Consider the following 115343-nt stretch of genomic DNA (forward strand, 5'->3'; position numbering starts at 1 on the left):
ACGAAAGGTCCTTTTTTAAGACTGCGTCCCATTTTTATGTTTTCTCCTTTAAATATTGTACCACAGCGGCTTGCGCTCACATGGAGCGCTACCGAGCTGGCGGATTTCCTAGTTGCTTAAGCGACTAGTTTACTATTATTTCTCGTTGCGACGACGAACGATAAGTTTGTCAGATTTCGCTTTCTTGTTACGAGTTTTAAGACCAAGAGCAGGTTTGCCCCATGGAGTAGATGGCGCTTTACGACCAACTGGTGCTTTACCTTCACCACCACCGTGTGGGTGATCGTTAGGGTTCATTACAGAACCACGAACCGTTGGGCGGATACCTTTCCAACGGCTACGTCCTGCTTTACCAAGGTTTACAAGTCCATGTTGTTCGTTTCCGACAACACCAACTGTAGCACGACAAGTTCCAAGAATCATACGAACTTCGCCAGATTGAAGACGAACAAGAACGTATTTACCTTCTTGACCCAATACTTGAGCAGAAGCTCCAGCCGCACGGACCAATTCTCCACCACGACCTGGTTTCAATTCGATGTTGTGGATCAAAGTACCAACTGGGATGTTAGCAAGCGGAAGAGCGTTTCCGACTTTGATATCTGCTTCAGGACCTGAAACGATACGTTGACCAACTTCAAGACCTTTTGGAGCGATGATGTATGCTTTCACACCGTCAGTGTAGTGTACAAGAGCGATGTTTGCAGAACGGTTTGGATCGTACTCGATAGTTTTAACAACTGCTTCAACGTTGTCTTTGTTACGTTTGAAGTCAACCAAACGGTAGAAACGTTTGTGCCCACCACCTTGGTGACGAACAGTGATACGACCGTTGTTGTTACGACCAGCCTTGTTCTTCAAAGCAACAAGCAATGATTTTTCAGGAGTGCTTGTTGTGATTTCAGCGAAATCCAAAGAAGTCATATTACGGCGACCGTTTGTTGTTGGTTTATAAACACGAATTCCCACGATATTTCCTCCTTAGATTATTCAGCTTCAGCAGCAAACAACTCGATTGCTTTTGAATCAGCTGTAAGAGTGATGATAGCTTTTTTAGTTTTGTTAGTAAAACCAGTGTAACGTCCAACACGTTTAGCTTTAGGTTTTACGTTGATTGTGTTGACATTTGCAACTTTAACACCTTCAAAAGCAGCTTCAACAGCTTGCTTAATCAAAAGTTTGTGTGCACGAGTGTCAACTTCAAATACATACTTTCCTGCTTCAAGTTGAGCCATTGAGCTTTCAGTGATAACAGGTTTTTTGATAACATCATACAAATTCATTATGCAAGAACCTCCTCGATTTTAGAGATAGCTGCTTGAGTAACAAGAAGTTTGTCACTATTTGCGATGTCAAGAACACTTGCAGTTGTAGCGGTCGCAACTTTCACGTTTGGAAGGTTACGAGCTGAAAGAGCTGCGAATTCGTTTCCTTCTTCAAGAATAACAAGGACTTTAGAATCGATGCTCAAAGCTGCAAGAACTTTTGCAAATTCAGCAGTTTTTGGAGCTGTAAATTCAAGAGAATCAACGGCTACAAATTTGTTTTCAGCAACTTTTTCTGAGTAAACAGATTTAAGCGCAAGGCGACGAACTTTTTGAGGAAGTTTGTACGCATAGCTACGTGGAGTTGGTCCGAAGACAGTTCCACCACCACGCCATTGTGGAGAGCGGATAGAACCTTGACGAGCACGTCCAGTTCCTTTTTGACGCCATGGTTTGCGTCCGCCACCTGAAACAGCTGAGCGATTTTTGACTGCGTGAGTTCCTTGACGAAGGCTAGCACGTTGGCTGATGATCACATCAAACACAACAGATTGGTTTGGTTCAATACCAAAGATTGCATCGTTAAGAACAACTTCGCCAGCTTGTTTACCAGTTTGGTCGAATAATGTTACATTTGCCATTTTGACTGTATTCCCCTTTCCTTATTATTTACCAGCTTTAACTGCTGACTTGATAGTGATAAGAGATTTCTTAGCACCTGGTACGTTACCTTTGATAAGGATAACGTTCTTTTCTGGAACAACTTGTACAACTTCAAGGTTTTGAATTGTCACGCGGTCGCCACCCATACGTCCTGCAAGGTTTTTACCTTTGAACACGCGGTTAGGTGCAACAGGTCCCATAGAACCTGGACGACGGTGGTAACGAGAACCGTGAGCCATTGGTCCACGTGATTGTCCGTGGCGTTTGATAACACCTTGGAAACCTTTACCTTTAGAAGTACCAGTTACGTCAACAACGTCTCCAGCTGCGAATGTTTCAACTGTGATTTCAGCACCAACTTCCAAGCCTTCAACGTTTTTGAATTCACGAATGAAGCGCTTAGGAGCCGTGTTAGCTTTCGCTACATGTCCTTTAGCAGGTTTGTTGCTCAATACTTCGCGTTTGTCATCAAAACCAACTTGGATAGCGTTGTATCCGTCTGTTTCAACAGTTTTAACTTGAAGAACAACGTTTGGAGTTGCTTCAATAACTGTTACAGGGATCAATTCGCCAGCTTCAGTGAAGATTTGAGTCATTCCCACTTTTTTCCCTAAGATTCCTTTTGTCATGAGAAAATAGTTCCTTTTCTATATTTTTTATTCAAAAAGTTTTTAACGAGCGTTTTTCATGCTCAAGCCTAAGATACAAAGGGCGTCAAACTCAAAGTGAAAATAGGAAACCGACACAGCGTCTAACAGACGCTAGAAAGTTTATCTTTTTCACACCGAGTTTAGCCCGTGTTCAATTAAATTGAAACACTAGCTTTTGCTCTTTTATATTTTAGATTAAAGTTTGATTTCTACGTTTACACCACTTGGAAGATCCAATTTCATCAAGGCATCAACTGTTTTTTGAGTTGGGTTAACGATATCGATCAAACGTTTGTGTGTACGCATTTCAAATTGTTCGCGAGAGTCTTTGTATTTGTGAGTCGCACGAATGATTGTGTAGAGGCTACGTTCAGTTGGAAGTGGGATTGGACCCGCAACTTGTGCACCTGTACGAGTAGCTGATTCTACGATTTTTGCAGCCGCTGTATCAAGCGTACGGTGTTCGTAAGCTTTCAAACGGATACGGATTTTTTTGTTTGCCATCTTTTTCTCCTTTTCGTCTATTTAAGATAATAGGCTAGCTCCACAAGAAAACCGACGCGCGTTGCGTGGCAATGCAACCGAGCGTATCGCAACCTCTTGCATCAAAGCTAAGGCTGTAATTTACAGCACCATAATAGAATAACACAAAGCCCCTGCGATTGCAAGGGATTTGTGAGCTTTTTTTCGTTTTTTTAGGATGAAACTGTTTTCTCTTTTCATCTTCCTATGATTACTGATTTACGTCTATAAAAATCAATCTTTTCTTCTATATAATATGCGTCATCTTGACATTGAATTTATCGTCTGATTGATCCACTAGAATGTCCGCCCTTGACTCGGTTTCTCTATAGTATTGCAGATACTGCTCCCGTCTCGTCTGATGGCTAGCTAATACAAAGGAAGCATCGCGATTTCTCATAGTCGTATCTCGAGCTAGGCGCCTCTTTAACTCTGTTTCTTCATCCGTGTAGAAACAGATGGTTTTGTCAAAGAGTTTCTCGGGTAGAAAACCCACAGACATCCCTTCAACAATCAGAATCGGTTTGGCTCCAGACAAGACCTCACTAGCCTTCCACGGTTCATCGATTGTCAAGACATCCATACCTGCCTGCAAGGCGAGAATATCTCTCTGCAAACTTGCCAGTTCATGCGCTACAGGCAGACAAGCTGTCACTTTTTGATCTGGTGCTTGCTTTGGTACTACCAGGTGACGTTCTGAGGTGATATAGGGATCTGTTTCTAGTAAATTTACTTTTGTGGAATCTAAAGCTTGGTACAATTCCTGTGCAAAGGTTGATTTACTTGAAGCCCCATGACCGTAAATCCCCAGCGTCCTAACCCTTCCCGTTTCAATCTCTGAAACCAGTTGTTCTATCAGGTCTTTTTCGTCATTCTCTCTTCACCTGTTCATAGCTTTCTTTTCCGTCATTGAGCTTATCCCAAATCACTACTTGCCCACTTTTGAGAGATTTTTGCACATCAATAATCCGTTGATTGGAAGAACCTCGAAACTGGAGCATGAGATTGCGCTTGCTTTTATCATACCGTCCATCAACAAGGATGTCAATCAGCGACAAAAGTTCCAGTTTATCTGGAGTCTCCAGCATCATTTCTTCCCACGTGTAGCCCGTCCAGGACCAGATGTCTTTGTCTGGCAATTCCTTTCGGATTCGCTTAACGAGCGGCAAGAGAATACCCGTATTAAGAAAGGGCTCTCCTCCTAGTAGGGTCAATCCTTGAACATAGGGTTGGGCAAGGTCTTCCATGATTTGTTCTTCTAATTCTGCCGTATAGGGAATGCCTGCGTTGAAAGACCAAGTCGCAACATTATAGCATCCCTCGCAGTGAAACATGCAACCTGATACATAGAGAGAGTTTCGCACACCTTCTCCATCGACAAAGTTAAAAGCCTTGTAATCAATGATTCGCCCTTTACTAAGCTCCTCACTTTTCCATTCACCTGGTTTTGGTGTATTCCATGTCATCCTTCTACTCCAAATCTATCCAGTAACGTTCTACGCCATTGCGAACATCCTCAAAGAGTCCGCCATTTGCCACAATCACCGCCCTACTAGCAGGATTTTCCGTACTACAGGTCACAAGTGCTTTTTTGATGTTCTTTTCCTTAGCAACTTGTAGACCTTGTCGGAGGGATTCTTTGGCATAACCCTTACCTCTTTCAGATGGACGAATGGAGTAGCCAATATGGCCACCTTCTTCCAATAAGAAGTCATTGAGGCACAAGCGGATATTGAGAAATCCTACGGCTTGTCCATCTTTCGAAAAAGCGACTAACTGAATATCAGGCACCCACCCTTCAGGCAAATTAATCCCCATTTCATGATCCTGATTGTTTTTTAACCACTCTTCATACACAAAGTTCTCTGTATCCCAAAATCCCCCATCATGGGCTGATTGGCTCTTTTCAAATTCTGCCATCATCTCTAAAACAGCTTCCTTATCCGCCAATATCGGTCTACGTAGTTCCATCCTTACCTCCCACCTAAGAGAAAAGCGAGAGCGAACTCTCACTTTTATTTTTTCTTGTTCTTATTTAAAAACTGTTCTCTGAGGTTGAGCAAGCGTTCTTTTTTACCTGTTCCACCTTTCGAGTGTTTCTCGTGATAACGGGTCACTTGTGCGCGTCCCTTATCGTCTAATTGGTATTTCCCCATTCCGTCTCTTTCTAGTTTGTTACTTTATGCCCAGGTGTCTTAATGGTTGAACCATTCATATGTTTCACACGCGCAGCGATTTCCTTATGGCGCCCATTGACCATCGGACGAGCCTGAGGGTTGCCCAGATAACCACACGTACGTTTGACAACGTCTACTGTTTTAGGGTCACTATTGCCACAGTTTGGACAAGCAAATCCTCTTTCAGTTGGTTCAAAATCCCCTTCAAAGTCACACTTATAACAATGATCAATCGGAGTATTGGTCCCTAGATACCCTACACGATCATAGGCGTAGTCCCAGACAGCTTCCAAGGCTTTTGGATTTTGTTGGAGAACTGGATACTCACAGTAGTGGATGAAACCACCTGTTGCACCTGCTTCTGGATAAGCCTTCTCAAAGTCCAATTTTTCAAACGGCGTTGGATTTTTACGAACATCGTAGTGGAAAGAGTTGGTGTAGTATTCCTTATCTGTGATATCAGGAATAGAACCGAACTTTTCTGTATCCAAGCGGCAGAAGCGATCTGTCAAGCTTTCAGACGGTGTTGAGTAGATAGAGAAATGATAGCCATATTGGTCAGACCACTCTTCTACCCGACGTTTCATATCACGAATGATATCCAGCGTGAATTCCTTGGCTTCTGGATTGTGTTCCCAGCTATTTCCAAAGAAGACTGTCGCTACCTCGTACAAACCGATGTAGCCCAATGAAACTGTCGCACGACGATTCTTAAAGAGCTGATCAACGCTCTCGTCTTTTCCAAGACGGCGTCCGAAGGCCCCGTACTGATAGAGAATGGGAGCGTTTGCTGGTGTTGCTTCCTTGGTCCGTTCAACACGGTAAACTAGAGCATCTTCTGCGATGTTCATCCGCTCGTTGAAGATTTCCCAGAACTTATTCATGTCGCCCTCAGACTCAAGGGCAATGCGAGGAAGGTTGACCGTCACAACACCTAGATTCATCCGACCTGAATTGACCTCAACACCATTTTCATCTTTCCATCCTTGAAGGAAAGAACGGCAGCCCATAGGTACCTTGAAAGAACCAGTCAACTCGATAATCTTATCATAGGATAAGACATCCGGGTACATCCGTTTGGTTGCACACTCGAGGGCCAACTGTTTGATGTCATAGTTTGGAGTTCCTTCCTCCAAGTTAAGGCCTCTTTTAAGCGTAAAGATGAGTTTAGGGAAGATGGCTGTGCGGTGTTCTGAGCCAAGCCCCTTGATACGAATGGTCAAGATAGCTTTTTGAATTTCCCGTTCAAAACGACTAGTTCCTAGACCAAAACCTAGCGAAGTAAAAGGTGTTTGTCCATTTGAAGTGAAGAGGGTGTTGATTTCATACTCAAGAGATTGCATGGCATCATAGATGTCTTTTTGGGTTTTCTTCCAAGCATAATCATCCCGTTTTTCAGGCAAGACCCACTCTTCCGCATCTTTGAGGTGCTTTTGGTAATTCTTCTCTGCATAAGGCGCCAAGACTTCATCGATACGGTCAGCTGAGCAGCCCCCGTACTGGCTAGAAGCAACGTTGGCAATGATTTGCGAAATCTGAGCGGTCGCAGTCTGGATAGACTTGGGACTCTCTACCTCTGCATTACCAATTTTAAAACCATTTTCCAACATGCCTTTAAAATCAATCAAACAGCAGTTGGTCATAGGTGTATAGGGGCTGTAGTCCAAGTCATGATAGTGGATATCCCCTTTTTGGTGAGCATTGGCTACATGCTTAGGAAGCATTTGCAATCCGATTGATTTCCCTACAATCCCTGCTGTCAAATCACGTTGAGTGTTGAAGACATCGCTGTCTTTATTGGCATTTTCATTGACAACTGCTTGATCTTTATTGAGAAGTTTATGAATGCTAAAGTTGATATCTGTCGCTTTTGAGCGCTCAAAATCCCTCTGTGTCCGATAAGTGATATACTCTTCAGCCAAGGCATATTCTTTGGCTTCGAGAAGTTCATGTTCTACGATATTCTGAATCTCATAAATCTTCACACCTTTAGGGAAACGACTGTGAATTTCGGTAACGATTCTTTCAACTAGACCATTTAGGCGTTTTTCTACTAGAGGCGTGACGTCCATAACCTTTTCCGCCGCCTTGTGGAGAGCCTTGTCAATCTTGTCTACATCAAATACTACACGTCTACCATCTCGTTTTTCAACGAACAAGGTGGGAACGGTTGCAAGCTTTTCTTCTAATACAATCATATCCATGCTCTTTTCTAAAATGTTGTTCTATGAAGTATTATACCACTCTAAAAATAAAAATCAATATCTTGTGTTAAAAATCCTAAAATTTTTAAAATTCCACAAGATATTGATTTTTTGTTATTTGAATTTATAAAGCTTCAACTCGCTAGTATCTGTCTGAACAAGCTCATAGTTTTCACTGAGCCAGCTCTCTACATCTGACCACAAGGCAACTTTTTGATTGACCATAATCATCTTCGGTTCATTCTCTTTCAGGTCATTCATCAGTTTGGTTTTATTTTCGTCACTTGCAGTATAAAGTGTTGGCGTCACTAGAGAGGTCGGTGCCAAGCGTTCGCTTGTACGATAGAAATCTGGACGATCATCCCATGCATAGACACGATCTTCAGAACTCGTTTGTTGTTTGACTACGCTAGCAAGTCGCTCTCTCTCCTGATAAGTCACCGGGTGCGAAAGGTAGCGACTCGCGATAGGGAGAACGATGAGGTAGACAAGGGCAATCAGTGGTAGATAGAAATTTCCTTTGAGGAAAGAGGCTTTTTTCTCACGTCTTCTTCTACGACGACTGCCTCCATCAGAAACATTTTCTTTAATCCCTGTCAGAAGGAGCAAAGTCAAGAAAGGAAGGAGAGCAACGAGATGAGTACCGTTGACAGGTTCTTTTGAGAAAATCAAGAGCCCCAAAGAAAGCAATAAGCCCAAACTAGCAGCAATCGATAGGGAATATTGCTTAGCTGATTTTGACTGGAACAAACCAGAAAAGAGCAAACTAAGGGAACCTAGCCCAATAGCAAGTAAGCCGTAGAAGGCTGCATTTTCAAGCAAATGCGCATTTAAAAAGAGGCTAAGAGTATTTACCGGATACAAGGTCTGGCTAATGGCATCCCCAAAACTACCTGTTAATACTGTATAGTAGCCTAAAGGATAGAATAAGAGTGAGAACCCTAAGGCTGACGCAAAAAATTGATATAAACCATGAACAAAGTGACCTTTGCCTAAGTTAAAGCCGATAATTCCCAAGGCTAGTGTAGCTGCAAATAAGGCTGTTGGGATGGGCGCAAGGAAGAAAGCAAGTGCAAGGCTCATACCAACACGTAAAAATCCTTTGTCATCGTTTGGATAAGCTAGATAGTTCGTAACAATGCTAAGTGAATAAAATAAGAAAGGCAAGGCTAGCAAGAGAGCATAGCCACCACCAAAAGCGAGACCTGCTACCAACAAATTAAACACAAACACAAGCTGCTTGGCTTCTTCTACACGGTCTGTAAGACTATCCGCAGATTTAAAAAGAAAAACACCTGCTCCAAACAAGGCCAACCACTCAACCAAAGCAATCAGAATACTGCCTTGTGAAAGATAGGTAAGCAGGTAATAGAGCAGACCATCAGTCCCAAAATAATCTGTATACATTTGACCATTTTGATGCAAGGCCCAACCGGTATAAAGATCCTGAGTTTGTTGCGGGCTTACTAAACCAAAAATAAGGGGGATAACCACAGAAATAGCTGTAGCCACTAAACTCCAAAGCAAGATACTAAAAAAGGGAATCGGAGCTCCTTCTCGCTTTTCTGGAACGGACCAGTCTTGGTAATGAGATTTTTCTTGTTTCTCATCTATTTTCCCGTATACATTCATTCAATTTCTCCTCTAAGTTTATCTGTTTTAGTATATCAAAATCTTACAGGAATGTCAGCTTGGGATTGATATTTGCTGAATTTCTTATCCAATAGCGCAAAGCGTTCGATTTCACGAAAACGGTGGAATCGACTATTTCTATACTCTCTGATAAAATCATCATCTTCTAGATTAAGCATGGTTTTCTCCTTTACTTATCTATTCGTAAGAAGACAAAAAAGATCCAGCCTTGGGCTAGATCTTGATGGATAGTTAGAGCATAGGCGCAAACAACTGGACAATTTCCTTGATCAGGCTTTGATACCAGCTTGTTTTGATGGTGTGGGGATAAATTTCTTGAGAAACTTTAAAAATCTCTTCGAAATCCCTTTCAATATCGATGATGGACTGCGTCCTATAAAGCAAGACGGCATTTTCATAGTGGTGAAGCAAACTCCGATAGTCAAAATTGATGGTTCCCACAGTAGCTGCCTCTCCATCGACAAGCATTTGCTTGCTATGAAGGAATCCCGGGCTATACTCATAAATTCGAACCCCCGCAGATAGCAAGTCTGGATAGGCTCCTCGAGTAACTAACTGAATAATCTTCTTATCTGGGATACAAGGCGTCACAATTCGCACATCTACCCCTCTCAGAGCTGCATTTTTGATACTTTCAGTTAGATCGTAGTCGGCGATCAGATAGGGAGTCGTGATATAAACATAGTCCGTGGATTGATTGATAAGGTTTTGATAGACCGTTTTTCCAACTTGGGCTCGGTAGATGGGTTTTGGCCCGCTACTATAGGGAATACAGAGCCCCATCCCATCTTTTGGTTGATTTTCGAGATGGTATTGGTCAAAGTCGCTAATTTCCCCACGGTTGATATACCAGGTTGATAAAAAGAGTCTGGTAAAAGCCTTAACTGCCGATCCATCTAAGCGAATACCGCTATCCTTCCAATAACCAAAGCGTTCGATATGGTTGATATACTCATCGGCCAGATTGACACCACCTGTATAGGCAATTTGACCATCGATAATCGTGATTTTACGGTGGTCACGGTTGTTATAGGCAACGGTCAAGCGCGGAATTACCTTGTTAAATTTATGGGCTTCAATCCCTCGGCTACGAAGCTGGATAGTATAATCCCCAGGTAAGGTTGCCATACAGCCAATATCGTCATAGAGAAGCTTCACCTCTACTCCTTGAACTGCCTTTTCTTCCAAAATTTCCAAAATACTATTCCACATCAAGCCTTCTTCGATGATATAGTATTCGAGAAAAATAAACTTCTCTGCTTTCTTGAGATCCTCTAGCATCTGACGCCACATAGTTTCCCCTGAAGGGAAGAAATGGGTATCTGTTCGATTATAGACATCCGCATTCGTGTCCATGCTAAGGAGAGATTTGATAACACCGTAAGCCGACTTGTCTTGTTCTTTTAACTCCAAACGGAGAACTCTGCTATTGTCCTCTCGATCAACCATTGATTGGAGCTGCTTTAGCTGCTTCATTTCTTTTTTAGATAAACGGCGTTCTCCAAACATGATATAGAGCAATGGGCCAAAAACTGGCACAAAGGCTACTAATAACCATGTTACCTTACTCTCAGGATTCATAGACCGATTGACAATTGATACAATAGTCGCTAAACTCACTAAAATGACTAGGATAATCCAAACAATCGGTGCCATCTGCCCTAGATAGAGAAATAAACCAAAGACGATAAACAACTCTGCCAACATGATGGTAATGCTAAAACCATATTTGGACATGAGTAGCTGCATTTTTCTAGTTGTCATACATCCCCTTCCTTTTCTAACATTCTCCCTCACCGCTTGATAAACTAATCTTTCTACTAGTATACCTCAGTTCAGGGGTAGATAGCAACCTTTTACTTTTTCTAAAGTTCCAGCCGTTCCGTATTTAGATAATTGTTACAATTTTAGAGCCAACATATTGACCGTCATACCAGCTGCAGTCCCCATAAGGTAGATGACATCTCCCTCCTTGACCAGCCCATGATCTAAAGAATAAGCCAATCCAAACGGTACAGAGACTGACACCATATTTCCATAGTCAGTGACGAGATTGAGGTACTGATTCTCAGCCACACCTAGTTTTTCCATGACCAAAGGAAGAGCACGACTTGCTTGGTGAGGAATGATATAGTCCACATCTGCCAAGGCTAGCTGTGTTTTTTCTTGAAACTCTTCAAACATGACTGGGATTTTACGAGCAGACAAGAGGAGGATTTTCTTCCCCTTCATGTCAAACATATAGTTGGTCTTCGTCGCTTCAGAGTACTCTTTTGGTTGAAAAGAAGTCAGACCTCCACGAATCTCCGTATCGTGAGCCCCTTCTGACCAAGTACGTTGGAGACTAGCAATGACCCCTTTTTCCTGATGACTTTTTTGGAAAATAAAGGCTGCTGCCCCATCACTAAAGAGTTCAAAACTTTCTTTTTGCTTGGGATTGAGCCCTAAACTACCAACCTCACTAGACACAATCAAGACACGATTGTATTCGCCCGCCTCAATCAAGTGAGACATAGTCGATAGAGCAGAAATAAAGCTGGTACAGGTCGTATTGATGTCCATTGCTGGAATTGAGAGTCCTTTTGCCACGCGCTCATGAATCAAGGCAGCCGTACAAGGAATAGGCTGAACACCAACTGCACTAGCTGATACAAGGCAATCGATATCTTTAATATCCAAATTTGCATGTTCAAGTGCACGGTGGATAGCTCCTTCTGCCAAGTCGAGTTGCGTTTCTTCATTTTCAACTACACGATAACGGGTTTGGTCTTTGAATTGGACGGTATGCTTTGGAAGGCAAATGCCATAACCTGCGATTTCTACATGTCTTTTTACTTCCGTCATTGTCTTTTTTTCCTTTCATAAACGTTGGATACGTTTGAGTTTACGGCTAGTATCCCAGTGATAATCTGAAAATTGGATTTGAGGAACTATGAACTCTTTTTGCTGGGCCAAGAGATGAAACTGAACTAGAATAGCTGTCTCTACGTCCTCATCTCGTCGGCTTAGACAAACTTCCACTAATTTCTCGGAATGTTGCTTAACTTGGTAATCTCCTACATTCTCCACAAAGAGGATGCAACGCCTGATAAAGTCTGGATAGATCGTTACCTGTCCCCCATCCTGCCCTTCAAAGTAGAAGATATCGTCAGAGCGTCCTTCGACCTTGTCAATCCGTGTATAGTAGGAGCCACAGGGACAAGGCTCCGGATTTTCAACCAAGATATCATTAAGCTGGTAGCGATAAACAGGCTGACTGCTTCGCTTAAAGTCCGTAATCACTGGATAAAAACGGCGGTCATCCAGATACCGCTTTTCCACAAAGATAATGTCTTCGTTGAGATGCAGATTACCAACTGAGCAAGTGCAGGCTAGGAAACCTTCAGTTGCCTGATAAACTTGGTCAATGATGGACAGAGAAAAGGCCTCTGCGATGCGTTCCCTATCACTATCTTCCAAGATTTCCGCCACCGAAACGATTTTTTGTGGGTGAATAGCTAACTCTCCATCCTTGAGGCGCTTGCTCAATTCAATCAACATAGAGGCTGGCGCCACCACAATAGTTGGTTGGTAGCTATTGAGACGCTCTATATGCTCATCTGTATGTTTGAAAATATCAAAATACTCTAGACGAATGAGCGCTGTATTGATGGTCTGATAGAGTTCATTATCAGCTCTCAGGAAAAAGGCGATGCGGTGTCCAAAAAGCTGCCCCTTGGGCAACATCTTTGCCAAGATAGCCGCAGCCCACATACTTCGCTCTTTCTCTGTTGTGATAAAGAGCCCCCGATGTCCAGACGTCCCTGAAGACAGACCGACGGCCACTTCCCCTTTAAGTTCAGTGAAGTCACGGGTCTTCTCACTTTCAATAGCTAAGGATAAGGCTTCTTCACGATCCACTCCTTGGGTGTTGAGTTCGTTGAAATGTTCCATCATAAAAGCTTTGTCCATATGGTCAAAGTCGCTAGGCACACCATTTTTAAAGTAGGGAGACTCTCGCTTTAAAAAATCCATATAGTTAGCTAATTGCTTTTTCTGATAGCTCTCCACAGCCTCTCGAGATTTGAAGTTATGAAGCCAGCGAGTTTGGATAAAGGTTTTAAGAAAGGTTATTTTTTTCATATAAGATTGACTCTATCCTTTCTACAGGGTCATGACTAACAAGCACCTCAATTCCGTCTTTCAAGATTTCCTCCAGAAACTCTGTCCCCTTGATATAGTCCACCTTGTTATCTTGAACCAAGGAAGGAAGCAGGTGCATCTGTTTGGTGTAAGGCAAAAGGTCAATTCCCCAACAAAGATCTGCTGCAATGAGGAGGTTAAAGTCTGGAAGATACAGACAGGCTTGCCCCCTAGCATGCCCGTCAACAGAAGCAACTAGGATACTGCCATCTCCAAAAAGATCACAAATCGGACGATAGGGAAAGGTTGAATCTTGCTGGTCAGCTCTGATAATGGTTAGATTTTTTTCAAAAGAAGTTGGTAGAAATTCCTTGAAAATCAGGTCTTTCAACTTGGGTTTTTGATAAACTTCATACACTTCTTTTGTCAGGATAAAGGTTGCATGAGGAAAGAAGCTAGCTCCTCCCAGATGATCTGGATGTAAATGAGATAGAAGGACATAGTTAATTTCTTCTGGTTTGATTCCCTTCGCTTCTAGCAAATATGAAATCTGGTCCTTTTCCGTCATTTGAACAGGTGTTCCTAGACGATAAAAACCATAGCGAAGCTTCGTCTTAATATCATAGTGATAACCCGTATCATATAGTAGATAGCCCTTGTCTCTGTGCTTAATCAGAAAGACGCCAGCTGGGAAGGTCATCTTTTTATTCTTGACTCCTTTAAATAGCAAACCCGCATAACTAGTACAATATCCGGCAGGGAAATAATCAATACTTTCGATAATCTTGGACATATTGTTCAATCCCTTCCGAAATACTGATTTGAGGGCGATACCCCAAGTCTCGCTCCGCCTTGCTGATGTCCAACGTCTGGCTATAACGGAGCAGATAATAGGTATAGCGTGTCAGAGCCGGTTCACCTTTGAGTTTCAAGACTCTATATAGAAACTCTAAACTACTGGCAATAACTGAAAGAAGAGGAGCTGGCACTTTTCTGTATGTTATTGGATAGCCCAACCCCCTTAAGGTTTCTTCTATCAAATCCTTAAAGGCTCTTGGTTCCCCATTGGTAATATTATAAACTTCGCCACTAGCTTGAGGGGCCTCTAGAGCCAAACGAATGGCCAGAGCAACATTTTCCACACAGGTCATATCCATGAGCTGACGGCCATCTCCTATCAAGGGAATGCCAATCCTCTGACTGAGTTTGAGAACTCGGGGCAAGATACTGGTATCCCCAATTCCAAAAAGTCCACGAGGTCGTAAGATAATGCTCGGAACATCGGGATAATCCTTAAACAGCTTCTCCGAAGCCAGTTTACTACGAATGTAGTTGTTCAGATTATTTTCCTGAGGCGCATCGCTTTCTTTGATAGCAAGCTGATCTCGAGGCGCAGCATAGATGCTCGGCGATGATACATAAACTAAACGCTGAATACCGGCCTCTCGACAACCATCCAGAACATACTTGGTTCCCAAGACATTTGTCTGGTAGAAATCCTCCCAAGGACCCCAAACGGTAGAAAGAGCACCCGCATGCACAATCATGTCCATCCCCTGACAAGCCTGAGCCAAATCCTCTTGCTTGGTCAAATCTCCCTGAAAAAATGTTACTAAGGAATTTTCCAAAGACTGACCTGCCTTGGGATTGCGTCCAAAAGCGCGTACCTGATAGCCCTGCTGACTGAGCTCTTCAACAACATACTTGCCTAGAAAGCCCGTAGCACCTGTTACCAATACTTTCTTCATTTTTTACTTCTCCTTGTCCCCTAAGAGCCGATGTATTTCGCTCTTCAGAATCTCTGTTGGCTGATAGATTTGAGCTGCACGACTGAGGTTCTTCAAATCTGGCCAGTTCTCCCGAGCCAATAATTCATCAAAAGCTCGCCCAATCGCTTCCGTATCCTCTCGTTTAGCGGTCAAAGCAATCCCTGCCTCTAAGCCACGAACCGCATAGTCATACTGATCATAGTCATGGGGGAGAATCAAGGCAGGCTTGTCATAGATAATACATTGGTAAAAAATGCCCGCACCGCCATGATGAATCACATAGTCCATCTGGGGAATGTATTCCTTATAGGGAAGATAAGATACCACAGAAACATTGTCCATGAGCTCCTCACATCGGAAGTCTTGTCCACCAAACCCCAGAGTCACAAAGAAGTGGCAATCTGGATGTACTTCTGCCAATTGTTGTGTCTGATAGAGGAGATTGTCTTTGGCCCATGCTAGCTGAGTGCCGCAGGATACAAGGATCTTCTTATAACCTGCATAAGGAGACAAATCGAGGGGATAATTTTCTGCCCTCTCAATCGAAGAGCCAAAAGGTCCCACCCAAAGATAGTGCTCTGGAAAACCACTTTTCAGCTCCAACTCTTTCATCCCAATTCCCAAGACGGAATAGGGTGAATAAATGGTTTCCTGATTCTTCTGATTGTAGAGTTTAAAATTGTAACGTTTCAATCGTTCTCTCAATAAAAAGCTTACGATTCGTTTCCCTAAACGAGTTCCTTTTCTTCCTAACCATTGCTGAGCAGATTGGAAAGATGTTTTTGGACTGCCCATTCCTCCAAAGAAACAAGGCGGTCCATCTGTCGTTTCAATGGCAAACTGTGTCGCCATTGTGGTTATCCAAGGAATATCCAACTGTTCCGCCACTAGTCCTCCAGAGAGGGTTATAAAGTCCGCAATCACAATATCAGGTCGATTTTCCTGCCACTCTTGCACTAATTGATCTGAAACCACATTGATCAAATCAAGACTAGCTGACAACTGTCGATAAGCAGAAATAAGGTTTAACTGCCCTTCATTGTTGGCTACACGCTCAAACTCATCTACACAATTTTCTAAAATGGGAATCACCCGGAAGCCCATCTCCTCTGCGACAGCTTTTCGTTGCGGTCCTGTAAATAATCGAATCTCATACAAGGGATCCTTCAACAAGGGTGCGAGTAAATTCAGGGTCGGGAATAGATGCCCACTTAAGGGCACTACAACCACATCAATTTTGATTTTTCTCATATGTCTAGGATAGCAAATTTTTAAAAAAAGAACTACCAAAATGATAGTTCTTTCCAGCATTATTTAGCTTCTTTTTCACTTTATGAATCAGAAGAGTTCTTTGTATAGTGCAATAGTTTCTTCTAAGGTTGGCATAAATGGATTTCCAGGTGCACAGGCATCGATCAAAGCATTCTTAGAAAGGTAGTCAAAGTCAAAGTCTTTTTCTTGGATACCGAGTTCGGTGAGTTTCTTCGGAATTCCTACCGTTTCAGACAATTTTTCAATCTCAGCGATAGCATAGGCTGCACATTCCTGGTCTGTTTTCCCTTCAACATGGAGTCCCAAGGCCTTGGCCACATTGCGAAAAGCTTCTGGTACACGCTTGGCATTTTCACGCTCTACAACTGGAAGAAGCATGGCACAGCAGACACCATGTGGCAAGTTATATACCGCACCGAGTTGGTGAGCCATAGAATGAACATATCCCAAACCAGCATTGTTAAAGCTCATACCACCGAGGAAGATGGCATTGACCATCGCCTCACGCGCTTCGATATCTTGGCCATTTGCCACAGCACGAGGAAGATACTCCTTGATGAGTTCAATAGCTCCGATAGAGAGTTTCTTGGTCACATTATAAGCACCTGGTGTTACCAAGGCTTCGACAGCGTGAGTAAGAGCATCCATACCTGTCGCCGCTGTCAATCCTTTCGGTTTTGAAAGCATAAGTTCTGGATCATTGACAGAGATGAGGGCGAGGCTGTTCTTATCAACCATTACCATCTTGACCTTGCGTTCTTCGTCAGTAATGACATAGTTAATCGTAATTTCTGCAGAAGTTCCAGCTGTTGTATTGATCGCAACCACTGGCAACCCTTTTTTAGCAGACTTGTGGAGACCCTCATAGTCTTGAGGTTTTCCACCATTTGTAGCGATGATAGAGATACAACTAGCCGCATCCTGAGGAGACCCACCACCAAGACTAATGATAAAGTCACATCCATGCTCTTTCAGGGCAGCCACTCCGTCTGTCACGTTCTTGCAAGTCGGATTTGGCTCCACATCGCTAAAGATCACATATTCGATCCCTTCAGCATCTAGTGGTTTTAGAACCTTAGGTAAAATATCGCTGCCCTCGATGAACTTGTCTGTCACCAAAAGGGCCTTCTTATACCCCAGTTCCTTGATATACGGACCTACTTCATTTACAACACCTTTACCAATAAGGTTAACTGATGGAACGTAAAATGTAGCCATATGCTTTTCCTCCTGCGCCTCTGCGCTATTTGATTATTTACCATAAGTATACGACCTTATAAGAAGTTTTACAAATATTTGTAAGCGTTTTAAGTGAAAAGTTAGTAAAAAACAGCCAGCCACTTTTTCAAGAAAAAAAGCTCCAAAAAGATGAATTTCATCTCATTGGAACTTTTACTTAATCATTATTGCTTAGTTAATACCACTCGGTCAGATGCCTCTCGGTCCATATCGTCGATAATCAATTGATTACCATTAACCGTGTAAATTTTGACATCATCACCGATAATGACACGTTGATTTTCTGGCTCAAAGGTGACTTGCTTGATTTCCTTATCTCCATCTGGTTCGACCTCAGTCCATGTACCAGTTTTGCCTGTTACAACAAGAGTGATCTGGTCGTTCTCATCTTTTCCAGTATAGGTACCATCAATATTAGTCGGTTGAGCTGTCGCAGTAGTGTCCTGGCTTGAGGACACCTGTGGTTGACTAGCACTGGTAGCAGCACTAGAAGATGATTCTTGTTGAGTAGATGATTGTTGAGCAGATTGCTGGGTAGATGCTTGTTCCTTAGGTCCACAAGCTGCTAAAAGACTAAGAATTGCTAACGAAGCAATAGAAAGTGTGAATGTTTTCGTTTTCATAGCGATTTCCTTTCTTTTGTGCTAATGTATTTCTGAAATCGTTTTCGAGTTTTCCTATCCCCAGTATAGCAACTTAAGTCTAGAAGGTCAACTAATCTCATGATCTCCCACCAAACCCGCTCGTACTTCCGAGATAAAATAGAGAGAGCCCGTCACAAAAAGCAAGTCCTGATTGTTGGCATTTTCTTCAAATTCGCTGATAAAATCACGATAAGAGTCAACCAGTTTATAACCAGAAACATCGCTTTCTTCTAGAGATCCTTGGTAGTCAAAGCCTGTTACCTTAAGTTCCACCTGAGGCAACTGCTCTGTTAGATAGGCTAACATCCCTTGGTAATCCTTGCGCTTAAGAGCGCCAAAAAGGACATGAGCCTGGTATCCTTGCTGGATTTTCCCTTGGATAAACTCGACTAGACGAGTCAAGGCTGGCAGATTGTGAGCCCCATCTAGGTAAATCTGCGGGCGAATCCGTTCTAATCGACCCGCCCAGTGTGTCTCCTTCAAAGCCTGTCTGACAAGCTCTTCTTCGACTTTTTCCTCTCTTGACGTCATAAACAGAAGAAAAGTTTGTAAAGCCAAGGAAGCATTTTCTTGCTGATAAGCACCTTCCAAACCAATTTCAAGCTGGGAAAAGTTTGCTAGCTTACTTGAAAAATCCCCAGCATTCAAGATGAAGTCTCGCCCAGCTTGATAAAGTTCAACAGCTAACTCTCTTGCTCTTTTTTGACAGACAAGCTCCGCTTCTGGAGTAAGCTTGGCAATGACCGCCTTCTTGCCAGCCTTGAAAATACCGGCTTTCTGCTCGGCTATTTCCTCCAGACTATCGCCTAAGGTCTCCTGATGATCTAGACCAATCGAAGTAATAACTGCAATCTCGCCTGTTACGACATTAGTCGTGTCAAGCAAACCACCAATTCCCACCTCTAGCAGGACTAGATCCACTCCCTGCTCTTTAAAGTAAAGCAAGGCAATCAGGGTCAACAACTCAAAGAAAGACAATTGGTCATGTGTTTCCAAAAGAGTTTTCTCCATCTCCTTGACTTGGTTAGCTATACGGATAAAGTCTTCCTCTGCGATCGGTTGTCCATTAATACAAATTCGATCATGGATACTGATGATATGAGGAGAGGTAAAAGTACCAACGTTTTTACCATGAGCAACAAACAGCTCCCTCATAAAGGCAATAGTTGACCCTTTACCATTAGTCCCTGTTACATGAATAATAGGATAAGTCTTCTCAGGATTCCCCAGCAAATCCACTGCTCGCTGCATTCGTCCAAGTCCAGATCTAAAGTTTAAACCAATCCGACTATGCAGCCATTCTTCTACTTCAAACATACATGTCTCCTTAACAAAAGTCCAACCAACTACCACATCAAAGTATGATTACAAATAAAAAGCGAGGTCGGGACTAAAATCCCGACCTCTTACCTGGTTAGCTAATCACTAGCTACTATGAATTTCAACGTGGGCTAAAAACACCCCCCGGACATTCCAACTCTTTTTAGTTTCTAGGAGTTGGGGTGATACAGTCTCCCAGACTTACCAGTTCTCTCTTATTTCAAGGAACTGGGGTAAAAATATCCCCCGGACGTTCCTGCGTTTCTAATTTCTGGCGCAGGGCTAAAAACATCCACTGGATGTTCCAACTCTTCTAATTTTCAGGAGTTGGGCTAAAAACGTTCCCCGAACGTTTTTACTCCTCCATAAAGCTGTTGAAGACTTCTTCAATCATGTTCCATTCGTCTTCTGAGTCTTCTGGAATTGGTTGTAATTCGCCTTCTGTTCCATCTTCATTTTCAGTGAATGAGTAAGCTTGGATTTCAACTTCACCGTTTTCGTCTTCTTCTGCGTTAACTGGCACTAGCAGAACATAGTTTTTACCAAATTCTTCTTTCCCATCGATGGTCAAAAGAATTTCAAACAAGGTTTCATTTCCTTGCTCATCTACTAGTGTAATCAATTCACGTTCTTCGTGATCATGGTTGTGATCGTGCGACATAGTTTCTCCTCTGTCTTAAAATTTTCTATCTAAATAATTTTGCAAAATTAGCTGAGCAGCCAACTTATCAATAACTTTCTTGCGTTTGTTACGACTGATATCTGCTTGTTCAATCAACATACGCTCCGCAGCGACCGTTGTCAAACGCTCATCCTGATAGTCTACTGGCAAACCAAAGAGTTCTTCTAGCTTGGCACCATAGGCTTGACTGGCTTCTACTCGCGGACCGCTGGTATTGTTCATGTTTTTGGGCAGACCCACTACAAAGCGCTCCACCTTATAGCTGTCAACCAATTCCTTGATACGGTCAAAACCAAACTGGCCCTGATCCTCATTAATCTGGATGATTTCAAGGCCTTGAGCAGTGAAGCCTAGGGGATCGCTAATGGCAACACCCACTGTTTTTGAACCAACGTCCAATCCCATAATTCTCATAGATTATAGATCGACTCCTTGTCCTTTAAGGTAGTAGCGTACCAATTCTTCAACAATTTCATCGCGCTCATACTTACGGATTTGATTTCGTGCATTGTTGTAACGAGGAACGTAGGCAGGGTCTCCACTCAATACATAACCGACGATTTGATTTATCGGATTATAACCCTTTTCATTCAAAGAAGCATAAACATCTGTCAACGTCTCGCTAATCTCTTTCTTATTGGAATCATCCAATTTAAACCGTACAGTTTCTTCAGTAAATCCCATTCTAACACCCTCTTTCCTTAGAATAGTACTATTATAGCACATTCCCTGACGTTCTACAAATAAGTCAGTCTATTAATTTGGATTTTCTATTGTTCTGTCGCCCCATTTGCCACTCTGTCTGCAATATATTGGCTAGGTTCGTTTTTTAAGAGATTTTCAAGACCAATATTTTTTAAATATTCGATCTGAGATGTCTTTTTGACATCCAATACTTGAAAATCATAAGTCGTTGTTGTCTGGATTTCGGTCTCGCTGAGTAGCTTGGTTTCCAGTGTAAATCCTGCTAGTTTGCGTGCCTCTTGGATGGTCTCATCCTTCTCTTCAGCTTCTTGAAGCGCTTTTTTCGTCTCCTCTAGCCCATTTTCAGAGATAAAGTTCTTGAGTTCATCCCCGACAGGTCGTTTTTGCTGAATGGTCAAGGTCAAAAATTGATTGCCTTTATAGGTAATGGTCTGAATCTGCTGCGTTCCATTTTCTGACTTCGGCATCAACAAGGTCTTGGTGACAACCGTATTTTTTTCGGCATTGTCCAAAACGGGAAGGTTTGATTGGATGGGGTCAGATGCTGTTGTGGAAGCAGCAGGGGTTTCCTTTTTTTGCCCACATCCCGCAAGCAAAAAGAGGAGGGCAAAACTAGCAATTAGTAACTTTTTCATAATTCCTCACATGATTTTAAAACAAAAGAGCAAACAAGGCCAGGAGTCACTCCCAGCCTTGATGTTTTATAGAGCTGCACGTAGACGTGCTTCTGCATTTTCTACATTACGGACAGAGCGTGGCAAGAAGGCACGGATATCATCTTCTTTATAGCCGACTTGTAGGCGCTTCTCGTCAACGAGAATCGGACTCTTTAAGATCCGTGGTGTTTCCATGATTAAGTTGAGCACTTCATTGACACTCAAATCCTCGATGTCAACTCCAAGTGCTTTAGCGTAGCGGTTTTTTGACGAAACGATACTGGCAATTCCATTATCTGTTTTCGTGAGAATATCTAATAACTCTTCTCTTGTAATTCCTTCTTTACCGAGATTTTGTTCTTTATAACTTAACTGGTGGGCATTGAGCCAGGTTTTCGCTTTTTTACAGCTAGTACAACTTGAGACTGTATAAATTTTGATCATGTACCTACCCCTTTCGCTACATGTTACTATCAGTTTAGTCTATTATACCATAAAAAGCATCCGACTTGCGACCTATTTTTAAAAAAATTTAACTTTTTTCGCGATTTTCGTACTTTTTTCTTGACAAATTCAATTTATAACCAACTTCTAAATTTTTTGATATAGATTCGTTTCACAATTGTAACACTTATCATATAAAGAGTAATTATCAAAAGCAAAAAGAGGAAATAAATTGGTTTCAAAGGGGTTAAACGAAGGAGGTTAGCAATTGCAGAATAGGGAAGGAAGGTCACAAAACTAGCTGCTAGCAAGGTTGTCCCAAGAACCAACCATGACGGACGGCTTTGTAAGAAAGGGAGTTTTGCTGAACGAAGCATATGGATGACCATGGTTTGGGACCACATGGATTCAATGAACCAACCTGTCTGGAACAGGATGATAAAGCCCGTTGCAGACTCTGCTCCGTGAACATAAGCATGACCTGTCGTCATTGGGACAATGACAAAATAGAGCAAGATAAAGGTCAAAATATCAAAGGCAGACGAAATCGGACCCATCCAAATCATAAAGCGAGTAATAGACTTGGCTTCCCACTTATGAGGATGTTTCAAAAAGTCTTCATCCACATTATCAAATGGCAAGGCAATGCAAGAAAGGTCGTAAACGAGGTTTAACACAATCAAGTGAATCGGAGCCATAGGAAGGAAAGGTAGAAAGATACCAGACACTAAGAGTGACAGAATATTCCCGAAATTAGAGCTGACCGTCATCTTGATATATTTGGTCATATTGGCATAGACTTTTCGTCCTTCAACCAGACCTTTTTCAAGCACCATCAAATCCTTATCTAGCAAAATGACATCAGCTGTCTCTTTGGCAATATCTACTGCTGTATCAACAGAAATCCCCACATCTGCTACTTTCATAGAAGGGGCATCATTGATCCCATCTCCCATATAGCCGACACAGTGCCCATTAGATTTGATTTGTAAAATGATTCGTGCTTTTTGATCCGGAGAGAGTTTGGCAAATACAGTCACCTTCTCGACCGCTTGGGCCAACTCTTCGTCCGTCATGGCATCAATATCAGAACCCAACAAGATTTGATCAACGTCTAAACCAACTTTTTCGCATACTGCTTGGGTTACCTTCTCATTATCCCCCGTCAAGATCTTGGTTTGAACACCATACTCTAGTAAAGCTTGGATAGCAGGGGCTGCAGATGGTTTTGGTGGATCTAGAAAGGCAAGATATCCTGTTAGAATCATCTCCTTTTCATCTTCAACGGAGTAAGCAAAACCTTCCTTTAAGCCTGTTTTATAAGCGACTCCCAAGACTCGTAAGCCCTGTTGATTGAGTTGGTCCACTTCTTTTAAGATTTCCACTCGGATATCATCCGTCAGAGGGCTAATCTGATCTTGATATTCCACATGGGTTGAAATCGCAAGCATTTCCTCTAGGGCACCCTTGGTTACCAAACTAACAACTTCGTTCTCATCCTTGACGATGACACTCATCCGTCTGCGTTCAAAATCAAAGGGCAATTCATCTATTTTTTGAAAGGTAGTATCCAAATTTTGTAGAATAGCGTGTTCTTTAGCTTCTTTTTCAGTTCTACTGATAATGGCACGGTCCATCAAGTTTTTCAAACCGGTTTGAAAATAGGAATTGAGATAGGCTCGTCTCAACACAGATAAATCCAAATCCCCATGTATATCCAAAGGATATTCAAGGACAATTTCGTCTTGGGTAAGGGTTCCAGTTTTATCCGTACACAGGATATCAATAGCACCTAGATCTTGTATGGCATTGAGTTTTTTGATAACGACTTTTTCCTTGGCCATGATAATGGAGCCTTTTGCTAGACTGGCCGTGATGATCATGGGAAGCATCTCAGGTGTAAGCCCGACACCCACGCTCAAAGCAAATACGCCAGCCTCTAACCAATCTCCATCCGTCAAACCATTGGAAAGAAATACGATGGGAACCATGACCAACATCAAACGGATTAAAAGCCAGGAGATACTGTTCATATCCCGTTCGAAAGAGGTGGGCTCGTCATAAGTATTGAGAGTCTGCTCGATCTCTCCCATCATGGTGTCATCACCGACCGCTAGAATCAAAGCCTTGGCGCTTCCTGATATCACGTTGGTTCCCATGAAGGCGAGCGCTTCTGCTTCTAGCAGACTATCAAAATTTGACTGACTCATTTTTGACAAGGCTAGTTTCTCAACCGAATCACTTTCACCCGTCAAGCCAGACTGTTGGACAAAGAAATCACGTGATTCAATCAAAAGGAGGTCTGCTGGAATCATATCCCCAGCACTTAACTTGACTATATCTCCAACGACCAAATCTTCAATTGCGATCTCTAAACTCTGGCCTTCGCGAATAACCGTAGCTGTATTCACAATCATTTTTGAAAGATTGGTCGCAGCTTTGTCACTCCGCAATTCTTGGACAAAGCGTATGCCACCAGAGATTAGAACGAGAACGACGATGATGATAGAGGTCGTCGGGTCTTCTTGCCCAGGCTTCGCCAACCAGACGTTGGTCACCATGGAGATCATAGCGATGACCAGGAGGATGATTGTAAATGGATTGATAATAGATTCGTAAATCTTTTTGAGGATACTGTCTTCTTGACCCTTGGTGATGGTGTTTTCACCATATAAATCACGATTCTTTTCTATCTGTTCCTCAGTTAAGCCTGTTAGACTTGTCTTGTAAAAAGATAGAGTTTCGTTTAAAGGTGTATGAATAGCTGCTGCTAATCTTTCTTTTGTAGTTTTCATTGGTTTCTCCTATCTGTATGAATGATGTGTTTCATACACAGAGACCAATCACTTTATAAGGGCAGAACGACACAAATCAGCGATTGGCTGTGTATGTGCGGTTCTGGGTGGTCGTCAATTTGCATCGTCTGTCTCCTTTCCCTGTTCTAAAACAGTAGAAAATCCTGCCATAAAATGGCAGGATTAAAAAACTAATTATCTGTTTTTTCGTTCAAGCTTTAACTCCATAGGGCAATGAAATGAGCTTAGTCTTGGCCTTCGCGACCAGGACTGTTGACCAACGAGTAGTGTCTCCACTGCTTTGCGGTAGTCATCCGTATCCCTATGGTAGCCTCACCTACCGTTTTCGTTTATCAGTATAAACCTTTAAAATATAAAAGTCAACGATTTATCATAATTTTCTTAAATAACAATTAATTCCTTCGGTGCTAGAGTCAACAATTCGCAACCGTTATCTGTAATCAGGATATCATCTTCAATACGAACCCCGTATTTACCTTCAATATAGATACCCGGTTCATCAGTCAAGACCATACCAGATTTAATGACTTCTTTGGAAGTTTGGCTAAAGTAGGGTTCTTCGTGGATATCCAGTCCGATACCGTGTCCGATACCATGTGTAAAGTATTCTCCATAGCCTGCTTCCACAATGATATCACGAGGAATTTTGTCAAAGTCACGGAAACCTAGACCTGCCTTGGCTTGGTCAATCAGAGCTTGGTTGGCTTTCAAAACTGTGTTGTAGATTTCTGCTTGCTCGTCACTGACATGGCCTAGATAGATGGTACGTGTCATATCGCTGACATAGTGGTCGTAGAGACAGCCGAAGTCCATGGTAATGGCTTCTCCCGCTTCAACCGGTTTGTGCATTGGATGGGCATGGGGTTTGGAAGAGTTGATACCACTTGCTAGGATTGTATCAAAGGATAAGCCAAATGCTCCTAGCTCCCGCATGCGGAAGTCAAGGAAATTGGCAATTTCAATCTCAGTCTTTCCAGATTTGATAAAGTCAAGTGCATCGTGGAAAGCTTGGTCTGAGATAGAACATGCCTTACGAATAGTCGCAATCTCCGCTTCATCCTTAATCATACGAAGTGCTTCTACAAACTGAGTCTGTGGAAGCAAGTTGATCCCTGCAAACGCTGCCTGCATACGGTGGTAATAAGAGACCGAAATCTCGTCCTCAAAACCGATACGAGACAAGCCCATATCCTTAACAATGCCTGCAATAACAGCCAATTCATCGCGGTCAGCCACAATCTCAAAACCTGTTACTTCTTGCTTAGCTGCAATGATATAGCGAGAATCTGTCACCAAAACCTGACGGTCACGGCTGATGAAGACTGTTCCGTTTGAGCCCCAAAAACCAGTCAAGTAGTAAACATTTTTAAGGTTATTGATAATGATGCCATCTAGTTCTTTTTCTTGCATTTTAGCTAGAAATGCTTGTACACGTTTATTCATGATGTAACTTTCCTTTCAAATAGTGTCCTGTGTAGCTGGCTTCGTTGGCCGCTACTTCTTCTGGAGTTCCTGTTGCGATGATGGTTCCACCACCGACACCGCCCTCAGGTCCTAGGTCAATAATATGGTCTGCTGTCTTGATAACATCTAGATTGTGCTCGATAACAAGGACGGTATTGCCATCGTCGACAAAGCGAGCCAAGACTTTAAGCAAGCGAGCGATATCCTCGGTATGAAGCCCTGTCGTCGGCTCATCCAGAATGTAGAAAGATTTTCCTGTCGAGCGTTTATGGAGTTCGCTAGCCAACTTCATACGCTGGGCTTCTCCCCCAGAAAGGGTGGTAGCCGGTTGACCTAGCGTTACATAGCCCAGCCCCACATCCTTGATGGTCTGAAGTTTGCGTTGAATTTTTGGAATATGTTGGAAGAATTCCACCGCATCGTTGACGGTCATGTCCAAAACCTGCGAGATATTTTTTTCCTTGTAGTGCACTTCAAGGGTTTCACTGTTGTAGCGAGTCCCATGGCAGACCTCACAAGCCACGTAAACATCAGGCAAAAAGTGCATCTCGATCTTGATAATCCCGTCACCTGAACAGGCTTCGCAACGACCACCCTTGACGTTGAAACTGAAACGCCCCTTTTTGTAACCACGAATCTTAGCCTCATTTGTCTGGGCAAAAAGGTCACGTATATCGTCAAAGACCCCCGTATAGGTAGCAGGGTTAGACCTCGGCGTTCGTCCGATCGGGCTCTGGTCAATGTCAATCAAGCGGTCTACATGCTCAATCCCTGTAATCGTCTTAAACTTACCAGGTTTGTCTGAATTGCGGTTAAGCTTCTGGGCAATGGCTTTTTTGAGGATGCTGTTGATTAAGGTTGATTTCCCTGAGCCAGAAACGCCTGTTACCGCAATGAATTTCCCGAGTGGGAAGCGAGCGGTGATATTTTGCAAGTTGTTCTCACGCGCACCTGTCACTTCGATAAAGCGACCATTGCCAACACGGCGTTCTGACGGTACAGGAATCGCGCGTTTTCCTGATAGATACTGTCCTGTGATAGACTTGCTGTTACGAGCCACCTGCTTGGGGGTTCCTGCGGCAACAATCTCCCCACCAAAAACACCGGCACCGGGACCAACGTCAATCAGGTAATCCGCCTCGCGCATAGTATCTTCGTCGTGTTCCACCACGATGAGAGTATTGCCCAAGTCACGCATCTTTTTCAAACTGGCAATCAGGCGGTCATTATCCCTCTGGTGAAGACCGATGGACGGCTCATCCAGAATATAAAGGACACCTGATAGGTTGGACCCAATCTGGGTTGCCAAGCGAATTCGCTGACTCTCACCACCTGAAAGGGTTCCTGCCGAACGTGACAGGGTCAGATAGTTGAGTCCCACGTTATTGAGGAAGGTCAAGCGATCCTTGATTTCCTTGAGGATAGGACGAGCAATGATGGCTTCATTTTCAGACAAGGTCAACTGGCTCACCAAGTCCAAGTGGTCTGCGATAGACAGGTCTGAAATTTCTCCGATATGCGGCCCTTGCTCACCACCCACACGAACAGACAAGGCCTGGTCATTGAGACGGTAGCCGTGACAGGTTCCGCAGGTCAGCTCATTCATGTAGAGACGCATCTGGGTGCGCGTGTAATCACTGTTAGTCTCATGGTAACGACGCTTAATATTATTGACAACTCCTTCAAAAGGAATGTCAATATCACGCACACCACCAAATTCATTCTCATAGTGGAAATGGAATTCCTTGCCATCAGACCCGTAGAGAATCACGTTCTTATCTTCTTCTGACAAGTCCTCAAAGGGCTTATCCATATCCACTCCAAAGGCTGTCATGGCCTGCTCTAGCATATTTGGATAGTAGTTGGATGAGATAGGATTCCAAGGTGCCAAGGCTCCCTCACGTAAAGTTTTGCTGGCATCAGGAACCACCAAGTCAACATCCACCTCCAGCTTGATGCCCAAACCATCACACTCACTACACGAGCCAAACGGAGCATTGAAGGAGAAGAGACGTGGCTCTAACTCTGGAACAGTAAAGCCACAAACTGGACAGGCATAATGCTCAGAAAATAGCAACTCAGAATCGTCCATAGTGTCGATAATGACATAACCTTCTGCGATACGAAGGGCAGCCTCAATGGAATCAAAGAGACGGCTACGAATGCCCTCCTTGATGACAATACGGTCGACCACAACATCAATATTGTGTTGCTTGCTCTTGGACAACTCTGGCACTTCGGTCACATCATAAACTTCCCCATCCACACGGACGCGGACATAGCCGTCTTTCTGAACCTTTTCAATGACGCTCTTGTGTTGCCCTTTTTTCTTACGAATGACCGGAGCTAAAATTTGCAGACGTTGGCGTTCTGGCAATTCCAAGACCTTATCCACGATTTGCTCTACAGAAGAAGCCTTGATAGCCCCATGCCCGTTGATACAGTAAGGCGTCCCCACACGTGCGTAGAGGAGACGCAGATAATCATTGATTTCAGTCGTTGTTCCCACGGTCGAACGAGGGTTTTTGCTGGTAGTTTTCTGGTCGATGGAAATAGCTGGGCTGAGACCATCAATGGCATCCACATCTGGTTTTTCCATATTGCCCAAGAACTGGCGAGCATAGGCTGATAGACTCTCTACATAGCGCCTTTGCCCCTCAGCATAGAGGGTATCAAAGGCCAGACTGGATTTCCCAGAACCTGACAAACCAGTCACAACAACCAGCTTGTCTCGCGGAATCTCCACATCAATATTTTTTAAGTTATGGGCACGCGCCCCATGAATCACAATTTTATCTTGCATCTTTGTTCTTTCTAGTCCATTATTGCTTTCCATTATACCAAAAAATGTGAAATTCTATTACCCAAAAAGCTGTTTTTGTAGTATAATAGTACGGTGCAAAAAATGAATCACTGAAATAGTAGGAAAGGATAGGGGATATGAAACAAGTTTTTCTCTCAACAACAACTGAATTTAAAGAGATCGACACGCTTGAACCGGGTACTTGGATCAACCTCGTCAATCCTACACAAAATGAATCATTGGAAATTGCTAATGCCTTTGACATTGATATCGCCGACCTTCGAGCACCGCTCGATGCGGAGGAAATGTCTCGTATTACGATTGAAGACGAGTATACTTTGATCATCGTGGACGTCCCCATCACAGAGGAGAGAAATAACCGCACCTACTACGTAACGATTCCGCTGGGGATTATCATCACCGAGGAAACCATTATCACTACCTGCTTGGAATCCCTCCCAGTTCTCGATGTCTTCATCAACCGTAAGCTGCGTAACTTCTACACTTTCATGCGGTCACGCTTTATCTTTCAACTCCTTTATCGCAATGCTGAGCTTTACCTGACTGCCCTTCGTTCGATTGACCGTAAGAGTGAACAAATCGAAAGTCAACTTCACAAGTCCACTCGAAACGAAGAGCTGATCGAGCTCATGGAATTGGAAAAGACCATCGTCTATTTCAAAGCCTCACTTAAGACAAATGAGCGCGTGATTAAGAAATTGACTAGCGCAACTAGCAATATCAAGAAATACCTAGAAGACGAAGACCTACTCGAAGACACTCTGATTGAAACCCAACAGGCCATCGAGATGGCAGATATCTATGGAAATGTCCTTCACTCTATGACAGAGACCTTTGCCTCTATCATTTCCAATAACCAGAACAACATCATGAAGACCCTGGCTCTCGTGACCATCGTTATGTCTGTCCCAACCATGATCTTCTCAGCCTACGGGATGAACTTCAAGGATAATGAAATCCCTTTGAACGGTGAGCCGCACGCCTTCTGGTTAATCGTCTTTATCGCCTTTGCTATGAGTGTTTCGCTCACTCTCTATCTCATCCATAAAAAATGGTTCTAAGAGGAATCCCTATGTCTCAGATTGATTTACAAAAATTAACTAAGAAAAACCAAGAGTTTATCCACATCGCTACCCAACAATTTATCAAAGATGGTAAAACAGATGCTGAAATCAAGGCTGTTTTTGAGGAAGTCATTCCTAAAATCCTTGAAGAGCAAGTCAAAGGAACAACAGCTCGTTCCCTCTACGGCGCTCCAACTCACTGGGCTCACAGTTTCACAGTCAAGGAACAGTACGAAAAAGAGCATCCAAAAGAAAATGATGATCCAAAACTCATGATTATGGACTCAGCCCTTTTCATCACCAGCCTCTTTGCATTGATTAGCGCCCTGACCAACTTTTTCTCTACAGACCAGGCTATTGGCTATGGTTTGATTACCCTCTTGTTGGTTGGACTTGTAGGAGGACTTGCCTTCTACTTGATGTACTACTTTGTCTACCAGTATTATGGACCAGACACAGACCGTAGCCAACGTCCTCCATTCTGGAAATCAATCCTCGTCATCCTGGCCTCCATGGTCCTTTGGTTGGTTGTCTTCTTTGCAACAAGCTTCCTACCAGCCAGCCTCAATCCAGTCCTTGCTCCATTGCCTTTGGCTATCCTAGGAGCTGTCCTTCTCGCCCTTCGCTTCTATCTCAAGAAACGTTTCAACATCCGAAGCGCAAGTGCGGGACCATCCCGTTACTAAGATAATAAATAAGCAACTGCTCAGGCGGTTGCTTTTTACTACTTTCTTGATTTAAAAGCATTCTTCTGACATTCGCCATAGTTTTCTCTCATCTTTTGTGATAAAATAGGCTCAATCTATTTCTAGGAGGATGAGATATGGTTTCTACTATTGGTATTGTTAGTTTGTCTAGCGGTGTTATCGGAGAGGATTTTGTCAAATACGAAGTTGATTTGGGTCTCCTACGTCTCAAGGATCTGGGACTCAATCCTATCTTTTTGCCCCATTCGCTAAAAGGTTTAGACTTTATCAAGGACCATCCGGAGGCACGTGCAGAGGATTTGATGCAGGCCTTTTCGGATGATAGCATCGACATGATCCTCTGCGCCATCGGTGGGGATGATACCTATCGTTTGCTACCTTATCTTTTTGAAAATGACCAACTACAAAAGGTTATCAAACAAAAGATTTTTCTCGGTTTCTCAGATACGACCATGAACCATCTCATGTTGCATAAACTAGGGGTCAAGACTTTTTATGGGCAATCCTTTCTGGCAGACATTTGTGAGTTGGATAAAGAAATGTTATCCTATAGCCTCCACTACTTTAAAGAACTGATCAAGACTGGGAGAATCTTAGAAATCCACCCTAGCGACCTTTGGTTCGAGGAGCGGACTGACTTTAGTCCCAATGCTCTAGGAACAGCTCGGGTCAGTCATGTAAATACAGGTTTTGACTTGTTACAAGGAAATGCTCAGTTTGAGGGGGAAATCCTCGGTGGTTGTCTTGAGTCCCTCTACGATATCTTTGACAATTCTCGATACGCAGACAGCACAGTTCTCTGCCAAGAGTACAAACTCTTCCCTGACTTATCCGACTGGGAAGGAAAGATCCTCTTGCTAGAAACAAGTGAAGAAAAGCCTGAACCGGAAGACTTCAAAAGAATGTTGCAGGCTTTGAAAGAAACTGGGGTATTTGAGGTCATCAGTGGACTCTTGGTCGGGAAACCTATGGATGAAACCTTCTATGACAACTATAAGGAGGCGCTAATGGACATCATTGATAGCAATATCCCGATTGTCTATAATCTAAACGTTGGTCATGCCACACCAAGAGCCATTGTGCCCTTTGGCGTCCATGCTTATGTGGATGCAAATGAACAAGTCATTCGCTTTGACTATAACAAAAAATAAACAATTTCTCCATTTTTGTGCTTTTGTATTGATTTTCGTTACAATTTGTGTCTGAATTTATTGCATTTCGCTAATTTCTATGATATCTTTTTAAAGGAGGTATATATGACAAAACAAAAAATTAATCGAATTGTCGGTTCAATCGGGGCCTTTATTGGAATTATTGTATTTATCGCCTACATCCCACAAATTTTTGCCAATTTACAAGGCAACAAAGCTCAACCATTCCAGCCTTTATCCGCAGCAGTATCTTGTTTAATTTGGGTTATTTATGGATGGACAAAAGAACCTAAGAAGGATTGGATACTAATTATTCCAAACTCAGCTGGCGTTGTCTTAGGTGGACTGACATTTCTCACTGCACTATAAAAGTTACTAGCATATAATCAAAAAGCTGAGAGGAGTTTCTCAGCTTTTTTCTATATTCTCAGATAATTAAACGCCTGCACTCACTAATTTCCGTTTTTCCACTCACAATCATTCTCATGGTCATCAACCAGACCTGCAGCCTGAAGAAAAGATAAAACGGCAACTGGGCCTGTGAACTTGAAACCTCGTTTTTTTAGATCTTTGGCTAATTTTTCAGACAAGACTGTTTTAGCAGGTGCCTGGCGATAGTCAGGAACATCATTCACGATAGTTTTTCCCTCAACAAAGGACCAGAGATAAGTGTCAAAAGAGCCATAGGTTTTCTGGACTTGTAAAAATGCTTGGGCGTTGGCACGCGTCGCAAAGAGCTTGGCTCGATTTCGGATGATAGCTGGATTATCTAACAAGGCTTCCAACTCCGCATCTGTCATCTCTGCGACCGCTTGAATTTGATAGTCATGAAATGCTTCTCGGAATCCTTGGCGCTTGTTTAGCACCGTTTCCCAAGACAGACCAGCCTGATAGGTCTCCAAACAAAGCAACTCAAAAAGGGCGCGGTCATCATGGAGGGGCTGTCCCCACTCCTCGTCATGATAGGCTACATATAAAGGGTTATTCATTTTTACCCAGCCACAACGTTTTGGCATAGACTTCTCCTATTTCACCAACATTTTAAGAGCAGACTTGATATAGTTCTCTGCTGTATCCGTCGTTCCTTCAAAGAATTTCTTGATTTTCTTGAGCTCGGTCGCCTTGTAGCCCAGCGCCAACATGGCTTCCATAGCTTCTTCCAGTTCTTGGTTTTCAGCGCTGGTTTGCACTGCGACTTTAGCAGGAAGGTCATCACTAGCCACGACTACCTTGCCTTCCAAGTCCAGCACCATCTGCTGGGCTGTTTTCTTACCAATTTTAGGGAACTTAGTCAAGTAGGTGATGTTCTTGGTCTCGATTGCTTGAACCAAGCCAGCATTGTCATCGGCAGCGATGATAGCAAGAGCTGATACAGGACCAATCCCTGAAACCGAGATCAAACTGAGAAAGAGCTTCTTCTCATCTTCTGAGCGAAAACCATAGAGCAGATGGGCATCCTCACGGACAACTTGGTGCACATAGATCTGAGTTTTTTGATTAACCTGACCTGAGTAAGCATAGGGATTGGCTACATGCAAGATATAACCGATACCATTTGTCTCTAGGACAATGTATTTAGCAGTGATTTTGGTAATGATTCCTTTTAGATATTCGTACATAGTTTTTCTCCATTATTTTGCCTATCTAGTATACCATATTTTCCCAAGACAGACTGCAACAAAAGGTGCAACCTCTGGTTGACAAATAGTACAGGAGATTGTATTCTCATTATAAGTAAAAATTGTTAGGATAGAGGTAGAAAAAGGAGGATAGAATGATGAAACTCGCAGAAAAACTATTTGAGCTCCGCAAGGAAAAAGGTTGGTCCCAGGAAAAGCTAGCAGAACAAATCAACGTTTCTCGGCAAAGCATCTCAAAATGGGAGTCTGGACAAGTCCTTCCAGAAATCGAAAAAATCATTGAATTAAGCAAGATTTTCCAAGTAACAACTGACTATCTACTACTGGATGAAAACTCTGAAAAAGGTTCCACAGCAGTGACCTTGGAAGAAGACAAGGACAAATACTATAAAGAGGTTAAATCCTATGGCCTCTGGCGAGTGATTTATATTTTCGTCTTAGCTCTGGCCATCTATCTCTTTTTAGCTGGTTCTAGTTTCCCAGCTGAATTCACTGCCTGGATTTGGCTGACCTTCGTTCTCTTGATTGCTTCTGCAGTTGCTATCAACAAGGCTCTCAAAACCAAACAGCGTTATCTTGATAAGGTGATTGGTCTTGAGAATCCTTTAGACCATGACGACTCTACAAAATCTTGAATCACCTAGTTCAGTTTTCACAACACTTTTTATAGGACTGGTCTTGTCAAGCAAGTGTAAACCTCGTGTAAACTTGCCCAAATCCAATCAAAGTTCCTACCTTAGAAAAACTAAAAAGCCTTGTTCAAAAAGGAACAAAGGCTTTTTGTGTTCTTAATATTTCCCCAACTCACGAAGACTGGTGTGATTTTCCTGAATACGTCGGAACATCTTTTCCATATCCGACTTGGTAAAATGCACCAAAACGGGACGTCCGTGGGGACAGTTATAGGGATTGTCACATTGAGAGAGCTGATAAAGGAGTTGTCTGGCTGAGTGGTCATCGATACGATGGTTGGCCTTGATAGACCGCTTGCAGGACATCATGATAGCCAGCTCTGCTCGGTATTTCTTGATAGAAACTTCCTTGGTCAAGAGGAGCATGTCACACATTTCATAGATGCCTGATTCGATTTCCTCTTCGGCCATCCAGATAGGATGTTCACGTAGGATAAATTGATTTTCTCCGTACTCTGCCAAAAAGACGCCCACGTCCTCCAAAAGAGGCATTCTTTCCCTGAGACGAAGGGCATCATCTGCTGGGAATTCAAAGATGTAGGGCACTAAGAGTTGCTGCTGACTCTGGTCAACATTGCCGATGCTTTCACGATACTCCTCGTACTTAACCCTTTCCTGAGCCGCGTGCTGGTCTATGATGTAGAGGCCATCTCGCCCTTGGGCAAAGAGATAAGTCCCGTGCATTTGTCCGAAAAACTCCAACTCTGGGAAACTAGATGACTCCTCTCGTTCCAGCTTGTCATAAGCCTTATCGAGACTAGCAAGGTCTAACTCTGGATGATCTAGTTGGTCATAGCTGACAGGTTTTCTCTCTGCGAAATGGAGTTTGGTCTGCTTGGTCAGTTGCTCCAAGGTTTCCTTGGCAAACAGGGTTAAATCCTGCCCTTCCTCAGTTAATTCAACCTGATGATCAGCTACCTCAGCTTGACTAGGCTTTGAGAGTTCTGTTTTTTCATAGTAAAGCGTATTTTCTTTGAGTGGGAGAATGGTCTGCTCTACCTTTTGACGATTACGCACGGTCGACTTGGCAAGATTTTCCAAAGCATCTGGAATCAGAGCTTGCTCTTTGAGACTATTAGAAATGGCCTCTGAAAGCAGCGCCATTAGTTCTCTTTCCTTAGAAATTCGCACCTCTTGCTTGGTCGGATGCACATTGACATCAGCCAGATAAGGATCGATATGGATGTGAATGACAGCCAGTGGAAAACGTCCCACCATGAGCTTGCTTCCATAACCGTCAAGAATAGCACGATTTAGTAGAAAGTTCTTGATATAACGGCCATTGATGAAGAGGCTGATATAGTTACGATTTGCTCGGGTTAACTCAGGCAAAGACACAAAGCCTGAAATTTCGAAATCTAGGTCAGAATTCTCAATGGCAATCATCTTCTTGGCACTCGCCAAACCATAAATTCCTGCGATGGCTTGACGCAGTTGACCAGTCCCTGCTGTCCGCGTCATTTCCTTGCCATCACTGATTAAACTAAAAGAAATCTCAGGATGGGCCAATCCCATACGGTTGACAATATCAATGATATGAGACAACTCCGCTTGCTGGCTCTTCATATACTTGAGACGGGCAGGTGTGTTGAAAAAGAGGTCCTCCACACAAACCTTGGTCCCCACAGGACTAGTCGCTGGAATGACTTCCTCAACTTCACCCCCACGCGCGATTAGCTTAGTCCCATGACTCGCACCATCCACTGCCGTCAACAGAGTCAGCACACTAACAGAAGCGATAGAGGGCAGGGCTTCACCACGAAAACCAAGCGTCCGAATCCGAAAGAGGTCTGCTTGATTTTTTATCTTACTGGTCGCATGTCGACGCAAGGCCAATTCCACCTCATCGTGGGCAATTCCATGACCATTATCAGTGATTTGAATTTTCTTGAGACCAGCTTCTTCAATCTCAATGATAATCTGGCTAGAACCAGCGTCAATGGCATTTTCTACCAACTCTTTGACCACACTGGCAGGACGTTCGATGACCTCTCCTGCTGCGATCTGGTTTGCCAGCACCTCTGGCAATTCAATAATATGAGACATCTTTCAGCCCCTTTCTGTATCTATTTTCCTAGAAATTGATTAGTGCTATTATACCATATTTCAGATAGGACCGAAAAATCAAGCGCCACATAGACTCCAAATCCCTCCACATAGACAAAGTCCCTTGCCATGGGTCGTAAAATAGTGTTTAATAAAGGTGTACAGGAAGTGATCACAATTTTGTATGAAATGTAAGGAGAAAAATTTATGAAAGTAGAACTACAGATTAGCGAGTTTTACAAGGAAGAAAAGCTGATTGTCCAAGCACCTCAAGAAACCAAAAAAGTCCAAAAAGTCATCGAATTTGCTGAAAATCTTGACCAAAAAGAAACAATCAAAGGAAAGATTGATGGTCAGGTCTATCTAGTTGAAATTGGCAAGATTCAGCGCTTCTATATCGAGAATCGAAAGGTTCTAGCAGAAACGTCGAGTCAGACCTACAGCATTGATTTGCGACTCTATCAAGTTCTTGAAATTCTACCGACCACTTTTATCCAAATTTCCCAATCTGAAATCGTCAATATCGACTCGATCTCTCATCTCAAGCTCACGCCCAACGGTCTGGTTGAAATTTTCTTAAAAAACGAAAGCTTCACCTACTCTTCACGCCGTTACCTAAAAACCATCAAGGAGAAATTAGAACTATGAAAAAACAAGTATTTCACGACGCAGCTGCTGGCGTCCTCATCGGCCTCATCCTCTCTATCATCTTTTCACTCATTTATGCACCAAATACCTATGCCCCACTGAGTCCCGAGTCTCTTATCGGCCAAGTGATGGTTCAACATCAGGTTCATGGTGCCCTGGTCTTGCTCTACTGCACGATTATCTGGTCAGCTATCGGCGTTCTCTTTAGCTTTGGCAGCCGCTTATTCAATCGTGACTGGAGCCTGCTCCGTGCCACACTTTCCCATTTCTTCCTCATGCTGGCTGGCTTTGTTCCACTAGCAACTCTGGCTGGTTGGTTCCCCTTCCACTGGACCTTCTATCTCCAGCTTATTCCAGAGTTTGCGATCGTCTACCTCATCATCTGGGTTATTCTCTATAAAAGAGAAGCAAAAAAAGTAGACCACATCAATCAACTCTTGGCCCATAAAAAGTAATAGAGAAAAAGCCCACTCACAAAAATGTGAATGGGCTCTTTTTATAATTTTTGTTTGAGCTCAAACAAGACATTCATAGCCTGCATAGGTGTCATATTGTAAACATCCAGTTCTGCTAATTCTGCTAGAATAGGATGCTCTTCAGGCGCATCAAAGAGTGACATCTGCTCTGTGACAGCACTTGTTTCTCTCATCGGAGCAGGACTTTCCGTCCCTTGACTCTCCAGTTGAGTCAAAATCTTATCCGCTCTTGCTAAAAGTTCTGCTGGTAAGCCAGCAATCTTAGCCACATGGATACCGTAGGATTTGTCAGCTGGCCCTGGTTCAATCTTGTGAAGGAAGGTGACCTGCCCATCCTGCTCCAAGGTTGCCACGTGAACATTGACCAAGTGTTCCAGGCTAGACCCCAGACTGGTCAACTCATGATAGTGAGTCGCAAAGAGGGTTTTGGCTCCGATATGCTCATGGATGTATTCGATGATGGATTGAGCAAGAGCCATCCCATCATAAGTCGCAGTTCCTCGACCTAATTCATCAAAGAGAATGAGTGAGTCCTTGGTCGCATGCGAAATGGCATTGTTGGCCTCCATCATTTCTACCATAAAGGTTGATTGACCTGAAACCAAGTCATCTGCTGCTCCGATACGAGTAAAGATGGCATCGAAAATAGGCAAATGGGCACTCTCAGCAGGAACATAGGAACCCAGCTGGGCCATAACCGCCGTCATGGCTAACTGACGCATGTAGGTTGACTTCCCGCTCATGTTCGGTCCTGTAATCAGTTGAATGCTCGTATCTTCTGACATCTGGATACTGTTTGGAATGTAGGTCTGTGCTCCCATGACCTTTTCGACGACAGCATGACGCCCTTTTTGGATATCGATTTGTGAACCCTCTCCAAACTCAGGTCGAATCAAATGCTGGGTCTCAGCCACAACTGAAAGACTTTGCAAGACATCAACTGTCGCAATTCCTTGGGCTAGAGCCTGCAAGCGCTGGATGTACTTGCTGACTTCCTCACGGATGCGCATAAAGATTTCATATTCTAGGTTGGCTGACTTTTCACGCGCCTCCAGCATATCCCCCTCGATACGGGCTAATTCCTCAGTACCAAAGCGTTCTGAGTTTTTCAACGTTGCCTTGCGGAAAAAGTGGGCAGGTACATTTCCCAGTTGCGAATTGGTTACATGGAAATAGTAGCCATCTTTTTTATTGTAGTCAATCTTGAGCGTACTGATGCCAGAGTTTTCTCTCTCCTTAGCCTCAATCTCAGCAATCCAGCTAGTTCCTTCTCTGAGCACACGACGGTACTTGTCTAAGGTTTCATCAAATCCAGTTCGGATAATGCCACCTTCCGTAATCACGTGAGGAGCTTCGGGAGAAATCGCTGCGCTAATCAAACTCTCCAACTCAGGGATGGCATCTAACTGTTCGATAAGATAGGCCAGAGCAGGCTGCTCCATGCCTTCTAAAATCGCACGAATCCGTGGTACACTGGATAAGGTGGTCGCTAACTGCAAGAGATCCTTGGGATTGGTCTTGCCAAAAGAAACCCGACTAGCCAAACGTTCGATGTCATAAACACCCTTGAGACTATCCGTTAAATCGCTGCGCTCAAAGAAGTGGTCAAGAAAGACCTGCACCACCTCTTGACGTTGGACGATTCGCTCCTTATCAATCAAAGGACGATGAATCCAAGAACGCAAGAGCCGCATTCCCATAGCTGTTTTGGTTTCATCTAAAAGCCAGAAAAGACTGCCTTGCTTCTTACCTGAACGGGCATTCTCAACCAAATCCAGACTAGCCTTGGTCGCATAATCCATCTGCAAGAAATCTTTGATTTCATAGCGGATAACAGGTTTGAGGTGGTTCAATTCCCGCATCTGGGTCCGGTGAACATACTGGAGCAGCTTACTAGCTGCTGCTTGCTCCACATCTGCCAGTCGTGGATCTAGTAAATGAAGGTCCTCAAAGCCTTCCTTCTCATAAGAAAGCACCAGATTCATCTGACGGCTGAGGATTTGTTCTTCTTCCTCAGACAAGTCATAACCCAGCACCACTTCACGAGCCTTGAGGTTACGGATTTCCCCACAAACCAACGTAAAATCCAACAGCCCCGTCACATAGAAATCACCCGTCACCAAATCCATATAAGCCAGACCAAATTGATTGCCATCACGATCTAAGGCAACCAAGAAATTATTCTGACTATCCGGCTTACTGCTATCGACGACCGTTCCAGGTGTGATGACCTGAACCACCTCTCGCTTGACAACACCAACCGCTTGTTTGGGATCTTCCATCTGTTCTGCAATGGCAACTTTATAGCCCTGCTCAATCAGAACATCGATATACTGTTGGGCAGAATGATAGGGGACGCCCGCCATGGGTATCGGATTTTCTGCATTTTTATTCCGACTTGTTAAGGAAATTTCCAAAATTTGCGCTGCATTAATTGCATCTTCATAGAACAACTCGTAAAAATCACCCATTCGAAAAAGCAAAAAAGCATCTGGGTATTGTTTCTTAATATCCACATACTGTTGCATGCCGGGTGATAGCTTTTCTGTTGCCATTTTCCGTCTCTCCTTGCTAAAAATAAGTCTTGAGAGCAACTCCCAAGACCTTATTTATCTTTCATCAAATCTAGCAAACGATCTTCCATCAGCTTGGCAACGTGCTGGTCTCGACAAATAACCAATAAGGTATTAGCACCAGCAACCGTTCCTAAAATCCATTCATCCTTGTTTGCATCTACAATGTTTGCTAAGACTGCAGCTTCCCCAAGTTTGGTATGCAGTACCAAGGTGAACTCTGCTCTTGCAACTCCTTCTAAATGATGAGACAAAAACTCAACTAAATCAATCTTATCTGTCTCATTTGCTAGTACATAATACACCATATCATTTTTCTTAACCTTGGTCAAGCCGATTTCACGCAAATCACGTGACAAAGTCGTTTGTGTCACATAAACATTACGAGCTTCTAAACGATCTTGAATCTCTTTTTGTGTCCCAAGTTTCTCTTCGGTGATCATCTTTTTAATCAATTGATGCCGTTCTCTTTTTCTCATATTATCCTCTTAAGTGAATATTTATAACAAATTTTACATTTATTTTATAACTACATTATACCAAAAAAAATAGAGAATTCAAAAAAATTCTTTTCTTTCTCAAAAAATGTAGTAAATTGTGTTAAAATAGTAAAAAAGCCCAAAAGGAGCCCTTATGAATACAAAAGAATTGATTGCTAGCGAGTTGGCTAGCGTCATTGATAGCCTGGATCAAGAGGCTATTTTAAATTTACTGGAAACACCTAAAAACTCAGAAATGGGAGACATCGCCTTCCCTGCCTTTTCTCTAGCAAAGGTCGAGCGTAAAGCTCCTCAAATGATTGCAGCAGATATTGCTGAAAAAATCAATAGTCAAGCCTTTGAAAAGGTTGTTGCTACTGGACCTTACGTCAACTTTTTCCTTGATAAATCTGCTATTTCGGCTCAAGTATTGCAGGATGTTATCACTGAAAAAGAGCACTATGCCGACCAAACCATTGGTAAGCAAGAAAATGTCGTTATCGATATGTCTAGTCCCAATATCGCAAAACCATTCTCTATTGGGCACTTGCGTTCAACCGTTATCGGGGATAGCTTGTCACATATTTTCCAAAAAATCGGCTATCAAACGGTCAAGGTCAACCACCTAGGAGACTGGGGCAAACAGTTTGGAATGCTGATCGTTGCCTACAAGAAATGGGGAAATGAGGAAGCCGTTAAAGCGCATCCAATCGATGAACTTCTTAAACTCTACGTTCGCATCAATGCTGAAGCTGAAAAAGATCCTAGCTTGGACGAAGAAGCACGCGAATGGTTCCGTAAACTGGAAAATGGAGATGAGGAAGCCCTCGCTCTCTGGCAATGGTTCCGTGATGAAAGTTTAGTGGAATTCAACCGCCTTTACAATGAATTGCAAGTCGAATTTGACAGCTACAACGGAGAAGCCTTTTACAATGATAAGATGGATGCTGTTGTAGACATTCTCGCTGAAAAAGGACTTCTTGTTGAGTCAGAGGGAGCCCAAGTTGTCAATCTTGAGAAATATGGAATTGAACATCCAGCCCTTATCAAAAAATCTGACGGTGCAACTCTCTATATCACACGTGACTTGGCTGCAGCCCTCTACCGTAAAAACGAATACCAATTTGCAAAATCCATCTATGTTGTTGGTCAAGAGCAATCTGCCCACTTCAAACAACTCAAGGCAGTACTACAAGAGATGGGCTACGGTTGGAGCCAAGACATTGTCCATGTTCCGTTTGGATTGGTAACAAAAGAAGGGAAAAAACTCTCTACTCGTAAAGGAAATGTCATCTTACTAGAGCCGACTATTGCAGAAGCTGTTAGTCGTGCCAAAGCCCAAATCGAAGCGAAAAATCCTGAGTTAGAAAATAAAGACCAGGTTGCCCACGCTGTTGGAGTTGGGGCTATCAAGTTCTATGATCTTAAGACCGACCGTACAAATGGATACGACTTCGGCCTTGAAGCTATGGTATCCTTTGAAGGAGAAACTGGACCTTACGTTCAATACGCCTACGCTCGTATCCAATCTATCTTGCGCAAAGCCGATTTCAAACCAGATACAGCTGGCAACTACAGCCTGAATGATGCTGAAAGCTGGGAAATCATTAAACTACTCCAAGACTTCCCGCGTATTATCAATCGTGCAGCAGATAACTTTGAACCTTCTATCATTGCGAAATTTGCGATTAGTTTGGCTCAAGCCTTTAACAAATATTATGCACATACACGCATCTTGGATGAAAGCCCAGAACGGAACAGCCGTCTAGCCCTCAGCTACGCAACTGCAGTCGTTCTCAAAGAAGCTCTTCGTTTGCTCGGAGTAGAAGCGCCTGAGAAGATGTAAATCGTTACAAGAGACTGGAACTAAAGCTCCTAGTCTCTTGACGGCAATCGCTATATGGCGAATTGCCTAAACGCTTCACTAATTCACCTAACCAAATAATATCGATTTGGTTAGGCTCATGTCGTAATCTTTTAATCACTTTATTGTAAAGCAATCTAATACTCAATGAAAATCAAAGAGCAAACTAGGAATCTAGCCGCAGGCTGTACTTGAGTACGGTAAGGCGACGCTGACGTGGTTTGAATTTGATTTTCGAAGAGTATAAGTAACTAACGCCAAATCCTATCAAGGATTTGGCTTGGCGCTTCACTAACTTATCAAACTAAATAACATCGATTTAGTTTGATTTAGGTTCTAATCTTTTAAATTACTTGAAAGCAATCTGAAAGATTGAGGCAAAATAACATTTATATTTTGTTCGGCGTTGCAGCTATTCAATGAAACAATTTATTCACTTTTACTATTTCTTTATCATATGGGAGATTTCTTATGAGCCAATATGCTTATATCCTCGTTATAATTAGCTTGGTTTTCCTTTTTCTGCTCAATAAGTACGAGAAGGAAAGACTTCAAAAGCTCTACCAAGAGCAACTCTTGAAGGATGAAATATTTAAGGCTGACATCAAAGAGAAAATTCACACGACTGACAACATCAATGATGTCATTGCACATATCAATAAAACTTACCATCTGGGAATATTGCTATCAAAAGACATCACAGATCAATTAAAATGACCAAAATCCGAGAAGTTTTCTTCTCGGATTTTTATTCGCCCTAGTCAACATCATCCCCTTGAAACAGCCACAGTTATTCTTATATGATTTTTGTGAATTTTTCAGGATTTTCCAACTTTTTTCAAAATATTCTTGCATTTCTTTTAAGTTTTTTGTAAAATAGAAGCTACCTATTCAGATTATTCTGAAAATTCAAAAACGGGAGCGTCTATTATGTCACAAGTTACTTTATCAAGCCAGTCAACCTGGACAAGCAAACTAAAGGCAATGGGGCCAGGTATCCTAATGGCTTCTGCCGCCGTTGGAGGTTCTCACATCGTATCCTCCACTCAAGCTGGTGGTTCTTATGGTTGGTCACTACTCCTCTTGGTTATCTTGGCCAATGTTTTTAAATATCCATTTTTCCGTTTTGGTGCAGAATATACTGCCGATACTGGTAAAACCTTGGTCGAAGGCTATGCTGAAAAAGGCAAGTTCTATCTCTGGATTTTCTTTATCCTCAATGTCTTTTCTGCTATGGTCAACACAGCCGGGGTTGCTATCCTTTGCTCAGCCATCATCGCTAGCGCTTTTCCAATGATCGGTCTTAGCATCACTCAATGGTCCCTCATCCTTGTTGCAGTCATTTGGGCCATGCTACTCTTTGGTGGCTACAAACTGTTGGATGGTATGGCAAAATGGATCATGTCAGCTTTGACTATTGCAACTGTTCTTGCAGTTATCATTGCAGCAATTAAGCACCCAGAATACAGCTCTGATTTTGTCGAGAAGACACCTTGGCAAATGGCAGCCCTCCCTTTTATCGTTTCCCTCCTAGGATGGATGCCTGCCCCTATTGAAATTTCAGCCATCAACTCACTCTGGTCTGCTGAAAAGAAAAAGACCGTCAACTTTAATACAGAGGATGCTCTTTTCGACTTTAACGTTGGTTACATTGGAACTGCTATCCTGGCTGTATTCTTTGTAGCACTCGGAGCACTCATTCAGTATCCTACAGGACAAGCAGTTGAAGCCGCTTCAGCCAAATACATCTCTCAATTCGTGGGTATGTATGCCTCTGTTCTTGGAGAATGGTCCCGTTATTTGATCACCTTCATCGCCTTTCTCTGTATCTTTGGAACAGTCATTACTGTTATCGATGGCTATTCCCGCGTTAATCAAGTTTCCCTACGACTCTTGTTAAGTCAAAAAGAGGATGATAGCAAATCTTTGAACATCTGGATGACCCTCACAGCTATTATCGGTATCGTCATCATCAAGTTCTTTGCTGGTCAAGTTTCAACCATGCTTCGCTTCGCCATGATCGGTTCTTTCCTGACAACACCATTCTTCGCGCTTTTGAACTATGTATTGGTGACACGTGAAAATAAAAATCTTCCTTCTTGGCTAAAACTCCTCGCTATCGCAGGATTGATTTTCCTCTTTGGCTTCGCTATCTTCTTTATCTATGCACTTGCCATCGGAAAAGCAGGATAGTTTATAAAATGGCACCCTTAAGGGGTGCTTTTTGTATACACAAAAAGCAGTTGAAAATCTCAACTGCCCCTCAGTACTACTTTATTTTTCTGTCTCTAACTCATACAAATCCGCAATAATCGCTGCGACCTTTTTAATATCTCCCAGCATACCACGCATTTCAAAGTCTGCTAGGACCGGGAAGCCAAAACGCTGGCTATACTGCTTGGCTGTCAGGCAGTATTGATTGTTAAAATTGCGATTGCCAGATCCCACTACCCCAAAACACTTACTAGCATTGTCTCCATAAGCGATAAAATCCCCCACTGGAGTCGTAAGAATCTCAACATTGCCGTTATCGACACCATTTCCACCTTCCAGATAGGTCGGCAAGAAAGCGACATAGGAATGCTTCATTTCAAAGAATTCTTGGCCTTCCTTGACCAAATCCTTGATATGGATTTTTTGGACCTCAATCCCTTCGTACTGGGACAAGAGATAGTCCTTGAGTCGAGTTACAAAACTCTCTGTATTCCCACTCAGACTGATATATACTAAGGATATTTTTTTCATGTTGACCTCGATTTTTTGTTTACGATTTAAAAAGAACTACCAAGATTGTAACTTGATAGTTCTTTTTTGTCAATACTTAGGCAACTTCTTCTGCTTCGACTTCTTCGGCCAAATCCTTTTGCTGGCGCCACATCTTGTAAAAGACTAAGGCTAAAAAGAGAACATTGATGATTATGAACAAAATATTTGTCCCTTTTGCTAATGCTCCCATTCCTAAGCCGAGGGTAGTATCTTTGATTAATTGAACTGCATCTTGAACGTTCATATAGCTATAAACCAAACCAACAATAGCTAGTAAAACATAGCCAATATAAGTATAGTTTGCAAGTTGCACGTTTTTACGTACGAGAAATACAAAGGCTACTACAACTAAAATTGCAGATAAAACAATCAACAACATATTAAAAATAGAGTGAGAGGATTCTGACACTTTGTAAGTATAGTTGATCGTGTCTTCTAATTGCTGGGCAGTGAGCGTCCCGCTATTCGCCAGGCTAGCACGAAGAGTATCTTTACTTGGCAATGGACTCAAGATTCCAAATAATGACATAGCCGAAATGAGGGCTGATAGGACTAACAAAACCCAAAGATAAATAGGATTCTTTTTCATGTTTTCCTCCATAAGATATTTTGAACATTATAGCATTTTTTGTACAGGAATACAACTTTTACAAGCTGGTTTCAACTTGTTTCCGATAAGCTTTCGGTGATTTTCCGCACAATTTACGGAAAACCTTGTAGAAATATCCAACATTACTGTAGCCAACTGCATAGCAAATATCTTCGATGCTATCACTGGTCGAAAGTAAGAGTTGCTGCGCCGCCTTAATTCGCTGTTTATTGAGCAATTCCGCAAAGGTTGAATTGGTTTCTCTCTTGATTAGCTGACCGAGATAGACAGGATTGATAAAGAGATCCTTGCTGATATCCTTAAGCGAGAGCTCTTTCTGATAATCACGCCCAATCACCTCCAGAACGCTCACCACATTTTCATTCATGCGGTACTGGCCAAAGAACTTGGTCAAGGTTTCTTTGATATAGGCAACCAATTCTTCAAAGGAGTTAATGGCATGGATAGCTTTGACAATCTCGGTCATATCATCTGCTTTTAGGTGTTCAAACAAATGAAAGACATCCATGACAAACTGGGTGAAAAGTTGCTTCGTTATGGCTACGCGCGGAGTGTTCTCCAAGACGACCTTCTCTAGCAGGGTTAATTCTTCGATGATTTGATTGATATTCCCTTGGATAATCACCCGATAAATCGGCTCGTAATAAGCAAACAAACTCTCGGATTTTTCTAGATTAACTGAACCGTAGAAGAGAGCTTTTTCAGCATTGATCTTCCAATTCTCAAAGGACTGCTGGTAGGGTGCTTCAAATGGGGTTACGACGATGCCATCTAGTGGTTGATCAGAGATGAAAATCTGCCAATCTTGTCCCAAAACATAGTAAGGAATAGTGAAAGATCCTTGTTTTTCCTTTGAAAGACCTATCCACCAGCTGTCTTTACTCGCTAAGAAGTTGGTAAATCCTGCCTCATCCAATTCTTGACTGAGGGTCTGACTTTGCTCCACCTTTTCTTGAAGCTGTCTCGCAATTTTTTCTAATAGATGACTCAATTCCACCTTATCCACTGGCTTCACCAGATAATCCACAACACTAAGATTCATTGCTTTTTTGACGTAGTCAAATTCCTGATAACCTGACAGCAAGATATAATAGGTATCTGGAAGCAGCTCCTTCATTTCCTTAATCATCTCAAGTCCGGTCTTATCTGGCATGTTGACATCGGAAATGATCACATCTACTGGATTTTCCTTGACATAGTCCAATGCATCATCTGCGTGACTTGCTGTTGCGACGACTTGCATACCCCATTTTTCAAAGGGGATTAATCGCTTGAGCCCCTCTGTCACCATGTACTCATCGTCTACTAATAAAACTTTATACATTTCTACCCTTTCTATTCATTTTGAATAGTAATACGGTAACGAACACCTTCTTGCTCAGCTGACTCTACACTGATTTGGTAGCGATCCCCAAAATAGAGGACAAAGCGTTCGTGTACATTCACTATTCCAATTGATTGTCGCTCTCCACTATAGCTTGCCTCGTGTTCAAAACTTCTCTGAGCTAATTTCTCTTGCAAGCTAGCTAATTTCTCAGCAGTCATCCCGCGACCATTGTCTACTACTAAGATTTCAACAAAACCTTGGCCCTTTAAAACCTTGATACTGATCACATTGTCTATCCGCCTGTAATCAATACCATGAGCAAAGTAGTTTTCTACCAATGGTTGGAGCGTAAACTTGGGAATCTTCATATTTTCTAATTCGGGTGCAATCTTAAAACCATAGGCAACTGACTTTGGATAACGCACCATACAGAGATAGCTGTATTTGCGACAAAATTCTAATTCTTGCTTCAGCGTCGTTTCCCGCTCGTCGGAGATATTATTGCGTAGTAAACTGCTAAATTCATAGATAATATCCGCCAGTTCATCTTGGCTTTCCATGACGGCATACATGCGCAGAAACTCTAAGGTATTGTACATGAAGTGAGGATTGATTTGAGCTTGTAAGGCCCGCATATTGGCATCTTTCTGACTGAGCTCTAGCTGATAGATATCATGGATATTTTTTTCCAGTCGATCCAACATATCATTGGTGGTTTCTGCGATGAGGAGCAATTCTTGATCTTTTTCAGAAGTATCGATCCGAAGTCCCTCTTCTCCTTGGGCAATAACCTCGATAGACTCCACCAAATCCACAACCTGCCTTTGGTAATTGGAGAAGGTCTGCCTCAAGGTCACATATAAAATAATAATAAAGAGAACACTCAAACCAACAATGACAGCGGAACTAGTTAAAGTCCCAGTAAGAACAAAATTCTTTGGAACTGCTGATTGGACTTGATAGCCATGTGATGTCAAACCAACAATCCAATTTTCCCGTTCAGCTACTACATTTTCCCCTATATGAAACAATTCAGTATCAAAAGGGGAGGTGATCGTCACGGTCACAGGAATCAGACCGCGAGTATTATCAATTGCTTGGTAAAGTACATCCTGCGATAAAGAAATGTAGATAACACCTAGAGACTGATCGGAGTTAGGATCAAGTACTGGTATGGCAAAACTATTGGCTGCTGGTTTGAAATCCTCAGCAAGAATTTTCTCCCCACTACGTTTCTCTCTAGTAGAAACGTAGACTTCCTTGTAGTCTTGCAAAACAATTGCAACACCTGTCACAAAGTCATTTCTTACATACAAATCATCAATGTTTTCATACAAGGATACTGAGACATAGGGAGACGCTTTACGTTGCAACAGCCAGTAAAAATAATCCGATGTACTCAGACTAAAATACTTGTAAATCCCTTCAATTCGGGCTTGATTTTCAACCAAAGACTGAGCGAGTTGGGTTGACTCTCTGTGATAATATTCCACTTCACTTACTGTCCGAGTCGTCACACGTTGAGCTACTCGTTGGGCTTCTTTTTCACGGGAACTCCAGTCAGCGTAGGAGAGCATGACCGCAAAGCTTGCAATGATGACAATCATCACCAAGGTATAGATGCGCAATAGCGAGTGGAGCCAGAACGGCTTCATTTTATTTTGTCGCCAATTTTTCATGGATACTTTCATAAATAGGTTCCAACATATCACTGATAAAGAAATGCCACATCCCAATTCCTACAAAAAAGAGCAAGGCAGGCATATAATAACCAACTCCTACAAGGAGAGTCGTCCCGAGTAAAACCTTGGCAATCGCTGGTAAGCTCATGAAAATCCCGATAAGGGACAGTTTCAAAGTGTTTTGGTAGGATAAATCAAAGTACACCTGAAGTTTCAAGGAAACAGTATAGGCTAGAAAGACAAAAGCAACTACAAGGACATTGAGAAAGGTCGCCAAGAGGTGGAAAAGCGTCTGGTGGGGCAATTGAACTAGAAGATACAAACCATAAACTAACACTAAATCTACAAATACAAAACTATAGAAAGCTAGGTTGCTCTTGACAAAGTTACTCTTATATAGTTCCCAAGCTTCTTTCAAACTATAAGCTCGATAGGTATAACCGTGCTCCGCATACAAACTCATAAGGGTGGCACTAGCTGGTGCCAAACCAAAGATCACTCCTCCTGCTAGTGTTAATAGCCAGAAATAAGTCGTCGCAATCATTCCCAAAAAGATACGATTAAAGACGAATTCTAGAAATTTTCCCATGTTACTCTCCTTAAACTAACAATGTAATCATTATATCATATTTCAAGCGTTTTCAAAAATATAGAGTTCCCATTTACAATCTTCAAAAAGCGTGATACAATTGGTTTTATTAGTTTGCATCAAGGAGATTCTCATGAAGAAAAATATCTTAACCACCCTCTTAGCCGCCGTCCTCTACTTTCTCTGTGTGGGGATTGGAGTCTTCCTAGGACACCTAGTCGACCAGACAGGCAATATGTTCTACGCACCTGCCTTTTCTGCCCTTGTCGGTGGCAGTGTCTACATGTTTCTTTTGACGAAGGTCCCTCGTTTTGGCGCTATTACAACTCTAGGACTTTTTATGGCACTTTTCTTCCTAGCTAGCAAGCATGGCGCTGGTGCCTTTCTCCCAGGACTCGCCTGTGGTCTTGTAGCAGATGCCATCGCTCGTCTCGGCAACTATAAAGATCGAATCAAAAACACCCTCTCCTTCCTCGTCTTTGCTTTCAGCACAAGTGGTCCCATCCTCCTCATGTGGATTAGTCCCAAAGCTTATGAAGCAACTCTACTCGCTCGTGGTAAATCCCAGGAATACATTGACCGTATCATGGTCGCTCCAGAGCCAGACAAAATCCTTCTCTTTGTCGCAAGTATTCTCCTTGGTGCTGTAATGGGTGCTGTCATTGGGCAGTTTCTAAGTCAAAAAATCGCCGATAAAATGTAACATAAAAGCCCTGAAGACTAGCAACGCCTAGTTCCAGGGCCTTTTTGTATACAATCTTAGAATTCACTATAGATAAATTCTTGAATATTCGAAAAATCGGTCACAAAACAGTAAATCACGATGCTCAAGATAACCGTATAGAAAAATAGTGTCCACAAGATTAAACGATGTGTGTTAGTTAGCTTGGTTTGCAAATTTGTAAAGTTCTTTTTCAACTTCCATCCATCCTTTCACTCCAACGTGCATCACGTCAAATAAAAAGTAATCATCATACTCTCTGTTTCCATAGTTTAATACGGTTGCACCATTACTTTTTGCGACATCTTCTATTTTTTTATAAGTTTTTTCCCGCATCTCTCTTGAGACTCCTGTGTAGTCGTTCCATTTCCCATTTACTGGGAAAATAATAACCTCAACTTCAATGCCCAATTCCTTAGCAACTGTCAAGAAGAGTTCCATATCTGAATACTCTGGAGACTCCAGGTAGCTCAAATCTTTATTAGAATCCTTCAGTGATGTATAGCGATCCTTTAAGTAGGTATTGTAGTAGTTATTATCAACAGCATAGTCATTATTGTCTGTTTTCTTTTTGACCTCTTCCACAAACTGATTCGTCATTTTCTGCCAATCATAGTCTGGGGTTTTGTCTCCTAGTGAAGGATAATCTGATTTGGCATGTTTTTGATAAAAAGTCTGTTTGAGCTTAAAAGAATACATCGCGTTCTCAAACTCTAATAGTTTTTTATCAACAATGGTTCCTTTTCCATCTATGAAATAACTTTTATATTTTTTGTAGATGTCGTTTTGTTGCTTGTTCCCTTTGGTAATCTCGATAATGCGATTGATTAGTTTTTCTTTCGTTTCTTTACTAATCTTGTCATTATCTAGCATGTGGAAAATATGTTCTTGGGAAGCTTTATTCAAAAAAGCATCTTGATGGGTCCCATCTTTTTCAAACCACTGAACAGACTCTACTATAGCTACCTTTCGCTTAGTCATAGCTCCTTCAATAGAACCCAGGGTCGTAGCCTGAATGATGTTTTGAGAATAACTGGTCCCAATCTGCATGATATTAAAATCGTTGTAGTTAAAAATTTTATTGGGATGATAATCTTCATTTATCGTCGCAACCAACTCAGATGACCCCAATAGAACCAGTGTATTGGGAGTGATATTGCTTGTTAAAATATCTCTACTTTTATACTTTTCATACGAGGTGCTATAGCGAATACTGTTATCCTTGACTTTATAATAATCATCAATCTTCTTGACATACGTCACATTTAAAAGGGCAAGCGTCGCAATTACGAGCACAAGCGATAGTAAAAATGCTTTTAATTTAATCATCTCGTTTTATCCTATCCCTTCGGTCTGGCCGATTTCTTTTCAATCTCTTATCTCTTTAAAATCGTCAGTAAGATTTTATAGGGTTCACCTGAAAAGATAAAGAAACCAACCATAACCAAATGCATGGTCACAAACCAACTTAGTAGCTTATACCAGTTTTTGTTTTTATTTTTCTTATAAAAATTACTTTTCTTTTGATACACTTCAAATCCAGCCATCAAGACACCATGGTAAAAACCATAAACAATGTAGCTAACGCTAAGACCATGCCAAAAACCCATGACCAACATATTGACCATATAGGCATGGGTTGCATTGTGTAGTCTATTTTTAAACCATTTTTTCCTGATAACCTGCATCAATACTCTTGAAAATACAAAATCTCTCAACCAGGTCGACAAGGTGATATGCCATCTGGTCCAGAAATCCTTGATATCAACACTCAAGAAAGGTTTGTTAAAGTTCATCGGTGTCTGAATACCTAGAATGTTGCTACTTCCAACGGCCATTAGACTATAGCCTGCAAAGTCAAAGAACAGATACAAGGTATAGAGGTACATATACTTGATTGAATAGACGACTGTGCCAGTATTATTTAGAGCGAGTAACATCTGGTAAACATAGGTTGATAAAACAACCTTATAAAGAAGGCCTAGAACGATACGATACACACCGTCCCCTGCTAACTCTAGATACTCTTTTCGGGGCATGACCTCGTTTATCTCTTTTAAAAATCTCCTACTCCGATCAATCGGACCAGCACTAACTGTCGGGAAAAAGAGCAAAAACTGTAGGTAATCTTTTACACTGATTTTTTCTTTGATCAAGCCATCCGATATTTCTAGCATGATCTGAATGGTCTTAAAGGACATATAGGAAATTCCAATAAAGGCCAACAAATGCAGAGAAGTCAGGGCAAAGACTTTATTGATTACCAAAGGAAGAATGGAAAGGAAAACCAGTGGTTTCAGCCACTTTGCCTCTATCCTCTGTGCCAGAAAAACCAGAAAATACTGGTAAACGATAAAGGAGAGTAAATAGACAATCATCGCTCGACTCTTACCATAGATAGCTCCTGCAAATAAGAGGGAGAGCGTCAAAATATAGTAGTCCTTACGTTTTTCAAAAAAGTTTACCACAAAACCAATCAGTAAAACTACAAACAAGAGAAGGAAGAAATCATTCCCCTCGAAATAATTCATACCAGCCAAACTCCTTTACATTATCATCCCTTCGACAGCAAACTTTCTGATTTGCTAATTGAGGGACCTTTCTTTATTATAGCATATTTCTAAAAAGAAGCTTTACTCTTCTTGCATTTCAGTGAGAAAACAAAAAGGAGTCCTGTTGAACTCCTCCCATTATTTATGACTTAATTTCTTGGTCAAGAAATCTCCCAAGAACTGGATTGTAAAGATAATCAAGATGATAATGATGGTTGCCAAGATGGTCACATCGTGATTGTAACGGTTAAATCCATAAGCAATGGCTACGTTACCGATACCACCAGCACCAACTGCTCCCGCCATAGCCGTTTCCCCAACAAGGGAAATCAAGGTCACTGTCGTCACACGAATCAAATCTGGAAGACCTTCTGATAGATAAACACCCACGATGTCCCAGAAGGTCGCTCCACTAGCCTGCGCCGCCTCAATGACACCACCATCTAGCTCAGCCAAGACCACCTGCACCTGACGGGCAAAGAAGGCAAAGACCGCAAAAGAAAGTGGGACAAGGGCTGCATTTGGCCCGATACTCGTCTTCACAATCAAGTGAGAAAGTGGCGACATGATTGCCAAGAGGATGATGAAAGGAACCGCACGGAAAATGGAGGTGATCTTGTCTAAAATCCAAAAGATAACCTTATTTTCCAAGACACCGCCTGGCGCTGTCAAGACGAGGAAAAGACCTGCTACCAACCCCAAGAACCCTCCGATGATGAAGGAAAGAACTGTCATATAAAGAGTTAGGTAGATGGCTGTTCCCCAGCCTGCCTGACCAGCCCAGCCCATTTTATAGACATTTGGTAAATAGGTTTGAATCAATGATTCCATCTTACTGTCCTCCCTTCAATACTTTTAGCTGGACGCCAGCCTGACGGATGGCATCTTGAGCACCTGCTAGCGCTGCTTTTTCCCCTGACAAGACCACAACCAATTCTCCAACGGGAGTACCATCGAGAATTTCGATATTTCCATAGAGAATATTAGCTGTTACTTGGTAATGTTTGTACAATTCATTCAAAAGTGGTTCGTCTGTCGAAGCCCCTGCATACTTGAGCTGCACCAAGATACTGTTCTCAGATAAATGCTCTACGATTTCTTGCTTCTCAATCTTGACCATGGCTTCATCAATACCTGTGGCAGTTGAGATAAAGTCCTGGGTCAAAGGTTGTTTAGGGTCTGAGAAGATTTCAAGGACACTGCCTTCTTCAATCAAATGCCCATCCTGCATAACTGCCACACGGTTGGCAATGTCTTTGACAATCTGCATTTCATGCGTAATCAAGACAACAGTCAAGCCTAATTTTTGGTTCAAATCTTGCAACAAGGCCAAAATCTGCTTGGTTGTCTTAGGGTCAAGGGCAGAAGTTGACTCGTCTGAAATCAAGATTTTTGGATCGTTGGCCAAGGCACGCGCAATGGCCACACGCTGTTTTTGCCCTCCAGATAGTTGTGAAGGGTAGTTTTCAGCACGATCCGCCAAGCCAACCAAATCCAACAACTTAGCTACTTTGGCTTTCTTTTCTTCCTTGCTGAGTCCAGAGTGTTTGAGGGCAAAGGCCACATTTTCCTCTGCTGTCTTTTGACTCATCAGATTGAAGTGTTGGAAAATCATCCCGATATCTTGACGCTTACGACGCAACTGTTCTGCCGTCAGGGTAACCTTGCCATCAAAAATCACATCGTCGTCAATAGTAATTTTCCCTGCAGATGGCTTTTGCAAGAGGTTAATCACTCGTACAAGGGTTGATTTCCCTGCTCCAGAATATCCAACGATTCCATAGATATCCCCTTCTTGGATGTGAATAGTCACATCCTTGACCGCTGTGATGGTTCTCTTCTTTTGGTGAAAAGTCACATCAATCTGATCTAACTTGATAATATCTCTACTCATAGCTTCTAATCAGCTCCTCTACTAATTCAATATGGGTGTAGTAATCGGCGATTCGCACATTTTCATCTCCACCGTGGTCTCGGCTATTGGCATTTCCTAGACCGAAGGCCACCATGGGTACCTCTAGGGCATCAAAGACCGTATGCATAGGCCCTGTCCCCGCTGTTGTTGGCAAGACTGAAACGCCCTGTGAATAGAATTTCTTGGCTAACTCGATGACATTGAGAATGGCTGGCGCGCTCATATCGCTTCGATAACTCATCTCTCCTAAGGTATAGTATAATTCTACCTTATCAAAGCCATTTTTGTCTAGCTGTTTCCGAATTTTTTCCAGAACATCATGCGGTTCTAGGCCAGGAACCAAACGAACCTCTAGCTTGGCCCTGGCTTCTGCTGGCAAAATCGTTTTAACCCCCAGCCCTTGGTAGCCTGACTGAATCCCTTCGATATTAAGGGCTGGCTCGAAAAAGAACCGTTTTAGGAAGGCTGCACGATCCTCTTGTAAGAGAGGCAATTCCAAGCCATAAATGCGACTAATTTCCTCTGGATTGCGTTGGGCGTAGGTATCTACCAAGGCTAGTTCTCGTTCATTTGGCTCTTGAACGTCCTCGTACAAGCCTTCTACCAAGATACGCCCATCTGCAGCACGTAGGCTACTTAGAGCCTGGATAAGATACCATGGTGCTGACTCCACGACACCACCATAACTCGAGTGGATATCCACATCCGCACTTCTTACCTTAGCATCAAAGGTCACAATTCCCTTGTTTCCACCAGAAATTTCTAACTGCTCCAAGGTATTCTTGGTTCCCTGTTCCCAGACCAACAAATCAGCCCCACGGAGTTTGTCCGCATGTTTTTCCAGATACTTATCTAGGTCTGTTGAAGCCGATTCCTCCGCTCCTTCCATGATAAAACTGATATTGACAGGCAGGTCATCATGATGCTGCATATATTTTCTCAAAGCACTCAAACGAGCTGTGATATGACCCTTATCATCATCAACCCCACGCCCATACATGAAACCATTGCGGACCGAAAGCGTAAAGGGATCCTCTGTCCAGACCTGATCCCCATCCGCTGGCACGGTGTCATAGTGGTTATAGAAAATCAAGGTCTTGGCATCCGGACGCGAACTCTTGAAATGCGCCATGACAAAGGGAGCCGTATAAGTCTCATCAATCTCCACTTCAGCCCCAACACGCTTGAAAATCTCACCCAGATAGTTGGCAACTTCCTTAAGTCCAACCTGTTGGGCAAAGACCGATTTCTTAGAAATCAAGGTACGCAAAACCTCAAAATAATGCTGGGCTACATGATCCCTTTCAAATTTTTCAATCTGTTCTTGTTCGCTAGGAAAAACCATATTCTCTCTACCTTTCTATGAACCTATAGTCTTCTTTACAATCCATGCTCTATACAAAAGTAAGAGGTGGAAACTCTCTCCCACCTCCCTGTGTCTTATTACCAAACTGGTTGGTCCAAACCGTCTGATGTTTCTTCGATAACTTTTTTCACTTCATCAGTGTGGTAAGCCGCGATCACTTTCTTGATGGCATCAGCCTTAGGTGATGATTCCCAATCTTTTTTCGCAACGATGATGTTGTACCATTGTTTTGAGTTTTCATCAGCTTGCTCTTTGAAGAGTGCTTTCTTGTAGTCCAATTTTGCTTCTGTAACGAAGGTATTGTTTACAACAGCAGCATCAACTGATGACAATGAACGAGCTGTTTGGCTAGCGTCCAATTCAGTAATCTTCAAGTTCTTTGGATTTTCTGTGATGTTAGCAACTGTTGCAAGAGCAGTTCCAGAAACATCCAATTTGATCAAACCAGCTGATTGAAGCAAGTAAAGCGCACGGCTTTCGTTTGTTGCATCGTTTGGTACAGCGATTTCACCCTTATCTGGGATTTCTTCCACTTTGGTGTACTTGTTTTCTTCACCATTTTTACCTGAGTAAAGACGGATTGGTGAGATGTACGTATCTGCAATCGCTGTAAGGTCTTTCCCGTTTTCTTTGTTCCAGTTGTTCAAGAAGTTGTAGTGTTGGAAAGCATTCAAGTCTACTTCGCCATCAGCAGTTGCCTTGTTTGGTTGTGAATAGTCTGTGAACTCTGTGAATTCCAATTTAATTCCATCTTTTTCAACCAATTCTTGGATTTTATCCCAACGCGCTTCTTCAGAACCGCTACGGTTAACTGTTGCAATTTTGACAACTGTTTCGTTGTCTGCTTTCTTTTCTGAATTTCCGCAAGCTGCAAGAGTCAAACCTGCGACTGTAGCAAGAGCTGCTACACCGAGCCATTTTTTAATTTTCATGATTATATCTCCTTTAAAAATAATACCGTAATAGTATCTCATACTTTATTTGATTTCGCAAATTGTTATTAGATAGGCAGACATATAGTTTGAAACTATATGTCTAAAAATTGAGAAATCATCCGCCTTTCTCAGACTGGATGATTTCATACGATTATTTAATGTCAGCTTCTGCTGGTAGATAAGTATCTCCGAAGAACTGTTTAGACAATTTTTCAAGAGTTCCGTCTTTGTAGAGTTCTTGGATACGTTTGTCTACAAATGATTTCAACTCATCTTGACCTTTAGCAAGAAGTGGGTAAACGTAAGGTTGTTGATCGCTTGGAAGTTCAATCACTTTCAAGTTGTCCAAACCTTGGTTCTTGATCACTGTTTCAACACCGATTTTATCAAAAATCTTGTAGTCAAATTGACCATCGCTCAAACGTACCATGATTTGTTGGAAGTCTGCCTTAGTATAGTTAAGGATAGTTGGGTTGTCCGTGTGTTCAGCGTTGTATGCTTCTAACTGCTTAGCTGATGTAGTGGCTTGAACTACTTCTGTCGATTTTCCACCGATATCATCGAGAGACTTGATGCTAGAGTCGTCTTTCTTCACTACAAGAACATTAGGGTTTTGTGCAATTGGTGCTGCATAGAGATATTTCTCCGCACGTTCTTTGGTGTAACTAAGATTGTTGACAGCCATATTGTAGCGGTCAGCATCAAGACCTGCAAAAACTCCTGACCACTCTGTCTTTTCAAACTTGACATCATACTTGTCAGAGTCTTTAAAGATAGCGCGAACCACTTCAATCTCGTAACCAGTCAATTCTCCATTTTCTTCATAGATAAATGGTTTTGGTGAGCCATTGGTTGCAACAATAATTTCTTTCTTGCTAGCTGCTTCTCCCTCTTTCTTAGCTCCACCTGAGCAAGCTGCTAGTACACCTGCGGCAACAAGTCCTAGAGCAGCAAGAGATGAGTATTTAACGATTTTTTTCATGTCATTTCCTCCAAAATAGAATACTGTACTATCTTAACAGAAAATATTTTTTTTCGCCATTATATGATTTCTATCTCGGTGATAGGTTTTTCTTATGGCTGACTAAAAGACCAGACGCAAGACTGCAATCAAGATCACTCCAAAAAGAACCGTACCTACTAGATTGCGGTAGCGAAAGGCTACCCAAGCCGTTGGAAAGACCGCTAAAAAGTCCAGCCATTTGATTTGAGGAAGGCTCCCAACCTTGCCTGTCACCACGCTTGAAAGGATCAAGGCAAAGATAATGGAGACAGGCAAAAACTTCAAAAATCGCTCGACGATAGCTGGCAACCCCTTGTACTTAACCAAGATGAAGGGAATCATACGGGGAATCCAAGTTACCAATCCAGAAAAGACGATTGCTATTAAAATATACTTACTGACCATCTAAGACCACCCCCATAGTACAACCCAGCAAGGTCGCAAACAAAACAGCTAGCGACTGAGACACTAGTGTCAAGAGCAAAAAGAAGGACACCGCAACAACGGCTAGGATCCGCAGCAGATTGCGGACAGGAACCCGTCTTTGCATAATCTGAAATTGCGAAGTAAAAATCCCAATAAACATCCCGACAAGGGCAAAGTCTAATCCAAAGACCTCAGGATTTGGAAGAAGGCCACCTAAAGCTGTCCCCGCAACTGTCCCAATAAACCAGGCTACATAACTATTGAGATTGTTCCCGTGCATCCACATGGGATGGACCTTGTCTGTATGGGCCAATTCTCCCATCAAAACCCCGTAGGTCTCATCTGTCAGGAGACTGGACATGCTGATATTTTGCCAGAGACTAGTGTGACGGAAATAAGTCGATGCATGCAGGCTCAGCAAAAAGAGTCGCAAGTTGATCAAAAAGACCGTCATAGCAATAGCTGCCACAGGCGCTTGTACCGCAATCAGTGCCAACATGGCAAACTGGGCGCTCCCAGCATAAACAAAGAGGCTCATCAAGCCCATCTCAGCAGGTGTCACATAGGGCGCGCCAATAATCCCACAAGCCAGGCCAATGCTGACATAGCCAAGAGCAGTCGGCATGGCCGCCTGAACACCTTCCCAAAATCCTTTTTCTTTCATCCTTCTCCTCATATTCTCTTCGTTTGAGGCTGTTCAAGGTCACAGCCACAGCAAGGACTATTATAACATATTCAAAGAAGAGAAAAAAGTCAGCTGATTTTGGCCGTCATAAAAAGACTGGCAATCCAGTCTCAAACACCTATTATACAAATTCTCCTCCAGATGCTCTCACGAATATTCAAGAGCATGACAAATGCGGTTAGGAGTAATAGCAATAGAATAAAGCTGACTTCTAGAGTCCCAAAACTTGTAGCAATCGTTACGAAAACAATTGTGAATAGACTTGGTAAAACAACCGTAATAGCACCAATAGAGGATTGAACCGCTCCCATTGACTCCTCAGGTATTTGTTTAAAGACGAGTTCTTGCAATCTAGGAGAGAGTAACCCTGCGATGAAGGCATCCAAGGAGCTGAAAAGCAGAATCAAGCCAAAATGAACTGTGGCAAAACCTACTAGAAGGAGTAACTGGATGACGACCGAAGCGTATAGAGCTGTTTTTATAGAAATCGTATTTTTCAGATAGCCACTCACAAGACTTCCGACAATAAGTGCTAACAATTCTAGTGTTGATAACAAAGCGAGTGATTGACCGGTTTGTAAATTCAAAAACGGTTGGTTTCTTAAAAAAAGAGTTGAAATAGGAACAGTGACATCGATCACAGCTTGGCTGATAGAGACGATAAATAAAATGAAGACCACTCTATCCATATTCCAGATCAATTTTGATGATTGGAACAAATGCTGGCAAAATGATTTTATAGAAAGACCTTCTTGATAGCTAATTGTTTTTTCAACTTTCAAAAGATCATTTTTTATAAAGAGAATACCTACAAATGCTATCAGAAAGGTCAGAGCGTTTAGCAAGGAAATGAACTGAATGGAAAGAATTCCTAGTAAAACCCCTCCTAGAATATTACTGATTGTCCGAACTAAACTAACTGTTGATTGTTTAAAGCCAATAGCTTCTGTCAGATGTTCTTTCCCAATGATTCTTATAAAAATAGGAGTTAGCATGGCTCCTGAAAAGTAACTCAATGTATCCGATAAGAGGTTCATCAAACAAATAAAGAATACAAGCCATAAGGAAAAGGACTGCCCTGAAAGCGAAAGTGCCACTATAGAATAAAGTACAAATTTGACAAAACTAATAAGCGTATACTTTAAAACACGATGGTGTTGAAAGTCAGCCAAAACTCCCATAAAGATTTGCAGAACTTGAGGAACAGTCTCTGAAATCGTAATGAGTAAAATCGCCAAGGGGGCAAACGAAGCATCTGCCACATAATTCAAAAAAGCAAGATAAAAAATCGTATCCCCAACCGTTGAAATCCACTGGTTGACGGTTAATTGCCTAAAATCTCTATTTTGAATAAATACTTTCATCGCAACTCCTTTTTGAATTCAAATGGGAAGTTTTCCCCAAGGATAGACCGATATTATTGAGCACCTAAAATTACAGCAACGGTAAAATTTGACCAATGCCATTGTAGACTATGTGCAGTCCAATAGGCCAATAAATGGACTTTGTCACTCTAAATAAGACTGCAAATATGAGACCACCACCCATATATACGAAAAAGTCTGTCAAGACCCAACCGTTGTTACTAATGTGCAAGATTCCAAACAAAGCAGCTGAACCAAGCACATCCAGTCCCCACTTCTTTCCTTTTTCCAGAGCGGTCATCACCAATCCACGATAAATCATCTCTTCAAAAATGGGACCTGCAATCACAGGATAGAAAAAATACATCAAAAATGCCGTTGCTCCTGTAAAAGTCGGAATGGCGAGTTGATAAGAAATTTCATTTTTGGTAGATGGGAAAAGATAAAATGTGACGAAATTCCAAATAACAAAAGCAAGAAGAGCTAAAAAGGAATAGAAAAGATAGATTCCTTTAAATTTTCTACTGTTAATTTTCTGCCATTTCCCTGACCAAACCATAACAATAATAGCAAGCAGAACCACAAGAAAATTCAACAGCATATCCGACAAATAATAGGCAAAGTCAGATAGACCAGCAGCAAGGTCGCTATGTAAAAGCAAACGAATGAAGAACTGGTCAGAAATGACAAGTAGAATGGCTATAAAAAAATAGTAGCGTGAGATTATCTTTTTCATTCTATTTTCTCCTATACTATGAAATAAAGATAGTATAACACGGTAATCACTACATTTTAGAAAATCGCATATTTGACATTTTTTCTCATAGAAATCTCTCATTTGCGATAGTGGATTAATCGATAAGCTCTTTGTATTGCTGTAAACGCAATTCAAAAAGAGCTGTTAATTGGGGATTTTCTAATACTTGCAGAGATTGGATAAAGTGTTCAATCTCTTTTTGATTGCTTCCCTTAGTTTGAAGGAAAATGCTCATCTTCTTTAAAAACTGCCATGATACTTTCTCAAAAACATCGTATGGTCGGAGCATACTCTCCAACTCGGCTTCAAAGATTGGGATATAAGAAAAAAGTTTGCACTCCATGAGCTCTGATGCGATATTCAGATAGCCACTTTTCATATACAGTCTATTGTGTGCCAATTCTTTAAATTCCTTGGATTTTTCGAGTAAGGAGGTTGATAAAAAGATCAGATCTTGATTACTCAAGAAGGGCATAGTGTTACAAAATATATAGAGTTCAAACCAGGTCCAAGACTCGATAGCATAAAGGTAGGTGGTCAAAAACTCACGATCCTCCTCTTCGAGCAGATAGCTTTTATCCAAGGAATGGATAGCATTTTTAATCACGATGGCATTCAAACGACGATAGGTCTGCGCTATCTGTTCCTGCTCGATTTCCTCCAACAGTTGCTCTAAACCCGCTATATCTTGATGGGCAAAGCGATCCACAACCTTTCGACCAAATCGCATATGTGGGGATTCTTGATAGTTGTTGAGCTTGTGTCCAAACTCATCGAAAGTCACATTTATCCCTTGGATAGCTAGTATCAGTTTATCTGCAGACAGCATAGACTGCCCTAATTCAAACTTGGATAGCTGGGATGCTGTCAGTCCATCACAAGCTACATCTGACTGCTTGAGTTTTCGCGCCAAGCGTAATTCCTTGTAAAATTCTCCCAATTCCTGTTTTTCAATCATGGCCAAACTCCCCTTTAAAAATTCCCTTTACTATTCTATTCGTAAAAAATTTTACTTTTTTAACATATTATAAAATATTTTAGCAAAAAAGCCAGCTCGAAGCTGACTCTTTATTCCACCGTATCAAAGGCGAGGCTTGGTTTGGCGTTGAGGTCCAAGCCTGCAAAGTTTTCTTTATTCCACTCGCTGACGCTAGCATAGGCAATCATACCTGCATTGTCTCCACAAAGGCGCAGGGGTGGGATGATGACCTTGACATCTGTGATTTCAGCTGCTAGGCGTTCTCTGAGCCCTTTATTAGCTGCCACGCCACCGGCCACGACTAGGGTTTTAACAGGATATTTTTCCAAAGCCTTCTTGGTTTTGGCCATAAGAATATCCATGACTGCTGCTTGGAAAGATGCTGACAGGTCTTCCTTGGACAAGCTCTCTCCCTTTTGCTCGGCATTGTGGTGAAGATTGATAAAGGCAGACTTCAAACCTGAGAATGAAAACTCTAGATTGTCCTCCTTAATCATGGCACGAGGGAAATCATAAAGATCCTGCCCCTGATGAGCTAGCTCATCAATTTCGCGACCTGCTGGATAGGTCAAACCCATGACACGGCCGACCTTATCATAGGCCTCACCAACTGCATCATCCCGCGTTTCCCCAACAATCTTATAATCCCCAGCCTCAGAAACATAGACCAACTCCGTGTGCCCACCGCTAACCAAGAGAGCTAGCAAGGGAAACTCCAAAGGCTCAACGCTCTGAGCCGCCATGAGGTGACCAGCCATGTGATTCACGGGGATAAGCGGAAGGCCGTGAGCCCAAGCAAAGGCCTTGGCAGCTGACAAACCAACTAGCAGTGCTCCGACCAATCCTGGCCCATAGGTGACCGCAACGGCTGTTACGTCCTCTTCAGTAATTCCTGCTTCTGCTAGCGCCTCCTCGATGCAGGCTGTAATGACCTCGACATGGTGACGACTGGCTACTTCTGGCACTACGCCCCCAAAGCGTTTGTGACTATCAATTTGACTAGCAATGACATTGGACAAGAGCTCATCGTCGTTTTTCAGTACGGCGACACTGGTCTCATCACAGGATGTCTCAAATGCTAAAATATATCTATCCTTCATCTATTTCTCTCTTCATGATGATGGCGTCCTCGACTGGGTCATGGTAGTAGGCCTTTCTCTCAGCGATGACCGCCATCTTTTCTTTCTTGTAAAATGCTTGCGCTCGTTGATTTGACTTTCTGACTTCTAGAAAAATCTCCTTGTCTACTGGCAATTGAGCAAACAAGGCTGGCGCAATTCCCTGACCCTGATAGGCTTCTTTGACAGCAATTTGCAGGACTTCTGCTTCAAAGAGATTCTCCTGCACGGCTAGAAAGCCAATCACTTCTGTCCCATCATAAGCCAGAGCGTACCAAGTTTGGTCTTGGGACAGGTCTGCTTGGATTTGCTCCAAAGTCCACGGGCTGACTGGGTAAACAGCTGCCATGACGGCATAGATAGATTGAGCCAGGTCAGGCTGTCTTTGGATTCTTTTGATTTCTATCATAGGCGTTTAATGTAAGACTCGCCAGACTCGGTGTGGTTCTTGAGCCAGTTTTCCTCAGCCTCAACACGCTTGAGGTAATTCGGCACAAAGTCGTGCAAGGAGTCTGCTTCCTTATCCCATGCCCAAAGAGCAAGATTAGCTGCATTTGGCAAGGTCTCTTGGTAGTTAGCTTGTGGTAGCTGTTCTTGGATCTGCTCCACAAAGGAACCAACTTCTCCAACAAAGGTCACCTGTTCAGCATCCTTGACTTTTTCTAGCACTTCTGCAAAGGACAGGTGCGCTTCTGGCATGACAGGTTTGGCATTTTCATAAAATCCTGCGTAAACATTGTTGCGACGCGCATCCATCAGGGGAACAAGTAAGCCTTCTTGTTGGCGTGGTACCAGAGCCAAAAGACTCGACATGCCAACTAACTCAATGTTCAGGGTATGAGCCAGTGTCTTGGCAGTTGCTACCGCAATTCGCAAGCCTGTGTAGCTACCTGGCCCTTCAGCCACGACGATTCGGTACAAATCCTTGGGGGTCCAATCCAAACTTGCCATCAAAAAATCGATGGCAGGCATGAGGGTAATACTGTGATTTTTCTTAATATTAATCGTCGTCTCAGCAAGAATCTGCTTGTCCTCCAAAATAGCGAGAGACAGAGCCTTGCTGGACGTATCAAAAGCTAATACTTTCATAACACATTCCTATCTTTTTGTCTGTTTACTATTATACTACAAAAGCCAGCGCATGGGAATTTTCTGTGTTTTGAAACAAAAGAAGCCTGTCACTTAGACAAAGAAGACGGTACAAAAATTCAAAAAAAATTTACATTTTTCCTATCTTTTCCGAATATATAAGTGAACAAGAAAAAAGGAGGAAAGTTCAATGACAAATTTTGACGTTCTTGACAATCAATTTTTATCGTTATCTGAAAACGAATTATCAGATATTGATGGTGGTCTCGCTCCCTTAGTTATCTTTGGAGTAGCAGTATCTTGGAAAGCTATTGCAGGTGGAACAGCACTTGTAGGTTCTGGTTTGGCAGCTGGTTATTTTTTAGGAGGTTAGTATGATTAAAGGTTTAGATAAGTATTGTGCAATTTCTAATAAAGAATTGCAAGGAATTAAGGGTGGTTTTGGCGTAGGTGTTGGTATAGCTTTATTTATGGCTGCTTACACTATCGGGAAAGATCTTCGTAAGAAGTTTGGATAAGTCATGCTAGATAAAAATTACATTTTTAGAAGGGTAAACTTTTTTCTCTTCTTCGGCTATAGCCTGCTCTATCTTCTAAATGATTTAAACATAACTAGGATCTCCTTACCAGTTGATTTATCGGTTTGCATTGTTTTCTTTTTATGTTTCAACTCGATTTGCGATGCAAGAAATCATCATCGTAAACATAAGGATATCACCTGAAAATAGAAAAATCCGCCCCCTCTACCAAGACGAGGTGGATTTTCTGTATATCTAGAGGAATAATTGACTTTAGGCATTTAAACCAAAGTAGAAAACGAGCCAGACAACATAGGTGACCAGGAGGAGAAAAATTGAATAGAGCGTCACAAAAGCAAGCTTCCAAAGGAACTTTGTTTTGCGGTGTTCCAGATGCACAAACAGGGCATTCCCCCCATAGACACAAGCTACAAAGACTACAAACATCAAGAGGCGAACCCCTACTGCAAATTCAAACAAACTAAACATTCTTAATCCTCCTTTTGGTATTCCTATTTTTATATAAACTGTTGACAATGTTGGTATGTCAATGTTAAGATAGAACAAAACATTGGTAGGAAAATCAGGTTGAGTCGTTGACTCCTCTGGTTGCAGTGCTATCCCTGAAACTTTGGTTTCTAAAGAACTGAAATTGCGATTGAACAATTCGCCCCCAGTGTTAGATGGCTCTTGACTTCGGTCAAGGGTTTTTTGGTGCTTTTAAAGTTGATTCCTTCAGTAAGTTATAGTAAAATATAAATATTGAGAGGATAACGTAGGGCGACTGGTGACAGAGCGTTCAAAGGTACCAACTTCTGGTACGGGTGTGGGACTGCCTTCAGCTTTGAGCTGTAAAGACCCCTGACTACCATTGGTCCTCTCTTTTTGCTTACTCTTAGATTAAGGGCTTTTCTTTGCCTCTTTAGTAAACACTCCACTCCATGCTATTTCTACATCGTTATACTTATAGATTGACTTCTTAGCCTCATAGATGATAAAATAGGGTAAAGGTTGAGATTTGGTCTGACTTGGTGACAAGTCTTTCAAAGGTTGTGATTCAATCACTTCAGGTAATGGTGCTGCCCCTTGAGCTTGCTCAGAAAAATCCCTTAATTTTGTCTCAGCCTTTTTGGTTGCTCTTGAGATTTCTCAAGAGCTTTTTCTTTTTTCAAAGATATCATTTTTCCCAACCATCTACTCTAACGATTAATGAAACTAGAACTATGTTTTTCCTTAAATCTACTATCGCTTTAGATTCCCCTTTAATTATAACACCTAAGTACTCTCCGACCAAATCCTACCTGTCTTTTTGCTCCCTCCTTCCCTCACGACTTTCTCCATTTCCGTCTTTTACTAATTTTTCATTTTGTGGTATAATTGAAATAATTGTAACGAATCAAGGTCAATCTAGACACAAAATGGAATGAAATCAAGCAAATCTCTACTAAAAGTTTGGAATAAGCTGACCTGTAAATAGAAAGGAACTATATGATTTACAAAGTTTTTTATCAAGAAACAAAAGAACGTAGCCCACGTCGTGAAACAACACGCTCACTTTACCTAGACATCGATGCCAACTCAGAACTTGAGGGCCGTATCGCTGCTCGCCAACTTGTCGAAGAAAACCGCCCAGAGTACAACATCGAGTATATCGAACTCTTGTCTGACAAATTGCTAGATTACGAAAAAGAAACTGGCGTCTTCGAAATCACGGAGTTCTAATATGGCCTATACTCTTAAACCTGAAGAAGTCGGCGTTTTTGCCATCGGTGGTCTGGGAGAAATCGGGAAAAACACATACGGAATTGAATACCAAGACGAGATTATCATCGTCGATGCTGGGATTAAATTCCCAGAAGATGACTTGCTGGGTATCGACTATGTTATCCCCGACTACTCTTACATCGTAGACAATATCGACCGCGTCAAGGCTGTCTTGATCACACACGGACACGAGGACCACATTGGTGGAATTCCTTTCCTGCTCAAGCAAGCAAATGTCCCTATCTACGCTGGACCGCTTGCCTTAGCTTTGATTCGTGGAAAACTCGAAGAACACGGCCTCTTGCGCAACGCCAAACTTTACGAAATCAACCACAACACTGAGTTGACCTTTAAAAATCTCAAGGCAACTTTCTTTAGAACAACTCACTCTATTCCAGAGCCTTTGGGGATTGTCATTCATACCCCTCAAGGAAAAATCGTCTGTACGGGTGACTTTAAGTTTGACTTTACTCCAGTTGGAGAACCTGCAGACTTGCACCGGATGGCTGCCCTTGGTGAAGAGGGTGTTCTTTGCCTCCTCTCTGACTCGACAAATGCAGAAGTGCCAACCTTTACCAACTCTGAAAAAGTCGTTGGCCAGTCCATCATGAAGATTATCCAAGGCATCGAAGGTCGTATCATATTTGCGTCCTTTGCCTCAAATATCTTCCGTCTCCAGCAAGCAGCGGATGCTGCAGTTAAGACTGGACGCAAGATTGCGGTCTTTGGACGTTCTATGGAAAAGGCCATTGTCAACGGTATCGAGCTTGGCTACATCAAAGCTCCTAAGGGAACCTTTATCGAGCCAAATGAAATCAAAGACTACCCTGCAGGCGAGGTTCTGATCCTCTGTACAGGTAGTCAAGGCGAGCCGATGGCTGCCCTCTCTCGTATCGCTAACGGAACCCACCGTCAGGTGCAACTCCAACCCGGCGATACCGTTATCTTCTCTTCAAGTCCTATCCCTGGAAATACCACTAGCGTCAACAAGCTGATTAACATTATCTCAGAAGCTGGTGTCGAAGTCATTCACGGAAAGATTAACAATATCCACACCTCTGGACACGGTGGTCAGCAAGAGCAAAAACTCATGCTCCGCTTGATTAAGCCAAAATACTTCATGCCTGTCCATGGTGAATACCGCATGCAAAAAGTCCACGCTGGACTAGCGGTGGATACGGGTGTCGAGAAGGACAATATCTTTATCATGAGCAATGGTGATGTCCTTGCCCTTACTGCTAACTCAGCTCGTATCGCTGGGCATTTCAATGCCCAAGACATCTATGTCGATGGAAATCGTATCGGTGAAATCGGCGCTGCTGTCCTCAAAGACCGTCGTGATTTATCTGAAGACGGTGTCGTTCTAGCAGTCGCAACTGTTGACTTCAAGTCTAAAATGATCTTGTCTGGCCCAGACATCCTCAGCCGAGGCTTTGTCTACATGAGAGAGTCTGGCGACTTGATTCGCCAAAGCCAGCGCATCCTCTTCAATGCTATTCGTATCGCACTGAAGAACAAAGATGCTAGCGTGCAATCTGTCAATGGTGCCATTGTCAACGCTATTCGTCCTTTCCTCTATGAAAATACAGAACGTGAACCGATTATCATCCCTATGATCCTCACACCAGATGAAGAAGAATAAACCAACAAAACAGCCCCGTCTTCGGAGCTGTTTTTTCTATGCTTTCTTTTCTTGATTTTTAGAAATACTGCGATTTTTACCTTCAAGATACACCATCAAAATAGAAATATCTGCTGGATTTACTCCCGAAATACGGCTAGCTTGACCAATGGTTTCTGGATTGATCATTTTGAACTTCTGACGGGCTTCTGTTGCAATGGAGTCAATATCATCCCAGTCAATATTGGCTGGAATGCGTTTTTCTTCCATGCGTTTCATCTTAGCAACCTGATCCATGGCTTTAGAAATATAGCCTTCGTACTTGATTTCTGTTTCAATCAATTCGATAATCTTGTCATCCAAATCCTCAGCAGCTGGCCCGATGAAGGCCACCACATCTTGGTAAGAAACTTCTGGACGGCGAAGGAATTCCTTGGCTGTCACTGCATCTGTCAATGGCTTGAAGCCCATCTCCTCAACCTTGGCATTGGTTTCCTTGACTGGCTTGAGTTTAATACTGTCTAGTCGCTTCATCTCATTGTCAAATTGATTTTTCTTGATTTCAAAGCGAGCCCAGCGTTCATCATCCACAAGCCCAATCTCGCGTCCCATCTCTGTCAAACGCATATCGGCATTGTCATGACGGAGGATGAGACGGTATTCAGCTCGACTGGTCAAGAGACGGTAAGGTTCAATGGTTCCCTTGGTCACCAAGTCGTCAATCATGACCCCAATATAGCCGTCGCTGCGCTTCAAAATCAACTCAGGCTTGCCTTGGATTTTCAGAGCCGCATTGATACCCGCGATAATCCCTTGACCAGCAGCTTCTTCGTAACCTGACGTTCCATTTGTCTGACCAGCTGTGAAGAGGCCTGAGATTTTCTTGGTTTCCAGAGTCGCACGCAACTGGTGAGGTAAGACCATGTCGTACTCAATGGCATAACCAGTTCGCATCATCTCTGCATTTTCCAACCCTTTGATAGAATGAACCAAGTCACGTTGTACGTCTTCAGGAAGACTAGTTGAAAGCCCTTGAACGTATACTTCCTCAGTGTCACGCCCTTCTGGTTCTAGAAATAGTTGGTGGCGTTCCTTGTCTGCAAAGCGCACAATCTTGTCCTCAATCGATGGACAGTAACGAGGCCCAACTCCCTTGACTACACCTGTAAACATAGGCGCACGGTGGAGGTTGTTTTGGATAATCTCATGACTGGTACCGTTGGTATAAGTCAACCAGCATGGCACCTGGTCCTTGACATAGTCCTCATCACGTGAAGTGTATGAGAAGTGATTAGGCGCCTCGTCTCCTGACTGAATCTCAGTCACATCGTAATTGATAGAAGAAGCCTTGACACGTGGAGGCGTTCCTGTCTTGAAACGACCGATTTCGAGGCCCAACTCCTTGAGGTTGTCAGCAAGGTTAATCGAAGCTAGACTGTGGTTAGGGCCAGACGAGTACTTGAGGTCTCCGATGATAATTTCCCCGCGGAGAGCAGTCCCCGTTGTCACGATAACAGCCTTAGCAGCATACTCTTGATGGGTTGCTGTACGCACACCGACAACCTTGCCATCTTCCACCAAAATCTCATCAATCATGGTTTGACGAAGGGTCAGATTCTCTTGATTTTCAACTGTCTTGCGCATCTCCTTAGAGTAAAGTTCCTTGTCAGCCTGCGCACGAAGGGCACGGACAGCTGGCCCCTTCCCTGTGTTGAGCATCTTCATCTGTATGTAGGTCTTGTCAATATTCTTGGCCATTTCACCACCAAGGGCATCGACTTCACGCACGACAATCCCCTTGGCAGAACCACCGATCGAAGGGTTACAAGGCATGAAAGCCAACATTTCGATGTTGATGGTCGCAAGCAAGACCTTACAGCCCATACGGCTGGCAGCCAAGGAAGCCTCAACCCCAGCGTGTCCCGCACCGATTACAATAATATCGTATTCTTCTGTAAAATTATAAGTCATTTCTTAACCTTTCAAAAATTTCTCGCAAATAAGGAACTAACTTCTCCTCCTCTAGAGCTTGATCCATAGTAACCCATTTAAAGTGTGTATGCTCTTCAGGATCTAATCTGATAATTGGCTTCTCCCCAACCCACTCTGCTTTATAAACTAAGCGAGTAAAGACCGTATCCTTAGAGGTATCCAGTTGACTATCTTCGTGAAGAAGTTTGAGCGAACTGCTATCTAGTCTAACTCCCGCTTCTTCAATGCATTCTCTAAGAGCACCATCTTGCGGAAGTTCACCCTTTTCAACCCCGCCACCAGGAATATCCCAGTAAGATGGATAAACGTTGGGTTCTCCTCTTTTAATTTCCGAACGCTGAATGAGCAAATAATCACAACCACTATGAACAAGTACATGGGCAATAAGCTTAACCATCCTTTTCTCTCCTATTCTTCAAGATGAATGTGTCTTAGTTGGCCGTCCCAATCCGGTAGAGCTGTTTTCAAAAAGGCTGGAACTAGCTGGATATTCTGGAGCTGATCCAAATCAATCCACTCACAAGGCTGCGTTTTTTCGTCTTCCTGCATGGTCAATGGAGCTTCTTCAAGCAAATTCACCAGGTAATGAAACTCGATGTTGTGATAGGAAACACCGTCTTGTTCAAAACGATTTTCAACCACAAAAGCTAGCTGTCCAGCTTGAGCTCGGACACCCAGTTCTTCCCTCACTTCACGGACTACCGCGTCTTCCGTGCTTTCATTGACTTGAATCGCACCGCCAATAGTGTAATACTTGCCCTTATCTTTGGTAACTAGGAGCTTGCCATTTTGGAGAATCAAGGCTGTCGCCCGAACACCAAAAACTGTATTTCCCACTTTTGTCCGAAAGTCTGGTTGAGTCATTTTTATCCTTTCCCTTAAACGACACAAAAACAGTCAAAACTCCAAAGAAGTGCAGGACAAAAAAGCCTGCAACATCCATGAGCTTTGACCATCATTTCTATTGCTTTTATTATTGTAGCAAATTGAGAAAATTTGTCAATCTAAATGTACTGACAAACTTGTCCATCGCGGTAGGCATTGTCAATCAAACCACCACCGAGACACTCTTCGCCATCGTAAAAGACAACTGCCTGTCCTGGTGTAATCGCGCGTTGTGGTGCCGCAAAGATGACCTCTGCCTTGTCTCCTTTTACATGTACAGTCACCTTAGAGTCAGGCTGACGGTAGCGGAATTTAGCTGTACATTCGAGCGTAAATTCCTCTGGCATGTCACGAGTAAAGTGAACTTGACTGGCCTCTAGACTGGTTGACATAAGCGAATCATGGTAGAAACCTTGTCCGACATAGAGGATATTCTTGCTTAGGTCTTTTCCGACAACGAACCACGGCGCATTGTCACCGCCGTGTTGTCCACCGATCCCAAGACCGCCACGCTGACCGATTGTATAATACATGAGGCCTGCATGCTCGCCCATATCGCGTCCATCCACAGTCATCATGCGACCAGGCTGAGCTGGCAGGTAGTTACTGAGGAAGTTTTTAAAGTTCTTTTCTCCGATAAAGCAAATCCCTGTCGAGTCTTTCTTCTTAGCAGTCGCAAGGCCTGCCTCTTCTGCTATTTTTCGGACTTCAGGCTTTTCCAAATGCCCCAGCGGGAACATGGTTTTTTGAAGTTGTTCTTGCGAAAGTTGGCTGAGGAAATAGGTCTGGTCTTTGCCATTGTCCACGCCACGAAGCATGTGAACAATGCCATCCTCATCACGCGCCACTCGAGCATAGTGCCCAGTTGCTACATAGTCTGCACCCAAGGTCATAGCATAGTCCAAAAAGGCCTTAAACTTGATTTCCTTGTTACACATAACATCTGGATTTGGCGTGCGCCCTGCACGGTATTCCGCTAGGAAATACTCAAAAACGCGGTCCCAGTACTCTTTTTCAAAATTGACAGAGTAGTAGGGAATGCCAATCTGGTCTGCCACCGCAGCCACATCCTTATAATCTTCGGTCGCCGTACAGACGCCGTTTTCATCTGTGTCATCCCAGTTCTTCATGAAGATACCGATCACATCGTAGCCCTGCTCCTTGAGCAAGAGAGCCGTCACCGACGAATCAACACCACCACTCATCCCCACGACAACACGTGTTTTAGAGTTATCACTCATGGTAAGTCTCCCATCTATTCGTTTATTCACGATTGAAGGTCGTGTGTGCTTCACGATTGAAGGTCGCTTGAGCAGTATTCATTATAACACGCTTGGTTGGAGAAGACAAGAAAGAGGCTGATAAATCATCTCAACCTCTCTTTCTTACTTTGCAAACGAATCAATTTTCCCCTTCAAGTTCTTTCTTCGCTTGTTCTATCTGGTATTTCACTTGCTCAAAGCCGGTTCCTCCTAAGGAATTCCGTCTCTGAACAGCGGTTTCTGGACGCAAGTAGATATAAATATCCTCTTCAATTAAGGGATGGTAGACTTGCAACTCCTCCAAATCCCAATCTTGGATGTTTTTACCATGCTTGATAGAGTCTAGAACCAATTTTCCTACAATTTCATGCGCTTCTCTAAAGGGGAGGCCTTTTTCAGCCAAATAATCTGCCAGTTCGGTCGCATTCGAAAAATCATTCTCTGTAGATTGCTGCATTTTGGCCTTATTAACCTGCATGCTCGATAGCATACCTGCCAACACATCCAGAGAATTTAAAATCGTGTCTACTGTATCAAACATGCCTTCCTTGTCCTCTTGTAAATCCTTATTGTAAGCCAGAGGCAAAGACTTCATGACGGTCAATAGTCCGAGTAAGTGCCCGTAAACCCGTCCTGTCTTCCCTCGAATCAACTCGGCCATATCAGGATTTTTCTTCTGGGGCATGATAGACGAGCCCGTTGAAAAGCTATCAGACAAGCTAATATACTGATACTCAAAACTGCACCAATTGATGATTTCCTCACAAAAACGACTCATATGCATCATCAAAATGCTGGCATTTGACAGAAATTCCAAGATAAAATCACGGTCACTCACTGCGTCCAAGGAATTGGTATAGGGTTGTTGGAACCCCAATAAATCACTCGATAATTGACGATTGATTGGAAAAGTTGTCCCCGCCAATGCAGCCGCACCCAGGGGAGATAGGTCCGTATGTTTCAAGTTAAATGCAAAGCGCTCGCTATCCCTTTGAAACATATTGTAATAAGCCATGAGATGGTGGGCAAAACTAATCGGTTGGGCGTGCTGCAAATGGGTATAGCCTGGCATGATGGTTTCCACATGTTTTTCAGCCAAATCCAGCAAAACACTGTTCAGATTCGCCAACTTATCCAAGACATGGCCAAGTTGCTCCTTTAGATATAAGTGCATATCCGTTGCGACTTGGTCATTCCGAGAACGAGCCGTGTGTAGTTTCCCAGCCAGAGAACCAATTTTCTCTGTCAGCAACACTTCCATATTCATATGAATATCTTCATTTGCAATATCAAAATGAAGCTCTCCTGCCTCTAAATCTCGCAACAAAGCTTTCAGACCATCTCGGATCTGCTCTGCCTCTTCCAAGCTCAAAATGCCAGTCTGTCCTAGCATTTGAACATGAGCTAGGGAACCCATCAAATCAAATTTTGCCAGCTGGTGGTCAAAGGAAATACTCGCACCGAACTGTTCTACCCAATCTTCCACAGTGCCTTCAAATCGACCACCCCATAATTTTGTATTTTTCGACATATCCTGTCGTCCCTTTCTATCGCGTCACTACTCAACATTTTTCTGAACTTCTGAATAAACCTTAGTCGGAAGACCCCAAAGCTTGATAAATCCAACAGCCGCATCTTGGTCAAAAGTATCCGCACTGGTATAAGTCGCCAAATTTTCATCGTAAAGAGAATTTGGAGATTTCCGAGCCACTACCTGGGCATTCCCCTTATAGAGTTTAACTTTTGCAGTTCCATTGACAACTTTCTGTGTCTCCTTGATATAGGCAATCAAAGCCTGAGTTGCTGGGCTAAACCACAAGGCATTATAGATGAGATTGGACAACTCATTTTCGATAATAGGTTTGAAATGAGCCACTTCTCTCACAAGAGTCAAGTCTTCAATCTCCTTATGAGCTGCCAATAAAGTCACAGCACCTGGGCACTCATAAATCTCTCTTGACTTAATACCGACTAGGCGATTTTCCACATGATCAATACGACCGACACCGTGTTTGCCTGCAATTTCATTGAGCTTTTGAATCAAAGCAGCCACTTTCATCTTTTCTCCATTGAGGGAGATGGGCACCCCACAGCTAAACTCAATGTCAATAAATTCTGGACTGTCCGGCGCCTCTTCTGGAGAAGATGTGATTCCAAATGCTTCTTCTGGCGCTTGGTTCCAAGGGTTTTCCAAGACACCACATTCATTTGCACGTCCCCAAAGATTTTGATCGACAGAGTAAGGATTGTCAAGGTCAGCTGGAACTGGGACGCCGTTTTCTTTGGCATATTGGATTTCTTCTTCACGAGACCATTTCCACTCACGAACAGGCGCAACTACCTTTAGATTGGGATCCAAAGCTGCAATAGAGACTTCAAACCGAACTTGGTCGTTTCCCTTACCTGTACAACCATGGGCAATTGTGGTTGCCCCCGTCTGATGAGCTATTTCAACGAGTTTTTTTGAAATAAGAGGGCGACTCAGAGCAGATACCAAGGGATACTTCTGTTCATAGTAGGCATGAGCCTGAAGGGCCACTAAAACATAGTCGTTAGCAAATTCTTCCTTAACATCAATGACATAAGACTCAACAGCTCCAACCTTGAGAGCTTTATCGTGGATGAACTCCAAATCTTTTCCTTCACCCACATCCATACAAACAGCGATCACATCATAGTCTTTTTTTAACCATGTAATAGCAACTGATGTATCCAATCCACCTGAATAGGCTAAAATGACTTTCTCCTTACTCATTTCTCATCCTTCTTTCTATTTTTCGATAGAGGCTTTAAAAGCATCGTCAATCAATTTGTCCAACTCCCCAGAATCCTTCAACTTCTGGATGGTTTTATCAACCGCATCTTTTAATTCTTTACTGTCTTTTTTCATCGCAACAGCGTAGGAATCTTCTTTGTCATTGTCAACATCAAACTCAGCGATGGCTAGGTCTGGATTATTCTCTACAAAGCCTTTCGCTACTGGTTCCTCAAAGATAACCGCATCTAGTTGCCCTGATTTCAAATCTGTTATCAAATTTCCATTTTTAGGAAGTGAAACGAGAGAAGAATCCTGCAAGGTTTCTTTGGCCAGAGTTTCCTGGATAGAACCTTTCTGCGCTCCAACCTTTTTCTGAGCCAAATCCTTGACTGATTGGTAATTCGTTAATTCAGATTTTCTTACGATAACCTTATTTTTCGAAGTGTAGTAGGGAATTGAAAAATCGTAAACTTGACTTCTCTCTTCCGTTTTAGAAACACCTGATATGGCAAGATCGGCTTTACCTGAATCAAGACTAGCCAGTACATTGTCAAAACTCATTGGAGAGAACTCCACTTCTACACCTAGTTCCTTTGCGATGGCTTTGGCTAGTTCAACATCTGAACCTACAATCTGATTTTTCCCATCAACCAATTTCTGATATTCAAATGGAGCAAACTCTGGATTTAGGGCCACCACCAATTTTCCTTTAGCCTTAATGGCTTCAACACCTTGGGATTGATTGTTACTACAAGCAAATAATAAGGGAAACATAAGCAAACCAAACATCGTCATCAACACCTTCTTCACTTTATTCATAGAAGAGCCTCCTTTTATTTTTATACTTTATTGTTGTATAAATAATACCCCTCTCATTCTCGTTTGTCAAGAAAAAACTGTATTTTATTTCATTTTAATCAAGAAAAAGCTTATTATATGATATATTTTTACATATAATAAGCTTATTTATACTGTTTGATTTTTTAAAAATACAATTGTCCAATTACAGGTAAGATGAAGAGATCAACGAACTCTCCACATTCTCTTTCACAATTCAATAACTCGATGGCATTGTTGAGCCACATAGGCATCGTGGGTAACGATAATGACCGTTTTCCCTTCCTTGTTCATATCTAAGAGAAAGTTCAAAACCAAATCTCGATTTTCAGGATCTAGAGAACCGGTTGGTTCATCTGCTAAAAGGAGCTGACTGGGTTTTAAAATGGCTCTAGCAACTGCGATTCGCTGCTGTTCCCCTCCAGATAACTCTGAAACCTTTTGATGTAGAGTTGATGGCAACCCCACTCTCTCTAAAATTTCTTCTATCTTTTTGACTTTGTCTTTCTTGGACAATTTCACATACTTTAGAGCAAGCATGAGATTATACTCTACCGTTTCATTGTCAATCAGAGCAAAATTTTGAAACAGATAAGAGATATGTTCGCGGATAATCGCTTGCGACTTAACAGAATTGACAGGTACATTTTTCTGACCGAAAATTTCATAATGCCCACTGTAATCGCCATCTATCAAACCCAATAGATTTAACAAGGTCGACTTGCCACTACCACTTTTCCCAACGATGGCAACTAAATCTCCTTGGTTAATTTTTAGAGATAAGTTCTCCAAAATAACTTTTTTCCCAATGGTTTTCGTAACATTTTCCAACTTTATCATAAGTGATCCCCTTTCAATAACTGCACTACATTTCTTTTTTCCATCTTAGAGCCCAAGAAAAGTACAAACAAAATATCTAAGCCTGTAAATCCTGCGAAAAGTAGGAGCGGGAAAAGTGCCTGTGTAAAGAATAGCAAAACCATAAAAGGAAGACTATAAACGGCTAATAGAAGGCCCAGCAAGGAACGATACCGATCTATCAATTTCCAACCCATAAACTTCTTGGTAATAATATCTGTTCGCTTCAACAAGAAAGTTGTTACTAGTAAGAAGTAGGAAATCATCATACTAAGAAGACCAACCAAAGCAAAGAGTATGTTGAAATTCCGAACAGCATCTCGATAAGAATCTACTTTATCTTGTTGAATGGCTTGAATAGATGAAAATTTTAAATAATTCCCATCTGATAATTTCTCAACTAACGCTGTCACCTCTTTTTGGTGTTGAGCCGTATTTTCGATTTTAATCGGGTTATTTAAACCTGTTGTTGACAGGCGAGCTTTTTCATCCCACATCATATCAGAATCATTGACCAAGCTAATAATTGGATTGTAGAGATTTTCCTTTCGCTTATCACTATATGGAAAGAACGACCAATCTCCTTCATAATAGGCAATCTCGACATACATCTCCTCTATCGTTCGTTTTTGCTGCTCTTCATACTTCATCGAAAGATAGGCAATTAATTTCCCCAAGAGCTGATTTTTATCTTCTTCACCTTTCGTACTTGCTGGCATCAAAATAACTTTTTTTGCGCCGGTATCTGGTAATTTGAATCCCTGACTTTCTAAAAAATGACGATTAGCATAGTAAACAGTTAGCATATCAGCCAGTTGATACCGCTGCACTTGTTCTGCAGTGGCAAAATTTTTTATAGGCAGGTTGCTAGTTTGCACATAGCCCGCCTGCGTTTTTTCTACCAAATCCTGATAAAATCGATAGAAATAATCTACTGCCTGCCCTGAGCCTGCCAACTGCTCTTGCCACAAGTTATCATTGAGTTGGAAAGTTTCCAAGGTCAGATAATTTCCTTGACTGATCCACTGTTTCTGGTAATCCAACTCTTTGTTTTCTTGCTCCAAACTTTTTCCTACCCCAACTAGCAAGACTGTCAGTAAAATGGTAGTTCCAATTTTCATCAAATAATTAAAGAGTAAACCAAATTTGAAAGATGAAAAACTTTTCAGCAGAGAGCTGATTGTCATTTTTTGGATCAAGAGATAGGTCAACCAACTGATAAAGAGATAAAGTTGCAAAAGCAAAAAATGCGACAACCATAACATTGGGAACAAATCTTTTGGCTTGTAATCAAGCAAAAAACACACTCCTAGATTGATCACAAGCGCCCCACCTAGGAGGAGGTAAAGGTTGCCTTTTACAACATCAGCTAAAACAGCCCTATCTTGAAAACCAAGTAATTTTTGTACCCCAACTCTTTTCATCTCCATCATCGGCTGATACACCGTTACTAAGACAAGAAGCAAAATAGCCAAGACAAAAACAATGGCAGATAAGAGCAAATCTCGATTTATGACTTCCACTGCACTTTTATAGGTCGGCTCTAGCAAGGTAGCCTGGTCTATCTTGAAAAAATCGCTCCATTTCTGTACAATCCTATCCTTGTCCATCTCTTGTGTAGAAGTTATCGTATAGCGACCATTTAAACTACGAGATGTATCCTTGATATAGGTTTGAAAAGTCATAAGCTGAATAGGCTTGGCTTTTAGAAAAGTCGGAATCGTACCAAGTTTATTGGAAATTTCTTTATTACTGTAAACTCCCTCACCATCTGTGGTAAAATCAAGAGAAGAAATCCCAAACTCTTGGTAGGGGAAGGTATCTTTATCAAAAACACCAGACTTGACCACCTCATCACCACTGTCTGTTTTGATAATGGAGACTTTGTACTCCTTTGATACATCCTCAAAAAATCGAAGAACAGATTCTGCAGGTTCATTAATATCTTTCAAATACAAATCCAAAGAATCTACAGTCTTTCCCATTTCCCGAATCCGCACCACTTCTCGTGTGTAGTTTATATTAAAAACAAAAAAAGTGGTACACAAAAGCAGGAGTAACATACAGAAATTACTGATTTTTTTCATAAAGATACCTCCAATAAAGTTCTCCCTCTCCTAATAGGAGAGGGAAAATTCCACTTAAAATCCATAGAAATATTCTAATCCTGTTGGCGGAATCTTTGTGAGGGAAGCTTGAGCCCAAACCTAGGGAGCTTCACGCTCCTTAGAGATTCTACTACCATGTCGGACCGTTGCTGTATGAGATCGAGTAGAATGTAAATAATCAGAATATCCAAAAGTTCCTGTCCAACCTACTCCATAATTCCATTGACCACCATCAACCCATACTGCTAAAGCATTTGTAGTAGCAAGCAAACCGCATGCCATTACGGTTGCTACACCATTTTTTTCATATTTGCTTCATATTATACAGTATTTTCAGAAAAAAAGATAGAATTATTCATTTGTAAACATCGAAGTTCTGTTCTTTAAACAAGATTGATTATAACATTTTTTGAAGAATACAAGGGAGTCCCATATTGACTCCCTTGATTTGAAAAATATTTTAACTATTATCTTTATTCTTAAAACTAGAAATTGTAATATATTACCACATTCGTTTGATTTCTTCTCTATAAGCGACCTTATATCTCATTGCTGCATCATAGTAAAAATGGTAACAGTATTTGTAAAATTGATACCCTTTTCGATAGTATCTGTTTAGTTTTACATACATGCCCGGAGCTCCTTGTCCTAATAAGGCATCTAATATTGAACCAATACCAATCGCAGGGGTTAAATAAGGGATTAGAGCAGAAATAACACCTAGCAATACTGTACGACCTCTATTTTGAAAGTCAATATTATAAGTATGTGTATCAAGATAATACCAAGTAGTAGCTGATCTCGCCATAACAGGCTGTTCAGTTGACTGCTCTTCATCTTTACTTACTTGAACCATACTATCAAATTCATCTGAGGTTAGTTCTAAGACCCCATCAATAAAAACATTGTGTTCGTCATCAATATATACTTTTGACACCGTTCCATCTTCGTTTGTGATTGCTAGATTATGTGAATCTACAACACGAACATACGACGGATTGGATTGAAAATCAGACGTTGTCAAATTAGATTTGCTATTCATAGCAGATTCTAAAGCTAAAGCCGTTGGAGAGAATATATTAAGAAAAATTATGGTCAAAAGAAACAGAGAACATTTTTTCATTTTGCAAACCTACTTTCTTATAAAATATTTAATGACAACATAACTAATAGGGAATGTTAACAGTATCAAAAATATAATTTGAATCTTATAAATATCTGGTTGAAAAAATGAAATATAACAACCCGTCAACAACAATCCCATGAAAACGACACCAAAAATAAAATCAACTATATAGTCATTTTTATTTCTTTTCAAAAATATCACCTCCTAGCACTATACAAATCTAACACCAATTGGCTAATGATAGCACATTACGTCTCTATATGTCGTAAGCTCCCTCCTCTCTTGATTAAATAACTAGCGCATTATATTGGCCAATTCCACGGAAACTGTGAAGCTAAGGTGACCAAGAATGCAAAAAAGACCAAAAAGCGAAATACTTTTTTATCCATAATGTTTCTCCTATCTTTTTATAGCTATATTATAACTCTTTTTCTTAACGCCAAAGATTTTTGTTTGCTTTTTCACAAAATTATCTTAGATCTTTATTTTACTTTTTCTGTCTTTATGATACAATATTTTTAATCAATTTCTATTTTTTGTTAACTTTTTTCACAAATAAGGAGGAAATCATGCGCTACGATTTTGGAAATGTTTATAAAGAAATCCGTGAGTCAAAAGGTTTAACCCAAGAGGAGGTCTGTGGGGATGTTCTCTCAAGAACCAGCCTATCAAAAATCGAAAGCGGGAAAACAACTCCTAAATATGAGAATATGGAGTTTCTTCTCCGACAAGTCAATATGAGTTTTGAAGAGTTTGAATATATCTGTCAACTTTATCAACCAAGTCAACGCACAGAAATTATGCAAACCTATCTCAATATGAGCTCAATCCTAGGGACTAGTGAACTCGAAAAACTATTTCAAAAATGTCAAGACTACCTCAAAACTCACCACGACCTCCCTATAAAAGAGATACGAGATATGCTAAAAATTGTTATCTATATCCGCCAAAATGGGACTAAAAAACTGTCAATCGAAGTTAACAATACTGTAAAGAAGCTATGGAAGAAGATAGAAAAGCAGGACACTTGGTACGAGAATGACTTAAAAATTCTCAATACCATTCTCTTTACCTTTCCTATAGAACATATCCATCTCATCACTGGAAAAATCTTGCAACGCTTAGAAGTCTATAAAAACTATCAACATTTATATGACTTGCGAATGGCAATCCTACTCAATCTATCTACCATATACTTGTACAATCAAGATAGAAATATGTGTCAACAAATCTGCTACACTTTATTGGAGGATGCCAAGAACAAGAAAAGCTACGATAGGCTTGCTATCTGCTATGTCCGTATTGGGATTTGTACGGATGATTCTAAACTTATCCAAAAAGGGTTCTCCCTTCTGGAGCTAACCGATGAAACTGTAATTCTGTCTCATCTCCAAAAAGAAGTAGAGACCTATTATCAACCGAAGGAAATATAAAAAGTCGAGGGATTTCCTCGACTTTTGCATCTTGTTCTGTTAGTTCTTAATACCAACCGTTGTTAACCCAGAAGTTCTTGGCTGCTGTCCATGAACCGTAACGTCCTGCAACGTAGGCATCTGCTACACGTTCTTGGTTTTCAGCTGAGTAGTCACCGTTCAAGTATGAATCTGTCAATTGGTAACGTCCGATGTATTGGCCGTTTGTAGCTGTGTAGCTACCACCTGATTCTTTTTGAGCGATCCATTCTTTGGCTTCTGCTTCAGAACCACTTACTGTAGAAGCTGCTGCAGTGTTGCTTTCTGCTGTTGGTGCTTCATAAGTTGTTGTTGCTGCTGGAGCTTCTTCAACAGTTTCTGTAGCTGCTGGAGCTACAGTAGAAGCTGTACCTTCGATGACCAAAACTTGGTCAACATAGATAAGGTGGATATCTTTGATATTGTTTTTTGCTGCCAATTTTTCAGCAGTCGTATTGTACTTCTCAGCGATTTCTGAAAGAGTATCACCTGATTTAACAGTGTAAGTTACAGTTTCTTGTGCAGAGGCAAGAGCTGGGGCAAAGAAAGCAAGTAAAGCTGCTACTCCTGCGATAGTTGTTTTGATTTTTTTAGTTGTTAATGACATATCTAAAAATTCTCCTTCTATTGAATATATCTATGATACCTTTTAAATGTTACTGTTGTTTAACGGTTATATGTAGAAATATTACAAAAATATTTTATATTTACTGAAACATTGATATTTTTGTCATAAAAGACAAGATTTTATACTATTTTTATCCATTTTTTCAGTTTTATAAGGGAAATAAGCACAGAACTTCATTCTTTGATATAATAGAAACAAGAATCTTTGTAAGGGGAAACAGATGCACTCACTTCGTTTTCAATCTGTCTTTGATATTATCGGACCTGTCATGATTGGCCCATCAAGTAGCCATACAGCTGGTGCCGTTCGTATCGGGAAAATCGTCTCATCCATTTTTGACGATACGCCAACAGAGGTAGAATTCCAATTATTTAACTCATTTGCCAAGACCTACCGTGGTCATGGAACGGATCTTGCTCTCGTCGCTGGTATTTTAGGTATGGATACGGATGACCCCAACATTCCAAATAGTCTCGAGATTGCCCATAAGCGTGGTATCAAGATTGTCTGGACCATTCAGAAAGACAGCAACGCTCCTCACCCAAACACCACCAAAATCACTGTAAAGAATGACCATAAGTCCATTAGCGTGACAGGTATTTCTATCGGTGGGGGAAATATCCAAGTTACGGAGCTTAACGGCTTTGCTGTCTCTCTCAACATGAATACACCGACCATCATCATCGTGCATCAGGATGTTCCAGGTATGATTGCCCATGTTACTGAAGCCCTCTCTCGTTTCGATATCAACATCGCACAGATGAATGTGACTCGAGAAAAAGCTGGAGAAAAAGCCATTATGATTATCGAAGTCGATAGTCGAAGTTGCGAAGAGGCGATTGAAGAAATCCGAAAAATCCCTCATCTCCACAATGTCAATTTCTTTAAGTAGGAGGAAACATGTTTTATTCTATCAAAGAATTGGTCGAGCAGGCGGATCTAGACTTCCAAGGAAATGTCGCAGAACTCATGATTGCGACAGAATATCAATTAACCGGTCGAGAACGTGCAGAAGTTCTCCTCCTCATGGAACGCAATCTAGAAGTCATGAAAGCCTCTGTCGAGCTCGGTCTCAGTGAAAACAAATCCCGTAGCGGCCTAACGGGTGGAGATGCGGCCAAACTAGACCGCCATCTCAAAAGTGGCAAGGCCTTGTCTGACTTTACCATCCTATCAGCAGCCCGTAATGCCATCGCGGTCAATGAACACAATGCGAAGATGGGCTTGGTCTGTGCTACTCCAACCGCAGGAAGTGCTGGCTGTCTGCCAGCCGTTCTCACTGCTGCTATCCAAAAATTAGACCTTAGCCACGAAGAACAGCTGGATTTCCTCTTTGCTGCTGGTGCCTTTGGACTAGTCATCGCAAACAACGCTTCTATCTCAGGTGCTGAAGGTGGCTGCCAGGCCGAAGTTGGCTCTGCCTCTGCCATGAGTGCCGCAGCCTTGACCTTGGCTGCAGGTGGGACCCCCTATCAGGCTAGTCAAGCCATCGCCTTTGTCATTAAAAATATGCTGGGCCTCATCTGCGATCCCGTCGCTGGTCTGGTTGAGGTTCCATGTGTCAAACGAAATGCCATGGGAGCCAGCTTTGCCTTTATCGCGGCAGATATGGCCTTAGCAGGTATCGAGTCTAAGATCCCTGTTGACGAAGTCATCGATGCCATGTACCAAGTCGGATCGAGCCTCCCAACTGCCTTTCGTGAAACGGCCGAGGGTGGACTCGCCGCTACACCTACTGGTCGCCGCCTACAAAAAGAAATCTTCGGCGAATAAATTTATCTATTAGGAGAAATCATGCCCTCTATCTCAGCAATTTTTTTTGATCTAGACGGAACCCTAGTTGACAGTTCCCTCGGTATCCACAATACCTTTACCCATACCTTTAAAGTGCTAGGAGTTCCGAGCCCTGATGCTAAAACCATTCGTGGTTTTATGGGACCTCCACTTGAAAGTAGCTTTGCAACATGTCTTCCCAAGGAGCAAATCTCGGAGGCTGTGCAGATATATCGCTCTTACTACAAGGAAAAAGGGATCCACGAAGCCCAACTCTTCCCCCGAATAACGGAATTGCTTCAAGAGCTTTCGCAAAACCACCCTCTCTACATCACTACAACAAAGAATACTCCTACTGCTCATGATATGACTAAAAATCTGGGAATCCATCATTTCTTTGATGGCATTTATGGTTCCAGTCCTGAAACACCTCACAAGGCGGATGTCATCCGTTACGCCTTGCAGGCGCATCAACTCCCCGCAGACCAAGTCCTCATCATCGGGGACACCAAGTTTGATATGATCGGAGCTCAAGAAGCTGGCATCAAAAAGTTTGCTGTTACTTGGGGATTTGGAGAAGAGGCTGATTTACTCAGCTATCAGCCTGACTGGATCGCCCGTACCATTGATGATATCATTAAGCAACTATAAATAGTACAACGATTTGAAATTACAGAGTAAAAAGGCCAAGGTCCTGTACAAACAGAACCTCGGCCTTTTATTTATAATTAGTTGGGCGATCTTACTCAACGTGGGTTGTCTCATTTGCAAAGGAAATAATCGCTTCTTTGAGCTCATCTCCACTGAGTGCACGGAATTCTTCAATCTTTTGATCGATGGCTTCTAGAGGCATGACGTTAACCTTACCAACGAAAATCTTATCCATGACTTGGTTATCAACCAATTCGGTCGAAACCAAGAGTTCTTCATAGAGTTTTTCACCTGGTCGGATACCGACCTCAACGATTGGAATTTCACTTTCTGTGTGCCCGCTTAGAAGGACCATTTTCTTAGCCAAGTCGTAGATCTTAACTGGTTTGCCCATATCAAGGATAAAGACTTCTCCGTCCTTAGCATAAGCACCAGCATGGATGACCAGACGGCTAGCCTCTGGAATGGTCATGAAGTAACGTGTCATACGGAAGTCTGTCACCGTTACAGGACCACCTTCAGCAATCTGACGTTCAAAGACAGGAATCACACTACCACGGCTACCAAGAACATTCCCAAAACGAACTGCACAGTAGGTTGATTTACTACGTTGGTTAAAGCCAGTAACAATCAACTCTGCCACGCGCTTAGTCGCACCCATAACATTCGGTGGATTGACCGCCTTGTCAGTCGAAATCATGACCATCTTAGGTACTTTGGCCTCATCAACAGCCTTGGCAACATTGTAAGTCCCGAGGATATTGTTCTTGAAGGCTTCTTTTGGATTGCGCTCCATCATTGGAACATGTTTGTGTGCTGCAGCATGGTAGATGATAGCTGGTTTATACTGTTCAAACACTTGTAAAAGACGATCATAATCCTGAATATCTGCAATGACAGGAACATAATCAATCCCTTGGAATTTACGAATCAACTCATGATAAATAAGGTAGATTGAATTTTCACCATGTCCAAGCAATACGATACGCTCTGGGTTGAAGCGGCTAATCTGGCGACAAATTTCAGAACCAATCGAACCACCAGCTCCTGTCACCAAGATGGTCTTACCTGTAATTTCTGCACCCAGACGTGATTCGTCAAGGCGAATTTCCTGACGGCCCAAAAGGTCTGTGATATCAATTTTTTGGAAACCACTACCCGATTGATGTAAGCCTTGAACGACTGTCTCAACTTTAGGCATCTTGTAACATTTGACACCTAGTTTATTACACATCTGCAAGATACGTTCATACTCTGATGGATCGAGCGAAGGAATTGCTACGATAACACGCTCGATTTGGTGACGTTTGGCCAATTCAGGTAGATTGTCATAAGAGCCTAGGACTGGGATTCCACCTAGTTTTTGCCCTTTTTTCTTTTCATCATTGTCCAAAATCCCCACTATCTCAAGCTCACTGGTTGGATGTTGGTAGCTATTCATAAAGAGGGCACCACCATCTCCCGCACCAATCAAGAAGGTACGGCGATGCTCTCCATCTCCACTACCCTTTTTACGTTTAGAATAAATCAACTGCCAGGTGATGCGAGGAAGCAAGATGAGGAAGGTACTCAACAAAATGAAGAGCACGATGAAACGGATAGAAAATAATGGAAGAAAGGCATAGCAGATTCCATAAGAAAGAACACTACTGAGTGTCACTCCAAAAAAGATTTTCATAAAATCCGTAATCTTACTGTAGCGACTAATACTAGCATTCAGCCCCCAAAATGCAATTATGATTTGATAGAGAAGGAAGGCTAAAAGAGTGTAGATCACATAGTCCACAGGCGCAGGATTTATTAGGCCGTAAAACAAGATATAAGACACGATGATGGAAACCACCATACTCAGAATATCAAATATCCCCCAAAATACTTGTTTTTGCTGTTTATTTAAAATTTCAACCAGATCAATCACGTAATCTGTTAGTTTTTTATTCATAGGAATTTACTCCCCCTTAAAAGAGTCAGATGATACTATTGTTATGATAACCCGAATCGTTCAATCTATCAGGTCTTACTTGCTCTTTCTTAAAAGTTTGACAAAGATAAACTGACGAACAAAACCTGGACAAAGTGCAACAATTGCCTGAATGAACATACTTTTAGCATATTCCCTGTAAGAAATTTGCCCTCGCTCCAGCATCCGTTGGCGAGCTTGACGATAGAATTTAAGGTAACGCAAGCCACCTCGACGCTCAAACATCCCGGCACCTACGCGAACCTTACACAAGATTTGATCTAGGTTGCCAGTCTTGGCACCTGCCGTAATCATATTGAGCCAAAGGAGATCATCCTCCATGTAAAGTCCGTCTTCGTAGTTGCCCGCCTTGAGGACCATGTCCTTTTTGAACATGACTGTCATATGGTTAAAGGCGCTTCTCATTCTCTGATAAGCCACAATGTCTGCGTGCTGAGTTGGAACACGACGATAAGACACAATCTCATCTGGATTATCAATAAACTCTGCAATCTGCCCGCCTAAGAGATCGAGATTTTCTTTCTCCATTAGCTGAAGCTGTTTCTCAAAACGATCCGGAACGGCTAAATCATCCGTATCCATGCGGGCAATAATGTCATACTGGCACTGTAAAACACCGTATCGAAGAGCCAAGCCTAAACCTTGATTCTCTTCTAAGGGGCACCGTTTAACTGGAATATCTGACTGAGCTTCCACTTCATCTAGCACCTGATAGAGCTCAGGCGTGAGGGGACCATCCTCAACAAGAACAAGTTCACTCGGTTTCAAGGTTTGATTTTGAACACTTTTGATAGCATCTCTCAAAAACGTCGGGTTTTCCTTTACATAGACCGACATCAAGACGCTGATTTTTTGCTTTTCAAGCACCGTTTTTCTCCAATATATAGATTTCCTTCCACTATTTTATCACAAATTTTCTCACTTTCCTATTTTTATATCAAATCAAGGAAAATTCTAGTAAAGAAATGTATCTCCTTTCACTCTATTATCGCTTAAATCAATCGAACTTTCTTAGCTGTCATTACTTGACATTATATAGAAAAAACCTTAAAATAAGCTGTTAATAAAATCATCTATTCGAGGTTTTTATGAAAAAGCAATCACTCTTTTTTATCCTAGGAATTGTCTTAATCGGGACTGTTTTACGCTCTCCTTTTACTGCTCTTCCAACCATTTTAGGAGATATCGCTCAGGGACTAGGAGTGGAGGTTAGCTCTCTCGGGATTTTAACTAGCTTCCCTCTCTTGATGTTTGCTCTTTTCTCGGCTTTTGCGAGTCGCTTGGCAAAAAAAATCGGGTTGGAACATCTCTTTACTTACTGTCTGCTCCTCTTAACTGTTGGCTCTGTCATTCGTATCTTCAATCTTCCCCTTCTCTATCTAGGAACTCTAATCATCGGAGCAAGTATCGCCATTTTCAATGTACTCCTCCCAAGTATGATCCAGGCAAATCAGCCTCAAAAGATTAGTTTCCTAACAACTCTCTATGTCACTGCCATGGGGGTTTCAACTGCCATCGCTTCTTATCTTTCGGTCCCTATCACCCAAGCTAGTTCTTGGAAAGGACTCATCCTCGTTCTCAGCTTTCTCTGTCTGGTCACTCTGCTAGTCTGGTTGCCAAATCATCGCCACAACCACTACCTAGAAGGCCAAAAAGAAAAGCAAGTCAAAGAAAACATTCTAAAAAGTAAAGATGTATGGGCCATCATTATCTTTGGTGGTCTTCAGTCCTTGCTCTTTTATACGAGCATGACCTGGCTGCCAACGATTGCTATTAGTGCTGGTCTTTCTAATAGTGATGCGGCTCTTCTAGCTTCTATCTTCTCGCTAATCAGCATTCCTTTTTCAATGACTGTTCCAAGTCTGACAACTCAGCTGTCAGACGGCCACCGTCGAATCATGCTAACAATTATCTCTATCGCTGGTATGACAGGAATTGCCATGCTCTTTTATCCAAGTAGCAGTTTCCTCTACTGGTTAGTCGTCCACCTCTTGATTGGAACGGCCTGCAGCGCCCTCTTCCCCTACCTCATGGTTTGCTTCTCTCTTAAAACCAGTTCACCTGAAAAGACAGCCCAGCTGTCAGGACTAGCGCAAACAGGGGGCTACATCTTAGCAGCTTTTGGTCCTACCTTGTTTGGTTACAGTTTTGAACTTTTCCAATCTTGGATCCCAGCTGTCCTTGCCCTACTAGCTGTTGATATCATCATGACCGTCTCACTCTTTATGGTAGATCGGGCGGATAAAATTCTTTAATTTTTCTAAAATACTTCTCAGATATAAACAATGCAAAGCCGGACAGAGTCTGGCTTTTTAGGCGTTTCTAGCAACAAAAAGCACCATCCATCTGTTAGCAGAAAGATGGCATTTTTGATATAATAAGATGTATAGAAACTAATTATCATGCAAAAAATAAATTAGTTTATAAGACAGCTACTATTTCAAACGAGGTACATAGAATGGATGAACAGAAATACAATTTGGATCAAAGTTTAGCAGAGTTAAATATGCTCCTTAACTTATCAGCCAAGGCGACAGATAAGGCTAGCCGTGAAACTCTAGCAGAAAAAGCCAAAATAATTTATGAGCAATACCCTAAATCAGAAGACATTGCGTTGCGATATGCTATGGCTTTAGTCAGACTATCAATCAAACAGACTAAAGCTGTTGAAACTGTTGAGATTGCTAAAGAAATTAAAGGTATTTACAAAAAATTCAATGAGCCCCAAGATATTGCTTTACAATATGCTAGATCCTTAGTTAGCCTATCTGCTAAAAATATTGAAGCTGGAAAAATCGCTGAGATTGCTAAAGAAATTAAAGGTATTTACAAAAAGTTCAATGAGCCCCAAGATATTGCTTTATATTATGCTATGGCTTTAGCCAATCTATCATCTGAACAAACTAAAGTTGAAGAAATCGCTGAGATTGCTCAGAAAATTAAAAATATTTACAAAAAGTTCAATGAACCTCAGGGTATTGCTTTATCGTATACTGTGGCTTTAGTCAATCTATCATCTGAACAGACTAAAGCTGAGGAAATCGCTGAAACTACTCAGAAAATTCAGGTCATATACGAAAAGTTCGAGGAAACTGAAAATATTGCTCTATATTATGCTACGGCTTTATCCAATTTGTCACTTGAGCAAACTAACATAGATAAATTGAATGATACGGCTTCTAAACTAAAGAAAATAGCTTTAAATTTTGAAAAAAATGAAGATATCACTTTATACTACGCTGAAACTCTTGCCAAAATTATCACCAAACAACAAAATGAAGAGGAAAAACTTGAAATAATAGATAAACTAAAAAGACTACACGATAGATTTGTACAATCTGAAGAAATCACTGTACAATATCTTACAGCTCGGATGGATTTGGTAAAAAACAATCAAATAAAACAATCAAATCTCCTAAACGATATCTATCAATCTTTAGAATCTATTCCGAGTATCAAAATTTTAAATATGTTCATCGGAATACTCGAAAACGAAGAACAATTTAAGCAGGAGCAAGTTCAGATTTCCACTACTAATATCGTAAAAGCTCTGGATAAACTTTGCTTTGATTCATCTATTGAAGAAGAAAAAGAGGAAAAAGAGAAAAATTTGCTTATTCGTACCTTAAAACTTGGTATCATCTCCGATACTAAATACGATATTTTAAAAGACTGGATAGAATATTACGGAGAAGACTCAAAAAAAATCAATAAGCTAATTAAAATTTACACGCTTGTCCAAAAAATTAAGTATGAGCTTGGATTGAAGGCCGAAGATAAAAATAGAAAACTGAAATTTGGTCACTATACTTCAGGAAAAGCACTCCAAAGCATACTAGGAAAAGAGGATAAGGCTCCATTCTCCATCTCAGGAAAGACACGCCTGAATAACGCCAACTATATGAACGATCCTGAAGAAGGGGTTATTCTAGAAGATATTTTAAAATTAGAAAAACGTAATCCTTTAGAGCCTAGCTCTTGGTTTTTAATGAGTTTCACTAGCAAAACAGACGACCTAGATATGTGGTCGCAATATGGAAATAATGCAGAAGGAGTCTGTATTGTACTGAATGAAAATGATTTTGCTCGTTATCATTCACTTAGTGACCTTCCTTGGTATCAAAAAAACTCAGATAAGCAAACCGGTCATAAAATGAATTCAAGTGTTGAAATTCAAAATGATACCTCTTCAAATGAATCCAACATAGAGATGACGACTAGGGGCAATGATATTACACAAAATTCTGAAGAAAAACATTCTACTCCGAATACTACTCAGGATTATTTATATCGCGTAGCCTATGTTCATTACTCCAATGACCAATTCGACATCGAAGAAACTGAACTATTTAGCAATGAAGAAGTAACGCGATTAAAAGGATTGTTAGTAGATTTAAAATCAGAATTAAAGAACTATAAAAATTCAGGGGATTCATTCTATAAAAAAGCTATCGCTGACTGTATAGAAGAAATCCGCTACCTATTCAAATCGGTGGATTATAAGTATGAAGAAGAATTGCGTATTTTGCAATATGCTAAACTAAGATCAGATAATGACAAGATAAAAATTGATTATTCTCCTGAATTCGGTAAACTTTATCTTGAGAGAAAAGAAAACATTCAAATCGATGAAGTCATTTTCGGTCCTAAGTTTCCAAATCCTGAATACGTGACTCCTTTATTGAAACTTTTGGATAAGGAAATCAACTATAAGATATCTACGATAAAATTTAGATAAAGTCTGACAACATCCTCTAAACTTCTAGTTTATACTAGGAGTTTTTTATATATAAAATTTTTACACATATTTCTTGACAGGGCTTTCAACTTGAGATACAATATATTTGAAAAGAGTATATATAAAAATTTTATATAATATAAAGGAGGTTTCCCATGTACTTCCCAACATCCTCTGCCTTGATCGAGTTTCTCATCTTGGCTGTACTGGAGCAGGGAGATTCTTATGGTTATGAGATTAGTCAAACCATTAAGCTCATCGCCAATATCAAAGAATCTACGCTCTATCCCATTCTCAAAAAATTGGAAGCCAGTGGCTTTCTGACCACCTACTCTAGAGAGTTTCAGGGGCGTATGCGCAAATACTACTCCTTGACCAATCGGGGCGTAGAGCAGCTCATTACTCTAAAGGAAGAGTGGACGCTCTATACCGACACAGTCAACGGCATCATAGAAGGGAGTATCCGTCATGACAAGAACTGACTATCTGACTCAGTTAGAAACCTATCTCCATAAACTACCTGAAGCTGACCGCATCGAAGCCATGGACTACTTTAAGGAACTATTTGACGATGCAGGATCAGAGGGCGAAGAGGAACTCATTGCCAGTCTAGGAACACCAAAAGAAGCGGCTCATGATGTCCTCTCTAACCTCCTCGACAAGAAAGTCAATGAAGCCCCTGCTCAAAAGAATGACCGCCAACTGCTGCACATTGCACTCTTGGCCTTACTAGCAGCCCCTATCGGCATTCCTGTTGGAATTGCAATGATCTTAACCATCATCGGGCTTCTTATCGCGGCTGTCTCCGTCATTTTAGCCTTCTTTACCGTCTCTGTGACGGGTATCCTGCTAGGTGGACTCTTTATCGTAGAGAGCTTTAGTGTCCTAGTCGAAGCCAAATCTGCCTTTATCTTAATTTTTGGGGCTGGTTTGCTTGCTATCGGTGCTTCTTCCCTTGTTCTACTGGGCATCTCCTATGTAGCTCGTTTCTTTGGCCTCCTGGTCGTCCGCTTGGTGCAATGGATTCTTAAAAAAGGAAAGAGAGGTGACAGACATGCGTAAATTGACAAAAGGATTTCTCATCTTTGGTGTGGTTTCCACGATCCTTGGTTTTATCATGATCATTGTAGGCGCCCAGTCCAATGGTATTCAAAGTTTGCTTGCCATGTCAAAAGACCCTGTCTATGACAATCGTATCGAAGAAGTAACCTTTGGAAATGAAGTGGAAAAACTTGATTTGACCCTTGAAGAACACAGCCTAACCATCACAGAGTCTGTAGATGACAAGATCCATATCACCTATCATCCTTCCGTGTCTGGTCGTCACGATCTGACTACTGGCATGAGTGACAAAACACTAAGCGTCACTGACAAACAAGCCTCCCAACATCGTTTTCTCGGTTCAGGAATCGAAGGCCTACTTCGTATTGCCAGCAGTTATTCTCACCGTTTTGACGAAGTCATTCTCTCCCTACCGAAAGGAAGAAAGCTGCAAGCTATCACCGTCTCAGCCAATCGTGGACAGACCACTATCATTAATGCTAGCCTTGAAAATGCGACCCTCAATACAAACGGCTATCTCCTCCGAATTGAAGGAAGTCGTATTAAAAATAGCAAATTCACAACGCCCAATATCATCAATATCTTTAAAACAGAACTGACAGATAGCCAGGTCAAGACGGAGGGAGGACACATCTATGCTGAAAATATCAAGGTCCGCGGTAAGGTAGAACTAGACTCTCATAACCACTTAAGACTCTTTCTTTCTAAGACAGAATTCGATCGTATCAATTTAGACATTTCTTCCCAGCATGGTGGTATTTATCATAATGCACAAAGAGAACACCCTCGACAAAGAGAGAATGAACTTACCAACCCCTACAAGACAGACAAAGCAGATGTCAAGGACCTGCTCATTATAAAAGCCAATCAGGATATCTACCTACCTAAGGAAGAAGAATACTCTGCTCCACCTAGAAATCATTGACAAAAACGCTTTCATCTGCTAGTCTAAAGATAGAAAACAACCATAAAAAAGGAGGTTCCACCATGACACAAGAATGGTTTGAAAGTGCCGATCTTGAGAAGAAATCACCTCAGACGAAATCGGAAAACCAGCCCAACGAGCCTGAGACTTCAGAAACTGTGGAAACTGAACCACAAGTAAGCGAAGAAACTTCTGTCTCACCTAAAGAGTCGGAAAGGCATGAGGAGGAAGCTCCCGAAATGATTGAGGAAACCCAAACCGAGGAAGAGGAAGAAGGGAAAGCTGAAAAGGAGCACAAGCAAGAAAACCCTGCAAAAGAGAAAAGCATCCTCAGCAAGGCTTTAGAAAGCCCCTATATCCCAGATATTGACCCTCGTAAAACTGCCCGATTAAAAGAAGAAATCACACTATTTTGGACTTGGCTACTGGATGCTATCCAAGAACCAACTGCCTGCAAGACTACGGATCAAAAGCATCGTTACAGTATCTTTGCCCTGCTCACTTTGCTATCCTCGATTAACCTTTTCTTTAGTATCTATCATATCAAGCACCTCTACTACGGCTATATGGCCTCTATTGCCAATAATTTCCCTAATCAGCTCCCTCCTTTAGATCTCTTTGCTGGACTTTCTATCTTGGTCGCTAGCGCTTTGTTTTACTTTTCTATCATTTTGGGAGGCTTTACTGTCCGACGTGTACTGGACCAGGAGAGCGACTTCACCTTCCAAGAAGCTTGCGATCGTTACAGCCGACTCTTTGCTATCCCGCTTGTCCTAACAGCTCTAGCAAGTTTCTTTGCACTCTTTGGTGGCTTGCGATTTGCTGGCATCCTCACTCTTCTAAGCCTGGCCATCTTTGCCCTTGCAAATCTCTTTGTGATTAGCAAGCCAAGTAAGACCAATAGCCTCGACCCATTTTATCGTTTCTTACTAGCTGTCTTACTTGATGGCGCCATTCTCTTACCATTTTTCATTGCAGAGCTCGCGCTGACAGTTGACTACCTTCGCATCCTGACCTTCTTTTAACCAAAATCCCTGCCATTTGTTAATGACAGGGATTTTTATGCTTACTCTTTTTTAAACAAGGCCTACTCGATGCTTGCCAATTCTTCAAAGTCTTGTCCCAAAATGGCTTGTACTTCTAGTTGATTGGCATCTAGTTGGTGGTAAAATGCTGTTGGTAGTGACTCGAGGAATTTTGCATAGTCCAAGCGGGCGATGGATTCGTAGTCTTCTGCTTTTGACCCATCACCAGAAATCGCCACTAGGTCAATCTCCCAAACAAGTTCCTTGCCTGCTAGCTGCTCAGTATAGTGCGCCGGTACAAAGGGTTCCTTTGGCAAAATCGTCTTGACTCCCTGGGCTAGGTGATAGATACCGTGCACCTTACCTTGGGCGTCTGGGTAAAATTTCACACTGGCAAGATAGGCATCAGAACCTTGAACTTTCTTGACCAGCTCTTCAAAACGTGCCAATCCATCTTCAGCTAAAAAGCTCTCGAGGTAGTCCTTGTTGAGATAGATAGGGGACAAGAGCCCTTGGCAGTATACTAGACGAGCCGCCTTATCCGCTAGATAATTCTGAACTGTTTGTCGGAAATAAGCTTCAAATTCAAACCCTTCTAGCCCTTCTACCACTTGCCCCAACTTGCTCGATAAGGCTTGGAGGAGAACCTCTACAATCTCCCAGTCCGCTCTGGTAAGAAAGTCTGGAATCACCACTTGATAGCCTTTTCGACTATCCGCATAGTTCACTTTGAAGAGAAATTGCGACTGGCCTACAATCCCACACTCGATGTACTCGAGACGATTGAGGGGCTGACGGAGATAGACCGCATCATAACTGTGTGACTCCAAGCCCTCCACCAAGGCTAAGATGGACTTGGCAGTCAAGACCTCCTGTTGTCCTAGAATGCTTTCTTTATTTGGGATAAAAAATGTTTTCGCCATAACTGGCCTCCTTTGAAATCGTTTACACATAGTATAATCTATTTTCCTGAAAGATACAGAAACAAACTTTAGTTTTTTAGATATAAAGCATAGAAAAACAGCCCCTAAGGACTGTTTGATGTTATACAGTAGCGACTTGATCCAAGCTTTCACCGATAGCGGCTAGGCGCTCGATTACTTCTGCTTGTGTCAATTCATTTTCTGAAACATAGCGGTTGCGTGGGTGAACACGGCACTCGTGTGAGCATCCACGAAGGTACTTGTCTTCATTTTCTTCTGATGTTAGGATACGACGGTTACAGAAGGGATTTCCACAGTTGACATAACGTTCACATGGTGTTCCATCAAACCAGTCTTTCCCTACGATGGTTGGGTTGACATGGTTGACATCAACGGCGATACGCTCGTCAAAGACGTACATTTTCCCATCCCAAAGTTCACCTTGGACTTCTGGGTCTTTACCATAGGTTGCGATTCCTCCGTGCAATTGGCCAACATCTTTGTAGCCTTCACGCACCATCCAGCCTGAGAATTTTTCACAGCGAACGCCACCTGTACAGTAAACAACGACACGTTTGTCCATGAATTTTTCCTTGTTGTCACGGACCCATTGTGGCAACTCACGGAAGTTGCGGATGTCTGGGCGGATAGCCCCACGGAAGTGTCCTAGGTCGTACTCATAATCGTTACGTGTGTCAAGGACCACTGTATCTTCGTCAAGAAGGGCCTCTTTGAACTCTTTTGGAGACAAGTAAGCACCTGTTGTTTCAAGTGGGTTGATGTCGTTGTCAAAATCGTTGTCTTCCAAACCAAGGTGGACAATTTCTTTCTTGTAGCGAACAAACATCTTCTTGAAGGCTTGTTCACTTTCTTCGTCAATCTTGAACCAGAGGTCTTCCATGCCTGGGAGGCTGTGAACGTAGTCCATGTATTTTTGAGTTGTTTCGTAGTCACCTGAAACAGTCCCGTTAATCCCCTCGTCAGCGACTAGGATACGGCCTTTGAGACCGATTGATTTACAGAAAGCCAGGTGGTCTGCCGCAAATTGCTCTGCGTTTTCAATTGGAGTATAGAGGTAGTAAAGTAAGACACGAATATCTTTTGCCATAAGATTTGTTCTCTTTTCTATTCTTAAATTTTCAGAATTTTTCATTCAACTATACTAGTATACCCACTTGGGAAAACGAATGCAATTTATTTGACCGGAAATTGTAGAAAGAGTCCTACCCCTGCACTTCATCAGTAACCATAGCGAATCGCAGATAATTCTCTCAATTTTTTGACTTGCTTAGCTTGACTTTCTGACAAACTTAGCTTGTTATCAATCAACACACGTGAGATGTCAACATTCATTTGGCTCAGAATAAATGGAGTAGAGGTTCCATCGTCCTTTAATCGTTTTTTATAAATCACTAACTGATTTTTCAGGGGAACAAGTTGAGGCGCAGCCTTTATATCTTCCAATAGATAATCAATGATGGTCATGGCTTCACAACGCCTTTCTCTACCTCCAGCAAACCATTTTAATGGTGTCATTCTCATTTTCCTCCTGAAATTCGCTTATAAATTGAAACACTATAATCCCTAACTCTCGTGCCAGTATTTTACCCAAACACCCTATGTAAAAAAGTCAACAAAAATGGCAAGGTCGCTACAATATTATTAATCACATGCACCGCATAGGAAGGATAAATGCTCTTGGTATAACGGGTCAAATCAGCAAAAATGATTCCAACTGTTGCAAAGACGAAGATATCTAACAGACTAGGAAGGCTTGAAAAATGAGGGAGAGCAAATAAAATAGAAGGAAGAAGCAAATCAAGACCAAATCTCGAATCTTTAAAAAAGGCGTGTTGCAGTAATCCTCTATAGATTAACTCTTCCATCAGTGGAAGCAGAAAGAACAGGGCTATATAGATACCTAGCTCTGCAAAGTTAGTCCCACTAAAACCAATCAGTACAGCCCAACCTTCCGCAGTTGACTGAACATGTTTAGCTGTCTGAACGTTAAAAAAGATCTGGAGCACTACCACTAATACTGTCAAAATCGAATACCAAAGCCATTTTTTTCTTGGAATGCGAAAGAGATAACCATGGCCTGTCTTAACCAGAATCCAAATCATGACTCCGCTAAATAGCAAACTTAAGATATTTTGAATCCAGAAGAAATTGCCTATCTGGGAAGAAAATTGCCAATAATTTTGAACAATAGACGTCAGCTGAGAAAGACCAAATATGAAAAATAGGTAAGAGAAGACAGCACTCATTTTGAAAAGAAGATGATATTTTTTCATAATAAATCCTCTATAGATGTATGTGTATCACATCGTATAAACCCTCAGAACCACTCTTTTCATGTTTACATCCTAAAAATCACTACCTCCCCTAGAGAACTAAGGAAGGCAGTGATCACATTTTTAGGAATTAGGAATGAATACACGAAATCAATCGTTCTTATGATTTTTTGTTTTTCAAGAATTCGTCGTATTGTTTTTGCATTTCGTTCAATACTTTTTCGTAAGCACCTTCAGATTTCAATTTTTCCATCAATTCTGGAATAGCTTTATCTGGATCTACAGTACCAGTGTTGATAGCTGTATCGAATTGTTGCATTGTGTTAGAAATTGCTGAGATTTCAGATTTTACATTGTCAGTGTTAAAGATGAATCCAAGTGCTGGAGATTCTTTAGCTTCTGCCAATTGTTTCTTAGAATCTTCGATTTGTTGGTCTGTAACGTTTTCGTTGATGTAAAGAATCCAGTTGTTACCAGTGTTCCATCCACCCATGTGAGTATTTCCTTTGTAGCCATCAAGGACGCGTACACGGTTTTCTTTACCTTCAATTTTTTCCCAGTTCTTGCCTTCTGGACCGTAAACAAGACCGTTCAAGAGTTCTGGGTTCGTGTTCAAGAGGTTCAACACTTCCATTGATTTTTCTTTGTTCTTAGAGTTGTTTGAGATAACAAAGTTGGCAACTTGTGTTGTTTGGTTTTTCTTGATAAAGTTAGTGATTGGTTTGATTTGGATGTCTTTGTTCGCAACACGTGAAAGCAAGCTGTTACCGTAGTCAGCTGGTCCTACTGTTTCTTCACGAACGAACCAAGTATCTTGTTGAAGGTCAAATGAAGTGTCGCTTGTTGCTACGTCTTTTGGAATGTATCCTTCTTCATAGAATTTGTGAAGAGTCTTCAAGTGTTCTTTGAAACGAGGCACTTCGTAACGGTTTACGATCTTAGTAGTGTCTCCTTCAAGGTCGATAACAAATGGAAGTCCGTTTGGTACTGGGTAGTCAAAGTTATCAGATGGGATAAAGTTCTTCGTAACCGCAAATGGTACTACATCTGGAGCTTTTTCTTTGATTTGTTTCAAGACTGGTTCAAGTGTTTCGTATGAAGTGACACCTGAAATATCAATACCGTATTTAGCAAGAAGAGTTCCGTTGAAGGCAAAGTTTTGAGATGATGCAACGTTAGCTGCAACTGGTACTGCATAGATCTTACCGTTTACAGTGTTCCCTTTGATGTAAGCTGGGTCAAGTGCTTTGTAAAGCTCTGCTCCTTCTTTTTTATACAATTCTGTTAAGTCAGCATAAGCACCTTTTTGAGCATTTACGACATAGTTAGATGCAAATGCGATATCATAGTTTTCACCAGATGATGTGATAACTGACATTTTCTTATCATAGTCACCCCATCCGAGGTATTGGATATCCAATTTAGCACCGACTTTTTCTTCGATGATTTTGTTTGCATTTTCTAGCAATTCATCCAAGTTGTCTGGTTTGTCACCGATTTGGTACATTTTGATTACAGGTTTTTCACCTGAAGTAGTATCTGCAGCTTTTTTGTTGTTACCTGTAAGGTTTCCACAAGCAGCAAGACCAGCAGCCAAAGCAACTACGCTAGCAGATGCAAAAGCATATTTTTTCCAGTTTTTCATGATAAAAACTCCTTTTTTTATTTTTAAACTTATAAACGATTTAATGATTTTTAACTTCAGTCACTAAGATGAAGTTGGGAAGGGAGAAACAGTGTTTCTCAGCAAGTGCTATTCTTTGACACCACCGATCGTCAACCCTTTAACAAAGTAGCGTTGGAAGAATGGATACAAAATCGCGATTGGAAGGGTTGCAACCACAACCATGGCCATACGACCTGTTTCTTTCGGTAGAGCAACTCCCAGTTGGCCAGATAGGCCGACTGCTTTTGCAATGTAGTCCATATTTTGTTGGATTTGCATAAGCAAATATTGCAATGGATACAAGTTGTCACTCTTGATGTAAAGAAGGGCGTTGAACCAGTCGTTCCAGAAACCAAGAGCTGTCAAAAGCGTGATGGTTGCGATACCTGGAAGTGACAATGGCAAACAAATCTGGAAGAAGATCCGAGCTTCACTGGCACCATCGATACGAGCGGATTCAAGAATGGCTTCTGGAATGGTCTTCTTGAAGAAGGAACGCATCAAGATGATGTTGAATGGTGAGAGGAGCATTGGAACAATCAAGGCCCAAACGGTATCACCCAGTTGAAGCAGGCGAGTGACCACGATATAGCCTGGTACCAAACCAGCATTGAACAACATACTAAGAAGAGCGAAGATCGTAAAGAATCTGCGGTACTTAAAGGTTGTCCGTGAGATAGCGTAGGCATAAGTGGTTGTAATGAAGACGTTGGTCACTGTTCCGACTACGGTTACAAAAACTGAGATAAAGAGCGCTTGGAGGATCTTATCTTTAAACTGAGCTAAGAATTGGAATCCATCTACACCAAATTTCGAAGGGAAAAAGCTATATCCATACTGGAGGATGCTCTTTTCATCTGTCACTGAAATGATGATAACGAATATAAAGGGCAAGATACAAGAAAGAGCGATCAAACCAGAGATGATACTAAAGAAGATATCTGCTTTCTTGCTGAAGGAGTGAATGCCGACATTATCGATTTTTTCTTTTTTAATTTTCTTTTCTGCCATATTCTCCTCCTTTCTAGAACAAAGCTGAGTTTGGATCGACTCGTCTTGCAAGCAAGTTTGATAGGATAACCAGTATCAAACCGACAACGGATTGGTAAAGACCAGCTGCTGAAGCCATACCGATATCTGCTGTCTGAGTCAAACCATTAAAGACATATACGTCCAAAACGTTGGTTACATTGTAAAGCTGACCAGCATTGTGTGGAATTTGATAGAAGAGACCAAAGTCTGCACGGAAGATATTTCCGACTGCAAGGATAGTCAAAACTGTCACAAGTGGAGTCAACTGAGGAATGGTTACGTTGCGAATACGTTGCCACTTGCTAGCCCCGTCCACTGTTGCTGCTTCGTAGTAGGTTGGGTCAATTCCCATGATCGTCGCATAGTACATGACACTGCTATATCCAAAGCCTTTCCAAATACCTAGGAAAAGGAGAAGGTATGGCCAAATGCCTAAGTCAGCGTAGAAGTTGACTTCCTTCATGCCAATGGATGTTAGGAAATGGTTGAAGACCCCTTTGTCAATGTTTAGGAAGGCATCTGTAAAGAAACTGATGATAACCCATGACAGGAAGTAAGGGAACAACATAGACGTTTGGAAAATTTTAACCATTCTCTTAGAGCGGAGCTCGCTGAGGATGATGGCAATCCCTACTGATACAATCAAACCGATAAAGATAAAGCCAAGATTGTAGAGAACGGTATTTCGAGTGATGATAAAGGCATCTTTTGAACTAAACAAGAATCTGAAATTATCTAACCCGACCCATTTACTATTCACAATACTATCTATGAAACCATTACTGGTCATATGGTAGTCTTTAAAGGCGACCACATTCCCAAATACTGGAATGTAAAAGAATAGAATCAACCAGAGTGCCCCTGGTAAAACCATCAAGAGAAAGATCCAGTTATCTCTCAAGGTCTTTGAAAACTTTTTCATAATTTCCTCCCTTTTTATTCCTAAAAACTGATTTCATCGAATTTTTAGGTTTGATAACGATTACATTATTAGTATACTCCTAATTGATGGCTAGGTTAAACTACTAATTATAGAAAAAACTCCACAAATTATTTTATGTGGAGAAGTTTTTTATAAGAAATAGGTTTCACGAGAAACACTCTGCATACGATAAATGTATTTCCTCTTTACTAATTGAAAACTTGTTCTAATATTGGGTGATGAAACTCGACAAAATGAACCTGGGCATTTATGATAGCCCCTGATTCATTTTTATCAATCTCTGGTCTTCCTTCGGTGTGTAAAAGAGCAGGATTACCATCCTTGTAGCCAAAGAGAATCACCTCTGTCTCTGCTTCATTCACATAGCAAGCTAGGATTTCAAACCGCCCAGAACCTGAACCTGCAATATAACCATACCATTTAAAAGTATAATTCACCCCATCTACTTGTCCAAATTGCATTATCTGGTCTGGCACTGCTAGTCCATAGTAGTGACCATATGTTGCTAAGTTAGTTGACTTAAATCTTTCACCTTTACTATCCGAATAGGATTCCATGGCTGTTTTTATCTTGTCTATTAAAGAACTATTATCTGTATCTGGCTCGCTCTCTGTAGTTACACTTGTTTTTAATAGAAATTCCTTAAAACGTTGCGCTAAATCTGTATTCTCAGTCTCTTCAAAATTTGCAGTAAGGATAGTTTCCAGTGTCTTATCGGTATACAAGACCTGTGCTTGCCCATACTTCAGTGTAAATAGGTAGAAATGTTTGTCCTGATTGTCATAGTAGGCATCCAAAACCAAGTAATCATAGGCATTGTCACTCGATACTCCAAAAACATTCCATTTGACACTTTTCTGAGAGGCAGTTGTTGCTTCTAATTTTTTGATGAGATCATTCTTTTCATCAAAGTTTCTATGCTCTAGTCTATGATAGGACTGCCCCATAGAAGAAGCCCAACTTGCAAACTCTTCTTCCCACTTTTCGGTGTTGTATTGGATTAGCTTCTGAAAATCTGAGTAGTTTTTCATAATCAAGGCTTGATCAGTCGGATTAGATAACTGGAGTTCTTCCATGGCTGCAACTGTAGCAGCCATAGGTGACTGAACACTTGTATCCTTGGATTCTTTTTCGTGCGAAAGAGCCTTTTGATAGGAATCTGCTAAATAGTGAAAATAGTTAGTTGTTTCCTTGGTTTGTTGCTCCCTTGGTATTGACGGACTAGTTGCTCCATCCTCTGTCGTTTTATGACAGGCAGATAAGACTAGCATGCTAGTAGCCAGGACTAGTAGTAGCCTTTTCATGGTCAGACCTCCAAACTATCTCTGTAGCTTCATTATATCACTTCCAAGTCATTTTTTTCTATTGTACCCCCTGCTCTCAGAGATAACTCCGAAAAGAAAATGGGGGTAATAGTCAGTTCAAAATATCTTATATAGACGGCTTAGAGATAGTTTCAAGAACAGCTACTCCGTCTCTCTTAAACAAATAATATCTTGATTGACTTTTGCTTTATTTAGTGTTACTTTCAATATGAAATGGGTATTCAGTTAGAATGAGAAAGGAAAAAACTGTGCTCATCAAACTGGTTCATAAATGTCGACACTCATAATAAAATATAGCACTTTGATTCGTCTGACATAGTAACGTCTGAATATCAAAATGATGGAGGGAGTTGAAACAAATGAGAACCGTAATCGTTTCATTTATCATATTGCCAATCCTGACTAGAGGAATCCTATTACAGATTTTTCTCTCCAAAAAAGAAAGTAAGTGGCTGGGTTTCATACTGCCAGGCATAACTTATTGCTTTTCTTTATTGACAATCTTCTCTCTGGCCTTGACTAACAACATAACCTGGTGGGAGATTTTCTGTCTGATTTCCTTAACTTTTTTGCTTGCAAATATCCCTACCTTTATTCTTTTGGCAATTTACTTCGCTTGTCGAAAACATTATTGAAACAATGATTATACCGGATTTGGGACAGGAGGTTGAACACGAAACAATTGATTAAGACGCCTTTTATGCCCTCGTGCTATTGTTGGGGGATTAAGTAGGATTATAGGGGAAGAGATGGGCTACAGCCTGCTTTATTTTTACCTTTTGGCTCCTAGTGTCGAATTGTCATGTGGCTTTTCTGCTGGTAAAAAAGGAGGTATCAATGGTTCTTCCCATTAACAGGGATTTTTAACTGGTTTATTCCATTTTTCCTGTTTGGTGGACGGTTTATTACAGCAGAATGAATTTCACTCACACTTATTGCAGCAGTTACAGCTATTCTCGATCTTTTAGCGGAGGCCTTTTCAGTAAAAAATACCGAATTAGTGCAAGATTTAAAATAAAAAGGAGGTGGCATCACTAAATGATGCCGCCTCTTTTCTGTTTTAGTGAACAGACTTTGTATTTTCTTTGCCTAAGTCTCATTCTGTAAAACAAGGAAAAAGCCCCACAAGTCAACCAACTAAGGTTGCTTGCGGAGCTTTTCCCACTAGATCATCCATCTTTAAGCCATTTATAGTATTTCTTCAATGAATGACTGGACTGTTTATACTTTATAAAAAGTTTATTAGTCCTCTTTTTTCTGACGTCCTGCCAAACCAAGAACTGATAGAAGCAAACCTAGACCTGTCAGCGTTACAAGGCTTGAACCAACTTGAGATTCACCTGTTCGTGGAAGAACTAATGCTGAAGTAACTGGTGAAGCTGGATGTCCTGAGGTGAGCGGTGTCATTGGAGGAGTTGGTTTAACTGGAGTTGATGGAGTTACTGGTGGTTCTGGCTTAACTGGAGTATCCGGAGTATTGGGAACTTCTGGAGTTACTGGTACCGCAGTATAATGAACATCTTTGACAATGTTTTCTTGGGTAACTACTTCTGATGGAACTGTCGCAATATCCACTGTGTAACCTGGGATCACTGGTGATGGGACTGCGTCATAGTTTGCCTTGTTGCTTGTCCAATCCGTAGTGTTCACAACAGAGCCTGTTACCTTGTCTGTCGTTACTGTACGTGTCCAAGTCGCTGTTTGCACCTTGTCTGCTGGGGTTTGACCACCGGCACCGTGGTAGCGAACTGTCATGCTTACTTGTTTTGTTTCCTCAACTGAAACCGTTTTGTGTTTCAAGCGAATCACCACGTTTTGGTCTACGCTGCTGTCGGTGTCAAACTGAGCTGGCAATTCATCCTTAGCAACCACTTTGTAACCCTGTGCCAAGTAGCCAGCTATCACAGTGTCGTATTTCGTTTTCGCAGCAGCTGGAAGAACCGTACCTGACTCACCTGTTGTCAATTCAACTTGATTTTCCAGAGTCTGACCGGTTGTCTCATCTACAACTGTGTAAGTAACCTTTTGGGTTTGAGGTGTATTCTGAGCAGTATAATGCACATCCTTGACAATATTTTCTTGGGTAACCACTTCTGATGGAACAGTCGCAATATCTACTGTGTAACCTGGAATCACTGGTGATGGGACTGCGTCATAGTTTGCCTTGTCGCTTGCCCAATCCGTAGTGTTCACAACAGAGCCTGTTACCTTGTCTGTCGTTACTGTACGTGTCCAAGTCGCTGTTTGTACCTTGTCTGCTGGGGTTTGACCACCGGCACCGTGGTAACGAACAGTCAAGTTTACATTCTTGCTTTCTTGGATATCAGCTGTACCATGTTTCACATGAACCACTACATTTTGGTCATAACCACTATCGAGGTCAAACTTAGCTGGGAGCTGGTCTTTCGAAACCAATTCATAACCTTGGGCTAGGTAAGCATCCACGATTGAATTATACTTAGCTTCTGTGTCATTTGGAAGAGGAGTATCAGAGTTCCCACTTGTAAGCTCTTGCTTATCTTCCAGTGTGGTATTGGTTGTATCATCAATGATGGTATAAGTCACTTTTTGCTTATCTGCCTTGTATTTAACAGTAACATTGATATCAGTATCAGTAGCAGTTACATTTACAGTAGTGACTTTTTCCTTATCTGGTGTATAGCCATCCACAACTGGAGAAACTACTTCTGGGAAGGTTCCGACCGACGGAGTCCAAGCACCTTGCGTAGTCGTTTTAGTCACCTCATCTGTTTTCATTTCTCTAGAGAAAGTCAAGGTCGTTTTCTTCTCTGGAGCTGCTGGTGTATTGTCATCCTCGTAGAGGTAGTTAATCGTTTGCGTTACAGTCTTGGTTTCTGTAGAAGTTGATACTTTATGTTTCAAGCGAATCACCACGTTTTGGTCCACGCTGCTATCAGTGTCAAATTGGGCTGGCAATTCATCCTTAGAAGCCACTTCGTAACCTTGTGCCAAGTAGTTGGCAACTACGGTGTCGTATTTCGTTTGAGCTGCGGCTGGAAGAGCTGCACCTGACTCACCTGTTGTCAATTCAACTTGATTTTCTAAAGTCTGGCCGGTTATCTCATCTACAACTGTGTAAGTAACTTTTTGCGTTTGGATTGTGTAATGTACATCCTTAACAATGTTTTCTTGAGTAACGGCTTCTGATGGAACCGTCTCAATGTCAACACTGTAGCCCGGAATCACTGGCGATGGGACTGCATCATAGTTTACTTTGTCGCTTGTCCAAGGTGTTGTTGAAACCTCTGTGCCTGTGATTTTATCTTTTGTTACTGTACGAGTCCAAGTCGCTGTTTGCACCTTGTCTTCTGGTGTCTGGTCACCGGCACCGTGGTAACGAACAGTCAAGTTTACATCCTTGCTTTCTTGGATATCAGTGGTACCATGCTTCAAGTGAACAACTACATTTTGATCGTGGCTACTGTCAAGGTCAAACTTAGCTGGAAGCTGGTCTTTCGAAACCAATTCATAACCTTGAGCTAGATAAGCATTCACCATTAAATCATATTTTTCTCGGGCACTGTCTGGAAGAGGAGTATCAGAGCCTCCGCTGGTAAGTACTTCCTTATCTTTCAGCGTTTTTTGAGCAGTGTCGTCAATGATGGTATAGGTTACTTTTTGCTTATCTGCTTTATAGGTAACCGTTTCTTCAATATCTGCGCTATCTCCCGTAATCTGTTCAACGGCTGCTACAGTTGCCTTATCTGGTGTATAACCATCAATCTTTGGAGAAACTACCTCTGGGAAGGTTCCGGTAAACGGGATCCAAGGACCCTTATAGACAATCTTATTAGTCACCAGATCCTTGTTGTTAATCCGATAGAACTTCAAAGTCTGAACCTTCGTATCCGCTGCCTCTGTGTTATCTTCATAAACATACTTGATGGTCTCTGTGGCTGTCTTTGTTTCTTGAACTGCAGCTCCCTTATGACGTAGATGAACTTCAAAGGTTTGAAGATTTTCATTATAGGTTACACCATTTGTTGGATAATTGTCTGAAACAAGTCCATAATTTCGATCGGTATACGTCTTAATGGTTTCAGCTGTTCGATAAGGATCAGTCTGCCCATAACGTCCATTCAGATTCTTCGTTTCAAGCGTTTCTCCTGTTGTGTCATCGATATAAGTTACCTTTGCACTAGCTGGATTAGCTTTGTAAACAACTGTCTTTTCGATATTGTCACTGTTAGCCGTAATATTGTCAACTGCTGGAACCTCTGCTAAATCTGGAGTGTAGTCTTTGATTGCTGGTGATGTTACGGCTGCAAAACTTGTTCCATTTTCCGCCGTCCAATCACCAGTTGTAACATTTGTAACAAGGTCAGTTGTTGCTGTTCTGGTGAATTTTAAGCTACTAGTATGGTCTGGAGCTGCTGGTGCACCACCCTCGTATGTATAATGGATAGTTTCCTTAACCGTCTTTTCTTCTGCTACTGACGTCTTTTTGTGTTTCAAATGAACTTCAAAGGTTTGAAGAGTTTCATTATAGGTTACACCATTTGTTGGATAATTGTCTGAAACAAGTTCATAATTTTGATCGGTATACGTCTTAATTGTTTCAGCTGTTCGATAAGGATCAGTCTGCCCATAAAAACCATTCAAATCCTTCGTTTCAAGAACTTTTCCTCCGTTAGTATCATCGTCAATATACGTAACTTTGGCACTAGATTTTTTGGCTGAATAGACATAATAAAATTCTTGGTCGTTGCTAGTGAATGGAATTTGTTTAGTAGTCTTTAACTGTGTACCATACGACGCGATTGCCGTATCAGCTGTTACAAGTGTGTAGCCTGTAATTGTTTTTGGATTAGCGTTATAATCAGGGGTTGGAGTGGCAGTTCCTCCTGCTGGATAACCTATTTATAGTCCTGAGTTTCAATTTCCTTGCCGTTTGTATCGACATAGTGTATTGTAATCTTCTTCTGACCCACAGCACGCGCAACGGATGGGGTTGTTTTTGCAGAAAGCTTTTCCTCTTTTATCTTTTTTATAGTACCATCGTCATCAACGCTATAACTAAAACTCTTAGACCCTTCAGCTAGAGCATTTTCAATTGATGAATCCGCAAAAGTAATCCGAGTTGAATGACCTGTACCTTGAATAACGTTAGCATCTTTTAAAATACTACTAACTTTTCTGTTAACCTCTTCTGTTCTATTAATTTCTTGATACTGATCGCCCATTTGAGCATAGTCGTCAGTTGGCCAAATATCATGATAAGTAGTAGCACCATTTCCTGTCATTTTTCCTAAATTAATAGCAACTGTGTAGGTCCCATCTCCATTATCAATAACAACTGAAGAGTTTTTACCCGCTTGTTTTAATGCCTTAACAATCTCTTCATCAGTTGAATTCGCTGGCAGTTCAACTAATTTGTTATCTGGGTCTGAATTGATGCTAATAGAAGTTGAAGTATCTCCTTTAACAAGATATTTTCCATCCTCACTAATTGCCAAAGTAGAAGTATATCTTTTAAGGTCTGGTTTGATACTAACAATTTTTGACCCATTACCTGGTTTTATACGATGGATAGAAATGATATCACCATTTGGAATTCCTGTTTGTCCAGGGTTGGTACCATCGCTTGACAATAAATTATTATAATAATTTGCGTCCCCAGTTGAAGCGCCTATTTTTATTGAATTCGCTCTATCGCTACTTGCGCTATTATAAACAGCAAAAGGGGCCTGTGCTTTCTCAAATGTCCTTGGTTTTGGTTTAAAAGTAAACTTATTACCATTTATTTCTAGGACAATGTTTTCATAACTTGATTTTGCTGTAAATTTCCCAATAGTCGCTGCCTTTTGAGTAACTGATACCGTCTTTTCAGTATTTTGAGGCATATCTTGGAAGCTTTGGTCTAAGGTGATTTCATAGGCAAGATTATTTGGATCTGAGTGGACAAATTTAATTGTTCCAACACCCTCGATACGCTCTGCTGTTCCAGAACCAAGGTTTGAATAGTAAGCACCGTAGGCATTATTTCCCAATTTGACTGGAATACGGAGAACATCACCTTTTTTCAGCGTCCCATCTTGTGTGATTTTAAAGTCCATTTGAACCTTGTCAAAGGAAACTTCTTGAGCAGGCAAAGGTTTTGTATCACCTGAACGCATAACAGTTCCATCTTTAGTCGTAACCGTTACTGAAAAATTCGAGATTTGAGTTGGGTTTTGTTGCAAACTTCTGCGCGTACGTACTGCGGCTGTTGCGCGAGGGGCAGCTGTTGTTTGGCTATCAGTTGATTTTTCAACTGGTTTAGACTCAACAGGTGCTGGAGTTTCTTTCGCGACTGCTGTCGAGTTTGACGGATCTACAGAATTTTTGTCCGCACCTTCCACTTCAGGGGCTGTCTTTGAAACTGGCACTTTATTTTCTGCTTGTTCAACAGTTGGTGCTGGACTAGTAGCTTTTTCTGTTTCCTTAACTCCTGTGGCTGAAGATACTTTCTCTGACTCCACCACTGCTGGTTGATCACTATTATTTTCTGATTTCACATCAGTTGTCGAGCTAGTCTCTACTAGACTGCTCAGATTGTTGTTTTCATCTGCTTGTACAGTTGGTGTGCCAAGCGCTACTCCATATACCGCCAAGCTAGCGATTGCAATCGAAACAAGTCCAACATTTTTCTTTCTTAGAGAAAATTTTTCATGTCTTCCCTTGTAAATTTTAAAACTCTTCACTTTCTATATTCCTTTCTAAGTTTGACATATGATTATTTTATTAGAGATGGACTTTTACAACCTCTACGCATAGGAAACCTCTACTCTATATTATACATTTTACCCCTTGATAATTCAACTGACACAATTATAATCCACCCACCTAATTTAATAAAAATCTTGATTTATATAGCTTTTAAGCGTATGCATTGATAAATATGTTATTATACAAAATACCCCCGCTCCCTATATTTTATCTATTTTTAAATATTATATTTAAGCAAAAACATCTTCTTTTTATAAAGAAGATGTTTGTCAATATTCTACTCCTAAGTCGTATAAATCGTTGAAGCTGTCGCAATAGTATGCCACTGGTTGGCTGTAGTTGCTGCGAAGTCCTGGTCTGCGTAGAAGTCAGTAAATGGTAGGATTTCAACTTCTAGCTCGTCGATGCGGGCAATCTGACCAGCTAGATAAGCCTCTATGCGGCTTTCTGCTCGTTTGATCCGTTGCAAGAGTCCGCCCATACGGATATCGACTGTATCCAAGCCAAAGATCTTGTTTTCTTTCAACCATTGATGGCTAAAGAGGGCATGGAAGTGTTCGATTTGGCTTCTGAGTTCTGGTAATTCTTGTCTCGAGATTTCTTCCAGACTTTCTTTATCACCCGCTTGGTAGGCCTGACGAATGCGTCGTCCCACATCCACTTTACTGCTTAAAATCTGGTTCAACTGAGCCTGAGTTTCAAAGAGGTAAGCATAATTTCCTGCTTTTTCTTTGATAGCAGCAAGCGTCTCAGCTGCCTGAGCAAAGTGTGGCCCGTCCTGTTCAGGTGTCATGTGTCTGTCAAGAATCGGGCAAAGAACATCCTGATAAAAGACATAGCGGTTGGGATTGATACCACTGAGATTGCCTGGTAAGTCTGGCAAGAGGTTGGCTAGATCAATCTGCATAAAGTCCTCAACTGAAAGACCTGTATTGGTCTTGAAGTGTGCAGACAAACGGTCTAGGTCATTGCGGTAGCTGAGTTCTGCCCAGATTTGCAAGCTTGGTAGGATAGAAAACTGAGCTGTCTCGCCACCATTGTCTCCCCAACCAGTTACGATGACTTCTTTGATCTGATTAGCACGACAGGCTTTATTGGCCTCGATAGCCACTAGACGGCTGAAATGGTTGTTGGGTGTGAAACCAATCCACTTCCAAGCTCCCCCTGCAAAGGCAAGGTCATGACTAATCTTGTGATGATTGCGGAAGTTGCGGTTGTATTTTTCCTCGCTATCCTGATAATAATCCCAGTAAACCAAGGTCACGCGGTCTTTGAGACGATCTAGGTAGACACGCGTTTCCTCAGGAATTTCCACATCGCGGTCATACTGGCCATCTGTTGACATGAGTTTAAAGAACATATCGCTCCACATTTGGCAGTGGAAACCATACTTGTCTGCAATATCCAGTACACGCTCCAAGTGTTGGCACATAAGGAGACTACGGTCCACAACGCCGTTCAAGATAAGGTAGCGCCCCAAACCAACCAAATGGGCTTCGTCCATCCCGATATTGACCTTGCGAGTCTGCAGTTTAGATAGAGTGGCAAACATGCCATCAATCAGGTCATACACCTTTTCTTCTCCGATGAGGAGAATGTCCTCCACATCACGAAGTTCCTGCACTTCTTTGACACCCCATTTGACGAAGGCTGACAAGTGGGCCAAGGTCTGGATGCAAGGCACAAAGGTCATATCAAACTGCTGGGCATAGGCTTCGATTTCCTGCAACTCCTCAGCCGAATAGGCTCCACGGAAATAACCAAAGTATGGCTGCCCCTCAATCTGGTAGGTATCTTCCATGTAAAGCTCAAAGGTTGAATAACCCATGAGAGCCAAGACCTCAATCATCTGTTTGGCAAAAGCCACATTTAGCACTGCATTTCGAGAACAGTCTGCCATGTAGGCTAAATCTTCATAAGCAGCTTGTTCTTCAAGGTCTACCTTATCACCTTCTGCTAGAGCTGTTGCCAACAAGGACAAGGCGCGGTAGAGTTGGTGAGGTTTTCGATAGGTTAGTTGATAGTGTCCACCTTCACCCTTGATAGAGATAGAGGCTTGGTCAGACTGAGCGACAGCTACCTCTACATCTGGCAGAGAAATGTGATTTTTTAATGCTTCAATAGCTTGCGTTTGCTTGGGACTAACTCCTGTAAATCTTACCACTGATTTTCCTCCTGTAGCCAGTTGACAAGGGCACCGTAGAGATTGGCTTCTGCATGATAGGTGCAGGCCTGGATAACTGGTGCGACCGTGTATTCTTCGTAGGTTTCGACAAAGTTATCGACAGCCTTCTTGACACCTTGGATAAAGTCTAGATTTTGGCTGATAGACCCACCCAGGCTAATGACATCTGGGTCGATGAGATACTGAATATTGAGCAAACCTTGCGCCAGATTGCGGTTCATGCGCAAAATAGCTTCTTGACAGAGAGCATTGCCTGCTGCGGCCTCTTGGTAAACCTTGCGACCGTCCCAGTCAGTCTGACCAGATTTTTCAATCACGTATCGAACCATATTTCCAGTTGACGCTAGTTGCGACCAGTTGTTGAGTTTTTCAGCTGGTTCAATGGTTGTCATATAGCCAAACTCACCACCTAAGCCGTGTCGACCTCGGTGAAGTTTGCCATTGATAATCACGGCACCGCCAATTCCTGTCCCAATCACGACACAGGCCGCATTTTCAATCTCTGGGTGAGCCAACAGTTCACTAAGTCCAACACAGTTGGCATCATTTTCTAGATGGACAGGTAGCTGATGATGAGCAAGGGCCTCATACCAAGAAAAGCCATGGATGTAAGGGACAGCACTGATTCCCTCAATGACACCTGTTTCTTGATTGACCGCGCCTGGAACACTCATAGCAATGCCCTTATAATCTTGTTCTGCCAAGCGTTGGTCTAGCCAAGCTAGTAAATCCTCCAAACTTTCTGGCGTCGGAGTAATTGTCTTATCTAGTATTTTTCCATCAGGAGTTAGACTAGCAAATTTTATACCAGTCCCTCCGATATCAATGGTTGCAATGGTCATTGTTCTTCCCATAAAAAGGGGCGAAGCAGTAGTTAGTCCTTACTCTTTCGCCCCTCCTTTCTATCTCATAGTATTAGTTATCAAACACTTTAAAACTATTAAATGTCTTCTTTTTTGATCAATTCTGTGCGAATTTCTTGTGGCGCTAATAGTCCTGAATGAACTGGATATGGTCGCTCAAGCAAGTCCAAAATGGTTTGTTGGTGTTCTGATATACGCACATTTTCTTGACTCATATTGTAGTAACGGAGTACATATCCTTCTTCATTTTCCGCCACTTTAAAGGCTGTTGGGCAAACTTGTGGTAAGCTGAGTGCCGCATGACTCAAGAGGCTACCAGTCGCAGCAACACTTCCTTCTTGTTTAGCAACTTGAAGACTAGTGAATGGTGTTTGGAAGGCTTTGGCACGACGGAAAGCTGAGAAGCGTTCCCCTGCTTGGTGGCATTCAAGTGCAAACTCGACTTCAAACTCGCGCAAGCACTGAGCCTCTGGTGTTGGGAAGTAACCCCAGTCACCTAGCTCACCTGAGGCACGAAGAATGGTCACTGCAATGGTGTCGTCTCCAAGGATTTCATACTCGTGCAATCCTTTATTGGCCACCGTCACCCCTTTTTCATCATCATAAAGGCTGACAAAGGCTTGTTGGTGTTGAGGATTTTCAGGGTTTTCCCATAAAGCCGCTGGTTTATTTGGTCGTGTCACCACCTCGTAGATGCTTTCAGAATCATTGCTTGGACGCGTATTATGAGTCTTGACCAAGAGACGGATACGGTGGTCCTTGGCGGTGTTAGTAAAGCGAGTCTTGAAACGGATTTGTGGATTGTCAATAAAGACGGTCATCTCTGTTTCAAGAAGAATGCTTGTCAGTTCTTCTGAACGTCCAGCCTCACGCGTCATAAACTCGATGATACCTCTTTGTTCCGCATCCAGTTTTTCGTCTGCACTTACTGGAATTGTCAATTCATGCTTGAGCAAGATTTTGGCAAAACGAGCTGTATTTTCCAAGACCTCATAGCCTTTCAGCTCGGCGTAGATAGGTGCTGTTCCTTGTGGTTGGAAGTAGATATACTCATTTCCGATGTCACCACGGTCTTCAAAGCGAACAACATCCTCATACGCTTCATGAGTTGTCTTGTCGTAGACTGTGATATTGTCATCCACACTGACCGTTACAAATGGCGTATCAATCACTCCATTTTGGTAAATACCGTCACGGTGTTCTTGTTCTCCTTCGAGCAATTGGAAGGTTGTCCAGGAAAGTGGTGCCAGGTGAACAGGTACTGTCACGCGCACTTGACGAGCGATACGAGCCTGGCGGAACTTGTCTTTTGGCAAATCATACTCAAAGTTAGCTCCCAAATCTTCGATTTTCGCTTCTACAGCATGCCCTTCCAAGTCTTCAACACGGTAGCTTGGCAAGGTCAAAGCTGCCATCTTCTTATAGCCTTCTGTTGGGTGCAATTCTTTGAAATCACAAGTCGCCACATCAATCACTGTGCTGACCGTATCAACCTTGTCATGCAAGCCTGTGTTAATGACGGTAAATAGATGGTCGCTTTGCGCTTCGTGGGTTGCTATTTTGCCCTTCCACTCGTTGAGAAGGTTGGTCTTAACGAAGTTTCCGACTTGGTTAACCTTGGCAAAACGTGTTTCCATCTCACGGTGAACCTCGTCCACACTACAGCCACAGATACTGTCATGTGGCGCATTTTGTAGAAGGACTTTCCAAGCATAGGTCAACTGGTCCTTATGGTTGTGCCCACCAGTGATGACAGTCAATGGCTCCACCACTTGTTCTAGGAGGTTGCTATTTTCTTGGAAGGCTTGTTTAAGGTAAATCCGTGATGAAGAAGTATTGGCAAGTGTGTACCAGCCATCTGTTTCTTGACTTGTCAACTCACCTGTAACCGTTGATAACTGCTCTGGTAGGGCACTTTCTACTGCATGAACATAGTCATCAAAGGAACTATGAACAAAAGTCACATCTGGGAAGAGTTCATTGGCCACACGAATAGCTTCGCTCAGATTTCGCTGTACAGGCTGGTGGTCACATCCGTTCATCATCAACCACTGGTTGGTCGAAGCATAGTCACGCACGTCTGACAGTTTTTGTTTCCAGAAGGCTAGGGCTTCATCCTTATCAACAGGGATTTCATTCCCGTTACTGTACCAGTTGGCAAAGAGGATACCGAGGACACGACTTCCGTCTGCACCCTGCCAGTACATTTCTGAAAACTGGGAAGTAAACTGCTCATCTTCGAGAACTTGGTTGTCAAATCCAATCGGCTTCACACCACGCCCAAAGGCTGCCACGTGAATGCCTGATTTTTGAAGAATTTGGGGAGCTTGTCCCATATTTCCAAAGGTATCTGGGAAGTAACCAATCTGGGTTGATTTGCCCCATTTTGCACATTCTGCTTGACCAATCAAGGTATTGCGGACGTTGGCTTCACTGGAAATCAAGTAATCATCCTGCAAGATGTAAAAGGGACCAATTTTAAGTTTGCCTTCGTCGATGTAACGTTGGACTTTGTCGCGATTTTCAGGACGAATTTCCAAGTAGTCATCCAGGACAATGGTTTGGCCGTCCAAGTGGAAACTCTTGAACTCAGGGTCATTTTCAAAAAGGTCAAAAAGATTATCAAATAACTCCACCAACTGCATACGGTGGCTTTCAAAAGGTAAGTACCACTCACGATCCCAGTGACTGTGTGAGATAATATGAACTACAACATTTTCCATGAGTAAAACCTCATTCTAACTTAAATTTTTATTTCTATCTAACTAAAGAACTGACTAGCGGACATCCAGGTAATCCAAGACCAATTCACAGAACATCATGTTGGCCCAGGAGAACCATTCACGTGAGTAGAGAGTTGGGTCATCCACGTGGAAGCTTTCGTGCATAACACCTGTTCCACCATCGCAGGCAACCAGCTGATCGAGCAAGAATTTCTTCTCTGCCTTATCTCTTGTTGTCAAACCTTGGATAGAAAGGGCAATGGGCCAGATATAGCGATAGAAGGTATGAGAACTTCCGAGCCCACTAGCGTATTCTCCTTGGTAGAAATATGGATTTTCAGGGCTCAGAATGGTACGGCGTGTGGCTTGATACACTTCATCG

At 41.9% G+C, this 115343-nt stretch carries 108 protein-coding genes, 1 pseudogene and 1 riboswitch (2 of these 110 running past the window's edge); of the genes and pseudogenes, 25 read left to right on the forward strand and 84 right to left on the reverse strand.

The genetic code is table 11. The features are described from left to right. The 30 genes from rpsS to uvrA all read right to left on the reverse strand — a co-directional run. Positions 1 to 32, reverse strand: partial view of a 30S ribosomal protein S19 gene (rpsS, locus tag ACVX3R_RS08245; RefSeq protein ID WP_000533766.1) — the start only. Its footprint begins 250 nt before the window's first position; 32 of the gene's 282 nt are visible here — the first part of the coding sequence; the start codon lies at positions 30 to 32; its stop codon lies off the left edge, out of view. 103 nt (positions 33 to 135) lie between these two features. Beyond that, the gene (gene rplB / locus ACVX3R_RS08250) at positions 136 to 969 is read right to left on the reverse strand and encodes a 50S ribosomal protein L2 (protein ID WP_000512905.1); all 834 of its coding nucleotides are present in this window, start codon (positions 967 to 969) and stop codon (positions 136 to 138) included. A gap of 17 nt (positions 970 to 986) precedes the next feature. Beyond that, positions 987 to 1283 (reverse strand): 50S ribosomal protein L23, encoded by a 297-nt coding sequence (locus tag ACVX3R_RS08255; protein ID WP_001055347.1) that lies wholly within the window; start codon positions 1281 to 1283, stop codon positions 987 to 989. Beyond that, positions 1283 to 1906, reverse strand: a complete 624-nt coding sequence (rplD, locus tag ACVX3R_RS08260) for a 50S ribosomal protein L4 (protein ID WP_000024550.1) — start codon at positions 1904 to 1906, stop codon at positions 1283 to 1285. The genes ACVX3R_RS08255 and rplD overlap by 1 nt, the downstream gene beginning before the upstream one ends. A gap of 24 nt (positions 1907 to 1930) precedes the next feature. Next, complete coding sequence (rplC, locus tag ACVX3R_RS08265) at positions 1931 to 2557, reverse strand: 50S ribosomal protein L3 (protein WP_000160197.1); 627 nt, start codon at positions 2555 to 2557, stop codon at positions 1931 to 1933. A 216-nt stretch (positions 2558 to 2773) separates the two neighbouring features. Then, positions 2774 to 3082: a 30S ribosomal protein S10 gene (gene rpsJ, locus ACVX3R_RS08270; RefSeq protein ID WP_001284513.1), complete on the reverse strand. Its 309-nt coding sequence runs from the start codon at positions 3080 to 3082 to the stop codon at positions 2774 to 2776. A 265-nt stretch (positions 3083 to 3347) separates the two neighbouring features. Further along, a complete protein-coding gene (locus ACVX3R_RS08275; protein WP_247945120.1) occupies positions 3348 to 3959 on the reverse strand; it encodes a uridine kinase family protein in 612 nt (203 codons plus the stop codon). A gap of 10 nt (positions 3960 to 3969) precedes the next feature. Then, positions 3970 to 4566 (reverse strand): anaerobic ribonucleoside-triphosphate reductase activating protein, encoded by a 597-nt coding sequence (nrdG, locus tag ACVX3R_RS08280; protein WP_000220159.1) that lies wholly within the window; start codon positions 4564 to 4566, stop codon positions 3970 to 3972. 4 nt (positions 4567 to 4570) lie between these two features. Then, positions 4571 to 5071: a GNAT family N-acetyltransferase gene (locus tag ACVX3R_RS08285; protein ID WP_000423390.1), complete on the reverse strand. Its 501-nt coding sequence runs from the start codon at positions 5069 to 5071 to the stop codon at positions 4571 to 4573. A 44-nt stretch (positions 5072 to 5115) separates the two neighbouring features. Next, positions 5116 to 5256 carry a hypothetical protein gene (locus tag ACVX3R_RS08290; RefSeq protein WP_000521625.1) on the reverse strand — a complete coding sequence of 47 codons (141 nt, stop codon included), beginning with the start codon at positions 5254 to 5256 and terminating at the stop codon, positions 5116 to 5118. Positions 5257 to 5267: 11 nt separating this feature from the next. After that, on the reverse strand, positions 5268 to 7475 hold the full coding sequence (nrdD, locus tag ACVX3R_RS08295; RefSeq protein ID WP_162281885.1) for an anaerobic ribonucleoside-triphosphate reductase: 2208 nt from the start codon (positions 7473 to 7475) through the stop codon (positions 5268 to 5270). A gap of 120 nt (positions 7476 to 7595) precedes the next feature. Beyond that, complete coding sequence (locus tag ACVX3R_RS08300) at positions 7596 to 9113, reverse strand: damage-inducible protein CinA (protein ID WP_458794842.1); 1518 nt, start codon at positions 9111 to 9113, stop codon at positions 7596 to 7598. 35 nt (positions 9114 to 9148) lie between these two features. Continuing rightward, positions 9149 to 9292 carry a hypothetical protein gene (locus tag ACVX3R_RS08305; RefSeq protein ID WP_000933184.1) on the reverse strand — a complete coding sequence of 48 codons (144 nt, stop codon included), beginning with the start codon at positions 9290 to 9292 and terminating at the stop codon, positions 9149 to 9151. 73 nt (positions 9293 to 9365) lie between these two features. Continuing rightward, on the reverse strand, positions 9366 to 10898 hold the full coding sequence (gene cls, locus ACVX3R_RS08310; RefSeq protein WP_458794843.1) for a cardiolipin synthase: 1533 nt from the start codon (positions 10896 to 10898) through the stop codon (positions 9366 to 9368). A 135-nt stretch (positions 10899 to 11033) separates the two neighbouring features. Further along, positions 11034 to 11978 carry a 3-oxoacyl-[acyl-carrier-protein] synthase III C-terminal domain-containing protein gene (locus tag ACVX3R_RS08315; RefSeq protein ID WP_458794844.1) on the reverse strand — a complete coding sequence of 315 codons (945 nt, stop codon included), beginning with the start codon at positions 11976 to 11978 and terminating at the stop codon, positions 11034 to 11036. 15 nt (positions 11979 to 11993) lie between these two features. Beyond that, complete coding sequence (locus ACVX3R_RS08320; protein WP_458794845.1) at positions 11994 to 13256, reverse strand: F390 synthetase-related protein; 1263 nt, start codon at positions 13254 to 13256, stop codon at positions 11994 to 11996. Continuing rightward, positions 13234 to 14049: an MBL fold metallo-hydrolase gene (locus tag ACVX3R_RS08325; RefSeq protein WP_458794846.1), complete on the reverse strand. Its 816-nt coding sequence runs from the start codon at positions 14047 to 14049 to the stop codon at positions 13234 to 13236. The genes ACVX3R_RS08320 and ACVX3R_RS08325 overlap by 23 nt, the downstream gene beginning before the upstream one ends. Continuing rightward, positions 14024 to 15004: an NAD-dependent epimerase/dehydratase family protein gene (locus ACVX3R_RS08330; RefSeq protein ID WP_458794847.1), complete on the reverse strand. Its 981-nt coding sequence runs from the start codon at positions 15002 to 15004 to the stop codon at positions 14024 to 14026. Before ACVX3R_RS08330 ends, ACVX3R_RS08325 begins: the two co-directional genes overlap by 26 nt. A 3-nt stretch (positions 15005 to 15007) precedes the next feature. Further along, complete coding sequence (locus ACVX3R_RS08335; RefSeq protein WP_458794848.1) at positions 15008 to 16276, reverse strand: glycosyltransferase; 1269 nt, start codon at positions 16274 to 16276, stop codon at positions 15008 to 15010. Between the two features lie 87 nt (positions 16277 to 16363). After that, complete coding sequence (locus ACVX3R_RS08340) at positions 16364 to 17515, reverse strand: iron-containing alcohol dehydrogenase (RefSeq protein WP_458794849.1); 1152 nt, start codon at positions 17513 to 17515, stop codon at positions 16364 to 16366. Between the two features lie 185 nt (positions 17516 to 17700). After that, a complete protein-coding gene (locus ACVX3R_RS08345; RefSeq protein ID WP_458794850.1) occupies positions 17701 to 18159 on the reverse strand; it encodes an SP_0198 family lipoprotein in 459 nt (152 codons plus the stop codon). A gap of 87 nt (positions 18160 to 18246) precedes the next feature. Beyond that, the gene (locus ACVX3R_RS08350; RefSeq protein WP_458794851.1) at positions 18247 to 19497 is read right to left on the reverse strand and encodes a bifunctional folylpolyglutamate synthase/dihydrofolate synthase; all 1251 of its coding nucleotides are present in this window, start codon (positions 19495 to 19497) and stop codon (positions 18247 to 18249) included. A 358-nt stretch (positions 19498 to 19855) separates the two neighbouring features. Next, on the reverse strand, positions 19856 to 20161 hold the full coding sequence (locus tag ACVX3R_RS08355) for a DUF1292 domain-containing protein (protein WP_007520816.1): 306 nt from the start codon (positions 20159 to 20161) through the stop codon (positions 19856 to 19858). 15 nt (positions 20162 to 20176) lie between these two features. Beyond that, positions 20177 to 20596 (reverse strand): Holliday junction resolvase RuvX, encoded by a 420-nt coding sequence (ruvX, locus tag ACVX3R_RS08360; RefSeq protein ID WP_002876031.1) that lies wholly within the window; start codon positions 20594 to 20596, stop codon positions 20177 to 20179. 3 nt (positions 20597 to 20599) lie between these two features. Continuing rightward, positions 20600 to 20866: an IreB family regulatory phosphoprotein gene (locus tag ACVX3R_RS08365; RefSeq protein WP_000507060.1), complete on the reverse strand. Its 267-nt coding sequence runs from the start codon at positions 20864 to 20866 to the stop codon at positions 20600 to 20602. An 86-nt stretch (positions 20867 to 20952) separates the two neighbouring features. Beyond that, positions 20953 to 21522 (reverse strand): SP0191 family lipoprotein, encoded by a 570-nt coding sequence (locus tag ACVX3R_RS08370; protein ID WP_458794852.1) that lies wholly within the window; start codon positions 21520 to 21522, stop codon positions 20953 to 20955. A 66-nt stretch (positions 21523 to 21588) separates the two neighbouring features. After that, positions 21589 to 21987: a transcriptional regulator Spx gene (gene spx, locus ACVX3R_RS08375; protein ID WP_000591165.1), complete on the reverse strand. Its 399-nt coding sequence runs from the start codon at positions 21985 to 21987 to the stop codon at positions 21589 to 21591. Positions 21988 to 22121: 134 nt separating this feature from the next. Beyond that, positions 22122 to 24782, reverse strand: a complete 2661-nt coding sequence (gene mgtA, locus ACVX3R_RS08380; protein ID WP_458794853.1) for a magnesium-translocating P-type ATPase — start codon at positions 24780 to 24782, stop codon at positions 22122 to 22124. A gap of 195 nt (positions 24783 to 24977) precedes the next feature. Continuing rightward, positions 24978 to 25129: riboswitch (M-box (ykoK) riboswitch) on the reverse strand. Between the two features lie 55 nt (positions 25130 to 25184). Next, positions 25185 to 26246, reverse strand: coding sequence for a M24 family metallopeptidase (locus ACVX3R_RS08385; protein WP_458794854.1), 1062 nt, complete (start codon positions 26244 to 26246; stop codon positions 25185 to 25187). Further along, positions 26239 to 29070, reverse strand: a complete 2832-nt coding sequence (uvrA, locus tag ACVX3R_RS08390) for an excinuclease ABC subunit UvrA (RefSeq protein ID WP_458794855.1) — start codon at positions 29068 to 29070, stop codon at positions 26239 to 26241. The genes ACVX3R_RS08385 and uvrA overlap by 8 nt, the downstream gene beginning before the upstream one ends. 137 nt (positions 29071 to 29207) lie before the next feature. On the opposite strand from uvrA, the gene ACVX3R_RS08395 reads away from it, so the two are divergent. From ACVX3R_RS08395 to ACVX3R_RS08410, 4 genes are all read left to right on the forward strand, one after another. Then, positions 29208 to 30152, forward strand: coding sequence for a magnesium transporter CorA family protein (locus ACVX3R_RS08395; protein ID WP_000815618.1), 945 nt, complete (start codon positions 29208 to 29210; stop codon positions 30150 to 30152). A gap of 11 nt (positions 30153 to 30163) precedes the next feature. Next, positions 30164 to 30841 carry a DUF1129 domain-containing protein gene (locus ACVX3R_RS08400; protein WP_458794856.1) on the forward strand — a complete coding sequence of 226 codons (678 nt, stop codon included), beginning with the start codon at positions 30164 to 30166 and terminating at the stop codon, positions 30839 to 30841. A gap of 137 nt (positions 30842 to 30978) precedes the next feature. Continuing rightward, positions 30979 to 32013: a S66 family peptidase gene (locus tag ACVX3R_RS08405; RefSeq protein WP_458794857.1), complete on the forward strand. Its 1035-nt coding sequence runs from the start codon at positions 30979 to 30981 to the stop codon at positions 32011 to 32013. Between the two features lie 105 nt (positions 32014 to 32118). Beyond that, positions 32119 to 32382 (forward strand): SemiSWEET family transporter, encoded by a 264-nt coding sequence (locus tag ACVX3R_RS08410; RefSeq protein WP_009729667.1) that lies wholly within the window; start codon positions 32119 to 32121, stop codon positions 32380 to 32382. An 83-nt stretch (positions 32383 to 32465) separates the two neighbouring features. Here the strand turns inward: ACVX3R_RS08410 and ACVX3R_RS08415 are convergent, their stop codons facing one another. Together ACVX3R_RS08415 and ruvA are read right to left on the reverse strand one after the other, a co-directional pair. Next, a complete protein-coding gene (locus tag ACVX3R_RS08415) occupies positions 32466 to 33029 on the reverse strand; it encodes a DNA-3-methyladenine glycosylase I (RefSeq protein ID WP_458794858.1) in 564 nt (187 codons plus the stop codon). A 9-nt stretch (positions 33030 to 33038) separates the two neighbouring features. Continuing rightward, a complete protein-coding gene (gene ruvA, locus ACVX3R_RS08420) occupies positions 33039 to 33632 on the reverse strand; it encodes a Holliday junction branch migration protein RuvA (protein WP_458794859.1) in 594 nt (197 codons plus the stop codon). 158 nt (positions 33633 to 33790) lie between these two features. On the opposite strand from ruvA, the gene ACVX3R_RS08425 reads away from it, so the two are divergent. Further along, positions 33791 to 34288, forward strand: coding sequence for a helix-turn-helix domain-containing protein (locus ACVX3R_RS08425; protein WP_458795685.1), 498 nt, complete (start codon positions 33791 to 33793; stop codon positions 34286 to 34288). A gap of 153 nt (positions 34289 to 34441) precedes the next feature. Here ACVX3R_RS08425 and mutL read toward each other — a convergent pair whose 3' ends face one another. Further along, positions 34442 to 36391 carry a DNA mismatch repair endonuclease MutL gene (gene mutL / locus ACVX3R_RS08430; protein ID WP_458794860.1) on the reverse strand — a complete coding sequence of 650 codons (1950 nt, stop codon included), beginning with the start codon at positions 36389 to 36391 and terminating at the stop codon, positions 34442 to 34444. Positions 36392 to 36598: 207 nt separating this feature from the next. Here mutL and ACVX3R_RS08435 point away from each other — a divergent pair, with 207 nt between their 5' ends. Next, positions 36599 to 37039: a LytTR family DNA-binding domain-containing protein gene (locus tag ACVX3R_RS08435; protein ID WP_458794861.1), complete on the forward strand. Its 441-nt coding sequence runs from the start codon at positions 36599 to 36601 to the stop codon at positions 37037 to 37039. Continuing rightward, positions 37036 to 37494 (forward strand): DUF3021 domain-containing protein, encoded by a 459-nt coding sequence (locus ACVX3R_RS08440; RefSeq protein WP_458794862.1) that lies wholly within the window; start codon positions 37036 to 37038, stop codon positions 37492 to 37494. The genes ACVX3R_RS08435 and ACVX3R_RS08440 overlap by 4 nt, the downstream gene beginning before the upstream one ends. 41 nt (positions 37495 to 37535) lie before the next feature. Here ACVX3R_RS08440 and mutS read toward each other — a convergent pair whose 3' ends face one another. Then, on the reverse strand, positions 37536 to 40070 hold the full coding sequence (gene mutS / locus ACVX3R_RS08445; RefSeq protein WP_458794863.1) for a DNA mismatch repair protein MutS: 2535 nt from the start codon (positions 40068 to 40070) through the stop codon (positions 37536 to 37538). Positions 40071 to 40120: 50 nt separating this feature from the next. Next, positions 40121 to 40567 (reverse strand): arginine repressor, encoded by a 447-nt coding sequence (gene argR, locus ACVX3R_RS08450; RefSeq protein ID WP_001231483.1) that lies wholly within the window; start codon positions 40565 to 40567, stop codon positions 40121 to 40123. Between the two features lie 154 nt (positions 40568 to 40721). Between argR and argS the strand changes: the two genes are divergently transcribed. The 3 genes from argS to ACVX3R_RS08465 all read left to right on the forward strand — a co-directional run bounded on the left by argS (position 40722) and on the right by ACVX3R_RS08465 (position 44624). Next, the gene (gene argS, locus ACVX3R_RS08455; protein WP_458794864.1) at positions 40722 to 42413 is read left to right on the forward strand and encodes an arginine--tRNA ligase; all 1692 of its coding nucleotides are present in this window, start codon (positions 40722 to 40724) and stop codon (positions 42411 to 42413) included. Between the two features lie 489 nt (positions 42414 to 42902). Then, positions 42903 to 43148 (forward strand): MarR family transcriptional regulator, encoded by a 246-nt coding sequence (locus ACVX3R_RS08460; RefSeq protein ID WP_458794865.1) that lies wholly within the window; start codon positions 42903 to 42905, stop codon positions 43146 to 43148. A gap of 213 nt (positions 43149 to 43361) precedes the next feature. Beyond that, the gene (locus ACVX3R_RS08465; protein WP_220106713.1) at positions 43362 to 44624 is read left to right on the forward strand and encodes an NRAMP family divalent metal transporter; all 1263 of its coding nucleotides are present in this window, start codon (positions 43362 to 43364) and stop codon (positions 44622 to 44624) included. Between the two features lie 81 nt (positions 44625 to 44705). On the opposite strand, the gene nrdI is transcribed toward ACVX3R_RS08465, so the two are convergent. The 5 genes from nrdI to ACVX3R_RS08490 form a co-directional block, all read right to left on the reverse strand. Then, positions 44706 to 45176 carry a class Ib ribonucleoside-diphosphate reductase assembly flavoprotein NrdI gene (nrdI, locus tag ACVX3R_RS08470; protein WP_458794866.1) on the reverse strand — a complete coding sequence of 157 codons (471 nt, stop codon included), beginning with the start codon at positions 45174 to 45176 and terminating at the stop codon, positions 44706 to 44708. A gap of 76 nt (positions 45177 to 45252) precedes the next feature. Continuing rightward, positions 45253 to 45786 carry an ABC transporter permease gene (locus ACVX3R_RS08475; protein WP_458794867.1) on the reverse strand — a complete coding sequence of 178 codons (534 nt, stop codon included), beginning with the start codon at positions 45784 to 45786 and terminating at the stop codon, positions 45253 to 45255. Positions 45787 to 45844: 58 nt separating this feature from the next. After that, positions 45845 to 47131: a response regulator transcription factor gene (locus tag ACVX3R_RS08480; protein WP_458794868.1), complete on the reverse strand. Its 1287-nt coding sequence runs from the start codon at positions 47129 to 47131 to the stop codon at positions 45845 to 45847. Positions 47132 to 47142: 11 nt separating this feature from the next. Then, on the reverse strand, positions 47143 to 48813 hold the full coding sequence (locus ACVX3R_RS08485; protein WP_458795686.1) for a sensor histidine kinase: 1671 nt from the start codon (positions 48811 to 48813) through the stop codon (positions 47143 to 47145). After that, a complete protein-coding gene (locus ACVX3R_RS08490; protein WP_458794869.1) occupies positions 48791 to 49405 on the reverse strand; it encodes a YesL family protein in 615 nt (204 codons plus the stop codon). The genes ACVX3R_RS08485 and ACVX3R_RS08490 overlap by 23 nt, the downstream gene beginning before the upstream one ends. Positions 49406 to 49538: 133 nt before the next feature. Between ACVX3R_RS08490 and ACVX3R_RS08495 the strand changes: the two genes are divergently transcribed. Continuing rightward, complete coding sequence (locus tag ACVX3R_RS08495; protein WP_458794870.1) at positions 49539 to 50108, forward strand: MptD family putative ECF transporter S component; 570 nt, start codon at positions 49539 to 49541, stop codon at positions 50106 to 50108. 174 nt (positions 50109 to 50282) lie between these two features. On the opposite strand, the gene dltD is transcribed toward ACVX3R_RS08495, so the two are convergent. The 15 genes from dltD to tsaB all read right to left on the reverse strand — a co-directional run bounded on the left by dltD (position 50283) and on the right by tsaB (position 64315). After that, positions 50283 to 51455, reverse strand: a complete 1173-nt coding sequence (gene dltD / locus ACVX3R_RS08500) for a D-alanyl-lipoteichoic acid biosynthesis protein DltD (protein ID WP_458794871.1) — start codon at positions 51453 to 51455, stop codon at positions 50283 to 50285. 47 nt (positions 51456 to 51502) lie between these two features. Further along, on the reverse strand, positions 51503 to 52657 hold the full coding sequence (dltB, locus tag ACVX3R_RS08505) for a D-alanyl-lipoteichoic acid biosynthesis protein DltB (protein ID WP_458794872.1): 1155 nt from the start codon (positions 52655 to 52657) through the stop codon (positions 51503 to 51505). A gap of 159 nt (positions 52658 to 52816) precedes the next feature. After that, positions 52817 to 53509 carry a methionine ABC transporter permease gene (locus tag ACVX3R_RS08510; protein WP_000444640.1) on the reverse strand — a complete coding sequence of 231 codons (693 nt, stop codon included), beginning with the start codon at positions 53507 to 53509 and terminating at the stop codon, positions 52817 to 52819. A 1-nt stretch (position 53510) separates the two neighbouring features. Next, positions 53511 to 54572: a methionine ABC transporter ATP-binding protein gene (locus ACVX3R_RS08515; protein WP_371590117.1), complete on the reverse strand. Its 1062-nt coding sequence runs from the start codon at positions 54570 to 54572 to the stop codon at positions 53511 to 53513. Next, positions 54565 to 55938, reverse strand: coding sequence for a M20 family metallopeptidase (locus tag ACVX3R_RS08520; protein WP_458794873.1), 1374 nt, complete (start codon positions 55936 to 55938; stop codon positions 54565 to 54567). Before ACVX3R_RS08520 ends, ACVX3R_RS08515 begins: the two co-directional genes overlap by 8 nt. A gap of 98 nt (positions 55939 to 56036) precedes the next feature. Then, a complete protein-coding gene (locus ACVX3R_RS08525) occupies positions 56037 to 56891 on the reverse strand; it encodes a MetQ/NlpA family ABC transporter substrate-binding protein (protein ID WP_458794874.1) in 855 nt (284 codons plus the stop codon). A 154-nt stretch (positions 56892 to 57045) separates the two neighbouring features. Further along, complete coding sequence (locus tag ACVX3R_RS08530; protein ID WP_458794875.1) at positions 57046 to 57876, reverse strand: amino acid ABC transporter substrate-binding protein; 831 nt, start codon at positions 57874 to 57876, stop codon at positions 57046 to 57048. Between the two features lie 102 nt (positions 57877 to 57978). Next, the gene (locus ACVX3R_RS08535) at positions 57979 to 58302 is read right to left on the reverse strand and encodes an AzlD domain-containing protein (protein ID WP_458794876.1); all 324 of its coding nucleotides are present in this window, start codon (positions 58300 to 58302) and stop codon (positions 57979 to 57981) included. Then, positions 58292 to 58987 (reverse strand): AzlC family ABC transporter permease, encoded by a 696-nt coding sequence (locus tag ACVX3R_RS08540; RefSeq protein WP_458794877.1) that lies wholly within the window; start codon positions 58985 to 58987, stop codon positions 58292 to 58294. Before ACVX3R_RS08540 ends, ACVX3R_RS08535 begins: the two co-directional genes overlap by 11 nt. A gap of 131 nt (positions 58988 to 59118) precedes the next feature. Continuing rightward, positions 59119 to 60372 (reverse strand): MFS transporter, encoded by a 1254-nt coding sequence (locus ACVX3R_RS08545; protein ID WP_458794878.1) that lies wholly within the window; start codon positions 60370 to 60372, stop codon positions 59119 to 59121. A gap of 70 nt (positions 60373 to 60442) precedes the next feature. Beyond that, entirely contained in the window at positions 60443 to 61108 is a 666-nt protein-coding gene (locus ACVX3R_RS08550; protein WP_458794879.1) for a lysostaphin resistance A-like protein, read from the reverse strand. A 115-nt stretch (positions 61109 to 61223) separates the two neighbouring features. Continuing rightward, complete coding sequence (locus tag ACVX3R_RS08555) at positions 61224 to 62087, reverse strand: Rgg/GadR/MutR family transcriptional regulator (protein ID WP_458794880.1); 864 nt, start codon at positions 62085 to 62087, stop codon at positions 61224 to 61226. A 110-nt stretch (positions 62088 to 62197) separates the two neighbouring features. Beyond that, a complete protein-coding gene (gene tsaD / locus ACVX3R_RS08560; protein WP_458794881.1) occupies positions 62198 to 63208 on the reverse strand; it encodes a tRNA (adenosine(37)-N6)-threonylcarbamoyltransferase complex transferase subunit TsaD in 1011 nt (336 codons plus the stop codon). Next, positions 63198 to 63635 (reverse strand): ribosomal protein S18-alanine N-acetyltransferase, encoded by a 438-nt coding sequence (gene rimI / locus ACVX3R_RS08565; protein WP_458794882.1) that lies wholly within the window; start codon positions 63633 to 63635, stop codon positions 63198 to 63200. The genes tsaD and rimI overlap by 11 nt, the downstream gene beginning before the upstream one ends. Further along, the gene (gene tsaB / locus ACVX3R_RS08570) at positions 63632 to 64315 is read right to left on the reverse strand and encodes a tRNA (adenosine(37)-N6)-threonylcarbamoyltransferase complex dimerization subunit type 1 TsaB (RefSeq protein WP_458794883.1); all 684 of its coding nucleotides are present in this window, start codon (positions 64313 to 64315) and stop codon (positions 63632 to 63634) included. Before tsaB ends, rimI begins: the two co-directional genes overlap by 4 nt. 190 nt (positions 64316 to 64505) lie before the next feature. Between tsaB and cibA the strand changes: the two genes are divergently transcribed. Both cibA and ACVX3R_RS08580 read left to right on the forward strand, forming a co-directional pair. Then, positions 64506 to 64688 (forward strand): fratricide two-peptide bacteriocin subunit CibA, encoded by a 183-nt coding sequence (gene cibA, locus ACVX3R_RS08575; protein WP_000180842.1) that lies wholly within the window; start codon positions 64506 to 64508, stop codon positions 64686 to 64688. 1 nt (position 64689) lies between these two features. Then, on the forward strand, positions 64690 to 64833 hold the full coding sequence (locus ACVX3R_RS08580) for a hypothetical protein (RefSeq protein ID WP_000589673.1): 144 nt from the start codon (positions 64690 to 64692) through the stop codon (positions 64831 to 64833). Between the two features lie 273 nt (positions 64834 to 65106). Here ACVX3R_RS08580 and ACVX3R_RS08585 read toward each other — a convergent pair whose 3' ends face one another. Next, the gene (locus ACVX3R_RS08585) at positions 65107 to 65322 is read right to left on the reverse strand and encodes a hypothetical protein (protein WP_000492029.1); all 216 of its coding nucleotides are present in this window, start codon (positions 65320 to 65322) and stop codon (positions 65107 to 65109) included. A gap of 999 nt (positions 65323 to 66321) precedes the next feature. Between ACVX3R_RS08585 and ACVX3R_RS08590 the strand changes: the two genes are divergently transcribed. Next, positions 66322 to 66555 (forward strand): DNA-dependent RNA polymerase subunit epsilon, encoded by a 234-nt coding sequence (locus ACVX3R_RS08590; RefSeq protein WP_458794884.1) that lies wholly within the window; start codon positions 66322 to 66324, stop codon positions 66553 to 66555. A 1-nt stretch (position 66556) separates the two neighbouring features. Further along, positions 66557 to 68239 (forward strand): ribonuclease J1, encoded by a 1683-nt coding sequence (rnjA, locus tag ACVX3R_RS08595; protein WP_458794885.1) that lies wholly within the window; start codon positions 66557 to 66559, stop codon positions 68237 to 68239. A gap of 36 nt (positions 68240 to 68275) precedes the next feature. Here rnjA and mnmG read toward each other — a convergent pair whose 3' ends face one another. From mnmG to ACVX3R_RS08650, 11 genes and pseudogenes are all read right to left on the reverse strand, one after another. Continuing rightward, positions 68276 to 70189: a tRNA uridine-5-carboxymethylaminomethyl(34) synthesis enzyme MnmG gene (gene mnmG / locus ACVX3R_RS08600; RefSeq protein WP_458794886.1), complete on the reverse strand. Its 1914-nt coding sequence runs from the start codon at positions 70187 to 70189 to the stop codon at positions 68276 to 68278. Next, the gene (locus ACVX3R_RS08605; protein ID WP_458794887.1) at positions 70179 to 70607 is read right to left on the reverse strand and encodes an NUDIX hydrolase; all 429 of its coding nucleotides are present in this window, start codon (positions 70605 to 70607) and stop codon (positions 70179 to 70181) included. Before ACVX3R_RS08605 ends, mnmG begins: the two co-directional genes overlap by 11 nt. Positions 70608 to 70618: 11 nt before the next feature. After that, the gene (locus ACVX3R_RS08610) at positions 70619 to 71074 is read right to left on the reverse strand and encodes an NUDIX hydrolase (protein ID WP_458794888.1); all 456 of its coding nucleotides are present in this window, start codon (positions 71072 to 71074) and stop codon (positions 70619 to 70621) included. Positions 71075 to 71214: 140 nt separating this feature from the next. After that, positions 71215 to 72336, reverse strand: a complete 1122-nt coding sequence (mnmA, locus tag ACVX3R_RS08615) for a tRNA 2-thiouridine(34) synthase MnmA (RefSeq protein WP_458794889.1) — start codon at positions 72334 to 72336, stop codon at positions 71215 to 71217. A gap of 160 nt (positions 72337 to 72496) precedes the next feature. Next, on the reverse strand, positions 72497 to 73888 hold the full coding sequence (argH, locus tag ACVX3R_RS08620) for an argininosuccinate lyase (protein ID WP_458794890.1): 1392 nt from the start codon (positions 73886 to 73888) through the stop codon (positions 72497 to 72499). Between the two features lie 27 nt (positions 73889 to 73915). Continuing rightward, positions 73916 to 75112, reverse strand: a complete 1197-nt coding sequence (locus ACVX3R_RS08625) for an argininosuccinate synthase (protein ID WP_000031904.1) — start codon at positions 75110 to 75112, stop codon at positions 73916 to 73918. A 15-nt stretch (positions 75113 to 75127) separates the two neighbouring features. Further along, entirely contained in the window at positions 75128 to 75934 is an 807-nt protein-coding gene (locus ACVX3R_RS08630; protein WP_458794891.1) for an ABC transporter substrate-binding protein, read from the reverse strand. 228 nt (positions 75935 to 76162) lie between these two features. Continuing rightward, complete coding sequence (locus ACVX3R_RS08635; protein ID WP_057488862.1) at positions 76163 to 76792, reverse strand: ABC transporter ATP-binding protein; 630 nt, start codon at positions 76790 to 76792, stop codon at positions 76163 to 76165. After that, complete coding sequence (locus ACVX3R_RS08640; RefSeq protein WP_458794892.1) at positions 76789 to 78897, reverse strand: bacteriocin-associated integral membrane family protein; 2109 nt, start codon at positions 78895 to 78897, stop codon at positions 76789 to 76791. The genes ACVX3R_RS08635 and ACVX3R_RS08640 overlap by 4 nt, the downstream gene beginning before the upstream one ends. Before the next feature lie 54 nt (positions 78898 to 78951). Then, positions 78952 to 79230, reverse strand: a pseudogene (locus ACVX3R_RS08645) (lactococcin 972 family bacteriocin); the annotation flags it as partial. A 190-nt stretch (positions 79231 to 79420) separates the two neighbouring features. After that, positions 79421 to 80041 carry a hypothetical protein gene (locus tag ACVX3R_RS08650; protein ID WP_061407542.1) on the reverse strand — a complete coding sequence of 207 codons (621 nt, stop codon included), beginning with the start codon at positions 80039 to 80041 and terminating at the stop codon, positions 79421 to 79423. Positions 80042 to 80613: 572 nt separating this feature from the next. Here ACVX3R_RS08650 and ACVX3R_RS08655 point away from each other — a divergent pair. After that, the gene (locus tag ACVX3R_RS08655; RefSeq protein ID WP_458794893.1) at positions 80614 to 81477 is read left to right on the forward strand and encodes a helix-turn-helix domain-containing protein; all 864 of its coding nucleotides are present in this window, start codon (positions 80614 to 80616) and stop codon (positions 81475 to 81477) included. A 46-nt stretch (positions 81478 to 81523) separates the two neighbouring features. On the opposite strand, the gene apf is transcribed toward ACVX3R_RS08655, so the two are convergent. Then, positions 81524 to 82102: an aggregation-promoting factor gene (gene apf, locus ACVX3R_RS08660; RefSeq protein ID WP_458794894.1), complete on the reverse strand. Its 579-nt coding sequence runs from the start codon at positions 82100 to 82102 to the stop codon at positions 81524 to 81526. A 241-nt stretch (positions 82103 to 82343) separates the two neighbouring features. Between apf and sdaAB the strand changes: the two genes are divergently transcribed. Genes sdaAB through ACVX3R_RS08675 form a run of 3 tightly spaced genes read left to right on the forward strand, consistent with a single transcriptional unit; the run spans position 82344 to position 84547 of the window. Next, positions 82344 to 83015: an L-serine ammonia-lyase, iron-sulfur-dependent subunit beta gene (sdaAB, locus tag ACVX3R_RS08665; protein WP_000555871.1), complete on the forward strand. Its 672-nt coding sequence runs from the start codon at positions 82344 to 82346 to the stop codon at positions 83013 to 83015. A gap of 8 nt (positions 83016 to 83023) precedes the next feature. Further along, entirely contained in the window at positions 83024 to 83896 is an 873-nt protein-coding gene (sdaAA, locus tag ACVX3R_RS08670) for an L-serine ammonia-lyase, iron-sulfur-dependent, subunit alpha (RefSeq protein WP_033584753.1), read from the forward strand. A 21-nt stretch (positions 83897 to 83917) separates the two neighbouring features. After that, on the forward strand, positions 83918 to 84547 hold the full coding sequence (locus ACVX3R_RS08675; RefSeq protein ID WP_458794895.1) for an HAD-IA family hydrolase: 630 nt from the start codon (positions 83918 to 83920) through the stop codon (positions 84545 to 84547). 91 nt (positions 84548 to 84638) lie between these two features. Here the strand turns inward: ACVX3R_RS08675 and ACVX3R_RS08680 are convergent, their stop codons facing one another. Together ACVX3R_RS08680 and ACVX3R_RS08685 are read right to left on the reverse strand one after the other, a co-directional pair. After that, entirely contained in the window at positions 84639 to 86489 is a 1851-nt protein-coding gene (locus tag ACVX3R_RS08680; RefSeq protein WP_458794896.1) for a polysaccharide biosynthesis protein, read from the reverse strand. Between the two features lie 75 nt (positions 86490 to 86564). Continuing rightward, positions 86565 to 87395 (reverse strand): glycosyltransferase, encoded by an 831-nt coding sequence (locus ACVX3R_RS08685; RefSeq protein WP_458794897.1) that lies wholly within the window; start codon positions 87393 to 87395, stop codon positions 86565 to 86567. Positions 87396 to 87616: 221 nt separating this feature from the next. Between ACVX3R_RS08685 and ACVX3R_RS08690 the strand changes: the two genes are divergently transcribed. From ACVX3R_RS08690 to ACVX3R_RS08715, 6 genes are all read left to right on the forward strand, one after another. Then, on the forward strand, positions 87617 to 88783 hold the full coding sequence (locus tag ACVX3R_RS08690; RefSeq protein WP_458794898.1) for a CynX/NimT family MFS transporter: 1167 nt from the start codon (positions 87617 to 87619) through the stop codon (positions 88781 to 88783). A 203-nt stretch (positions 88784 to 88986) separates the two neighbouring features. Beyond that, entirely contained in the window at positions 88987 to 91266 is a 2280-nt protein-coding gene (locus tag ACVX3R_RS08695) for a DUF2971 domain-containing protein (protein ID WP_458794899.1), read from the forward strand. 155 nt (positions 91267 to 91421) lie between these two features. After that, positions 91422 to 91748 (forward strand): PadR family transcriptional regulator, encoded by a 327-nt coding sequence (locus ACVX3R_RS08700; protein WP_084852814.1) that lies wholly within the window; start codon positions 91422 to 91424, stop codon positions 91746 to 91748. Next, positions 91735 to 92328 carry a DUF1700 domain-containing protein gene (locus ACVX3R_RS08705; RefSeq protein WP_458794900.1) on the forward strand — a complete coding sequence of 198 codons (594 nt, stop codon included), beginning with the start codon at positions 91735 to 91737 and terminating at the stop codon, positions 92326 to 92328. Before ACVX3R_RS08700 ends, ACVX3R_RS08705 begins: the two co-directional genes overlap by 14 nt. Further along, positions 92321 to 93253 carry a DUF4097 family beta strand repeat-containing protein gene (locus ACVX3R_RS08710; RefSeq protein ID WP_458794901.1) on the forward strand — a complete coding sequence of 311 codons (933 nt, stop codon included), beginning with the start codon at positions 92321 to 92323 and terminating at the stop codon, positions 93251 to 93253. The genes ACVX3R_RS08705 and ACVX3R_RS08710 overlap by 8 nt, the downstream gene beginning before the upstream one ends. Positions 93254 to 93315: 62 nt before the next feature. Next, the gene (locus tag ACVX3R_RS08715) at positions 93316 to 94278 is read left to right on the forward strand and encodes a DUF6574 domain-containing protein (protein ID WP_458794902.1); all 963 of its coding nucleotides are present in this window, start codon (positions 93316 to 93318) and stop codon (positions 94276 to 94278) included. A gap of 62 nt (positions 94279 to 94340) precedes the next feature. On the opposite strand, the gene ACVX3R_RS08720 is transcribed toward ACVX3R_RS08715, so the two are convergent. The 14 genes from ACVX3R_RS08720 to ACVX3R_RS08785 all read right to left on the reverse strand — a co-directional run. Then, positions 94341 to 95201, reverse strand: coding sequence for a DUF4299 family protein (locus ACVX3R_RS08720; protein ID WP_458794903.1), 861 nt, complete (start codon positions 95199 to 95201; stop codon positions 94341 to 94343). A gap of 121 nt (positions 95202 to 95322) precedes the next feature. Next, entirely contained in the window at positions 95323 to 96309 is a 987-nt protein-coding gene (gene trhO / locus ACVX3R_RS08725; RefSeq protein WP_001030023.1) for an oxygen-dependent tRNA uridine(34) hydroxylase TrhO, read from the reverse strand. Positions 96310 to 96440: 131 nt separating this feature from the next. Continuing rightward, positions 96441 to 96737, reverse strand: coding sequence for a bacteriocin immunity protein (locus tag ACVX3R_RS08730; protein WP_458794904.1), 297 nt, complete (start codon positions 96735 to 96737; stop codon positions 96441 to 96443). Positions 96738 to 96805: 68 nt separating this feature from the next. Further along, complete coding sequence (locus ACVX3R_RS08735) at positions 96806 to 97495, reverse strand: lysostaphin resistance A-like protein (protein ID WP_458794905.1); 690 nt, start codon at positions 97493 to 97495, stop codon at positions 96806 to 96808. Positions 97496 to 97655: 160 nt separating this feature from the next. Continuing rightward, a complete protein-coding gene (locus ACVX3R_RS08740; protein WP_049501074.1) occupies positions 97656 to 99140 on the reverse strand; it encodes an ABC transporter substrate-binding protein in 1485 nt (494 codons plus the stop codon). 108 nt (positions 99141 to 99248) lie between these two features. Then, on the reverse strand, positions 99249 to 100172 hold the full coding sequence (locus ACVX3R_RS08745) for a carbohydrate ABC transporter permease (RefSeq protein WP_000818344.1): 924 nt from the start codon (positions 100170 to 100172) through the stop codon (positions 99249 to 99251). A gap of 13 nt (positions 100173 to 100185) precedes the next feature. Further along, positions 100186 to 101115 (reverse strand): ABC transporter permease, encoded by a 930-nt coding sequence (locus ACVX3R_RS08750; protein WP_000714584.1) that lies wholly within the window; start codon positions 101113 to 101115, stop codon positions 100186 to 100188. Positions 101116 to 101324: 209 nt separating this feature from the next. After that, positions 101325 to 102440, reverse strand: a complete 1116-nt coding sequence (locus tag ACVX3R_RS08755) for a DUF4767 domain-containing protein (protein WP_458794906.1) — start codon at positions 102438 to 102440, stop codon at positions 101325 to 101327. A gap of 1263 nt (positions 102441 to 103703) precedes the next feature. Further along, complete coding sequence (locus ACVX3R_RS08760; protein ID WP_458795687.1) at positions 103704 to 107342, reverse strand: mucin-binding protein; 3639 nt, start codon at positions 107340 to 107342, stop codon at positions 103704 to 103706. Next, positions 107339 to 109165 (reverse strand): YSIRK-type signal peptide-containing protein, encoded by a 1827-nt coding sequence (locus ACVX3R_RS08765; protein WP_458794907.1) that lies wholly within the window; start codon positions 109163 to 109165, stop codon positions 107339 to 107341. Before ACVX3R_RS08765 ends, ACVX3R_RS08760 begins: the two co-directional genes overlap by 4 nt. Positions 109166 to 109473: 308 nt before the next feature. Further along, positions 109474 to 111354 (reverse strand): beta-N-acetylhexosaminidase, encoded by a 1881-nt coding sequence (locus ACVX3R_RS08770; RefSeq protein ID WP_458794908.1) that lies wholly within the window; start codon positions 111352 to 111354, stop codon positions 109474 to 109476. Next, the gene (locus ACVX3R_RS08775; protein ID WP_458795688.1) at positions 111348 to 112217 is read right to left on the reverse strand and encodes an ROK family protein; all 870 of its coding nucleotides are present in this window, start codon (positions 112215 to 112217) and stop codon (positions 111348 to 111350) included. The genes ACVX3R_RS08770 and ACVX3R_RS08775 overlap by 7 nt, the downstream gene beginning before the upstream one ends. A 98-nt stretch (positions 112218 to 112315) precedes the next feature. Continuing rightward, positions 112316 to 114961: an alpha-mannosidase gene (locus ACVX3R_RS08780; RefSeq protein WP_458794909.1), complete on the reverse strand. Its 2646-nt coding sequence runs from the start codon at positions 114959 to 114961 to the stop codon at positions 112316 to 112318. A 54-nt stretch (positions 114962 to 115015) separates the two neighbouring features. Continuing rightward, positions 115016 to 115343: the end of a glycoside hydrolase family 125 protein gene (locus ACVX3R_RS08785; protein ID WP_458794910.1), read on the reverse strand. 953 nt of this gene lie beyond the right edge of the window; 328 of the gene's 1281 nt are visible here — the last part of the coding sequence; its start codon lies beyond the right edge, outside the window; the stop codon is at positions 115016 to 115018.

The sequence above is a fragment of the Streptococcus sp. 517s genome (genome assembly GCF_054445985.1).

What these genes read in the sequence shown, in the direction of transcription:
- ACVX3R_RS08255 (WP_001055347.1), bottom strand. Translation starts at nt 1,283, where the DNA reads ATGAATTTGTATGATGTTATCAAAAAACCTGTTATCACTGAAAGCTCA.
- rplD (WP_000024550.1), bottom strand. Translation starts at nt 1,906, where the DNA reads ATGGCAAATGTAACATTATTCGACCAAACTGGTAAACAAGCTGGCGAA.
- rplC (WP_000160197.1), bottom strand. Translation starts at nt 2,557, where the DNA reads ATGACAAAAGGAATCTTAGGGAAAAAAGTGGGAATGACTCAAATCTTC.
- rpsJ (WP_001284513.1), bottom strand. Translation starts at nt 3,082, where the DNA reads ATGGCAAACAAAAAAATCCGTATCCGTTTGAAAGCTTACGAACACCGT.
- nrdG (WP_000220159.1), bottom strand. Translation starts at nt 4,566, where the DNA reads ATGACATGGAATACACCAAAACCAGGTGAATGGAAAAGTGAGGAGCTT.
- ACVX3R_RS08285 (WP_000423390.1), bottom strand. Translation starts at nt 5,071, where the DNA reads ATGGAACTACGTAGACCGATATTGGCGGATAAGGAAGCTGTTTTAGAG.
- ACVX3R_RS08290 (WP_000521625.1), bottom strand. Translation starts at nt 5,256, where the DNA reads ATGGGGAAATACCAATTAGACGATAAGGGACGCGCACAAGTGACCCGT.
- nrdD (WP_162281885.1), bottom strand. Translation starts at nt 7,475, where the DNA reads ATGATTGTATTAGAAGAAAAGCTTGCAACCGTTCCCACCTTGTTCGTT.
- ACVX3R_RS08300 (WP_458794842.1), bottom strand. Translation starts at nt 9,113, where the DNA reads ATGAATGTATACGGGAAAATAGATGAGAAACAAGAAAAATCTCATTAC.
- ACVX3R_RS08305 (WP_000933184.1), bottom strand. Translation starts at nt 9,292, where the DNA reads ATGCTTAATCTAGAAGATGATGATTTTATCAGAGAGTATAGAAATAGT.
- cls (WP_458794843.1), bottom strand. Translation starts at nt 10,898, where the DNA reads ATGACAACTAGAAAAATGCAGCTACTCATGTCCAAATATGGTTTTAGC.
- ACVX3R_RS08315 (WP_458794844.1), bottom strand. Translation starts at nt 11,978, where the DNA reads ATGACGGAAGTAAAAAGACATGTAGAAATCGCAGGTTATGGCATTTGC.
- ACVX3R_RS08320 (WP_458794845.1), bottom strand. Translation starts at nt 13,256, where the DNA reads ATGAAAAAAATAACCTTTCTTAAAACCTTTATCCAAACTCGCTGGCTT.
- ACVX3R_RS08325 (WP_458794846.1), bottom strand. Translation starts at nt 14,049, where the DNA reads ATGTCCAAGATTATCGAAAGTATTGATTATTTCCCTGCCGGATATTGT.
- ACVX3R_RS08330 (WP_458794847.1), bottom strand. Translation starts at nt 15,004, where the DNA reads ATGAAGAAAGTATTGGTAACAGGTGCTACGGGCTTTCTAGGCAAGTAT.
- ACVX3R_RS08335 (WP_458794848.1), bottom strand. Translation starts at nt 16,276, where the DNA reads ATGAGAAAAATCAAAATTGATGTGGTTGTAGTGCCCTTAAGTGGGCAT.
- ACVX3R_RS08340 (WP_458794849.1), bottom strand. Translation starts at nt 17,515, where the DNA reads ATGGCTACATTTTACGTTCCATCAGTTAACCTTATTGGTAAAGGTGTT.
- ACVX3R_RS08345 (WP_458794850.1), bottom strand. Translation starts at nt 18,159, where the DNA reads ATGAAAACGAAAACATTCACACTTTCTATTGCTTCGTTAGCAATTCTT.
- ACVX3R_RS08350 (WP_458794851.1), bottom strand. Translation starts at nt 19,497, where the DNA reads ATGTTTGAAGTAGAAGAATGGCTGCATAGTCGGATTGGTTTAAACTTT.
- ACVX3R_RS08355 (WP_007520816.1), bottom strand. Translation starts at nt 20,161, where the DNA reads ATGTCGCACGATCACAACCATGATCACGAAGAACGTGAATTGATTACA.
- ruvX (WP_002876031.1), bottom strand. Translation starts at nt 20,596, where the DNA reads ATGAGAATTATGGGATTGGACGTTGGTTCAAAAACAGTGGGTGTTGCC.
- ACVX3R_RS08365 (WP_000507060.1), bottom strand. Translation starts at nt 20,866, where the DNA reads ATGGGATTTACTGAAGAAACTGTACGGTTTAAATTGGATGATTCCAAT.
- ACVX3R_RS08370 (WP_458794852.1), bottom strand. Translation starts at nt 21,522, where the DNA reads ATGAAAAAGTTACTAATTGCTAGTTTTGCCCTCCTCTTTTTGCTTGCG.
- spx (WP_000591165.1), bottom strand. Translation starts at nt 21,987, where the DNA reads ATGATCAAAATTTATACAGTCTCAAGTTGTACTAGCTGTAAAAAAGCG.
- mgtA (WP_458794853.1), bottom strand. Translation starts at nt 24,782, where the DNA reads ATGAAAACTACAAAAGAAAGATTAGCAGCAGCTATTCATACACCTTTA.
- ACVX3R_RS08385 (WP_458794854.1), bottom strand. Translation starts at nt 26,246, where the DNA reads ATGAATAAACGTGTACAAGCATTTCTAGCTAAAATGCAAGAAAAAGAA.
- uvrA (WP_458794855.1), bottom strand. Translation starts at nt 29,070, where the DNA reads ATGCAAGATAAAATTGTGATTCATGGGGCGCGTGCCCATAACTTAAAA.
- ACVX3R_RS08395 (WP_000815618.1), top strand. Translation starts at nt 29,208, where the DNA reads ATGAAACAAGTTTTTCTCTCAACAACAACTGAATTTAAAGAGATCGAC.
- ACVX3R_RS08400 (WP_458794856.1), top strand. Translation starts at nt 30,164, where the DNA reads ATGTCTCAGATTGATTTACAAAAATTAACTAAGAAAAACCAAGAGTTT.
- ACVX3R_RS08405 (WP_458794857.1), top strand. Translation starts at nt 30,979, where the DNA reads ATGGTTTCTACTATTGGTATTGTTAGTTTGTCTAGCGGTGTTATCGGA.
- ACVX3R_RS08410 (WP_009729667.1), top strand. Translation starts at nt 32,119, where the DNA reads ATGACAAAACAAAAAATTAATCGAATTGTCGGTTCAATCGGGGCCTTT.
- ACVX3R_RS08415 (WP_458794858.1), bottom strand. Translation starts at nt 33,029, where the DNA reads ATGCCAAAACGTTGTGGCTGGGTAAAAATGAATAACCCTTTATATGTA.
- ruvA (WP_458794859.1), bottom strand. Translation starts at nt 33,632, where the DNA reads ATGTACGAATATCTAAAAGGAATCATTACCAAAATCACTGCTAAATAC.
- ACVX3R_RS08425 (WP_458795685.1), top strand. Translation starts at nt 33,791, where the DNA reads ATGAAACTCGCAGAAAAACTATTTGAGCTCCGCAAGGAAAAAGGTTGG.
- mutL (WP_458794860.1), bottom strand. Translation starts at nt 36,391, where the DNA reads ATGTCTCATATTATTGAATTGCCAGAGGTGCTGGCAAACCAGATCGCA.
- ACVX3R_RS08435 (WP_458794861.1), top strand. Translation starts at nt 36,599, where the DNA reads ATGAAAGTAGAACTACAGATTAGCGAGTTTTACAAGGAAGAAAAGCTG.
- ACVX3R_RS08440 (WP_458794862.1), top strand. Translation starts at nt 37,036, where the DNA reads ATGAAAAAACAAGTATTTCACGACGCAGCTGCTGGCGTCCTCATCGGC.
- mutS (WP_458794863.1), bottom strand. Translation starts at nt 40,070, where the DNA reads ATGGCAACAGAAAAGCTATCACCCGGCATGCAACAGTATGTGGATATT.
- argR (WP_001231483.1), bottom strand. Translation starts at nt 40,567, where the DNA reads ATGAGAAAAAGAGAACGGCATCAATTGATTAAAAAGATGATCACCGAA.
- argS (WP_458794864.1), top strand. Translation starts at nt 40,722, where the DNA reads ATGAATACAAAAGAATTGATTGCTAGCGAGTTGGCTAGCGTCATTGAT.
- ACVX3R_RS08460 (WP_458794865.1), top strand. Translation starts at nt 42,903, where the DNA reads ATGAGCCAATATGCTTATATCCTCGTTATAATTAGCTTGGTTTTCCTT.
- ACVX3R_RS08465 (WP_220106713.1), top strand. Translation starts at nt 43,362, where the DNA reads ATGTCACAAGTTACTTTATCAAGCCAGTCAACCTGGACAAGCAAACTA.
- nrdI (WP_458794866.1), bottom strand. Translation starts at nt 45,176, where the DNA reads ATGAAAAAAATATCCTTAGTATATATCAGTCTGAGTGGGAATACAGAG.
- ACVX3R_RS08475 (WP_458794867.1), bottom strand. Translation starts at nt 45,786, where the DNA reads ATGAAAAAGAATCCTATTTATCTTTGGGTTTTGTTAGTCCTATCAGCC.
- ACVX3R_RS08480 (WP_458794868.1), bottom strand. Translation starts at nt 47,131, where the DNA reads ATGTATAAAGTTTTATTAGTAGACGATGAGTACATGGTGACAGAGGGG.
- ACVX3R_RS08485 (WP_458795686.1), bottom strand. Translation starts at nt 48,813, where the DNA reads ATGAAAAATTGGCGACAAAATAAAATGAAGCCGTTCTGGCTCCACTCG.
- ACVX3R_RS08490 (WP_458794869.1), bottom strand. Translation starts at nt 49,405, where the DNA reads ATGGGAAAATTTCTAGAATTCGTCTTTAATCGTATCTTTTTGGGAATG.
- ACVX3R_RS08495 (WP_458794870.1), top strand. Translation starts at nt 49,539, where the DNA reads ATGAAGAAAAATATCTTAACCACCCTCTTAGCCGCCGTCCTCTACTTT.
- dltD (WP_458794871.1), bottom strand. Translation starts at nt 51,455, where the DNA reads ATGATTAAATTAAAAGCATTTTTACTATCGCTTGTGCTCGTAATTGCG.
- dltB (WP_458794872.1), bottom strand. Translation starts at nt 52,657, where the DNA reads ATGAATTATTTCGAGGGGAATGATTTCTTCCTTCTCTTGTTTGTAGTT.
- ACVX3R_RS08510 (WP_000444640.1), bottom strand. Translation starts at nt 53,509, where the DNA reads ATGGAATCATTGATTCAAACCTATTTACCAAATGTCTATAAAATGGGC.
- ACVX3R_RS08515 (WP_371590117.1), bottom strand. Translation starts at nt 54,572, where the DNA reads ATGAGTAGAGATATTATCAAGTTAGATCAGATTGATGTGACTTTTCAC.
- ACVX3R_RS08520 (WP_458794873.1), bottom strand. Translation starts at nt 55,938, where the DNA reads ATGGTTTTTCCTAGCGAACAAGAACAGATTGAAAAATTTGAAAGGGAT.
- ACVX3R_RS08525 (WP_458794874.1), bottom strand. Translation starts at nt 56,891, where the DNA reads ATGAAAATTAAAAAATGGCTCGGTGTAGCAGCTCTTGCTACAGTCGCA.
- ACVX3R_RS08530 (WP_458794875.1), bottom strand. Translation starts at nt 57,876, where the DNA reads ATGAAAAAAATCGTTAAATACTCATCTCTTGCTGCTCTAGGACTTGTT.
- ACVX3R_RS08535 (WP_458794876.1), bottom strand. Translation starts at nt 58,302, where the DNA reads ATGGTCAGTAAGTATATTTTAATAGCAATCGTCTTTTCTGGATTGGTA.
- ACVX3R_RS08540 (WP_458794877.1), bottom strand. Translation starts at nt 58,987, where the DNA reads ATGAAAGAAAAAGGATTTTGGGAAGGTGTTCAGGCGGCCATGCCGACT.
- ACVX3R_RS08545 (WP_458794878.1), bottom strand. Translation starts at nt 60,372, where the DNA reads ATGAAAGTATTTATTCAAAATAGAGATTTTAGGCAATTAACCGTCAAC.
- ACVX3R_RS08550 (WP_458794879.1), bottom strand. Translation starts at nt 61,108, where the DNA reads ATGAAAAAGATAATCTCACGCTACTATTTTTTTATAGCCATTCTACTT.
- ACVX3R_RS08555 (WP_458794880.1), bottom strand. Translation starts at nt 62,087, where the DNA reads ATGATTGAAAAACAGGAATTGGGAGAATTTTACAAGGAATTACGCTTG.
- tsaD (WP_458794881.1), bottom strand. Translation starts at nt 63,208, where the DNA reads ATGAAGGATAGATATATTTTAGCATTTGAGACATCCTGTGATGAGACC.
- rimI (WP_458794882.1), bottom strand. Translation starts at nt 63,635, where the DNA reads ATGATAGAAATCAAAAGAATCCAAAGACAGCCTGACCTGGCTCAATCT.
- tsaB (WP_458794883.1), bottom strand. Translation starts at nt 64,315, where the DNA reads ATGAAAGTATTAGCTTTTGATACGTCCAGCAAGGCTCTGTCTCTCGCT.
- cibA (WP_000180842.1), top strand. Translation starts at nt 64,506, where the DNA reads ATGACAAATTTTGACGTTCTTGACAATCAATTTTTATCGTTATCTGAA.
- ACVX3R_RS08580 (WP_000589673.1), top strand. Translation starts at nt 64,690, where the DNA reads ATGATTAAAGGTTTAGATAAGTATTGTGCAATTTCTAATAAAGAATTG.
- ACVX3R_RS08585 (WP_000492029.1), bottom strand. Translation starts at nt 65,322, where the DNA reads ATGTTTAGTTTGTTTGAATTTGCAGTAGGGGTTCGCCTCTTGATGTTT.
- ACVX3R_RS08590 (WP_458794884.1), top strand. Translation starts at nt 66,322, where the DNA reads ATGATTTACAAAGTTTTTTATCAAGAAACAAAAGAACGTAGCCCACGT.
- rnjA (WP_458794885.1), top strand. Translation starts at nt 66,557, where the DNA reads ATGGCCTATACTCTTAAACCTGAAGAAGTCGGCGTTTTTGCCATCGGT.
- mnmG (WP_458794886.1), bottom strand. Translation starts at nt 70,189, where the DNA reads ATGACTTATAATTTTACAGAAGAATACGATATTATTGTAATCGGTGCG.
- ACVX3R_RS08605 (WP_458794887.1), bottom strand. Translation starts at nt 70,607, where the DNA reads ATGGTTAAGCTTATTGCCCATGTACTTGTTCATAGTGGTTGTGATTAT.
- ACVX3R_RS08610 (WP_458794888.1), bottom strand. Translation starts at nt 71,074, where the DNA reads ATGACTCAACCAGACTTTCGGACAAAAGTGGGAAATACAGTTTTTGGT.
- mnmA (WP_458794889.1), bottom strand. Translation starts at nt 72,336, where the DNA reads ATGAGTGATAACTCTAAAACACGTGTTGTCGTGGGGATGAGTGGTGGT.
- argH (WP_458794890.1), bottom strand. Translation starts at nt 73,888, where the DNA reads ATGTCGAAAAATACAAAATTATGGGGTGGTCGATTTGAAGGCACTGTG.
- ACVX3R_RS08625 (WP_000031904.1), bottom strand. Translation starts at nt 75,112, where the DNA reads ATGAGTAAGGAGAAAGTCATTTTAGCCTATTCAGGTGGATTGGATACA.
- ACVX3R_RS08630 (WP_458794891.1), bottom strand. Translation starts at nt 75,934, where the DNA reads ATGAATAAAGTGAAGAAGGTGTTGATGACGATGTTTGGTTTGCTTATG.
- ACVX3R_RS08635 (WP_057488862.1), bottom strand. Translation starts at nt 76,792, where the DNA reads ATGATAAAGTTGGAAAATGTTACGAAAACCATTGGGAAAAAAGTTATT.
- ACVX3R_RS08640 (WP_458794892.1), bottom strand. Translation starts at nt 78,897, where the DNA reads ATGAAAAAAATCAGTAATTTCTGTATGTTACTCCTGCTTTTGTGTACC.
- ACVX3R_RS08650 (WP_061407542.1), bottom strand. Translation starts at nt 80,041, where the DNA reads ATGAAAAAATGTTCTCTGTTTCTTTTGACCATAATTTTTCTTAATATA.
- ACVX3R_RS08655 (WP_458794893.1), top strand. Translation starts at nt 80,614, where the DNA reads ATGCGCTACGATTTTGGAAATGTTTATAAAGAAATCCGTGAGTCAAAA.
- apf (WP_458794894.1), bottom strand. Translation starts at nt 82,102, where the DNA reads ATGTCATTAACAACTAAAAAAATCAAAACAACTATCGCAGGAGTAGCA.
- sdaAB (WP_000555871.1), top strand. Translation starts at nt 82,344, where the DNA reads ATGCACTCACTTCGTTTTCAATCTGTCTTTGATATTATCGGACCTGTC.
- sdaAA (WP_033584753.1), top strand. Translation starts at nt 83,024, where the DNA reads ATGTTTTATTCTATCAAAGAATTGGTCGAGCAGGCGGATCTAGACTTC.
- ACVX3R_RS08675 (WP_458794895.1), top strand. Translation starts at nt 83,918, where the DNA reads ATGCCCTCTATCTCAGCAATTTTTTTTGATCTAGACGGAACCCTAGTT.
- ACVX3R_RS08680 (WP_458794896.1), bottom strand. Translation starts at nt 86,489, where the DNA reads ATGAATAAAAAACTAACAGATTACGTGATTGATCTGGTTGAAATTTTA.
- ACVX3R_RS08690 (WP_458794898.1), top strand. Translation starts at nt 87,617, where the DNA reads ATGAAAAAGCAATCACTCTTTTTTATCCTAGGAATTGTCTTAATCGGG.
- ACVX3R_RS08695 (WP_458794899.1), top strand. Translation starts at nt 88,987, where the DNA reads ATGGATGAACAGAAATACAATTTGGATCAAAGTTTAGCAGAGTTAAAT.
- ACVX3R_RS08700 (WP_084852814.1), top strand. Translation starts at nt 91,422, where the DNA reads ATGTACTTCCCAACATCCTCTGCCTTGATCGAGTTTCTCATCTTGGCT.
- ACVX3R_RS08705 (WP_458794900.1), top strand. Translation starts at nt 91,735, where the DNA reads ATGACAAGAACTGACTATCTGACTCAGTTAGAAACCTATCTCCATAAA.
- ACVX3R_RS08710 (WP_458794901.1), top strand. Translation starts at nt 92,321, where the DNA reads ATGCGTAAATTGACAAAAGGATTTCTCATCTTTGGTGTGGTTTCCACG.
- ACVX3R_RS08715 (WP_458794902.1), top strand. Translation starts at nt 93,316, where the DNA reads ATGACACAAGAATGGTTTGAAAGTGCCGATCTTGAGAAGAAATCACCT.
- ACVX3R_RS08720 (WP_458794903.1), bottom strand. Translation starts at nt 95,201, where the DNA reads ATGGCGAAAACATTTTTTATCCCAAATAAAGAAAGCATTCTAGGACAA.
- trhO (WP_001030023.1), bottom strand. Translation starts at nt 96,309, where the DNA reads ATGGCAAAAGATATTCGTGTCTTACTTTACTACCTCTATACTCCAATT.
- ACVX3R_RS08730 (WP_458794904.1), bottom strand. Translation starts at nt 96,737, where the DNA reads ATGACACCATTAAAATGGTTTGCTGGAGGTAGAGAAAGGCGTTGTGAA.
- ACVX3R_RS08735 (WP_458794905.1), bottom strand. Translation starts at nt 97,495, where the DNA reads ATGAAAAAATATCATCTTCTTTTCAAAATGAGTGCTGTCTTCTCTTAC.
- ACVX3R_RS08740 (WP_049501074.1), bottom strand. Translation starts at nt 99,140, where the DNA reads ATGAAAAACTGGAAAAAATATGCTTTTGCATCTGCTAGCGTAGTTGCT.
- ACVX3R_RS08745 (WP_000818344.1), bottom strand. Translation starts at nt 100,172, where the DNA reads ATGGCAGAAAAGAAAATTAAAAAAGAAAAAATCGATAATGTCGGCATT.
- ACVX3R_RS08750 (WP_000714584.1), bottom strand. Translation starts at nt 101,115, where the DNA reads ATGAAAAAGTTTTCAAAGACCTTGAGAGATAACTGGATCTTTCTCTTG.
- ACVX3R_RS08755 (WP_458794906.1), bottom strand. Translation starts at nt 102,440, where the DNA reads ATGAAAAGGCTACTACTAGTCCTGGCTACTAGCATGCTAGTCTTATCT.
- ACVX3R_RS08775 (WP_458795688.1), bottom strand. Translation starts at nt 112,217, where the DNA reads ATGACCATTGCAACCATTGATATCGGAGGGACTGGTATAAAATTTGCT.
- ACVX3R_RS08780 (WP_458794909.1), bottom strand. Translation starts at nt 114,961, where the DNA reads ATGGAAAATGTTGTAGTTCATATTATCTCACACAGTCACTGGGATCGT.